Source organism: Fibrobacter sp. UWB12, assembly GCF_900142485.1.
Classification (GTDB): Bacteria; Fibrobacterota; Fibrobacteria; order Fibrobacterales; family Fibrobacteraceae; genus Fibrobacter.
Genome location: NZ_FRAZ01000001.1, coordinates 173,015 through 288,357 on the forward strand (window position 1 = coordinate 173,015; position 115,343 = coordinate 288,357).

90 protein-coding genes and 2 tRNA genes (2 of these 92 running past the window's edge) are annotated in these 115,343 nt (G+C 46.9%); 32 read left to right on the top strand and 60 right to left on the bottom strand.

The features are described from left to right. Nucleotides 1–417, top strand: the final stretch of a protein-coding gene (locus BUA34_RS00695) for a fibrobacter succinogenes major paralogous domain-containing protein (RefSeq protein WP_072826833.1). 705 nt of this gene lie to the left of the window's left edge; only the last 417 of its 1,122 coding nucleotides appear in the window; the start codon falls outside the window, past its left edge; its stop codon occupies nucleotides 415–417. Nucleotides 418–505: 88 nt separating this feature from the next. Here BUA34_RS00695 and argS read toward each other — a convergent pair whose 3' ends face one another. From argS to miaB, 11 genes are all read right to left on the bottom strand, one after another. Continuing rightward, nucleotides 506–2,218: an arginine--tRNA ligase gene (gene argS / locus BUA34_RS00700; protein ID WP_072826834.1), complete on the bottom strand. Its 1,713-nt coding sequence runs from the start codon at nucleotides 2,216–2,218 to the stop codon at nucleotides 506–508. Continuing rightward, on the bottom strand, nucleotides 2,205–2,624 hold the full coding sequence (rsfS, locus tag BUA34_RS00705; protein ID WP_072826835.1) for a ribosome silencing factor: 420 nt from the start codon (nucleotides 2,622–2,624) through the stop codon (nucleotides 2,205–2,207). Before rsfS ends, argS begins: the two co-directional genes overlap by 14 nt. Further along, nucleotides 2,608–3,057, bottom strand: coding sequence for a LytR C-terminal domain-containing protein (locus BUA34_RS00710; protein ID WP_072826836.1), 450 nt, complete (start codon nucleotides 3,055–3,057; stop codon nucleotides 2,608–2,610). The genes rsfS and BUA34_RS00710 overlap by 17 nt, the downstream gene beginning before the upstream one ends. Before the next feature lie 73 nt (nucleotides 3,058–3,130). Continuing rightward, nucleotides 3,131–3,718 carry a hypothetical protein gene (locus BUA34_RS00715; protein ID WP_072826837.1) on the bottom strand — a complete coding sequence of 196 codons (588 nt, stop codon included), beginning with the start codon at nucleotides 3,716–3,718 and terminating at the stop codon, nucleotides 3,131–3,133. Between the two features lie 45 nt (nucleotides 3,719–3,763). Then, a complete protein-coding gene (locus BUA34_RS00720; RefSeq protein WP_254794258.1) occupies nucleotides 3,764–4,333 on the bottom strand; it encodes a hypothetical protein in 570 nt (189 codons plus the stop codon). Nucleotides 4,334–4,413: 80 nt separating this feature from the next. Continuing rightward, complete coding sequence (locus BUA34_RS00725) at nucleotides 4,414–5,931, bottom strand: flotillin family protein (protein WP_072826839.1); 1,518 nt, start codon at nucleotides 5,929–5,931, stop codon at nucleotides 4,414–4,416. A gap of 142 nt (nucleotides 5,932–6,073) precedes the next feature. Beyond that, nucleotides 6,074–6,430 carry an aspartate 1-decarboxylase gene (gene panD, locus BUA34_RS00730; RefSeq protein ID WP_072827166.1) on the bottom strand — a complete coding sequence of 119 codons (357 nt, stop codon included), beginning with the start codon at nucleotides 6,428–6,430 and terminating at the stop codon, nucleotides 6,074–6,076. 7 nt (nucleotides 6,431–6,437) lie between these two features. Further along, complete coding sequence (locus tag BUA34_RS00735; RefSeq protein WP_072826840.1) at nucleotides 6,438–7,166, bottom strand: hypothetical protein; 729 nt, start codon at nucleotides 7,164–7,166, stop codon at nucleotides 6,438–6,440. 25 nt (nucleotides 7,167–7,191) lie between these two features. Further along, a tRNA-Leu gene (locus BUA34_RS00740) sits at nucleotides 7,192–7,275 on the bottom strand. 119 nt (nucleotides 7,276–7,394) lie between these two features. After that, nucleotides 7,395–8,306, bottom strand: a complete 912-nt coding sequence (locus BUA34_RS00745) for an SPOR domain-containing protein (RefSeq protein ID WP_072826841.1) — start codon at nucleotides 8,304–8,306, stop codon at nucleotides 7,395–7,397. A 123-nt stretch (nucleotides 8,307–8,429) separates the two neighbouring features. Continuing rightward, complete coding sequence (gene miaB, locus BUA34_RS00750) at nucleotides 8,430–9,752, bottom strand: tRNA (N6-isopentenyl adenosine(37)-C2)-methylthiotransferase MiaB (RefSeq protein WP_072827167.1); 1,323 nt, start codon at nucleotides 9,750–9,752, stop codon at nucleotides 8,430–8,432. A 180-nt stretch (nucleotides 9,753–9,932) separates the two neighbouring features. Between miaB and BUA34_RS00755 the strand changes: the two genes are divergently transcribed. The 4 genes from BUA34_RS00755 (at nucleotide 9,933) to BUA34_RS00770 (ending at nucleotide 12,802) form a co-directional block, all read left to right on the top strand. Then, on the top strand, nucleotides 9,933–10,889 hold the full coding sequence (locus BUA34_RS00755; protein WP_175545399.1) for an AgmX/PglI C-terminal domain-containing protein: 957 nt from the start codon (nucleotides 9,933–9,935) through the stop codon (nucleotides 10,887–10,889). Nucleotides 10,890–10,934: 45 nt separating this feature from the next. Next, nucleotides 10,935–11,552 (top strand): DUF2238 domain-containing protein, encoded by a 618-nt coding sequence (locus BUA34_RS00760; protein ID WP_072826843.1) that lies wholly within the window; start codon nucleotides 10,935–10,937, stop codon nucleotides 11,550–11,552. Nucleotides 11,553–11,644: 92 nt separating this feature from the next. Next, nucleotides 11,645–12,469 carry a hypothetical protein gene (locus tag BUA34_RS00765; RefSeq protein ID WP_072826844.1) on the top strand — a complete coding sequence of 275 codons (825 nt, stop codon included), beginning with the start codon at nucleotides 11,645–11,647 and terminating at the stop codon, nucleotides 12,467–12,469. 18 nt (nucleotides 12,470–12,487) lie between these two features. Beyond that, on the top strand, nucleotides 12,488–12,802 hold the full coding sequence (locus BUA34_RS00770) for a hypothetical protein (protein ID WP_072826845.1): 315 nt from the start codon (nucleotides 12,488–12,490) through the stop codon (nucleotides 12,800–12,802). A gap of 9 nt (nucleotides 12,803–12,811) precedes the next feature. Here BUA34_RS00770 and BUA34_RS00775 read toward each other — a convergent pair whose 3' ends face one another. Further along, nucleotides 12,812–13,603, bottom strand: coding sequence for an HAD family hydrolase (locus BUA34_RS00775; protein ID WP_072826846.1), 792 nt, complete (start codon nucleotides 13,601–13,603; stop codon nucleotides 12,812–12,814). 339 nt (nucleotides 13,604–13,942) lie between these two features. On the opposite strand from BUA34_RS00775, the gene BUA34_RS00780 reads away from it, so the two are divergent. Next, on the top strand, nucleotides 13,943–14,674 hold the full coding sequence (locus tag BUA34_RS00780; protein WP_072826847.1) for a hypothetical protein: 732 nt from the start codon (nucleotides 13,943–13,945) through the stop codon (nucleotides 14,672–14,674). Nucleotides 14,675–14,770: 96 nt separating this feature from the next. Then, a tRNA-Pro gene (locus BUA34_RS00785) sits at nucleotides 14,771–14,844 on the top strand. A gap of 51 nt (nucleotides 14,845–14,895) precedes the next feature. Here the strand turns inward: BUA34_RS00785 and BUA34_RS00790 are convergent. The 3 genes from BUA34_RS00790 to BUA34_RS00800 are packed head-to-tail and all read right to left on the bottom strand — an operon-like array spanning nucleotide 14,896 to nucleotide 19,987. Beyond that, nucleotides 14,896–16,926, bottom strand: coding sequence for an LTA synthase family protein (locus BUA34_RS00790; protein WP_072826848.1), 2,031 nt, complete (start codon nucleotides 16,924–16,926; stop codon nucleotides 14,896–14,898). Further along, nucleotides 16,923–18,104, bottom strand: a complete 1,182-nt coding sequence (locus BUA34_RS00795) for a glycosyltransferase (protein ID WP_072826849.1) — start codon at nucleotides 18,102–18,104, stop codon at nucleotides 16,923–16,925. The genes BUA34_RS00790 and BUA34_RS00795 overlap by 4 nt, the downstream gene beginning before the upstream one ends. Further along, nucleotides 18,104–19,987: a CHC2 zinc finger domain-containing protein gene (locus BUA34_RS00800; RefSeq protein ID WP_072826850.1), complete on the bottom strand. Its 1,884-nt coding sequence runs from the start codon at nucleotides 19,985–19,987 to the stop codon at nucleotides 18,104–18,106. The genes BUA34_RS00795 and BUA34_RS00800 overlap by 1 nt, the downstream gene beginning before the upstream one ends. Nucleotides 19,988–20,075: 88 nt before the next feature. Here BUA34_RS00800 and ruvC point away from each other — a divergent pair, with 88 nt between their 5' ends. From ruvC to mpaA, 3 genes are all read left to right on the top strand, one after another. Then, a complete protein-coding gene (gene ruvC, locus BUA34_RS00805) occupies nucleotides 20,076–20,648 on the top strand; it encodes a crossover junction endodeoxyribonuclease RuvC (RefSeq protein ID WP_072826851.1) in 573 nt (190 codons plus the stop codon). Next, the gene (locus BUA34_RS00810) at nucleotides 20,645–21,322 is read left to right on the top strand and encodes a M15 family metallopeptidase (protein WP_072826852.1); all 678 of its coding nucleotides are present in this window, start codon (nucleotides 20,645–20,647) and stop codon (nucleotides 21,320–21,322) included. Before ruvC ends, BUA34_RS00810 begins: the two co-directional genes overlap by 4 nt. A gap of 67 nt (nucleotides 21,323–21,389) precedes the next feature. Then, nucleotides 21,390–22,088 (top strand): murein tripeptide amidase MpaA, encoded by a 699-nt coding sequence (gene mpaA, locus BUA34_RS00815; protein WP_072826853.1) that lies wholly within the window; start codon nucleotides 21,390–21,392, stop codon nucleotides 22,086–22,088. Between the two features lie 116 nt (nucleotides 22,089–22,204). On the opposite strand, the gene BUA34_RS00820 is transcribed toward mpaA, so the two are convergent. From BUA34_RS00820 to BUA34_RS00865, 10 genes are all read right to left on the bottom strand, one after another. Then, nucleotides 22,205–23,002: a CDP-alcohol phosphatidyltransferase family protein gene (locus BUA34_RS00820; protein WP_072826854.1), complete on the bottom strand. Its 798-nt coding sequence runs from the start codon at nucleotides 23,000–23,002 to the stop codon at nucleotides 22,205–22,207. Nucleotides 23,003–23,061: 59 nt separating this feature from the next. After that, nucleotides 23,062–24,843 (bottom strand): ABC transporter substrate-binding protein, encoded by a 1,782-nt coding sequence (locus BUA34_RS00825; RefSeq protein ID WP_072826855.1) that lies wholly within the window; start codon nucleotides 24,841–24,843, stop codon nucleotides 23,062–23,064. 114 nt (nucleotides 24,844–24,957) lie between these two features. After that, nucleotides 24,958–27,489: a hypothetical protein gene (locus tag BUA34_RS00830; protein WP_072826856.1), complete on the bottom strand. Its 2,532-nt coding sequence runs from the start codon at nucleotides 27,487–27,489 to the stop codon at nucleotides 24,958–24,960. After that, nucleotides 27,482–28,198 (bottom strand): response regulator transcription factor, encoded by a 717-nt coding sequence (locus BUA34_RS00835; protein ID WP_254794259.1) that lies wholly within the window; start codon nucleotides 28,196–28,198, stop codon nucleotides 27,482–27,484. Before BUA34_RS00835 ends, BUA34_RS00830 begins: the two co-directional genes overlap by 8 nt. Then, nucleotides 28,195–30,162, bottom strand: coding sequence for a sensor histidine kinase (locus BUA34_RS00840; protein WP_254794260.1), 1,968 nt, complete (start codon nucleotides 30,160–30,162; stop codon nucleotides 28,195–28,197). The genes BUA34_RS00835 and BUA34_RS00840 overlap by 4 nt, the downstream gene beginning before the upstream one ends. A gap of 209 nt (nucleotides 30,163–30,371) precedes the next feature. Beyond that, a complete protein-coding gene (locus BUA34_RS00845) occupies nucleotides 30,372–31,529 on the bottom strand; it encodes a LysM peptidoglycan-binding domain-containing protein (protein ID WP_072826858.1) in 1,158 nt (385 codons plus the stop codon). 38 nt (nucleotides 31,530–31,567) lie between these two features. After that, nucleotides 31,568–32,938, bottom strand: coding sequence for a hypothetical protein (locus BUA34_RS00850; RefSeq protein WP_072826859.1), 1,371 nt, complete (start codon nucleotides 32,936–32,938; stop codon nucleotides 31,568–31,570). Between the two features lie 21 nt (nucleotides 32,939–32,959). Beyond that, the gene (locus BUA34_RS00855; RefSeq protein WP_072826860.1) at nucleotides 32,960–34,759 is read right to left on the bottom strand and encodes an AAA family ATPase; all 1,800 of its coding nucleotides are present in this window, start codon (nucleotides 34,757–34,759) and stop codon (nucleotides 32,960–32,962) included. Between the two features lie 45 nt (nucleotides 34,760–34,804). Then, nucleotides 34,805–36,421 carry a phosphomethylpyrimidine synthase ThiC gene (gene thiC / locus BUA34_RS00860; RefSeq protein WP_072826861.1) on the bottom strand — a complete coding sequence of 539 codons (1,617 nt, stop codon included), beginning with the start codon at nucleotides 36,419–36,421 and terminating at the stop codon, nucleotides 34,805–34,807. Between the two features lie 314 nt (nucleotides 36,422–36,735). Then, nucleotides 36,736–38,034 carry a DUF1565 domain-containing protein gene (locus tag BUA34_RS00865; RefSeq protein WP_072826862.1) on the bottom strand — a complete coding sequence of 433 codons (1,299 nt, stop codon included), beginning with the start codon at nucleotides 38,032–38,034 and terminating at the stop codon, nucleotides 36,736–36,738. Between the two features lie 138 nt (nucleotides 38,035–38,172). Between BUA34_RS00865 and BUA34_RS15810 the strand changes: the two genes are divergently transcribed. Both BUA34_RS15810 and BUA34_RS00870 read left to right on the top strand, forming a co-directional pair. Continuing rightward, a complete protein-coding gene (locus BUA34_RS15810; protein ID WP_175545400.1) occupies nucleotides 38,173–38,346 on the top strand; it encodes a hypothetical protein in 174 nt (57 codons plus the stop codon). 3 nt (nucleotides 38,347–38,349) lie between these two features. Continuing rightward, a complete protein-coding gene (locus BUA34_RS00870; RefSeq protein WP_072826863.1) occupies nucleotides 38,350–39,867 on the top strand; it encodes a Na+/H+ antiporter NhaC family protein in 1,518 nt (505 codons plus the stop codon). Here BUA34_RS00870 and BUA34_RS00875 read toward each other — a convergent pair. Further along, a complete protein-coding gene (locus tag BUA34_RS00875) occupies nucleotides 39,864–40,778 on the bottom strand; it encodes a DMT family transporter (RefSeq protein ID WP_072826864.1) in 915 nt (304 codons plus the stop codon). The two genes, BUA34_RS00870 and BUA34_RS00875, sit on opposite strands and share 4 nt — an antisense overlap. 170 nt (nucleotides 40,779–40,948) lie before the next feature. Here BUA34_RS00875 and BUA34_RS00880 point away from each other — a divergent pair, with 170 nt between their 5' ends. The 3 genes from BUA34_RS00880 to BUA34_RS00890 all read left to right on the top strand — a co-directional run bounded on the left by BUA34_RS00880 (nucleotide 40,949) and on the right by BUA34_RS00890 (nucleotide 44,906). Further along, nucleotides 40,949–42,616, top strand: coding sequence for a glutamine--tRNA ligase/YqeY domain fusion protein (locus BUA34_RS00880; RefSeq protein WP_072826865.1), 1,668 nt, complete (start codon nucleotides 40,949–40,951; stop codon nucleotides 42,614–42,616). Nucleotides 42,617–42,817: 201 nt separating this feature from the next. Next, entirely contained in the window at nucleotides 42,818–43,795 is a 978-nt protein-coding gene (locus tag BUA34_RS00885) for a tetratricopeptide repeat protein (protein WP_072826866.1), read from the top strand. Between the two features lie 76 nt (nucleotides 43,796–43,871). Then, on the top strand, nucleotides 43,872–44,906 hold the full coding sequence (locus BUA34_RS00890) for a DUF3300 domain-containing protein (RefSeq protein ID WP_072826867.1): 1,035 nt from the start codon (nucleotides 43,872–43,874) through the stop codon (nucleotides 44,904–44,906). A 212-nt stretch (nucleotides 44,907–45,118) separates the two neighbouring features. On the opposite strand, the gene nth is transcribed toward BUA34_RS00890, so the two are convergent. The 6 genes from nth to BUA34_RS00920 form a co-directional block, all read right to left on the bottom strand. Then, a complete protein-coding gene (gene nth, locus BUA34_RS00895; RefSeq protein ID WP_072826868.1) occupies nucleotides 45,119–45,745 on the bottom strand; it encodes an endonuclease III in 627 nt (208 codons plus the stop codon). Between the two features lie 15 nt (nucleotides 45,746–45,760). Next, on the bottom strand, nucleotides 45,761–46,546 hold the full coding sequence (cysE, locus tag BUA34_RS00900; protein ID WP_072826869.1) for a serine O-acetyltransferase: 786 nt from the start codon (nucleotides 46,544–46,546) through the stop codon (nucleotides 45,761–45,763). 22 nt (nucleotides 46,547–46,568) lie between these two features. Continuing rightward, on the bottom strand, nucleotides 46,569–47,753 hold the full coding sequence (locus BUA34_RS00905; protein ID WP_072826870.1) for a phosphotransferase: 1,185 nt from the start codon (nucleotides 47,751–47,753) through the stop codon (nucleotides 46,569–46,571). Between the two features lie 242 nt (nucleotides 47,754–47,995). Further along, entirely contained in the window at nucleotides 47,996–48,358 is a 363-nt protein-coding gene (locus BUA34_RS00910) for a hypothetical protein (protein ID WP_072826871.1), read from the bottom strand. A gap of 2 nt (nucleotides 48,359–48,360) precedes the next feature. Continuing rightward, the gene (locus tag BUA34_RS15815) at nucleotides 48,361–48,498 is read right to left on the bottom strand and encodes a hypothetical protein (RefSeq protein ID WP_175545401.1); all 138 of its coding nucleotides are present in this window, start codon (nucleotides 48,496–48,498) and stop codon (nucleotides 48,361–48,363) included. A 184-nt stretch (nucleotides 48,499–48,682) separates the two neighbouring features. Next, a complete protein-coding gene (locus tag BUA34_RS00920) occupies nucleotides 48,683–49,579 on the bottom strand; it encodes a nitrilase-related carbon-nitrogen hydrolase (RefSeq protein WP_072826873.1) in 897 nt (298 codons plus the stop codon). Between the two features lie 68 nt (nucleotides 49,580–49,647). Here BUA34_RS00920 and BUA34_RS00925 point away from each other — a divergent pair, with 68 nt between their 5' ends. Both BUA34_RS00925 and BUA34_RS00930 read left to right on the top strand, forming a co-directional pair. After that, complete coding sequence (locus BUA34_RS00925) at nucleotides 49,648–52,002, top strand: peptidase associated/transthyretin-like domain-containing protein (RefSeq protein ID WP_072826874.1); 2,355 nt, start codon at nucleotides 49,648–49,650, stop codon at nucleotides 52,000–52,002. 106 nt (nucleotides 52,003–52,108) lie between these two features. Continuing rightward, nucleotides 52,109–52,828, top strand: a complete 720-nt coding sequence (locus BUA34_RS00930) for a M15 family metallopeptidase (protein WP_254794261.1) — start codon at nucleotides 52,109–52,111, stop codon at nucleotides 52,826–52,828. Nucleotides 52,829–52,914: 86 nt separating this feature from the next. On the opposite strand, the gene BUA34_RS00935 is transcribed toward BUA34_RS00930, so the two are convergent. Continuing rightward, nucleotides 52,915–53,874, bottom strand: a complete 960-nt coding sequence (locus BUA34_RS00935) for an L-threonylcarbamoyladenylate synthase (protein ID WP_072826875.1) — start codon at nucleotides 53,872–53,874, stop codon at nucleotides 52,915–52,917. A 112-nt stretch (nucleotides 53,875–53,986) separates the two neighbouring features. Continuing rightward, a complete protein-coding gene (locus tag BUA34_RS00940) occupies nucleotides 53,987–56,899 on the bottom strand; it encodes a DUF349 domain-containing protein (RefSeq protein ID WP_072826876.1) in 2,913 nt (970 codons plus the stop codon). Nucleotides 56,900–57,030: 131 nt separating this feature from the next. Between BUA34_RS00940 and priA the strand changes: the two genes are divergently transcribed. Beyond that, nucleotides 57,031–59,088, top strand: a complete 2,058-nt coding sequence (gene priA, locus BUA34_RS00945) for a replication restart helicase PriA (protein ID WP_254794262.1) — start codon at nucleotides 57,031–57,033, stop codon at nucleotides 59,086–59,088. 47 nt (nucleotides 59,089–59,135) lie between these two features. Then, complete coding sequence (locus BUA34_RS00950) at nucleotides 59,136–59,726, top strand: hypothetical protein (RefSeq protein ID WP_072826878.1); 591 nt, start codon at nucleotides 59,136–59,138, stop codon at nucleotides 59,724–59,726. 47 nt (nucleotides 59,727–59,773) lie between these two features. Here BUA34_RS00950 and BUA34_RS00955 read toward each other — a convergent pair whose 3' ends face one another. From BUA34_RS00955 to BUA34_RS01010, 11 genes are all read right to left on the bottom strand, one after another. Continuing rightward, entirely contained in the window at nucleotides 59,774–60,481 is a 708-nt protein-coding gene (locus tag BUA34_RS00955) for a hypothetical protein (RefSeq protein WP_072826879.1), read from the bottom strand. 115 nt (nucleotides 60,482–60,596) lie between these two features. Then, nucleotides 60,597–63,590 carry a DNA methyltransferase gene (locus BUA34_RS00960; protein ID WP_217650172.1) on the bottom strand — a complete coding sequence of 998 codons (2,994 nt, stop codon included), beginning with the start codon at nucleotides 63,588–63,590 and terminating at the stop codon, nucleotides 60,597–60,599. A 36-nt stretch (nucleotides 63,591–63,626) separates the two neighbouring features. Beyond that, the gene (locus BUA34_RS00965) at nucleotides 63,627–63,977 is read right to left on the bottom strand and encodes a hypothetical protein (protein ID WP_072826880.1); all 351 of its coding nucleotides are present in this window, start codon (nucleotides 63,975–63,977) and stop codon (nucleotides 63,627–63,629) included. 44 nt (nucleotides 63,978–64,021) lie between these two features. Further along, nucleotides 64,022–64,315 carry a hypothetical protein gene (locus tag BUA34_RS00970; protein ID WP_139255843.1) on the bottom strand — a complete coding sequence of 98 codons (294 nt, stop codon included), beginning with the start codon at nucleotides 64,313–64,315 and terminating at the stop codon, nucleotides 64,022–64,024. 81 nt (nucleotides 64,316–64,396) lie between these two features. Continuing rightward, nucleotides 64,397–64,828, bottom strand: coding sequence for a hypothetical protein (locus BUA34_RS00975; protein ID WP_139255844.1), 432 nt, complete (start codon nucleotides 64,826–64,828; stop codon nucleotides 64,397–64,399). 404 nt (nucleotides 64,829–65,232) lie between these two features. Beyond that, entirely contained in the window at nucleotides 65,233–65,466 is a 234-nt protein-coding gene (locus BUA34_RS00985) for a PepSY domain-containing protein (protein ID WP_072826884.1), read from the bottom strand. Nucleotides 65,467–65,513: 47 nt separating this feature from the next. Next, entirely contained in the window at nucleotides 65,514–65,915 is a 402-nt protein-coding gene (locus tag BUA34_RS00990; protein ID WP_072826885.1) for a hypothetical protein, read from the bottom strand. Nucleotides 65,916–65,970: 55 nt separating this feature from the next. Beyond that, nucleotides 65,971–66,381: a hypothetical protein gene (locus BUA34_RS00995; RefSeq protein ID WP_139255845.1), complete on the bottom strand. Its 411-nt coding sequence runs from the start codon at nucleotides 66,379–66,381 to the stop codon at nucleotides 65,971–65,973. Between the two features lie 96 nt (nucleotides 66,382–66,477). Continuing rightward, the gene (locus tag BUA34_RS01000) at nucleotides 66,478–67,320 is read right to left on the bottom strand and encodes a DUF6544 family protein (protein ID WP_072827171.1); all 843 of its coding nucleotides are present in this window, start codon (nucleotides 67,318–67,320) and stop codon (nucleotides 66,478–66,480) included. Between the two features lie 34 nt (nucleotides 67,321–67,354). Further along, a complete protein-coding gene (locus BUA34_RS01005) occupies nucleotides 67,355–67,666 on the bottom strand; it encodes a hypothetical protein (protein WP_072826887.1) in 312 nt (103 codons plus the stop codon). 11 nt (nucleotides 67,667–67,677) lie between these two features. Beyond that, on the bottom strand, nucleotides 67,678–68,595 hold the full coding sequence (locus BUA34_RS01010) for a hypothetical protein (protein ID WP_072827172.1): 918 nt from the start codon (nucleotides 68,593–68,595) through the stop codon (nucleotides 67,678–67,680). A 161-nt stretch (nucleotides 68,596–68,756) separates the two neighbouring features. On the opposite strand from BUA34_RS01010, the gene BUA34_RS01015 reads away from it, so the two are divergent. After that, nucleotides 68,757–71,567, top strand: coding sequence for a TIGR02171 family lipoprotein (locus BUA34_RS01015; RefSeq protein WP_072826888.1), 2,811 nt, complete (start codon nucleotides 68,757–68,759; stop codon nucleotides 71,565–71,567). A 124-nt stretch (nucleotides 71,568–71,691) separates the two neighbouring features. Next, nucleotides 71,692–72,699, top strand: a complete 1,008-nt coding sequence (locus BUA34_RS01020) for a hypothetical protein (protein WP_072826889.1) — start codon at nucleotides 71,692–71,694, stop codon at nucleotides 72,697–72,699. 136 nt (nucleotides 72,700–72,835) lie between these two features. On the opposite strand, the gene gmk is transcribed toward BUA34_RS01020, so the two are convergent. From gmk to BUA34_RS01035, 3 genes are all read right to left on the bottom strand, one after another. After that, a complete protein-coding gene (gmk, locus tag BUA34_RS01025; protein ID WP_072826890.1) occupies nucleotides 72,836–73,396 on the bottom strand; it encodes a guanylate kinase in 561 nt (186 codons plus the stop codon). A gap of 104 nt (nucleotides 73,397–73,500) precedes the next feature. After that, entirely contained in the window at nucleotides 73,501–74,412 is a 912-nt protein-coding gene (locus BUA34_RS01030; protein WP_072826891.1) for a glycosyltransferase family 2 protein, read from the bottom strand. 119 nt (nucleotides 74,413–74,531) lie between these two features. Further along, nucleotides 74,532–77,093 carry an NPCBM/NEW2 domain-containing protein gene (locus BUA34_RS01035; RefSeq protein WP_072826892.1) on the bottom strand — a complete coding sequence of 854 codons (2,562 nt, stop codon included), beginning with the start codon at nucleotides 77,091–77,093 and terminating at the stop codon, nucleotides 74,532–74,534. A gap of 194 nt (nucleotides 77,094–77,287) precedes the next feature. Between BUA34_RS01035 and BUA34_RS01040 the strand changes: the two genes are divergently transcribed. The 3 genes from BUA34_RS01040 (at nucleotide 77,288) to BUA34_RS01050 (ending at nucleotide 81,158) form a co-directional block, all read left to right on the top strand. Then, a complete protein-coding gene (locus tag BUA34_RS01040; RefSeq protein ID WP_072826893.1) occupies nucleotides 77,288–79,363 on the top strand; it encodes a transketolase family protein in 2,076 nt (691 codons plus the stop codon). Nucleotides 79,364–79,537: 174 nt separating this feature from the next. Then, the gene (gene nrdR, locus BUA34_RS01045) at nucleotides 79,538–79,981 is read left to right on the top strand and encodes a transcriptional regulator NrdR (protein ID WP_072826894.1); all 444 of its coding nucleotides are present in this window, start codon (nucleotides 79,538–79,540) and stop codon (nucleotides 79,979–79,981) included. Between the two features lie 124 nt (nucleotides 79,982–80,105). Then, nucleotides 80,106–81,158 carry a class I SAM-dependent rRNA methyltransferase gene (locus tag BUA34_RS01050; RefSeq protein WP_072826895.1) on the top strand — a complete coding sequence of 351 codons (1,053 nt, stop codon included), beginning with the start codon at nucleotides 80,106–80,108 and terminating at the stop codon, nucleotides 81,156–81,158. Between the two features lie 24 nt (nucleotides 81,159–81,182). Here the strand turns inward: BUA34_RS01050 and BUA34_RS01055 are convergent, their stop codons facing one another. The 6 genes from BUA34_RS01055 to BUA34_RS01080 all read right to left on the bottom strand — a co-directional run bounded on the left by BUA34_RS01055 (nucleotide 81,183) and on the right by BUA34_RS01080 (nucleotide 98,919). Further along, nucleotides 81,183–82,739 carry a sigma-54 dependent transcriptional regulator gene (locus BUA34_RS01055; protein WP_072826896.1) on the bottom strand — a complete coding sequence of 519 codons (1,557 nt, stop codon included), beginning with the start codon at nucleotides 82,737–82,739 and terminating at the stop codon, nucleotides 81,183–81,185. 8 nt (nucleotides 82,740–82,747) lie between these two features. Continuing rightward, nucleotides 82,748–83,122 carry a response regulator gene (locus BUA34_RS01060; protein ID WP_072826897.1) on the bottom strand — a complete coding sequence of 125 codons (375 nt, stop codon included), beginning with the start codon at nucleotides 83,120–83,122 and terminating at the stop codon, nucleotides 82,748–82,750. Next, nucleotides 83,122–85,413, bottom strand: coding sequence for an ATP-binding protein (locus tag BUA34_RS01065; RefSeq protein WP_072826898.1), 2,292 nt, complete (start codon nucleotides 85,411–85,413; stop codon nucleotides 83,122–83,124). Before BUA34_RS01065 ends, BUA34_RS01060 begins: the two co-directional genes overlap by 1 nt. 108 nt (nucleotides 85,414–85,521) lie before the next feature. After that, complete coding sequence (locus BUA34_RS01070; protein WP_254794263.1) at nucleotides 85,522–91,260, bottom strand: glycoside hydrolase family 9 protein; 5,739 nt, start codon at nucleotides 91,258–91,260, stop codon at nucleotides 85,522–85,524. Nucleotides 91,261–91,488: 228 nt separating this feature from the next. Continuing rightward, a complete protein-coding gene (locus BUA34_RS01075; RefSeq protein ID WP_072826900.1) occupies nucleotides 91,489–97,893 on the bottom strand; it encodes a glycoside hydrolase family 9 protein in 6,405 nt (2,134 codons plus the stop codon). Between the two features lie 297 nt (nucleotides 97,894–98,190). Beyond that, complete coding sequence (locus BUA34_RS01080) at nucleotides 98,191–98,919, bottom strand: hypothetical protein (protein WP_072826901.1); 729 nt, start codon at nucleotides 98,917–98,919, stop codon at nucleotides 98,191–98,193. 445 nt (nucleotides 98,920–99,364) lie between these two features. On the opposite strand from BUA34_RS01080, the gene BUA34_RS01085 reads away from it, so the two are divergent. Both BUA34_RS01085 and BUA34_RS01090 read left to right on the top strand, forming a co-directional pair. Continuing rightward, entirely contained in the window at nucleotides 99,365–101,002 is a 1,638-nt protein-coding gene (locus BUA34_RS01085) for a fumarate hydratase (RefSeq protein ID WP_072826902.1), read from the top strand. 514 nt (nucleotides 101,003–101,516) lie between these two features. Next, nucleotides 101,517–103,436: a S8/S53 family peptidase gene (locus BUA34_RS01090; protein WP_139255846.1), complete on the top strand. Its 1,920-nt coding sequence runs from the start codon at nucleotides 101,517–101,519 to the stop codon at nucleotides 103,434–103,436. 71 nt (nucleotides 103,437–103,507) lie between these two features. On the opposite strand, the gene BUA34_RS01095 is transcribed toward BUA34_RS01090, so the two are convergent. Beyond that, the gene (locus BUA34_RS01095; RefSeq protein ID WP_072826904.1) at nucleotides 103,508–104,137 is read right to left on the bottom strand and encodes a hypothetical protein; all 630 of its coding nucleotides are present in this window, start codon (nucleotides 104,135–104,137) and stop codon (nucleotides 103,508–103,510) included. A 103-nt stretch (nucleotides 104,138–104,240) separates the two neighbouring features. Continuing rightward, nucleotides 104,241–105,974 (bottom strand): arabinofuranosidase catalytic domain-containing protein, encoded by a 1,734-nt coding sequence (locus BUA34_RS01100; protein WP_072826905.1) that lies wholly within the window; start codon nucleotides 105,972–105,974, stop codon nucleotides 104,241–104,243. A gap of 179 nt (nucleotides 105,975–106,153) precedes the next feature. Between BUA34_RS01100 and BUA34_RS01105 the strand changes: the two genes are divergently transcribed. Continuing rightward, nucleotides 106,154–106,999 carry a DUF4423 domain-containing protein gene (locus BUA34_RS01105; RefSeq protein ID WP_072826906.1) on the top strand — a complete coding sequence of 282 codons (846 nt, stop codon included), beginning with the start codon at nucleotides 106,154–106,156 and terminating at the stop codon, nucleotides 106,997–106,999. Between the two features lie 4 nt (nucleotides 107,000–107,003). Further along, nucleotides 107,004–108,203 carry a hypothetical protein gene (locus BUA34_RS01110; RefSeq protein ID WP_072826907.1) on the top strand — a complete coding sequence of 400 codons (1,200 nt, stop codon included), beginning with the start codon at nucleotides 107,004–107,006 and terminating at the stop codon, nucleotides 108,201–108,203. Here the strand turns inward: BUA34_RS01110 and BUA34_RS01115 are convergent. Further along, complete coding sequence (locus tag BUA34_RS01115; protein WP_072826908.1) at nucleotides 108,196–108,747, bottom strand: pseudouridine synthase; 552 nt, start codon at nucleotides 108,745–108,747, stop codon at nucleotides 108,196–108,198. The genes BUA34_RS01110 and BUA34_RS01115 overlap by 8 nt on opposite strands. Nucleotides 108,748–108,781: 34 nt before the next feature. On the opposite strand from BUA34_RS01115, the gene BUA34_RS01120 reads away from it, so the two are divergent. Further along, the gene (locus BUA34_RS01120) at nucleotides 108,782–109,537 is read left to right on the top strand and encodes an acyl-[acyl-carrier-protein] thioesterase (RefSeq protein WP_072827173.1); all 756 of its coding nucleotides are present in this window, start codon (nucleotides 108,782–108,784) and stop codon (nucleotides 109,535–109,537) included. 39 nt (nucleotides 109,538–109,576) lie between these two features. Here the strand turns inward: BUA34_RS01120 and BUA34_RS01125 are convergent, their stop codons facing one another. Continuing rightward, nucleotides 109,577–110,107, bottom strand: coding sequence for a carbohydrate-binding family 9-like protein (locus BUA34_RS01125; protein ID WP_254794264.1), 531 nt, complete (start codon nucleotides 110,105–110,107; stop codon nucleotides 109,577–109,579). Between the two features lie 368 nt (nucleotides 110,108–110,475). Here BUA34_RS01125 and BUA34_RS01130 point away from each other — a divergent pair, with 368 nt between their 5' ends. Continuing rightward, on the top strand, nucleotides 110,476–110,808 hold the full coding sequence (locus BUA34_RS01130) for a SpoVG family protein (protein ID WP_139255847.1): 333 nt from the start codon (nucleotides 110,476–110,478) through the stop codon (nucleotides 110,806–110,808). 12 nt (nucleotides 110,809–110,820) lie between these two features. Next, nucleotides 110,821–112,350, top strand: a complete 1,530-nt coding sequence (locus BUA34_RS01135; RefSeq protein WP_072826910.1) for a YifB family Mg chelatase-like AAA ATPase — start codon at nucleotides 110,821–110,823, stop codon at nucleotides 112,348–112,350. Nucleotides 112,351–112,411: 61 nt separating this feature from the next. Here BUA34_RS01135 and folB read toward each other — a convergent pair whose 3' ends face one another. Beyond that, complete coding sequence (gene folB / locus BUA34_RS01140; RefSeq protein WP_254794265.1) at nucleotides 112,412–112,780, bottom strand: dihydroneopterin aldolase; 369 nt, start codon at nucleotides 112,778–112,780, stop codon at nucleotides 112,412–112,414. Beyond that, entirely contained in the window at nucleotides 112,774–113,814 is a 1,041-nt protein-coding gene (locus BUA34_RS01145; RefSeq protein ID WP_072826911.1) for a hypothetical protein, read from the bottom strand. The genes folB and BUA34_RS01145 overlap by 7 nt, the downstream gene beginning before the upstream one ends. A gap of 287 nt (nucleotides 113,815–114,101) precedes the next feature. Between BUA34_RS01145 and pgk the strand changes: the two genes are divergently transcribed. Next, on the top strand, nucleotides 114,102–115,343 hold the 5' portion of the coding sequence (pgk, locus tag BUA34_RS01150; RefSeq protein ID WP_072826912.1) for a phosphoglycerate kinase. It continues 15 nt past the right edge of the window; only the first 1,242 of its 1,257 coding nucleotides appear in the window; its start codon is at nucleotides 114,102–114,104; the stop codon falls past the right edge of the window.

The following is a 115,343-nucleotide window of genomic DNA, read 5'->3' on the forward strand; positions in this document are numbered from 1 at the left end:
GGTCGTTTGTATGACTTGGAAGGTGCCCGCAAGGCTTGCCCGGAAGGTTGGCATTTGCCGCGTGACCGCGAATGGTCCGACATGCTCAAGGGCCTCACGGGTTGCTATGATGGCGTTGACAAGTGCGGTAACTTTGCAACGAAGATGAAGGCTACGACTGGCTGGCAGGGCGGTGGCGGTACCGATGAATACGGCTTTACCGTTTTCTCTTCGGGCTATCGCAAAATTCTCGGCAAGTCTACCGTGCGCTACGAAGACATGGGCGAATATGCTGGCTTCTGGAGCGCTCAGAACGGTCGTAACGAAACGATTTGGCTGTGGGCTATGGGCCGCATGAGTGACCAGATGGTTCGCCAGCTCGTTCCGGCTACTGCTAAGAACAACGGCTATTCCGTCCGCTGCATTAACGGTAACTAAGGCTAGCGCAGAGCGCAAAAAAAGAGAGCTTAAAAAGCTCTCTTTTTTTATATGCACAAAATGCGTCGCGCCGGGGGCGCGGCGTATTTTACATCTGGCGAATCGGGAAGAGACCGAGCAAGTCGAGGACATTTTCGAGCACAATCTGCGTAGACTGTACGAGGAAGAGTCTGGACTTTTCTTCGGCAGATCCGAGCACGCGGTCTTCATGGATGAACTTGTGTGCGGCTTCGGCAATTTCGAGTGCGTATTGCGCGAGCACGCTCGGTTCATCGTCCTTGACAGCGCCAAGAATCTTTTCGCCCTTCTTGGCGAGAATGTTGATGAGGTTGTAGGCGGCGTCATCGGTAAGCTGCGAGTAGTCGGCTTCGCTTGCTGATACAGTGTAGCCGGCCTTGCGCATGATGCTGCAAAGACGCACATGAGCGTTCTGTACATACGGACCCGTGTCGCCTTCGAAGCTCATGACGGCATCCCAGTCGAAACGGACGTCCTTCAGGCGGCTGTTCTTCAAGTCGTTGAAGGTGAGTGCGGAAATACCGATCTGGCGTGCAATGAGTTCCTTGTTTTCGAGAGTCGGATTCTTTTCGTCGATGAATTCGAGAATCTTCTTCTGAGCAGCTTCGATCACGTCGCGGAGGAGGCTTGCCGTACCGGTACGGGTTTTGCCCTTTTCCCACTTGCCGTCGACCATCTGGAGGATAACGCCGAACGGAATGTGGTACATGTCCTTGTACCATTCGCGGCCCATCTTCTTGAGCACGTGGAACACCTGCTTGAAGTGGAGGGCTTGTCCAAGGTCTACCACATAAAGGCACTTGTCGAAGTTGTATTCTTTTTTGCGGTAGATAGCTGCTGCGAGGTCGCGGGTTGCGTACAACGTGGAACCATCGCTCTTACGAATAAGGCACGGATTCAAGTCGAATTCATCGAGCATTACCACGTCGCGTTGCTGGCTGTTGACCATCAAATTCTTTTCACGCAGTTCGTCGAGCACTGCCGGGATTTTGTCTTCAAAGAAAGATTCACCGGTGTAGTGATCAAAGCTGACGCCCATCATGTCGTAAATGCGCATGAGTTCCTTGAGCGTTGCGGCACGGAATGCGAGCCACAGCTTACGATAGAAGGCATCGCCCTGTTCGAGCTTGGTGAATGCGGCGCGAGCTTCATCTTCGAGACCGGGTTCTTCTTTAGAAACCTTGGAGAAGCTAGCGTAAAGGATGTTGAGTTCCTTCACGGTGAGTGCATCGAGCGTTGCGTCGTCGGTCGGGAGCTTTTCGCGGAGGTACATCACGATGAGCTTACCGAAGGCTGTGCCCCAGTCGCCTAAGTGGTTGATGCGTTCGACCTTGTAACCGGCAGCCTTGTAGATGCGGGAAAGCGAGTTTCCGATCATTGTGGAACGCAGGTGGTGGAACGCGAGTTCCTTACCGATGTTCGGGGAGCTGTAGTCGATGCAGACAACCTTGCCATTCGGAGCTGCGTGACCATATTCCAAGCCCTTGGCAGCAATAGCATCCAAAGTTTCCTTGGCGAGGAAATTGCGGTCAATGAAAAAGTTCAGATAACCGTTAACCGCTTCGACCTTGGAAAGTCCTGCGGGGAGTTTCACCTGTGCCGCGAGGTCTTCGGCGATAAGCTTCGGGGCCTTGCGGAGTGTTTTTGCAAGAGAAAAACACGGGATGGTGAAGTTTCCGTGGCTAGTATCAGGCGGTACGGAAATAAGTTTCAATGCGGCATCTTCAGCAAATGCTCCAGTAGCGGCAAGTGCCTTTGCGATTTCTGCATTAAATGAGTTCATTGTCGTCTCCAGACTTCTTTTCGTTTTCGCGGATGAAGTCATGCTCATCAAGGTTCATGAGTTTACCGTCTGCGTACAGACGTTCAAAGGAAATTTCGTTTCTCTTTTCTTCTTCGAACAGGTGAACCATCAGGTCAAGACCTGCGTCAAAGATTGCCCAACGCACGCCTTCCTTGTATTCAACGCCGATATAATGGAGCTTGCGAGCCTTGAACTCCTTGGTGAGTTCGTTCAAAATTGCCTGCATTTGGGCTTCGCTTTCGCAAGTCGCGATGAGGAAGTAATCTGCTTCGTTCTTGACTCCTCGGAGGTCGATGAGTTGCACGTTCTGGGCGCGAAGTTCAAAAAGGATACCTGCACCAAGCTTAACGGTTTCAGAAAAATCTTGGTTATTTGTTGCTGTCATTTTGTTCTCCCTGATCGGGTTCTATTATTTGTTGAAAATCTCTACCTGTATGTACGACGGCATCGACCGTAGCATTTTTGTTGAGCAAGACGAGAACGTTCTTTGTTTTTAAGGTTGCAGCGAGAACTTGGGCCCCTTCCCATTCTGGGTTTCTAAGCACAATGATTGTCTCGTCGTAGTTCTGGAGTCGTTCGTTGTCGATATGGACGACGTCAAATCCGTTGTCTCGCAAGAACGTGCGCATTTTTACGGCGGCGCCTTTCATGCTGCAGCTATTCAGCACTTCTACTTCGCCTTTGATTCGGCGAACTTCACGTACGACGGGAGCTGGCTTTTCTTCTTCGCAGCCCGTAAATAGGAATACGGCAAAAACAGCCGAAGAAACCCCTACGGCAAAGTTTAGGTGGTGTGCTTTAGAATAGTTTTGGAACATTCTTTGCTGTAAAATTTAGAAAAAATAAAAGACCCCGGAATAAATCCGGGGTGACAAAGTGGAATAGAAGAGCTTACTGGCAGAGGATGGAACTGCGGCTAGAACATTCGTTGTGGAAGAAACTGCGTGGGCCGTAAGCTTTCAGGGCGTCTCGTTCATTGACGTAGGAAATTCTTATTAATGTGTTTTCGCTGGGTTTGTATTCTAGCGAAACATCTGGAATCAACACATTAACATTGCCTTGGCGTAGGTCTTCTCTTGCGATGCGGGAACCGTTGCTAATGTTTGCGTAGAGTGGCATCCAGAGACCAACATTTGCGTACAAGTGAAGATTCGGTGTGAACTCGTAGGCGAAATGTCCCATAAAGCTTTGGCTTGCGATCGAGCCGAAACTTCCTGCAACGAAATTGAGTGAATAGGAGTATGCGACTTTTAAGGCTGGGTCGAATGTCTGGTGACGGACCATGCGGTCAGAATCAAATTCGCGGTTCCACGGAATGCCATCGTTTCGAAATTGGTAATTGGCTTCGACTTCATCGCTTGTGGAGACTGATGATTCGGCAATGACTTGGGTTGCCATTTCGGACGATTCTATGTTTGTTGTAACGTCTGCGAAGGCAAACGCTGATATGCAAAGAGCAGATAAAATAATTCGTTTCATGAAAATGAATATACAAAAGTGTGCAAGGCGAGAGTAGTAAAATGGTTACCAGCAATAATGCGGGTTTCTCCATGGACAATCGTCATAGAAATAACGGTGTGGTCCATAGGCTCTGAAAGCATCTCTTTCGTTGATGTACATGACTCTGAAAGTCATCTTGTCGTTCGGCTTGTATTCAAGCGCGATATCTGGAATCAAGACGCCCACGTTCCCTTGCTTCACGTCTTCGCGGGCAATGCGGTTGCCGAAATGGAGGCTCGAATAGAGTGGCATCCAGAGACCGACATTTGCGTACAAGTGCAAGTTGGGCGTAAACTCGTATGCAAAATGAGCCATGAAACTCTGCTGTGCAAATGAGCCAAAACTCCCGCCAATGAAACTCACGGAATAAGTATAGGCTACTTTCAACGCCGGGTCGAATGTATCGTGACGGACGAGGCGTTCAGGGTCGAAATGTTCGCGGTTCCAAGGTATGCCGCTTTCACGAATGACATAGATGGTATCGACAATGGTATCCTGTGCCGCAACGAGTGTTTCCGAGAGTTCAGTAGAATTAGCCTTTGTAGAATTACCTGCAAAGGCAATCGCTGCTAGGAATAACACTGTAAGGCTCATGAATCGCATATAATGAATATATAAAAAAGGAGGCTTCATGGTAAAATGAAGCCTCTTGGTCGAGATGAATTTCTCAGGAATTATTTGTTATTGTTGTCGCTTTTTTGATCGTCGTTTTTGGTGACTCCGGCGAGTTTTGCACCGAACATGGAGCCAAGTACAGTACGGAGGTCAATGCCGAGCGAATCGGTGAGACCGTTCGTGACCTGCGTGAGCGTCTTGGTGATGTCGCCCGTGAGCTTTGCCGTATTGCCTTCGCCGTACATGGTAATGTTGCCAATCTTTTCCATCGGCTTTGCGATGGCGGATGCAATCTGCGGCATCTGTTCAAAGTATTTTTCAATCGTCTTGAGCTGCATTTCCTGGCGGGCTGCGTCACCATAGAGCTTCATGGCTTCGGCCTTCTTGTTGAGCGCTTCAGCTTCGGCAAGACCTTGAGCCTTGATGGCTTCAGCTTCGGCGAGACCCTTTGCCTTTGTGGCTTCGGCTTCTGCTAATGCTTTTGCCTTTGTTGCTTCAGCTTCGGCGAATGCTTTTTCCTTTTCAGCTTCTGCAATCTGCTTGATTGCCTTGGCGCGTTGTTCTTCCTTATAGCGGATAGCTTCAGCGTCTTTCTGCTGTTGGAAGAGTTCTGCTTCGGAGCGCTGGATTTGTGCTTGGCGGTCGGCTTCGGCTTTCTTTTCGATTTGGGCCTTAAGTTCCTTTTCCGTCACCATGACCATGCGTTCGCGAATTTCGATTTCCTTTTCTTGCTTGGCGACTTCTGCTTCAGCCTGAGCAACGTTGATTTCCTTTTGCTGAGTCTGCTTTTGGATTTCGTAAGCGGCATCTGCAATAGCTTTTTCGGTGTCGGAAATCTTCTGCAGGTTCGCTTTCTTCACGGCGAGATCGTTTTGCTTTTGTGCAATTTCGAGTTCTGCAGCAACGGCTGCATCGTTAGCTTCTTTCTTGGCCTGCGATTGAGCGACGCTGATGTCTCTTTCGGCATTTGCCTTGGAAATGGCGGCTGCCTTGCGAATGGCAGAGGTCTTATCGACACCGAGGTTTTCAATCACGCCGTTGGCATCTTCAAAATTCTGGATGTTGAACGTCTGCACCACGATACCGAGCTTTTCAAGGTCCGGGATGGCGTTTTCGAGCACGAGTTCAGAGACCTGCTTGCGGTCACCCACGAGGTCTACGAGTTGCATACGGCCGACAATTTCACGCATGTTACCTTCGAGAATATCTACAATCATGGCGCGAATGTCTTCGGGCTTCTTGTTCAAGAAGTTCTGTGCAGAGGATTTGAGACGTTCTGGATTGTCCGAAATCTTGGCGGTCACGACGGCGTCGACAGAGACGTTGATGTAGTCCTTTGTCGGGACGGGGCTACCTGTTTTCACGTCAATCTGGATCAATTGCAATGAAAGATGGTCGGCTCGTTCGAAGAACGGGATTCTGAGCCCAGCTCTACCGATGATGACTTTCGGAAGTTTCCGAAGCCCCGATACGATAATAGCTTCGTCAGGGGCGGCCTTGATATATGACATCGTGAAAATGCAGATGATTAAAAGGATTGCAACTGCAATAATTACGTATAGGATATTTTCTGGCATTGAATAACCTCAATATTATAGTTTACTTTTAATATACAACATTTATATTGTTACAAAGTTGCAAATTTTCAAAAAAAACGAAAAAAAAGCCCGGCTTGAGGGCCGGGATTCATGCTAAAATTTTTTGCGCTATGTGTAAGGACTAAATCTTTTCGATGATTTCGTTCTTGCCGTTGACGCGGATGACGGTTGGTTTCCATGTCTTGGCTTCTTCCGGGGACATGGTTGCGTAAGCGACAATAATGACGAGGTCGCCTGGCTGTACCAATCGAGCGGCTGCTCCGTTCAGGCAGATAACGCCAGAACCAGCTTTGCCTTCGATGACATAAGTATCAAGGCGAGAGCCATTGTTGACATCAAGGACGCCAACTTTTTCGAAGGGGAGGATGCCTGCTGCATCCATCAAATCGCGAGCAATAGTAATTGAACCCTCGTAGTTGAGGTTTGCATCAGTTACTGTAGCGCGATGAATTTTGCTTTTAAGTAATTCTAGCTGCATGATGCGCTTAGAACTTAACATTGAGGAAGCTTGCTACGCCCTGGTCCGGAGTCGGAATGATGCCAAAGCTGAAGCGGTTTGCGTCCGGGTTGCTGTCCCACTGAGTGCTGATGAAAGCATCTGCAAAGGACCAAAGGTGTGCTGCTGCGATTCCGAGGAATCCGTACCACCAATAACTTTTATCCTGAACGTAGAAGACAACTGTGCAAGCAATACTGCCGATTTCAAGAACGTCCATGAAGGTTGCCTTGGCAGTCTGCTTTGTTTTCCACTGATAATAGGACGGAATCAAAAGAGAGATATAAGCGCTACCCTGATCGCCATTGCGATAACGGTAGGAGCGGTCGATGTCTGCATCTTCCATACCTTCGGCGCGCTGACTGAGCCAATCTTCTTCGCTCACGCCAAGTCTGTTCCAAGGTTTCTGGAGATATTCAGTCGGACGAATGCCGAGTTCGACAAGCTTTGTCAACTTTTCGCGAGAAACGCCTTGTTCTTTGGCTTGCTGGTATTCCCACTGGGTGAGACCCATGTCTTCGTACTTAAAGCCTTCCCACTGGCCACCAACGGCCTGAGCTGTACCAATATTGGACTGGGAAAGTTCTGCGTTTGCTTGCGCAATGGAATCTGCGGTTGCAGCGTCCTGGAAATCGTCAGAAAAGAGGTCGTCTGACTGAGCAAACGCTAATGAGCCCGCGAACAATACAGCAGAAAGCATTTTGAACATTTTACTCATTTTGATCTCTTTCTTAAACGTTTAATGCCGGGGGAGGGAATCGAACCCTCACACTCTCGCGAGTACTGGATTTTGAGTCCAGCGCGTCTACCAATTTCACCACCCCGGCGGGGAGGTATCACAAATATAGAACATTTTTTGCGTTTTTTGTAGGTATAATGCGAAAAAACGCTTGTTTTATGCGTAAAAAACCGTAAAAAATTTTTTAGCTATACCGTTTGTAAACGTTTAGAGAGCTTGCTTTACAAGCATTGGCCTGAATTCAACGTTCAGCGGGGCTAGTTTCTTGGCTCCGTAATCCACTGCATTTTCCTTTGTATCAAATGGACCGGTGCGCACGATGTAAAGCACTTTGCCGCTTTCTAGAGTATTTTGCGTAATGGTGCAAGATATATTGCGCTTTTTCAGGTTATCTACGAGCAGGTCGGCGTTGGACTTGACGCCAAATGCGCCCAGTTGCAGCTGCCATGCGGATTTTTCTTCGACAGGCTTTGCTTCTGTTGGTTCTGTTTTGGGGGCGGCCGTTGCAACTTCTGTGGCCTTTGTTTCTGTTGCTTGTGGCTTAGATTCTGCTGTTTTAGGCTGTTCTGCTTTTGCGGCTTGTTCAGCCTTGACTTTGCGGGCTTCGCGAGCTTCGGGATTGCCGAGGTCCTTGCAGGCTTCGTTCAATTCTTCGCTGTGGGCGCGGTCTTGTACGGCGGCGCAGACTTTTTGCAGCACGGTGACCTGATGCGGCTGCGAAGTTTCGATGGCATGCACGAGAGATTCTGCGGCTTTGTTATAGCGGCCGAGGTACATCTGGAATTGTGCCTTGGTCATCATAAGATCGGCGTAAATGGCTTGCTGCGGGTTTGTCTTGTCTATGAGACTATCGAGGCGCTTGCCTGCTTTGCTGAAGTCAGCTGCGACACCCGTTTGCGAAAGGGCGAGGATGTTCCAAAGGTAACATTCGGTACGTAAGGAATCGGCCTGTGTTGGGCAGACTTGTTCGTATGCGGCAGCCGCTTCTTTCCAGTTGCCGTTGACATATGCTTTTTGTGCTGAAGCCAGTGTTTGTGCGGCTTGCGCGAAGGATGTTGTTGTAGCAAAAGCGCACAGTGCGCCTGTAATAACCAAATTTTGAATAAAATATTTAGCCATATTGCCCTCTATTTGCCCTCGAAAACAAAGATACAAATATTTCTACAAAAAGATATGACTGAAATTCTGTAACTCGTTGATATTCCGTAAGTTACGCGAGTGAACCGAGGGGTGGGGTTGGTGCTATACGAGCGTGCCGCGGAGAGTCCAGCCGCGGATATCGTCGATTTTTACCTGCACGTAATCGCCCGGCTTGATAATGCGGCTTTCTTCGGGCTTGAAGATGACCTTCTTGAAGTTGTCCGTTTTACCGACAAATTCAGTCTTGTCGCGGGTGGAGCTGGCTTCAACGAGGATTTCTTCGGTGCGACCGATCATCATCTGGTTACGTTTGAGCGTAATGGCGTTCTGGAGTTCCACGAGGCGCGTGTGGCGTGCGGATTTTTCTTCGGGCGTGAGAATTTCAGGCTCGTTGAACGATTCCGTGCCTTTGCGCGGGCTGTAGATGAACATGTAGGCGGTATCAAACTGGCATGCTTCAAATGCTTTGATAGTCTGTTCGAAATCTTCATCAGTTTCGCCCACGAATCCGCAGATGACGTCTGTTGAAATCGCGTAGTACGGGTCGTGGCTACGCAACTGTTCGATGACGGTCATGTACTGTTCCATGTTGTGCTGGCGGCGCATCTTCTTGAGGATGGCGTCGGAGCCGCTCTGGAGCGGGATGTGAGCGTAATGGCAAACTTTCGGGTTGTTCAAGAGAACGTCGATGAGTTCGTTCGTGTAGTGGCGCGGGTGCGGGCTTGTAAAGCGGATGCGCTTGATGCCGCCGATTTCGGAGACCTTCGTCAAAAGCGTGGCAAAGTCTTCGGTGGCGGTCTTGTAGGCGTTTACCGTCTGGCCGAGCAACATCACTTCGGTAATCCCCTTGTCGGCGGCTCTGCGGACTTCGGCAAGAATGTCGTCTGCTTCGCGGTATTTCTCGGGACCGCGGAGGTATGGCACGATGCAGTAGCTGCAACGCTTGTTGCAACCACGCTGGATGGCGACGAACGTGCTGAAGTTATTGCTCAACTTGGCGTAGTCGCCGAGGTAGTTTTCGTTGCGATCTTCGTCGATGAACATCTTGTGGTGCGTCTTGTGCAGCGGGCTCTGGGCATCGCCGAACAGCAGCTCCGGAATTTTGCGGTACTGGTCTGGGCCTACGATGTAGTTCACGTTCTTGAGGCGCTTGAGCAGTTCCGGGCCGCGGTTCTTGGCCATGCAGCCGCACACGACGACTTTCACGTCGGGATTCTTCTTGCGCAAGTACTTGAGCTTGCTGATGTTCACGATGGCGGTTTCCTCGGCCTTTTCGCGTACGCTGCAGGTGTTCACGATGATGATGTCGGCGTCTTCTTGGTTGTTTGTCTCGACGCAGCCGCACATGTCTAGCTGTTGAGCTATCATTGCGGAGTCGTATTCGTTCATCTGGCAGCCGTATGTGGCCAAGTGGTATTTCGTCATGCGGCCAAAGATAGTAAAAGCGTGCAAGGCGAGCGACGCGCGAGAAGTGCGGAAAACGCAAAAATCCCATAATCTCAATGGAAAGTTCTGAAAAGCCTTTGTGCCAAAATGATGTGAAAAAAATTGTAAAAGAAATTTTTTTGCATTGATTGTTTATTTTGAATTTTGTTATTTATGGCCATGGCAAATTTCTTTAGCAAATATTTTAGTGAAATCGCATTGATGGCTACAGCGGTGCTGTGGGCTGGCTGCGGTAATGTTGATAAAGATTCGAAAAATGAAAAGTCGGTAAGCAGCGCTTCGAATAGTTTCGGTGTATCTGAAATATCCAATTCTGTTGAATCGTCTGATTCTGCGGCGTTGCAGAATGTAACGGAAAAAGACGATTCTCTTGTGAGTGAAATTCTCAAAGATTCACTTGATGCGAACGCCCAAACAGTCGTATTGCTGGATTCCGCGAAACAGCTTGAAAAGCTGCGGACTATAGATAGCTTGATGAAGGCCTATTTCCCGATTGAATGGAATGATGTAGAAAAAAAGAAAGACGTATATCAATATGCTCTTATGATTTTTGCAAAAAATCGTGATTCGATTTTGAAAGCTAGATCAGATTTGGGCTCTGTTATGTGTCATTATGGTGTTATTGTAGATAGGTATAAACCACGTCCTCATCTTGGCTTTAAAGATGACTTTAAAGTTGGATTTAATGATGGTACTGGAAATTCTTCTGTAGATGGTAGGTCTATTCTTCAATCGTTATTGGGTATTTCGGATGTGTTTCCGTCTAAATGGTCTGTGAAAGTTCTTTATGAAAATATTGAATTCGCAGACAAACGAACTCCTAATCAAGATATGCTTTCTAGAATTAAACGTGTTATTCGACAAAGAACTCCCGGGTTAAGGCATTTATACGGAAAATTCCTTAAGAAAAATCCAGATAATTCATTTGAAGGTGAAATTACTTTGAAGTTAACGATTGCTGCGGATGGAACAGTAAAAAAATCTTCAATAAAGAAATCGACGACGGGCGTTAAAGAATTTGATGAAAATATAAGAATCGCTGTAAGTCGATGGACGTTCCCTAAGGTTAAATCAGGGACGATTGTTGTTTATGTTCCCATTCGTTTTTATGAATAAGCCTAGCCTTCGCACCGTCTAAATAAAAATTTGTATTTTCTAAGCATGAATAATATCGCAAAATCTCATTTGTTCTTGCTTGGCTTAGTTCTCCTGACAACGCTTTGGTCTGTTATTGGAGTTGAAGATACTTACCTCACGTGGATTCTTGAAGCGGCTCCCGCGATTGTCGGGCTGTTGGTCCTTGTATTTACCTACAAAAAGTTCAGGATGCCCACGTTTCTTTACGGGGTAATGGCGCTCCACATGGCGGTGCTTTTGGTGGGGGCGCATTATTCGTATGCGAATGTTCCGCTTGGATTCTGGATGCAGGATTGGTTCGGCTGGACACGAAACAACTACGATAAAATCGGGCATTTGATGCAGGGCGTTACTCCTGCACTTGTGATGATTGAACTTTTGCGCCGCACAACTCCAATCAAGACGACGGGCTGGACGGGCTTCTTGTCGGTGTGCGTGGCCGAGGCAATTTCTGCGCTTTATGAAATTATTGAGTGGCTGGCATCGCTCAGCAATCCGACGGATACGGAAGCATTCCTGGGAACGCAGGGCTACATTTGGGATACGCAAACGGATATGTTCATGTGTCTTATCGGGGCGACCATCGCGGTTATCATTCGCTTGTGGGTGCTGCGTTCGCAAACTACGAAAATTGCATTTTAGTAGCATATTTGGGCAAAAAAAACGCCCCTTGAACGTGTAAAATTGTCTTTCTACGCTGATTTTTCTGATTTGAATTTTGTTATTTATAAAGCATGGCGAAAAACTTCAGCAAATTTCTTGGCAAAGTGGCGCTCATGACTGCGGCTGCGTTGTGGGCTGGTTGTAACGATTCTGATAAAAAGTCGGATGTTTCTCAATCGCAAATTTTGGGAAATGCGGCGCAATCGGCGAATAGTTCTCTTTCTGCGGATACTTTGGTGTCTGAAAATGAGTTTGCGGAATCGTCTGCTTCGGATAGCGTTGCTGTGATAGAACCTGCCAAGGATTCCCTGTTGAAAAAGGTTGCTCGCGTTGCCAAGATGAAGCCTGAAATCGGTATGATTCGGGCTTTGTACGGTGTTATTGAAGAAAATATGGGGAGAGCGGTTGCTCTTTATGGAGTTCGGCCTCCGCGTGAGATTGTTTCTCCTGATGACCCTCGTGAAATTAGCCGGCCGCCTCGCTCTGTTCCTCGTTGCCTTGTCAAAGAATTGACGGAAGATGATGTTGTCGTAGGGAAGGATAACGACATTGATGTTAAATATTTTCTGAAAGCATTCCGTCAGCGTTCGCCGGCCATACGCCATATCTGCAATAAGAATCTTTATAAAAATGTAAAGTATAGCGCTAAACGTGCTAAGGAATTTGAAGGAGAGACTGTTTTTGAACTGAAGATTTCTCCGAGTGGAAACGTTGAAAATGTCGAGATTAAATCAACGAATGATCAGTTTAGCGAAGAAATCAGAAAATCAATAGCTCGTTGGGCGTTCCCGAAAACGCAAAGAGGCGGGACGTTTACATTCCCTGTTAATCTGTACGAAGTTATTCCTTCGGCTGCATCAAGTGCTTCTGAACAGCCTTTGTCGCTGACAGAATAATTTTGTATAATACAGAGTATGTCTAGGTTCTTTAGAAAAAAATTTCATAAAATTACGCTGTTGATCACGGCTGTATTTTGGGCTAATTGCGGTGCTGCTGAAGAAATGCAGGATACGACCGGTGTTTTGAATGATTCTAGCAAGTTAGAAACGTCTGATTCCACAAAAAAAGAAAAAATTTTAGAAGTCTCGGATTGGCTTGATTATGATTTAGTATGTTATTATGGTGTTAATGCGGATAATTATGAACTAGGGGATCCGTGGGATGGCCTTGAATATGCAGCTCGAGAATTAACCCAAATTTTAGATGATAAACAAAGATTGAAAAGGTAATGGAATTATCTAATCGATAAATTCTGCGAAATCCTTGATGTGGCCTGCGGTATAGCGCGGTTCTAGCGGGAGCAGATTTTCTGCTTTGCCGAAGCCTTCAAAAAGCGTGATGCAATCGATGCTTGCGTTCTTTGCTGCTAGAACATCGGGCGTGTCGTCGCCAATCATAATTGCTTTTTCGGGGACGATTCCTGTTTGGTGGAGAATCTCGAAAATCCCGGCGGGGCTTGGCTTGCGTTCGGGCGTGGTGTCTCCACAGAGGTATGTGGCGAACGAATTTTCAAGACCGAATTTTTCGAGAATTTTTTGTGCGGGTGCGACCGGCTTGTTTGTGAGCATCGCGGCGCATTTATTCCCGGCGCAGTATCCATTACCATTCGCGCAGTTTCCGTCACGTTTGATGTTTGCGATTCGTTGAACGAGTTCTATAACCCCTTCGTACGGTTCTGTATTTTCAGTACAATGTTCCCAATAGTATTCTGAATAAACTTTATGAATTTCTTTGATGCGTTCTTCGCTGTAGCCATTGCTGCTTAGCACGGCGGCGACTTTATCGATATCACGAATGTTTTCCATGCCGACATAATTAGCGGCTACCGCTCGACGTATGAGGTTCATGGAGCCGTTTCCGATGAAGATTTTTACATCTTCGTTGGGATGTGTTTTAAGCCCGAACTGCTTCATTGCGTAATTCACTGCGGGTGCCAAATCGCCAAGTGTGTTGAATAGCGTTCCGTCCAAATCGAAAATGAACAGTTCTTTTTTCGAAAGCAATGCTTTGAGTTCGTCGCGTGGAGTCATGGCGCCAAATTTAGAATTTTGTATATTCATTTTATGATGAAGTTCTTGATTATACCAATTCTCGTGTGCCCGTTGCTTATGGCGTGCGGGCCCTGCGCTTCTACGAATACTTGCGCTGAAGAATGGTATAAGGAAAGTCAGGATGAGTATAATAAGAAACATGCGATGTGCATTGATCAACCCAAGTACGATGAATGTGTCGATTATTATCGCACTGTACCGATATCTCCTGGTTTTTCTATTTCCAGTTATTGTTATGATCAATCGAAATATCGTTGTATAGATCGTAAATCATCTTCGTCTAGAAAGAAATGGTGACATTTTTGTATATTAACCAATATGAATTTCAAAAAGTTTTCTCTTGCACTTTTAGCTGCGTTTTTTGTGGCTCCCGTACTTGCTGACGATATTATCCGTTTCGTGCCGGATCCGTACCCGATTGGTTATGCGGACCAGGGCGATGTGCGTCATATCGTTATCAAGGGTGCCAATATTACGAATAAAGAAATAACCCTTGAAACCGTGATGGGTCAAGGTATTGGCATGTCGAATTTTAAGTATCCGACTAAGATTGCACCGAATGCTGCGGTGACAATTGAATTTGATATGGATTTTGCTGGCATGGATGGTCAAATCAATCCGGTTGTTGTGATGATTGACAATCAGGGCAAGTCGTATGCTGCTCAACTTGATGGCTATGTGAAAAATCCGATTTTCTTTGGCGAAAAGCTATTTGATACGGGGTACTACGCTCCGAATGAAAAGCGTGAATGGACGTTCTACGTGTGGGGAACCGACAAGAAAACTCGCCCAGACCTAACTCTTGATGAAAATGCTCAAAAGGAATTTAAGCTCAAGACCAAGAACGTGATGCTCAATGTTGATGATTTGGGTAAAATTAAGGAAGGGGGCAAGGTTCCTGGATTGAAGTTGACCCTTTCGACGAGTGGACTTTCCCGCACGGGGTGGGAACTCAAACAAAAGAGCATTCGCAAGATTGTCGGCTTTAAGAGCAAAAAATTCCCGAAGGCAACACCTGAAGTGCTTATCGTTGGTTATTGGAAGGACTAGCGCTGCCGGAATGGTCTAATTGTTGCTTTTTTCAAGAGTTTGCCTTGAAAAAATACCATGGTTTAACTAACTTTGGCATACTCTTGTAAGAGACCTCGGGATGTAGCTCAGCCTGGTAGAGCGCTTGAATGGGGTTCAAGAGGTCGCTGATTCGAATTCAGTCATCCCGACTAAAAAGACTCGTCATTGACGAGTCTTTTTCGCGTTAATGTCTGCGCGAATTACAGCCCGTGTTCGAGCGAATAATCCGAAATCTTGATGAGTGTATCGAGCGTGGCGTGCATTTTGGCGGTGCGTTCGGCTTCTGTTTTGGCGAGGTCGTGTTCCTGATGCATGTCGCCATCATCAAAGAGGTAAACTTCGTCATTGGAGTTTGTCTTTGAAACTACGCGGTATTTGTCGAGGCCGAGTGCAGAATAGCCCGAGTATGCTCCTAGCGAGAGCCCTGCGCGTTCCTTTTTGACAATCGTGCTGTCTGCATTCAGAGTGGTTTCTGTATTGCGCAGCAAGTTGTGTCCCATGAAAATATTCGGGACTGCAAATCCGGCGAGCTCGAGTATGGTGGGGGCGATATCGATTTGCGCGGCAGTTGTCGTGTCGTGAACCGGTTCAAGCCCTTTGCCGTGGATGATAAACGGAATCCAGCTGATGTTCGAAAATCCGCCGCCGTTCATGGTCGAAACTCCATTTTCGCCTAAGGGGAAACCGTGGTCTGCCATGATGATAACGTACGTGTTCTTGTACCATTCTTCGTTTTGAATGGAGCGGATGAAGTGCGCGAGTTGCCTGTCGGCATAGTTCATGGTGACGTTGATACGCTCTTGTAGGGGGCGTGCTTTTTGCTCATCGGTCATGCCTGCTGCAAAGTTGAACGGGTAATGGTTGGAGCGCGTCATGAGCGTGGCGAGGAACGGCTTGCCTGCTTTGGAGAGTGTGTCGCGCACATATTGAGAGGCATGTTCCATGAAGGTCGAATCATCTTCGCGCTCGCGGCTGTAATGTTCTGCAGTGTACCATTTGGCCATCCAGACACCAAGATTATCCCAGGCGGGGTCGGCTGCTGACATGTAGTGTGTGCTGTAGCCGTTGTTTGTCAGTACGGATACAAAACTGGGGAGCGTGACATGTGCAAGGTCGGTTGCTTGCGAAAGTCTAGAATGGTGCGGGATGCCTAAGTGTGTCGAAAGAACGCCGCCTGTTGTCGGGACTCCGCTTGTATGCATGCGCATCCACACGTGAGAGTTGGCGGCAATTGAATCGAGGAATGGTGTAGGCGAGGGTTGGATTTGTGGATTCATGTAGCCCGTGTTAAGTCCTCGATGCGATTCCATAAGCACTAAAATGAAGTTGGGGTTCATTTTGCGCTGGGCGGCGAGTTTTTCGCTATTCTGGAGCTCTGCGCTTGGTACTCGGTAAAGCGGAAGTCCATGGCCTTCTTTATCATCTGAGAATTTCCAGAGATTATCGCCTTCGACGCGTTGCCACAGATTTTGGTAAGCGGTGCGGTAAGAGGCTAGTTCTTGTTCGGAAAGCCCTGCTGCACTTTTTGCAACGAATAGATCGTTATAGACTAGCGAAACTACCGGACGGAGTTTTGCCATGCGAGCGTTCCCGGTCCAGATAAAATAAACAAATAGGTAAGAGGCTATGTAAAAGATGACCATTGCAATGACGGACTTTTTCATGCGGAATCCGTCTGGCGTGCGGTAATGCTTGCTCAACAGTTTGTATAAGCCGTAGGTCAACGGGAGCATCAGTACGAGCACAACGAATTGCATATAAGGGATAGACAAGTCGTTTGCCACGTAGTCATAGAACATGGCAATTGATGATGTGTCCTTGTAGGTGTCCACAAGGCCGAAGCTCAGGTGCCCGCCCAAGAATCGCTGGACTTCGTTGTCTAAAAGCGTAAAAAGTAAGATGACGCTATGGAAAATGGTGTAGGCAATCGTCGTGATTTTCGTGACTTTAGGGATTGCAGATGCCTCGCATCTCGAACTTGCGATTTTTGCGGCAATTCCGCCGAGCAGCATAAACACCACAAGCGCATTGCAAATCCACATAAAGTCGATGCAGACAGCGTGGAAAATAAACCAGTCCGGCTTAGATACAAACGGGAATCCGTAAGGATTGCTACGGAAGAGTAGCATTACGCGGAGCAGAATGTGCGTAACCCAAAAGGCGAGCGAAATTAAAACCAAGTTCTTGGATGGCTCAAAGAACTTGGCTATTTTCTGTATAAAATTTTTCATTTTTTAAGTCCGGTAATTTCTTTGTACAAAGCGAGTTGGCGTTTGAAACAATCGTTCCAACTGAATTTCTCGGCGTACTTTCGTGCTTTTGCTTTTTTGTCGGTGAGGTCTGAATTGTAGAGCTCGACAATCGCATCGGCTAAGGCTTCGGGCGTGCGTTCCTTGAGGATTGTTCCTGCGCCTGATTCCGTGACATGTTCGAATGCGGCCCCGGCGGCAGCGCCGACAAGAGCGTTCCCGCTAGCCATGCTTTCGAGGATGGAAAGTCCGAACGTTTCCCAGCCGGAGAGCGCAAGTCCCATATCAACGCTTGCGTAATAGCGGGCCATTTCATCGATGGAGTTTACGAATCCAATGTAGCTCACGTGCTTGTATTTTTCGGCAGCAGCTTGAACGAGCGGGAGGCTTGGGCCTGTGCCTGCAAAGACTATTGAAGGCTCGTGTCCGAGCTTTTGTGTTAGAATGTCGTATGCGCCAAGAACAAGGTCTATGCCTTTTTCGTTGCAATGCCTGTGCGGGAAAAATATCGTGAGTCGGTTGGGCTCGCCGTCCTTAAGTTTTGCAACAAGCGCTTCGTCACGTCTGCTGGGCGAAAATGTATCGATATCGCAACCGAGCGGAATCCAACGTGGGTTGGGGAGGCCGTTCTTTTTGAGGCGCGCCATGGCTTCTTTTGATGAAGCTTGTACGCAGTCGAAATCTTTAAATTCTTGCTTCGCGTACCAGAATGCAATTTTGCGGAAGAACGTTCCCGTGCCTGCGCCAAATTTTTTTGCAATGGGTCTGCCTACATAGGTTACCGGAAAATCGGCATGCCAAAAACTGAATAGCGCTGCGTTGGGAACAACTTTTTTTGCAATATTGCGGACAACGGATGGCAAAATATATGGAGAACCGACTTCAATTGCATCGGGCTTGTATTTTTCAAGAATCGGGCGGATTTGACTGCCCTTCCACATAAAGCGGTATTCCCAATTGCCTGGGAACCGGAATGCTTCCACATGCTCGATGATCAGCCCTTCGCTTCGCGTTTCTGTGTACGTGCTTGAAGAGGGCATGACAAATACCGAACGGACTTCGCTTTGCTTTTCGTAAAAAGCCATTTTCTGCAAATGGTAACGACGGACTCCGCCTCCTGACGGACTCCAGAAGTTGTTGAAATCAACGATGGTAAACATTAAGCTTCTTTCATGCGGCTAGATTGTGGGTCAATCAAAATCTTGTCTTCGTAAATGCGGCTTGTACCCAGTCTCTTCGAATCGACCGAGAGGCTCAATGCGCCATCCTTTTCGACGAGCCAATAGATGGCGTCGGAATCGCGGAGGTAAGCGCGCGGCCCCAAAAGACCCATGTTAGAATCGATGAGTTCACCACCGAGGAAAATGGGAATGTCGAGGGCCTTGTACAAGTCGAGCATGATGGACGAACGCTTTTCGTGAATGTCCGGAAGTTCCGGACGATCGGTAATCTTCAAGTGGTCAATCCCATCAATCACGAGAATCAAATCGGGATGGTCCTTGAGTTCCGGCTGTAGCGTTTTGAGAAGATCGTTAAAGTCGAGCGAAGGCATGTCGTCCCAAATCTCGAGACGATTGTTACGCACATAGCCCATCAAGTCGCGTGTCGCATCCGTAATCTTCTGGTTGATTTCGTTGTCTGCATTCTGCTTGCGAACCGTGAGAATGGATTCGCCAATAAGCATGGAAACAAGCCTGTCGAAAATTTGACGGCGCGGTGTTTCGTAGGCAACGTAAATGATTTTAAGGTTCGGATTGCTCTCGATGAGGTCGAGCGTGATGCTCGAAAGTAAAAATGTCTTGAGGCCGAACGGTTGCGACGATACAAAGAAACAGCCCGACTGCACACCGTCGATTTCCTTGGTGAGTTTGGGGAACGTGCTGAGCTTGTAGCCCACGCTTTGGTCCGGCGGGCATGCCATCGCGTTATCGAAGTTTTCCTTGATGTCCTGCAACAGCATCGAGCGGCGGTGGGAGTGGATTGTATCGACTTCGGTTTTAGCAATGAGATCGAGGAGCTGGTCTGCTCCGTTCTTGCGTACGAATGTATCGACCGTCTCGTCTTTCGGGAGGATGATGGACTTGAGGCTCATGTGCATTTGTTCGGCGAGCTTCAAGTACTTTTGAATCTTGAGTTCCTGATTGCGGCGGTCTTCTTCGCGGCGTAACAATACCGTGAACGATTCAGCACCACAGGCTTTTAACTTGTACAGGTGGTTGATGTTCAATTCCTGGAACATCGTAGAGACAACGCCTGGAATACCGGCGAGGTCGGCGGTGAGGGCGTCAAAGAACCCTTGTACAATAATCGGGTTGCTGCTATCGGCTTGAATGTTGAACGGAATTACGGTCGGACCGGATGCATAAGTGATGTATGTATGGCTCTTCTCGTTATCGTCGATGAGCCTTCCGTAAACGGAGTGGATGAACCCCTTGGAGTTTCGGGCCGGAATTGTAATTCTCGGTTCGTGGTATGCATCAAGGTTGTCGAGGTAAAAACTGATCTGGTGGCGTTCGATGCCCGAAAGCATGCAGTAGCTGATGAACGGTTCTGGGTCACCGCTGTAGTAGCCGAGACCGTAAAGCTGAGCTTGACCAATGCTCCAACCGCGTGCTTCCAAGAATTTTGCCGAAGACGGGCTCTTGCAGGCAGCCCAGTGGCAATAACGAACAAAACATTCTAGGACTTTAGACTTTTCGCCGCCAACTTCCTTGACCCACGGATGTTCGCTATCTTGGCTGTTTGCCAAGTCCTTGTCGAGCGATCCGAGAAAGTCATAGGCTTCGGAACGAGCTGACTGTTCGTCGAGACCGTTAAAACGGCTCTTCATGAGAAAATCGACCAAGTCTCCTTCTGCACCGCATTGGAGACAGCGGTAGCGCCAGTAACCTAGCGCATCATAGAAGAATAGAGAGGTCTCTTCGGGGGAGTGGAATGGGCAGCAGGCTATAAGGTTACGGCCCCAACGGCTCAGGGGAATACCCAGTTGTCTTGGGTGTGCTTTCGTTCTCATATAATCTGCATGTTCCTGGTCAATCAGCATGGTCGCCTCCTATAGAGAAATCTAATAAAGTCCGCACCCGCAAATGCGTTTTTTTTGAAAAAAAAGCATTTTTATCTATTTTTTTGTCATGGTTATTCTAGGTATCGACCCGGGCTCCATTACGACCGGATATGCTTTCTTGAAAAAAACGGGCAATCAAATTCAAGTCCTTGAGTATGGCACGTTTCATGCAAACGCCACAAAGAGTCTTGAAGACAGGCTTGTGCATATTATTTCGGAGCTGGAAGAGCGTTTGGACCATTATCATCCGGATGCTTTGGCGATGGAAGGCGTGTTTTTTGCCAAAAATGTGAAAAGCGCTCTTGTGCTTGGGCATATCCGTGGGGCGATACTTGTGGCGTGCCACCGTCGCGGGATGACGTATGACGAATACCCACCGCGTGTCGTGAAACAGGCTGTTACAGGTGATGGGGCTGCCTCGAAGGAACATGTGGCGAACATGGTCTTTGCTCGCCTCGGGATTGTTGCTTCTGAACTACCGCTCGATGCTACTGATGCGCTTGCCATTGCGTGGACCCATGCGAATCCGGCCTCTCCGGTGCAGTCGCTTGTTACGAAAAAGAAGACTGCTAAAAAGAAAAAGGCGACGGTGCAGCAATGGAAGGATTTGATTGAAAAGATGGGAGGGACTATTCAATGACGGATATGTCTCAGTTATTGCCGTATGGCCTTGGAACGCCCGATTTGGTCGAGTTCCAGCCGGGGTATTTTGTTGACCGGGAAATTGTTGGCGATTTGCAGCTGCTTGCGCAAGAGGCTGCCGCGAACGGCTTTGAACTGCGCCTTGAGTCGGCGTATCGTTCGTTCGAAAAGCAACTTTCGATTTGGAACCGCAAGGCACGAGGTGAACTTAAGCTCTTGAATGAAAACGGCGAGCCGATGGAACACCCGAAAGATGAAGAAGAACTGATGTATGCGATTCTCACTTGGTCTGCTCTTCCGGGGGCGAGCCGTCACCATTTGGGGACGGACATCGACGTAGTCGATGGAGCTGCGTGCCCGGAGGGCTACGAGGTCCAGCTCACGCCCGCGGAATGTGAAGGCATGTTTGCAAAATTCCATGCGTTCTTGACGGCGCGCATGGAGGCGGGTGAATCGTTCGGCTTTAGCCGTGTGTTTGTTCCTGGTCGCGGAAAAATCAAGCCCGAGGGGTGGCATATTGCGCATCTGCCGACATCGCGCAAACGCTTGGAGCACTTTTCGCTCGATGTGCTGCGCAACATTTATGAACGCTCGGATATGGAATGTAAACGCGCTGTACTGGCGAATCTCCCGCAGCTTGCTGAGGAATACATCTATCCTTACTTTGTGTAGAATGCATTACGTCATACTGAGCCCAAAGGGCGAAGTATCCAGTTAAATTTTACAGTTTACTAGTTCTATGAATTTTACTCCTGAATCTCGCGGTATAATCTGGTTGAAATCTTCTATCTATGGCCGTTCGGTGCTGGGTGCTCCGCTTTTGTATTTCCCATGCAAACGAGAATGTAAATTGCTCGTCATAGCCGGGATTCACGGTGAAGAACCGGAAACAACGTTTCTCTTGAGCCGAGTATTACGGGCTTTTGAAGACAACTTTGATTCCATTGCATTTATTCTGAGTGCCAATCCTGATGGCATGGTCCTTGGAACGCGCGGAAATGTACACGGAGTGGACTTGAACCGCAATTTCAAGACGCAGAACTTTTCAACAGAAATGGTCGCTTCACGTTCAATTTTGGAAGCTCCGCGAGACACACTTTTGTCGCCGGGGGCTGTAGCCGGGAGCGAACCGGAGACTCAGGCTCTTGTTGAGTTGGTTGAAAAACTGAAACCTGCAAGTGTTATTTCGATGCATGCTCCGATGGCTTGCGTCGATGCTCCACAAAAGACTGCGCTTGTCGAAGGCTTGATGGATACGTTTAACTTGCCTTGGTTGCCAGACATTGGGTACAAGACGCCGGGGAGCTTTGGTACGTGGTGTGGTGAGCGCGGACTGGAATGTGTGACGTTGGAACTCCCGCGCATGTCGTTGGAGCATTTGTTTGACCGCTATGGTCGTGCGTTTGCGGAATTTCTGGAATGCCAGGGGACGCACTAATCCACTATAGCCTATAAAAAGGAAATGCCCGCTTTTCGGCGGGCTTTTTGCTTGAAATTTAACTGGATCCTTCGTTTGTGCTGCGCACTTCGCTCCGGATGACGTTGTTTTATCGACTACTTCTTTGAGGCCTTAGCTTCTTCGATGATTTGCTTGCGGGTTGCAAGGCCAACGCCGAAGCCGATGAGCATGTAGCTTGCTCCAAGGAGAAGCAAGTATTCAAGAATGTACGGCACCTTTTCGTTGTAGAAGAGGATTCCGGCAACGTAGGTGAGCAAAATCAGAACAATCTGGAAAATGTTGAAAGCCTTGTTCTTGCGCGGCTGGAGCTTCGGGAGGAACAACGGACTCACCATTAAGAATCCTGTTGCAACGAATACGATAACCGGAAGCCAGAAGAGGAATGTGCTCGGATCGGCAAAAACACCCTTGGTCTTGAGGAAAACGATAAGCACGGCGTTGATCATACCGGCAAATGTAGAAGGAAGTCCGGAGAAGTGGTGGTGGTAGGTGTCGGAGTCGCATGCGTTGTACTTGGCAAGGCGCATGGCAGCACAGAGCACGTAAACGGAGAGAGCGACTACCATCAGAAGGCCGTGGTTCTGGAACCATTCCGGTGCATAAATCTTGTAAGTGAAGAAGAAGCAGAATGCCGGGGCAAGGCCGAAAGCAATCAAGTCAGCGAGGCTGTCGAACTGGGCTCCGAATTCGGAACTGGCGTTCACGAGTCGGGCTGCAAAACCGTCAAGCTTGTCAAAAAGCGCGCACAACATGACAAAATATGCACCCATGCGGATTTGGTCTGCCGTACTAAAAGAACTGAACGCTCCTGTTGTCCAACAAATGGAAAACACACCCAACAAAAAGTTCAGGCTTGTGAAAGTATTTGGCAAAACAAAACGTAATTTTCCCACGATATACTCCTTGAATTGGTGTGCAAAAAATAAATTTTTTTGAGAGAAAAGGAACTTTTTTATTGATTATCCGGCTGTTCGACGGGTACAATTTCCCAAAGAGCGCTCACTCCGGCGGCCACAATCAGGTTATTGGGGGGCGCATACGGGTTTTCTTCCGTGGGGAAGTTCGTCCAGTGCTTGGTAGAGAACTGGTAGTAGGTCGATGGCCTGTACATGAGGGGAATGAGGGGGACCGTTTGCATAAATAGCTTGTTGAGTTCACGGTAGGTTTCTACGAGCGAATCTTCGGCTGTAATGGTCGGTATTTGCATCACGAGATTGTTTATTTCGGCGTTCTGGAATCGTCCCGGGTTTGCAAATGTTTCTTCGCCAACCGGTTTATAGTTAGCTGTGCTTAGCATTTGGTAGAATCTGTGCCAGGGATTTGCAACAGAGTGTTCCGTGGGCGGAGTCTTAAGGGATAGGTCGAATGTCCCTCGGCGGATGTTCGTGTCCCATATTCCATAATCGATAATTTTTGCTTCGGCGGTAATGCCGATTTCTGCGAACGATTCGGTTAAGACGTTGATTGCATCGATCCAGTCGGTCCAACCTTGCGGGCACTCGATCGAAATTGTGCGGACAGGCTTTTTCTTTTTGTCGAGAAGTTTGCCTTCTTCGTTCCATGAGTATCCGGCTTCCGCAAGAATCTCACGGGCCTTATCCGTGTTATAACTATACCCGTAGGTTTCGATATCTTCTTTGTTGAAATACTTTTTCTCGGTGCCAAAGGGCAAAATGAACCCGGGCTGTATGGCGGGGGTATAGTTCGAAAATGCTTTGGCTTTGATTTTTTCAAAGTCGATGGAATGGGCGAGGGCGCGCCTAAAGGCTACGTTGTTGAACGGTTCCTTGGTAGTCGCAATGATGAGAGCTGTTAGGGTTGAGGGGAGTTGGTAGGGTTCCTCGCGGCTCCAGGCTCGGATGCTGTCCTTTGACTTTTCCCAAATTCTGGGTAGAAAAATCGAAGAGACATCAAGGTTCCCGCGAATCATTGCGCTATTGAAGTTGTCGTTCTTGTCGTAAATGGGGTGGATGATGTACTTGGGGGCGGGCTTCCTTTTGCCATAATGATTTTGGCGCCAGTAGTTTTCGACACGTTCAAGAACAATTTGGTCGGGGGTGTAAGTCTTGAGGGTGTACGGCCCCGAAGCGATCGGGTGAGAATCGTTTGTGAATTTGAGAATCTTCTCCATGCTGTATGTTTTTCCGCTTTTGGCGGATTTGATCAGCGGTTCGAAGACGGACTTCGGGAGAATAGATGTCTCGGCGATGGCGTTCAAGGCCATGAGCGGGTTTTTGTTGTCAGACAAAAGAAACGTGATATGGTTATCGCCGTCGTCCGTAATGCTTTTGAAGTGCTTCCAGTTGTTATGGTGTGCCGTCGGGAGCAGTGAATCTATCCTGAATGAGTAAATGACATCGTCAGGAGTGACTGGTTCTCCGTTGTTCCACTTGGCTCGTGAATCTAAATGAACGGTAATGCTCGAATCCGTCTGGGTGAATCCATCGGCTAGCATCGGGTCCAGATTCTCGGTAAGCTGGTTAAACGTGAGGAGCGACTCGTACATGAGTCTTATGTTGCCATCAGTCGGGAAGTTCGGGTCGGGATCGAGCGGATTGAACGTGGTGGGTGGAGCCCAGTCGAACCCTCCGATGTACAAAGTCTCGTTTCTCGGAAATTCAGAAACCTTTTCTTTGGGCGTCTTTGATGCATCGTCCTTGCAGCCTGCGACCATGAACGCAACCGCTATGGAGAGGTAGCAAAAGGGGGCGATTTTTTTGAAATGGACGCTCATTTAGTTCCTGTAAAACTTGATGCGCAAAATGTAGTGAGATTTTGCGAATATGACCACTAAAATTTAATTTACCAACACCCTTACAGTAGTTTATTGAATCAAATTGATGCCAAATTAAAGCGGAAACGCATAAAGTACCCGTTTAGGCGATGCACTAAACAAAGTATGGTTCAAAATAAGCGGGGTTCCTGCACCGCCAGGGGTGTTAAATGTTTTGACAACTTTCCCGTTCTTGATCGAAATGGCTATGATTTCGTTGCCTTGATCTATCCATGCTTTTCCGTCGTAAATGAACGGCTTTGAAAATGTGGATTTTTTCCCTTGGTATTTCCAGAGCGGGGTACCGATGCTTGAATAAAGGAAAATAGACTGGTCCGAAAGCGAAATGATGATTTTGTCTTCACCTTGGTCTTTGAACACTTGCATTGAAACAATTGGATTTTCCATGAGCACTTGCGTTGGACTGAATTCCTTGCGCTTCGTGTTTTGCAAGAAAAGTTTGTTGGTGCTGGAAACAAGTACAAGCGTTGAATCAATACCTTCCATTGCCGTGATGTTGACTTGAACTTTGTATGTCGATTTTTCTATGGTAAGTCCATTATCGTCATTTATGCGCATTAGTTCGCCATCGAGGTTGCAAAGTTGCAAGAATTTGTTCATTTTGACAACGTGGAACGGCATCGAATAGACTTTGCGCGACCAGACAAGGCTATTGTTTACTCGTGAAATCTTCAGCAAAAATCCATTCCAAGTGGAGGCGTAAATGTAGTCCCCGGAAATTGTAAAGCTAAACGCCTTGCCGGGCAGTTGTAACGGCTTGTTGAACGTTTCCTTGTTCATGTCGTAAATGTTCATCTGGTAGCCGGTCGATATCACAATTGTATTTTCGTCGGACTGGATGACGGGCGCATTGCCGATTTTGCCGATATATTTGCTCCAGCGTTGCTTGCCGTTTTCGGCATTGATGCAGATGATCTGTTCGGTGGCGGGGTCTACCATGTAAAGGTTCTTTTTGGAACCCAGCAATTGCGGATATATGGTCTTTGGAGAAATGTTCAGCTGGCTTGCATAGTTTGCTCCGATAACCTTGCTGTAGTATTTCAAAACAATGCGTGCAATTTGTGGACTTCCGGTAGAAAGTCTCACGGCTTCGGCCCATGCTTTTTGGCGGTCTTTTTCGGGCGCATCTTTTATTTCTAGGTTAAACGCTTTGAGGAAGTGTGCTTCGGCGTTGCCGGGCTCGTTCTCGATAATCGATTCGAGATAGGGCGGAATTTTATCCCATTTTTTTTGCTTTGCCAAATGAACAGCTTGAGAAGCTAACTTGCTCGAATACAAAGGACGTTGCCCGTAATAGTGGGCGTCGATGGCAAAAATTTTCCGGTTGCTGAAGGGAACGTAAATATAGCGCCTTTTAATGATGGGGTGCGTCATGGGGGGCTTTGCGAAGTTGAATCCCCATAGCGGGCGGAGTAACGTGTCGACGGTGATGACTGAGCCTTCGTTCGAAAATAGTCCGAGAGTTCCCCGTGCTAGCGTGTACATGTTCGATGCGTTTGCCCGAACGGTTGAAAGAACAGTGCCCGAGGCTTGGTCGTACAAGGTGATTTTCCCGGAAGCTTCAAGTGTGACAATGTTGTTTTCGAAAGCCTGGATGCTTTCTACGTTTCCGACTTCGACTCTCCAGAGCGTTTTTTGAGGGTCTTGCAAACTGTAGCAGAATAGCGCATTTCCTGAAATCAAGTAGATGTAGTCTTTATAGATAAAGACTTTCTGGATTATGTCGTATTGCGCAATGGTGAATGTTTCTGTCGCTGAACTTGCCGAAATAAAATGTAACGCGTTATCGGTGCAGTTAATGATAAAGTTGTCGTTGATGAACTGGTTGTTTTGCAACTGGCAAGAGGAATAGTCGGTATTATTCTTGATGATGGTTCCCTTGCGGTCAAGAATGTAAAAGCCTTTATCGGCGATGGCGATGGCGTTCCCGTTTATGGCGGTGAACTGGTTTATATTTTTTACGGCATAAGAAATTTCTTGATTGGGCGAATTATGCGGCTTGAAAAAGAGCGAGTCGCGAGTGGCATTCTGGTACCACATTCCATCGGAATCAATTTGCAATAAGTGGCTTGATTCGTCTAGCTTTGATGCTATTTCTACGACTTTTCCGTTTTCGATTTTAGCAATGTGTCCGTTTTCGAAAAGAATGTTGGCGTTTTTGCCATCGAAGAATTTGCGGATGGGGCTTTTGAGTGTAATGATTTTTTGCAAAAGCCTTTCTGGAGAATAAGTTGTTGCCGCGTCACGCCCAGCGAGCCAGTAAGCCTTGCTGGTGGTTTGGGTAAAAGCTTGGCTGCGCCCATAATAGTGATTTGCCTGGGCCTTGTTATTTGCCAAGTCGTAAATCTTTCCGAGGTAAAAGAATGCCGATTCCTTGTCGTCATCATCACCCTGGCGCGAAATCTTTTCAAGCAATCGGATTGCTTCGCCTGCTTCGCCTTTCATTTCAAAGAGGTAGATGGCTTCTTGGAGTTGCGAAGCCATCTTGCCTGCAAATGCTTGGCCAGAAAACAGCGAACAGAGGACGAGGATTGTAAGAATCCACGCCTTGTATGCGTTGCTTCTGTTGAACCAAGAATTAAGCATCGAACTTGTAGCCTGCTCCACGGATTGAAAGGATGATTTTCGGATTTGCCTGATCGTCTTCGAGTTTGCGCCTCAAGTTTACGATATGATTGTCGATAGTTCTTGTCGAAGGCATGTTGTCGGGAGTGTACCCCCAGAGGTCTTGCAATAAGTCTTCGCGCAAAATGACTTCGCCGCGGCGCTGCCAGAAGTACTTGAGAATCTGGAATTCTCTTGTGGAAAGTTCAAGCGGTACACCGCCCTTTGTGGCAACGAACTTCTTGAAATCCATGTGGATGTCGGCAAAATCAATGACGTCCACCGATGAAAGCTGCTTGGCCGGAGCTTTCTGGAGATCGATGCGGCGGAGAAATGCCTTTACACGAGCCAAAAGTTCAAGAATCGAGAACGGCTTTGTCACGTAGTCATCGGCGCCCATGTCGAGGCCTGCAACCTTGCTGGTCTCTTCGGTCTTTGCCGTGAGCATGATGATTATGCATTCCGGATGTTTCTTGCGGATGAAACGGCAGACTTCAAAGCCGCTCTTCTTGGGTAACATCACATCTAGCAAAATCAAGTGCGGCTGGAACGAGTCCGTCTTGGCGATAGCTTCTTCGCCATCGCATGCCGTTTCGACTTCGTAGTTTTCGAGCTCGAAGTTATCCTGGAGCCCAAGCCGGATGATTTCTTCGTCTTCAACAATAAGGATTCTGTGTTGTTGCATAATCATTCTGCCTTTTTGAATCGTACGGTAAATGTGGAGCCCTTGCCGGGTTTGCTAGTGAGCGAAATGGTAGCCTTGTGCGATTCCGCTACGCGCTTGACAATAGCAAGGCCAAGTCCGGAGCCTTTGGTGCTGCGAGTCATTTCGTCACCAACTCTATAAAAATCATTAAATATATTTTTTTGTTCCGAAGTGGGAATACCTATACCGGTATCTGCAACGGAGAAAACGACTCTGTCTTCATCGGGGGCTACCGTTATAGTAATATCGCCAGGGGCGTTTGTATATTTAATTGCATTCTCGATAAGGTTTTGCACCAAGCTGTATAGGGCTGTGTAATCGCCAATGACATATAAACTGGGTTCTATCTTGGTATTGAACAAAAGCCCTTTTTCGACACCGATATCTTCGACGTTATCAAATACCTTTTGCACGCAAGCCGAGAAATCGAGCTTTTCCCAATGGAATCCGCCCTTGCCATGTTCCATGCGTGTGTAGTTCAAGATGGCGCCTATCAAGTTCTCGAGGCGTGTTGCCTCCTTGCCGATGAGTCCCGAGTATTCCTGCACTTTTTCGACTTTTTGCACGCGTCCGCGGGCCATCATTTCAGCAAACATCTTGATGGAGGTGAGCGGTGTTTTCAGTTCGTGCGAAACGCTCGAAAGGAAGTTTGCCTTCATGGCCAAGAGCTTGTGTTCTTGCGTGAGGAATCTGAACATCACGATAGATCCGAGAAGAACCGTAATGAGCGAGAACGACAGAAGTCCATACATGAGGAACATGCGTTTGCGCGTGTCTTTCTTGATTTCGCTCAAGCCTTTTTCGTACAAGGTTAAGTTCCAGGAAATGACTTTGTCTAGCATGACTTGCGTCATGATGGCGGAACTGTCCGAAACATGCCCAAGGATAAGAGTCTTGTCGCTTCCTTCGGTGATGGAATAGGGGATGCCCTTCCAGCCTTGTGCCGAAGTCTTGATCTTGGAACGCATGCGCTCGCGGTATTCGTCGATGTTCACCTTGGCAAGCACGACCTGGTCTCCGGAGAGGATGGGGTAGCTCATCTTGATGAATGTCGACTTGTTGTTGCTCATGATATCGATGCCGCTTTTGGACGTCGATTCCTTGTTCAAAAGCGCTTGGACAATTTCTTTGTTGTTAAAGAATATGTCCATGTAGCCGAGCTGGCGGTTGAAGTTCTCTCGCAAGTTCCAAAAAGCTTCGCGCTTTTCTTGGCTCAGGTTTTCGAAGGAGAGAATTTGTGTGAATGTCGTTTCGAAGAAAAATTTAGCCGAGGGCAGGTTTTCGATGTTCTTACTCTGCAAGAACTGGTTCAAAACGGCGAGTGTGTAATCTTCGGCTTCTTTGTGCTTCTTTTGTGCAACGAGAATCTCGAAGTGCAACAGGTTGACCGAGCGTGTGAGGTCCGAATGGAGGTAACCCTGTTGGTGCGGATGTTCTTCGAGAATGTTGAGGAGCCGGAGTGCTTCTTCGTAGTCCTTGGTCTTGTAGGCGATGCGTACAAGTCCAAGGATATTCTGAATCTGGTCGTCCTTGGATTCAAACGAGAATCTCAGCTGGCGAGCCGAACGCGAGAGGCTGGCCGGCTGAGGCATGGCCGATGTGACCTCCTCGCGGAAAATCATTTTCTCGAATGGGCTTGCGAGGCTGTTCGAGTAGTCCGAAGTCTTTGAAAAGTGCTTGGACGAAATGTCGGGGTAAATCAGTGTTCCGTTGTTGTACAGGAACATCGCCTCGATACCGTTCACGGTCTTGAACTGCGTGGCGTTGCCAAAGTCAAGCAGGCTATGCGGCTGTTCGTAAAGATACAGCGAAGCGGACTTGACTTCCTGGAATATCTTGCTCTGTTCTTTGCTGACGGTCGATTCGCACTGCTCGCGGAACGTTGCCGTACTTTCGTTATAGTTCTTCTGCGCGAGGTATGCTTCGTTCTGAATGTTTCTTACACTCAAAAACGAGAGGATTGCTGTCGGTAAGACAATACCTCCCGCAAAAAAGGAAAGAAAGAGTAGATTGCTACGAGAAATCCGCATTGGAAGCCCACTTCCTTAGAATGGAATATGCGCTGACAATTCAGGATAATTGAGTATAAGGACACTTCCGGCCATAAAAATGGCCAGAACCGAAATAGCAATTCCAATGATTATCAGTAAGTTCTTTGTCACTGGACCAAGTTTGCTTGATGTGTTACGGAGACTTTGTGTCCAATTTCAATGCGGCGGCTGTTCGAATAGATTTCGCGAACGAGAACCGTGGATTCGTTGTCGGAAGCTCTTGCAATCACGCCACGTCCAAGGAGTCTTGGCGGAAGGCCTGCATCGGTTTTGTCTTCGGCCCAAATGGCAATGGCATCACCAGTGTTATAGCCTTGCTTTGCACCCTTGTCTACCAAGATATAGGCGTAAGAGCCGATAATGAGCATCGGGTCCATCGTGTAACGGATCATTGCCATTTCTTCAATCTTTGCTTCGGGAACGGGGGTATAGCTGGACACGTTCAAAATATTGAGTGGCTGTTTCAGACGGGCCTTGGAATGGTCTATCTTGATTTCCCTGAAGCTCTGGACAATCTTTGCTCTAGAGAGCGTATCGCCCACGGCGGTAATCTTGGCGTAGCCCGAAAGTCTGACCAGTGCAAAGTTGTCATAGCTCTTGCTATTGTTGGTCGGCACTTCAATGGCGCGTGCATCGAGAATTTCGATCAAGTCGCCTTTTTTGACGTTTGCGTCCGTCTTGCGGCCAATGCCCACAACGACTTCGGATTCAGGAATATGGATAATCGGTACTTTCTTTTCGCCGGATTGGATAGAGAAGTAGCGCTTGTCCTTCTTGATGGAATCGAGCGTGTAGATTTCGGGAGCGAGAATCTGGTAATAGCCGTTGAAAATCTTTGGTTCAGGGCGCTTCTGGTAGAAATAGGCGTCAGCAGCCTTTTTCTTCTTTTGCTTCTTGTCCTTGTCGCGGAGATTTCCAAGCATGTTTTCGAAATCGCCATTGCGGGCGTCTCGTTCATCGCAGCCTACGGCCTTGATGTTTTTCGGCAAGTTGGAATCGGCGATGGCCGCTTCGCACGGTTTTGTCTTCGGGAGGCGGTAACCGTCGTCTTTAATGCCTTCACCTAAATAGATGGAGTCACCTGGATAAATCCAGTGCGGGTCTTCAATGTGTCTGTTATTTTCCCAAAGGTCCGGCCAGGCGAACGGATTGTTTAAAAATTCGCCACTGATGTCCCAAAGGGTATCGCCTTTTTTTACCACATAGGCAGATGCAATTAGAGCCGAAAGACCAAGGCAGATCGAAGCGCATTTTAGAAATCGCATACACTTTTCCCTAAGCAAATAATTATTCTAATATTAATTTAATCTTTTCTTTGCTTAAAAGTGGGCGTTTTTTGCACAAAATGAGGAATATCTGACATTTTCGAGCGCTGTAAACTCTCTTTTGGGCGCTGAATATTGCGAGAACGGTGTGCAAGGGCTGGGTTTTGGCCTAAAATGCCTACTCGATCCGGGACGAACAAGAAGAGAATTTCGAAGTTGCCACGACCGGGTTCCAAGTAGAACGGAATGCTCTTGCGGAGCATATACCCCTCATTTCTGAACGATTTGATGGCCTTGGAGGCGTTTTCCAGGTTCCCAGTTTGCAGGAGAATTCTTTCGGGCCTAGATGCTGCGAGCGTGAGTATGGTTTCCGAAGTGATGACATCATTGGAGTTCATATTTATATAGAACGTCCAACGGCCTTCGGCGTTATCGCTTTTGGAGAAGAACTTGGAAATGAAGTTTGCGTCCAGATGGCTGCGGTGGAAACGCATGTTCTGCGTTGCAAGATTTCGAATGTTCAACTTCGAAGACTGCATGGCGGATTCGCGGCAATCGAGCGCTTCGACTTGCTTAAAGCAAGGGGCAAGGCTTGCTGATACGTAAGAAGAACCGGAGCAGAATTCAAAGAATCTATCTTCGCGGTTTGGATGGATGGCGTCCTTGATACGGACGGGGAGGTTGAGCCAAGCGTCCTTGATGCGCGGGGTCCAGTCCAAAACGTGCATGCAGAAACCTGTGCTTGCAATGGGCATAAAGTTGCTGCCAAAGGCGCATTTCGCCTCGATTTTCATGCCTTGAGCATCGGCAGGGTCAAAAAGACGGTCGGGGAGGCACTGGATCTGGTGGCAGCTGATGACTTCGGGGCAGCTGCGTTCAAGGAAGTCGATGAACGTTTTGTAGCCATGTGCCGATATTCTTCCCTTGACATTTACTTGTACGAGAAGGGCGAAACGTCCGTCGCCTGTGGCGCGGAACCAAATTTGGCGCAAAGCCTTTTTAAAGATGCGCAAATGTTCCTTGTGGAGCTGTTCCATGACGCGGTTTACAAGCTCTATGGGCTTCATATCGCGGGACGGGGCTTCAACGACTATATTTTCTTGTGCTCCGTGGTATTCCTTGATGATTCTCCAGTCGGATTTTTCAGGTGTGGCTTCGGCAGTAAACCATGCCTGAAGTTTTCCTGGAATGCGGTCGTTTTCCATCCAGGCCGAAACTTGAGCCTTGATGTCTTCGAACGAAAGAATCTTGCGGACAACAGGCTTGTCAGACTTTGCCTGCTTTGTTTCGAGTTCGTTATCCTTGCGGATATCAGTTTTTCTGGAGGCGTGGAATTTGCCTCCGATGAGAGGCTTGCCTATTCTATTGCCTTCGGTACGGCGGGGAAAACGATTGTTTTGTTTGTACATCTTTCAAATCGTGTTAATTGTTTAAACTATAAATCTAGGATAAATCCAGGAACATTCCTTGGCGAGAGTCTTCGGAAATTCGCGGAACGAACCGTTAATCTGGTACATGTTCAGGCTACCTTCTACAGGCGAGAGCGACATGACGCTGTCGGCACGTGCTTCGAGGTATGGGTATTCGTTTATGTTGCACGAAGTTACGACTGCACAGCCTGTGAGGGCTATGATAGAATCCACCATTTGCATGAGGTTCTGGTGCGGTGATCCGCTAAGTCTTGCAGACTTGGGATTGTGAAGAACTGCCGAAATCGGGTCGATAACGACGACTTTGTAATCGTGGTTTTCGAGCTTCTTGGCGCCTTGAATTCTTTTGGCGATAAGTTGTGCGATTTCAAGCGGTGAAAGAGCTGTTCCGCGGAGGTTCAAGAAACCGAACTTGGGTGTATTCGCTTGGAGCTTGCGTTTTTCGCCAAGTGTAAACAGACGGTTCAAGAATACGGACTTGGTGAGTTCCATGTTAATGAACAAAACGTCGTTTTCGTTTGTCGTGTTGCCGAACCAGTCTTCGCCATAGCATATCGAAAGTGCCATGTCCAAAAGGGCAAGCGATTTTCCGCTTTTCGGAGGTGCCGTGAACAAGAAAAATTCACCGGCGCGTAGCACGTTTTCGATAATGGTAACGTCTTTCTTCGGTGCTTCTTCGCTATCGCTTGCAAGTTCGATGAGCGGTTTTCCGTCGAGCGAGTATTCGGCCCATTCACGCCATTCCGTGAAATTCTTGGCGCCTTGTTCCAAAGCGATAAGGTACTGCTGCTTGCCATTGCGGAGCACGCCCGGCATGCGAACCATTTGGTTCGGGTTGCGGTTGCCTTCATCGACTTTAAAGCCTTGCGATTCGAGTGTCTGGAAAAGGAAATCGACACGCTCGTTGTATTCTTCCTGGTCAGTCGCTTCGATTTTGATCCAAGCCTGTACGGAGTTTGCGCCCGTGTTCACGAGGGCGGCACAGGGAAGGTTCAAAGCCTTGTAGTAGGCGAGCTGCTTTGCAAGTGTCATCTTCGGATTGTCGACGACAACATAACGGTAACGCCAACTTTCGTCGGTTGCGTCGGCGTTTCCGCTGCCTACGGCATTGATTGTCAACAGCGCTCCATCGGGGCTGTCGAGCTGCTTCATGATTTTCTTGAGCGCTTCGTCTTGGCCGATAATGTTCGAGACAAGTTCGCGAGAACCTTTTGGCGTGTTCGAAATCTTGAATTCGATTGTTTCGTCTGGTTTGAACGTTGCCGCAAGGAGCTTTGCAAAGTCCTTGCGCCAGTCCGGAGCAGGCCACGGGATTGAAAGCGCTTCGGGGTCAATCTTGAAGTTTTGCAACAATTCAAGAGACTGGTTGTCGAGACCGAGTGCAATCATCTGCTGCATCATCGTTGCCGAGATGGGCGAGATAACTGTTGGTCCCATGGTTGTATAACCTGGAGCCATGCCCGGTGCAACCCCTTGAGCTACTCCTGGCTGCGCTGCTGCAGCTTGTGCTTGCGGAGCTTGTGCGGATTGCGAAGCGGCTTGTGCTGCGGCTTTTTGTTCTTCTTCGCGCTCTGTTCTCCGTTTTTCTTCGGAAAATGCGTTTCGCAAAATCGTTTCTACTTCATCTGCCGAGAGCCCTTCGTCCCTAGCTTTCCCGCCCAACTGGAATGTGGCGTCCATGAACGTCCAGCCCTCATCCAAGGCTGCAACGCCGGCTTTGAACAATTCTTTCTTCAACTCATTCTGGTCAGAGAACTTGTTCTTGATAAACTCGTTGAGAATTTTTCTTGCGTTTTCCATGGACACCTCCAAATAGGACGGTTTTTACTAGTTACAAAGTTCCTGTTACTTAAGCGGATCGCTCTTCGGGTCGAGTTTGCCAGTTTTCACGTATTCCTGGATGTCGCGGGAAATGCGCATCGAGCAGAATTTCGGTCCGCACATCGAGCAGAAGTGCGATGACTTCGCGTTGTTGCCGGGGAGCGTTTCATCGTGGAATTCCACAGCGCGTTCCGGGTCGAGCGAAAGCGCGAACTGGTCGTTCCAGCGGAAGCTGAAACGGGCGCGCGAAAGCGCGTCATCGCGGAAGTGGGCGGCAAAGTGGCCCTTGGCAAGATCTGCGGCATGGGCGGCGAGCTTGTATGTCACCACGCCTTCACGTACGTCGTTCTTGTCCGGGAGGCCCAAGTGTTCCTTCGGCGTCACGTAGCAGAGCATGGCGGTTCCGAACCAGCCAATCATTGCGGCACCGATAGCGGACGTGATGTGGTCGTAACCCGGAGCGATATCCGTGGTGAGAGGGCCAAGCGTGTAGAACGGCGCATTGTGGCACATTTCAATCTGGCGGTCCATGTTTTCACGAATCTTGTGCATCGGCACGTGACCCGGACCTTCAATGATGACCTGAACGCCCTTCTTCCAAGCAATTTCGGTGAGTTCGCCGAGCGTATCGAGTTCGGAGAACTGTGCCATGTCGTTTGCATCTGCAATGGAACCCGGACGGAGTCCGTCGCCCAAGGAAACGCAAACGTCGTATTTGGCGAGAATGTCGCAGATTTCGTCGAAGTGCGTGTAAAGGAAGTTTTCCTGGTTGTGCACCATGCACCAGCGGGCGATGATAGAACCGCCACGGCTCACGATGCCCGTCGTGCGTTCCAAAGCGAACGGTACATACTTGAGCAAAAGTCCTGCGTGGATTGTAAAATAGTCGACGCCTTGTTCGGCCTGTTCAATAAGCGTATCGCGGAACACTTCCCACGTGAGGTCGTCGGCAATGCCGTTCACCTTTTCGAGTGCCTGGTACATCGGCACGGTTCCTATAGGTACCGGGCTGTTGCGCAAAATCCATTCGCGCGTTTCGTGAATGTCCTTGCCGGTCGAGAGGTCCATCACCGTATCTGCCCCCCAGCGCACGGACCAGACCATCTTTTCGACTTCCTGTTCAATGGAAGAAGCGACAGAAGAGTTTCCGATGTTGGAGTTGATTTTTGTGAGGAAGTTACGACCGATAATCATCGGTTCGCATTCCGGGTGGTTCACGTTGGCGGGGATGATGGCGCGGCCTTCGGCGAGTTCCTTGCGCACGAATTCCGGCGTGATGGCGTCACCGTTGCTGCCAAAAATTTCGTCCATCTTTTGGTTTTCGCGGATGGCAACGTATTCCATTTCGCGAGTGATGACGCCTTCGCGGGCGTACTGCATCTGAGTCTTGTGGGCTCCGTCTTTTTCCAAGCGTTCGCGGATCCACGGTTCACGAATGCGTTCAAGTCCTTTCTTTACATCAATCGTCTTGTCGGGGTCGCCATAAGCGCCACTCGTATCGTAAACAGGGAGAACAGGGCATTTCGGGTCGTCGAGCGAAATTTCGCGCATGGCGACTTTCAAGTCCGGGAAAATCTTACCGGGTACATAAATCTTGCGAGACTGCGGAAAAGGCTTGAAAAAGCCGTTAGATTCAGACATAAACGTTCCTTTTGTTCAATTACGAACCAAGTTCAAGGGGTATAATCTCAGCCCGCGTATTGAGTGCAGGCACCCCGCTTATAATATAATAATTGTAGTAGACAGTAGGAAGTCGACGGTAGGAAGGTTTGTGTCATCCTGAGCGAAGTCGAAGACTACTCAGAAGGCGAGTGTTGCAAAAATGAGTGAACTCATTTTTATAACCGAGCCGAGGAGTAGGGGCTTTGCCCCATCCTGTGATTTTTATGCGGCTGATTGTAGTCGGTATAAAAAAAGCACCTCGATTGAGGTGCCTGTTTTGCATGTTTTCTGGATTACTTTTGCTTTTGAGCGCCGTAACCTTCCATTAGTCCAAAGAGGTTTAGAGCTTCTTCCATCGGGTACTTGTTCATGAACATAGATACCTTAGACTTGATGGAACCCTGCTTGTTGAGACCCATAGCGGCTCTGAAAAGATTTGCCGGGGAATTTTCGTTGTACGAAGCCTGTTCCGTGTAAGTTGCGTTTAAGAAACCTTCCAAATAAGCCTGGTTGATTTTTCCCTTGAATATGCTCGGATCGCTAATGGAAATGTTACCATTGAGGCTTTGGATGCTCGGAGCGTCTTCCAAGTCTTCGAATGCACCATCGGCGACATTAAGCCAAAGGATGTTCGGGCTCACAGTAACAGTGACGTCACCCTTCTTGTTCAGGATGAAGGCGTTCTTGTCGAGATAGACCTTCTTTGATTTTGGGTCGCCCTTGGTGTTGTCGAAACCAGCCATCATGTTGAGGGCTAAGATGTTGTTATGAACTCGGGTAATGCAGTTCGTGTTGGCGCGTACGCCGTAGCCCATGTCCTCGAACAACTTGGTGCGAGTCCAGGTAAACATTACGGTATTGTAGGCAAATTCATAATCGACGGCGTCGACTTTGTTTTGCTTGGCTTGCACATTTGCGCCAACGATTCTATTGGCAATAAAAATGTTGTTCAAAACTTTGACCTTGCCTGCGACATGGTTTAAGTTCAATGCAATGTTTCCGGCATTTACAAAGACGCAGTTTTGAATGGTAAGCTCGCCTTCAGAGTTTTCACCATAGAGGCTATAATTGTTAAGGGAGGGGAAGGTTGTGTTTCCCTTGGACGGTGGTTCAAGCCACATGCCGGTTTCAACACCTTCTGGTTTGCCTTCAACCGGGTGGTAGCTGTTTGCTTCGCCTTGGTCAAAAATGAATCCGTCGATGACGACTTTGGAATTTGCGCCCTTGTAATTGAGGTGAAGAATTCCTTGGCCTTTGGTGCCGTTCATTTCGTTCGTCGGCTGGAACAAGGTCTTGTTCTTAACGACATCGCGACTGGAAAAATCGTCCGAGTAGCCGCCGATGATGGACACGGGCTTGTCGAGCTTGATCCATCCCTGCTTCATCTGACCATTATAATTACCAGCTGCTACGCGGATGACATCTCCGTCAGATGCGAGTTCTATAGCCTTCCAAATGTTTTTGAGCGGGGCGGATGTTGATTTTCCTTCGTTTTTATTTTTGCCGTTTGGGCTTACGTACCAGTCTGTTGCGAATGATTGACCTACGAAACAAAATGCAGCTACTGCAGCTATGAATTTAATGGATTTCATTTTTTCTCCTTAAAAGGTGCTCGAAATATAGTAATGATTTCCAAAATTGGAGTATCACATGGGTATTGTTGTTAAAATTCGCAAAATAATATTTAGATTATTTAAGCTATTTTTTTGAAAAATGCAAAGGAGAAATTTATGTCGGAAAAAGAAATGAATAACCAGAGGGCTATTTATGCGCTTTCTGACTTGAGAATGTATGCAAGTTCGCATTCTTTGGATGCGATAGATTACGCTATCGAAGTCTTGCAAAAACTGGAAAATGCAGGGGTAAAAAAACCGCTTGAATCCTTGAAACCTGAGGAAAAGTAATTTATGGAACAGGCCGCAAATACTGTAATGGCTTACGGAACCTTTTGGGCTCTCGTGCCGGCTCTTGTCGCAATTATTCTAGCCCTTGTCAGTAAAGAAGTTTACTCATCGCTTTTTGTGGGCGTCATTGTCGGTGGGCTCCTTCTTTGTCAAGGAACTGGCTCGGGATTCTTTGATGCCGTTTTCAAGAATGGCTTGATTGCAAAAGTTGCAGACCCTTATAACGTGGGTATTCTCGTGTTCCTTGTTATGTTGGGGGCTATGGTTGCGCTCATGAACAGGGCGGGTGGTTCTGCTGCATTTGGCAACTGGGCCAAGGCTCATATCAAGTCAAAAGTCGGTGCGCAGATTGCGACGATTTGCTTTGGCATCTTGATTTTTATTGATGACTATTTCAACTGCCTCACGGTCGGTAGCGTGATGCGCCCGGTAACGGACCGCTTCAAGGTGAGCCATGAAAAACTCGCGTACCTGATAGATTCTACGGCGGCGCCTATTTGCATTATCGCTCCCATCAGTTCTTGGGCCGCAGCGGTTTCGGGATTCGTGGAAGGCGAGGATGGACTCACTCTTTTCATCAAGGCGATTCCTTTTAACTTTTATGCTTTGTTAACTATTTTTACTTTGTTCCTTGTTGTCTTTTGGAATGTGAATATCGGACCGATGAAAAAGTTTGAATCGGATGATAATGCGATGGATGCAAGACTGGAAGCGTTGAACTTGAAGGAGACTAAGGGAGGTGTTCTCGACCTTGTGATTCCGATTGCATCCTTGATTGTGTTCTGCGTGCTCGGCATGATTTATACGGGCGGTTATTTTGCATCAGGCGATGCGGCGAAGGGCTTTGTTGATGCGTTTGCTTCAAGTGATGCTTCTGTCGGTCTTGCTATTGGCTCGTTTGGTGCGTTTATCTTTACCGTATGTTTCTACATGAGCCGCCGCGTGTTGCGCTTTAACCATTGCATGGCCTGCTTGCCGGATGGCTTCAAGGCGATGGTTCCTGCAATTTTGATTTTGGCTTTGGCATGGACTCTCAAGGGCACGACGGATGCACTTGGCGCGAAGGAATTTGTGGCTGGCCTTGTAAAAGGTGGCGCTTCTGGATTCATGAACTTTATGCCGGCGATTATTTTTGTGATTGCTGCGTTCCTCGCTTTTGCGACAGGAACTTCCTGGGGCACGTTCGGAATCCTCATTCCGATTGTTGTTGCAGCCTTTGGTGGCGTGGATTACAGCCTCATGATTATTTCCATTTCGGCTTGTATGGCGGGTGCCGTTTGCGGTGACCACAGCTCTCCGATTTCGGATACGACGATTATGGCAAGTGCCGGTGCGGAATGTAATCACGTGAATCACGTCAATACACAAATCCCGTATGTACTTGTTGTGGCGGCAATTTCGTTCGTCACATACATTGTCGCGGGTTTAACCCGTAGTGCTGTACTTTCGTTGTTGTTTGGCTTTGTACTTACTTTTGGCACGCTTGTGTTGCTTAAAAAGCGTGCCAAGAAGAAAGGTTAATGGTGCTTAAAATCGATTTGCGCAAGGATGACGGCGGTGAACATTAGCACGCAGCCGATTCCTTCCTGAAGCGTGAATCGTTCGCCAAGAACCGCCCATCCAGAAATTACAGAAAAAACAGATTCAAGGCTCATCAATAGCGATGCTAGGGTGGGCCTAATTTTATTTTGTGCAATAATCTGCAAAGTGAATGCCACGCAACTCGAAAGGATGGCCGCATATAAAAGCGGAATCCACGGCTTGAAATGCGAATAGACTTCGACAATGTTGCCGAAAGCCGCGAAATTCCCTTTTAAGTCCACGAAAAACATTGGGAAAATCGAAAGTGTTGCAACCACGAGAAACTGGATTGCCGAAAGTCGAATGTTGTCGACGTGAGTGCCGAACCGGTCAATAACCAAAATGTGGCTTGCAAAGGCGAGTGCGCACAATAGCAGAACTGTATCGGAAATCTCGATTGAAAAATCGCCTTTAATGCAGAGCAGGTAAAGCCCCACGACCGTAATGGCAACACAAAGCCAAATTTTAGTCGAAATTTTTTTACCGAAAAACAGACTCAAAATCGGGACGAAAATGATGTAGCAAGTGGTGAGAAATCCCGCCTTTCCGGCGGAACAGCCCAGGTAAAGCCCGGTCTGCTGTAAGTTCATCGCAAAGAAAAGCGTAAGCCCGCAGAATAAGCCTGCTTTCCAGAGCTTGCGGCGGTCTTCCTTGTTCTTGGGGTGCCTTGGATTTTTACCAAGTTTGTCCAAAATGTTGGCGAGCCCGAAAAGGACTCCGGTTGCAATAAAATTACGCATGCACACGAAAGCGAACGGACCGATGTCGTTCCCCTCAATTTGTGCGACAAAGGTCGATCCCCAGAGAAATGCTGCTAAAATCAGTAAAAAACTATATCCAATATTTGCCATTCTAACGTAAAAATAGAAATGCTAAGCCTACTTTCTACTTCTGACTCCCTACTTTTGACGCCTTCGGCGTCCGTGGCTGCGGTTCGCACATACGAAAACAAGTTTTCGTGCATGACTCACCTTGCACACTTTTCTATCTTTCCCTCGTAAAATTTTAAAAGGACCCTGTTATGGAAATCCCCGAATCTTCGAATTTTATTCAGGACATTATCGTTAACGACCTCCAAACCGGCAAGCGCGATCACGTGCTGACGCGTTTCCCGCCCGAACCGAACGGCTACATTCACATTGGCCACGCCAAGTCCATCTGCTTGAACTTCGGCACCGCCAAGAAGTTCGGTGGCTTTACGAACCTCCGCTTTGATGACACGAACCCCACCAAGGAAGATGTGGAATACGTGGATTCCATCCGCGAAGACGTGAAGTGGCTCGGCTTTGAATGGAAAGAAGAATTCTTTGCTAGTGACTACTACGACCAGATTTATGCCTTTGCCGAAAAGATGATTGAAATGGGCAAGGCTTATGTTGAAGATTTGACTCGCGACGAAATGCAGGAATACCGCGGCAACGATGCCGGCAAGCCTTCCCGCCCGAGCCCCTACCGCGACCGCAGCGTCGAAGAGAACATGAAGCTCTTCCACGAAATGCGCGACGGCAAGTACGCCGATGGCGAAAAGTGCCTCCGTGCCAAGGTGGACCTCGCAAGCCCGAACATGAACATGCGCGACCCGGTCATCTACCGCATCAAGCATTGCACGCATCATCGCACGGGCGACAAGTGGTGCATCTACCCGATGTACGACTTTGCCCACCCGATTAGCGACTGGATCGAAGGCATCACGCACTCCATCTGCACGCTGGAGTTCGAAGCTCACCGTCCGCTTTACGACTGGTTCCTCATTGAACTTGGTTTGCAGAACCGTCCGCAGCAGATTGAATTTGCTCGCTTGAACCTCACGTACACGATGATGAGTAAGCGCAAGCTCCTTGAACTTGTGCAGACAAAGGCTGTGCTTGGCTGGAACGACCCGCGTATGCCGACCGTTTGCGGTTTCCGCCGCCGTGGCTTTACCCCGAGCTCCATCCGCGAGTTCTGCAGCCGCATTGGCGTTTCCAAGGCCGATTCCATGGTCGACGTGAACCTCCTTTACTTCTGCATCCGCGAAGAATTGAACCAGACCGCTAACCGCGTGATGGCCGTGATTGATCCGGTCAAGCTCGTGATTGACAACTGGGAAGCAGGCAAGGTTGAAATGATCGAAGTCGAGAACAACCCGAACGACCCGAACGCTGGTACGCGCAAGGTTCCGTTCAGCGGTGAACTCTACATCGAAGCTGATGACTTTATGGAAGAACCGCCGAAGAAGTACTTCCGCTTGAAGCCGGAAGGCGAAGTCCGCCTCAAGGGCGCTTACTTTGTCACTTGCAAGAGCGTCGAAAAGGATGCTGACGGCAAGGTCAAGGTGATCCACTGCGTCTACGACCCGCTGAGCAAGGGTGGCGAATCTCCGGATGGCCGCAAGGTCAAGGGCACGATCCACTGGGTTTCTGCAGCACACGCTGTGGATGCCGAAGTGCGCCTCATTGATAACTTGTTCACGCTCGAAGATCCTGCTCAGGTCCCGGAAGGCGAAGACTGGCACGATTACCTGAACCCGAATTCCATGGTCATTAAGCAGGCCAAGGTGGAACCCGCTCTCGCCGATGCCAAGCTCGAAGACCGCTTCCAGTTCATGCGTCAGGGCTACTTCTGCCTTGATAGCGAAGACTCCAAGCCGGGTCATCTCGTGTTTAACAGAACGGTTGGTTTGAAGGACAGCTTCAACCCTACAAAGTAAAATTCTAATTATAACCTTCGCGATACGGCGTTGCTCACCCCCTCACGTACGCTTAGTACGCTACGGGGGTTCGCGCCTTGTCTCGCTTGGTTCTAATTCGAATTGATGATAATGTTACCCTGGCCTAGCGCCGGGGTCTTTTGTTTTTTGTCGGACATTTTGTATTTTGTTTTATAGACTCAACTAAGAAGGAATGGGTTTATGAAAAATAAAATCCTGATGCTGCTTTGCGTGTTTGTCACGCTTTCTTTTGCCGAAGTCGAAAATCCGTTAAAAAAGGCTATGGATATCATTAAGGATTCCAAAACGGCATATTCTTTGAAGTTCCTTGAAAAACCGATTCCTGTACCGGATCGCAGTAAGATGATTAATATTCAGGTTTACCGCGAAAAAACGGCTGATGGCTATGTCTTAAAGTCGTTTGAACCGAAAGGCGAAGCGAAAAAATTATTTGATAAGGCAGAAAGTTATTTTGGCTCGCATCAGTATGCCAAGGCTCGCGATGCTTATACGCTGGCTTTGCAGCAAGACCCTAAGTTATATAACGCGATAACCTATATTGCACAAACTTATGGAATGGAGAAAAAATGGGATAAGGCTGAATTATGGTATAAAAAGGCGATTGATGCCAATTACATAGATTTTCTAGCGCATTGGTTGCTTGCCGATGTTTATAAGATTAAGGGTCAAAAGGAAAAGGCTCTTCAAGAAATTTCAATTGCAAAAGTATTGAACCGCAACAACCCGCGACTAGAAGCCGTGCGCAAGCAGATTTTTGATGACAACGGACTTAGTATGAAAAATTGGACATTCAATCCGCAAGTGAAAATGTCCCGAGATTCAGCAACGGGTAACGTGAATATTGTTGCCGATTCGATTTGGTCGTATTATGCGTTTGTTCAGGCTGCTTGGAAGTACGAACCTGAGTATAAGAAAATAGCGGGCTCATGGGAAAAGAAGTATAGAGAATGTTTGATGGGACTTCTTCCGTTTATGGATTCGCATAAGGGTTCCGTTGAAGTCTTGAGCAGGCTCGACAAGGTTTTGGATGCGGATAAATTGGGCGATTTTATCTTTTATGAAATCATTCTTCTTGATAATCCAAATATCGCGCTTCTTTTGGAACAAAAGCAAATTGAGGCTCTCAAGGATTATTTGATTTGGGCTAATAGAAAATAATTTTTTTGAATATCTTGAAACCAAGGGCTGGTCGGCTGCATCTAATAAGATGTAATTTAAGGATAAGGAGGTTCCTATGTTTAAGAAAACGCTAAAATATGTTCTGCCGCTAGTGTTTCTTTTGGCAGGAATGGCGAATGCCCAGAACCGCTATACGCCTGCGGAATTGGATACACTCGTTTCGACGATTGCGCTTTATCCTGACCCGTTGTTGGTGCATGTTCTTGATGCTACAACGCATGGCGAAGACCTCCCAAGCGCATCAGCATTTGCAACTGCAAATCGCCATTTGAAAGGTGATGATTTGGCAGCTGCAATTGAACGAGCTGAACTCGATTACGACGAATCGGTGATTGCACTCATTCCGTTCCCGGATGTACTGCGCAAATTAGCGAAATATGCAACTTGGTCTCATCAGCTCGGCGAAGCTGTTGAAATGCAAAAGGCCGACGTGATGGATGCCGTGCAGAGAATGCGCAGGGTTGCTCATAAGAATGGTTATTTGAATAGCGATGACAAGGTTTCTGTGACAGTGAACGAAAATGTTTCGATTCAGCCTGTCCGCGAAGAATACGTGTATGTTCCTGAATACGATCCGCGTGTCGTTTATTATGTCGTATCGGATGGTAATATCCGCATTCGCTATGTGAATGGGGTTTGGACTGGTGCTGGTCTTGTTTATTGGGGCTGGAATCCGTTCTATTACGATTGGGTGCACCGTCGCCCGCATTACCGCCATCCGCACCGCTATGCGCCACCTCCGCGTCATCATCGTTTTCACGAATCTGTTCGCCCGCCACGTCATGATAGGCTCCGCGACAGACCTGCGCCTAGGCATTTTGATAATCCGCCACCTCCGAATTATAAACGTCCGGCAGCACCTCCGCCTCCGCGTTCTAATAGTTTTAGGGATGGGAAGGGCTTGAACAAGTCGGCTGCATCGGAACCGCGTACAACTTCGGCACCGCCTCCTCCGCCGTCAAATTACAAGCGTCCGGTTCCACCTCCGCCTCCGCAGGCTTCGAGTTCGGATGATAACCGGGATTCACGCAGAGCAGAACGTCGTCCTGGACCGCATAATCCACCTCCGCCACCGTCGCGTAGAAGGTAACGTTCGGCTTCGTTGTCATTCCTCTTCGAGGCATGACATGTTCGCCTCGGATATAGAAACATGCAAGCATGTTTCTGCATCGCTCGGCTTCGTTGTCATTGTGCAAGCACATGACTCTGCGGCTCGGCAATAAGAATGAGTTCGCTCATTCTTGCTGCTCTCGCCTTGCATGTCATTCCGGCCGCTGTGCCGGAATCGCCTTTTAGAGAATTTTACCCGTGCTTATTGACAACACTGCAAATCGGGCATTCTTCGTCTTTATGCCCGCGAGCCTTGCAGTAGGTACGACCAAAATAAATGATTTGCAAATGACGCTTTTCCCATTCTTCTTTGGGAAAAGTTTTTTTTAGGTCTGCTTCGGTCTTTTCGACGCTCGAACCATCGCTTAACCCCCAGCGTTCTGCAAGGCGGTGAATGTGCGTGTCGACGGGGAAGGCCGGAATCTTGAAAATGTGGATCATGATGACGCTTGCCGTCTTGTGGCCCACGCCGGGCAAGCTTTCAAGCTCTTCGAATGTGTGCGGAACTTCGCCCTTGTATTTTTCGACGAGCGCCTGCGAGAGTTTGTAGATGTTTACGCTCTTGGTGTTAAAGAATCCGCAGGGCTTGATGATTTCGGCAATGCGGTCGACACCGAGTTTGAGCATTTTTTGAGGCGTGTCGGCAAGCTTGAAAAGGACTTCGGTCACCTGGTTCACGCGGATGTCTGTGCATTGGGCGCTCAGGACAACTGCGACAAGCATCGTGAAGGGGTTCGTGTAATTTAAAGGAATAGGGGGATCTGGAAAGAGTTCGTCCAGCTTTTCGCCAATGAATTTGATTTTTGCAGTCTTGTTCATTCGCGCTACTTTCGTTTAAACGTCTCGCGTGAAGTCCTGTTGCATGTTGAAGCTCGGCATTTCGTCGTGCGGGTGGCCTACCTGAACAGCTGGCACGCCTGCATACGTCGTGTGAGCCGGAACATCGCAAAGCACCACGGCGCCTGCGCCAATCTTTGCGCCATCGCCGATGTGGATGTTGCCGAGCAACTGGGCATGGGCTCCGAGCATCACGCCGTTTCCGATTTTCGGGTGACGGTCGCCGATTTCGTTACCGGTACCGCCCAAGGTCACACCATGCAAAAAGCTCACGTTGTTGCCGACGGTCGCGGTTTCGCCAATAACAATGTTCGTTGCGTGGTCTACCAAAAGTCCGTGGCCAATTTTTGCAGCCGGGTGGATGTCCATGCCGAACTTGCGGCTGATGATGTTTTGGAGCATCTTGGCCGGGAAATGCCTGTGTTCTTCCCACAACACGTGAGCAACGCGGTAAGCCTGCAAACCTTGGAAACCCTTGAATAGTAACAATGGTTCTAGATAGCTTGTGCAAGCGGGATCGCGCAAGACGGTTGCTCTCAAGTCTTTGGTGGCGGAAACGAGCAAATTAGGGTATTTCTCGTACATGGAACAGAAAATCTTTTCCAGTTCTGCACGGTCGATGACTTCACCTGCCAATTGACAGGCTAGGGTAACGCAGAGCATGTCCGCAAAATCCTTGCGGTTAAGGACTTGTTCTTCGAGCATCAACTTAGAAAGAGGCTCGGTCTTGACGAGCTCTTGTGCTTCCTTGCGGAGTAACTGTTCCATTTCTTCTGGTGTCATGATGACGCCAAATATACAAATTTTATAGCTCTAGCAGCGCTTTGGCGGGAATCCAGAACCAGTCGGGGCGGAATTCTAGTTCATAACATGCTTCGTAGATGGCTTTTGCCAAAATATAGGGCTTGGATTCTTTTTCGATGGCATCGATAGAAATCCCGGAAACTTTGGAATACCCGGTGATGAACGCTTGCTGCGCTTCACTCGGATCCACTTTTGCAACGGCGCCTGCATAGGCAAAACTGCGGAGCATCCCTGCAATATCGACGGCGGGGGAGCGGATGGTGCGTCTATAATCAAGGCTGCGCGTGGGTTCGCCCTCGAAGTCTATCATCTCGAAATGTTTAGTGCCATTGGCGCTTTGTGTGATAAGCACTTGACCCAGGTGGTAATCCCCATGGATGCGCTGTTTCTTTATAGTCTTGTCGCTGAATGTCTCGCGGAGCAAGTCGCTATAGCGGATTCGAAGTTCCGGGAGCTTTTCGCGCAGTTGCGGGGCGTACTCGGTATCCGTTGAATTCTTGAGCAATTGTTCCAATTTGTCGAAGGGTGGCTCGATGTTGCTGTATTTGGGACCGCTCAACGGCTTTAAACTTTCGTGCATTTGTGCGGTGGACATGCCGAGCTGGAATGCATCGGTACTGTCCATGTTGTTGCAAAATTCATTCCAAGCGTCTTTGGCATCTGCAAAATGTTCTTCGAGGATTCCCCATGTATAAACTTCACCGCCTTTTGCTTTGTAATTACAGACGGCGTAAAGTCTCGGCACGCGGCGGCTGTCGGCCTTGTTCATAGCTTCTAGAATTTCGGCTTCGGGATGTAATCCCGGTTCAAGTCGGCGGTAAAGTTTAAAGAAATATTTACCGGGTGCGCAAAAGGCTGAATTGCTCTGTTCTTTCGAAACGGGCTTGATATTTGTAAGAGGAACTTTAGGGAGCGGCGCTGTAATCCGGAACGAGAAAAAGCCTGAATCACCGGAGAATACCGATTGCTGAGAGCCGTCTAGGAATGCGTCTTCGAGAATTTTTCCGACGGCGTTTTCGTCATCGATGAACGTGTAAATATCGCTTTCTCCATCATCGAACGAAACCTTGATTAGCTTGATTCGTGTGCCGCCGGCTTCCGTGGAATCGAGTACTTCCATGTTGGTGATGGTTCTGTTTTTCCCCATGAACCAACGTTGTTTGCTAAAATGTTTGATAAGGTTCATTAGCAACCCTCAAAAAAAAAGACGCTTCTAGGCGTCAATATATATTTTTTGAAGTATGTTTATTTTGGTTAGAAAAATAGTTTTTAAATAATAAACCATTTTAATTAAAAAGAGTATAATTAATAATAGGAGATGGAAGGGTGGATTCTCCTTGGAAAAATAAAGAAAGTGTCTTCGATTATGGTCGATGTTTGGTCGATTCGGATTAGGAGAGGACACTTTCTTCTTTTTTTATCTGAACATTATTTGCCGGGGCTTGTGAGCGGGGCGAAATATCCCTGGGAACGCAGTGTTGCAAGAATTTTGAGTTGCTGCGGGACAGGTTCATAGGGGAGCCCTTCAACAACAAATGGCGGAATTTGCTTGACGGGCTTGAATGCTTCTGGAACATCGCTGTAATCGCAGAGTTGCCAGGCGGCAAGGAGTTTTTCTATGAATTCCGCCCAGGGAAAAATGTCGGACGGATGCATGGTGAATCTTGCTGGTTTGAGGTTGTCCCTTGCGTCGAGCAAAAGGCTTCCGTCTTTGTAACAAGCTAGAACTGCGGCCTTACGAGATTCGTTGTTGGTCGCTTTTTGTGCAGGGATGTTTAGAATAAGCTGCAAGATTAAGCTGTTGCTAAGAGTTCACGCTGGAGTAGGCTGTATTCGTGTTCCGAAATGGAGGTGATTTTTAAAATCAACTCGCGTTTAAGCCCTGCTTTGATGAGCTCTTTTGCGTAATCGAGATTACCTGTCGTTGCCATTTTAAAACCTCTTGAATTTAACCCTGTAAGAAAAAAATAATCTTTTTGTGGAGCGTTGGCTCGAACAAAAAGAAAATTTTGCAAGACAAATATACAAAAGAGAGTCTGTAACTCGTTGATGATCAATAATTTAGGATTGACTGATTGTCCAAGACGAGCTTGAAATTATGGCTTTGAGTGTGTTTTAAATCAAATCTGGAGGGACTATTCCGTCGAGTACGGGGAATGATTTGCGGTAATTTCTTTCGGCTTGCAAGTCTAGTTCGGCGGAAATGACCATTTCGCTTTGGGAGGAGCCTTCGGCGAGAATGTCACCGTTTGGTGAAATGATGAGGGATGTACCAGCAAGCGGGGTTGGGGCATTGGGTGCGGTGCTTACGGCATTTACGGCTGCAATGTAGACCTGGTTTTCGATAGCACGAGCCTTGAGGAGCGTTTCCCAGTGGGCGCGTCTTTTGGCGGGCCACGCTGCTTGGATCGTGATTAAATTTGCGCCTTTTTTGGTTACTTCGCGGAAAATTTCGGGGAACCGCAAGTCGTAGCAGATAAACGAAGCTATTGTCCAGCTTACAGATTCTGTCTTATTGTCATTCCCGACTTGATCTCTTTGATCACTTAGTGCTTTAGCACTTATGTGAGCATGATCCGCGTATGGGGAGGGAATCTCCTTTAATTTAAATAAATTAATATTTTCGCCTGCTTTAAAGCTTTCTTTCTCTGGAAAAAACAAGTTCATCTTGTTGTATCCGCAGAACTCTTTGGGCGTGTGCGGGGCGTAAATGCTTACGTGGTTGAAATATCCGTTGGATGCGCGTGTGATGCCTGCTCCCATGATGGTGCCGTTTGTGGCATCGGCAATCTCGGAAAGCATACGTGCTGTTTCGCCTGTGGAATTGGTGCTAAAGTCTTCGGCAGCGGCTGCTAGGTTTGCGGGGATGTAGCCCGTGGCAAACATTTCGGGCAAAAGGATAAGGCTCCCTTCGGTGGGGTGGGTGTCAAGAATCATAGCCTTTGCTCGGTCTAAATTTTCGGACTTGGAGCCTTTTGCGCTATCCATTTGGATTAAATAAACTTTAAGCATGCGTATAATATAACCGATGTTTGTGGGGCGGCGGAATTTTTTGAGCGTAAATTATCTATTTTGAGGGCATGAAGTTTCGCTTTATTTTCTGTCTTGTCTTGTTTCTTGTAGTTGGGGCTCTTGCTGCCTCGCCTACAATGGTTATTGGCGTCGTTCTCGAAGCCGAATCTGATTTGCCGGTCAAGGATGTTGCTGTTACATATAAGTCTGGCAAGCCGATTGGAACGACTGATTCCCGCGGTCGTTTTGAGTTCTCGGTGGATTCCAAGAATGCAACGCTTGTATTCAAGAAGGATGGCTTTGATAGCGTCTTTGTGGAATTGCAAGATTTTGCCGACCTCATGGACATGGTGATTACGCTTAGCACCAATGTCACAAATCTTGGGGCAAGCACGATTATCGGTGATGGCGAACCCATCAAGTGGAATGTGGAACGTACGGTCCAGCTCGAAAAGCTTGAAGACGCTGCGGGTATGCGCTTTGACTTGACGGAACACTTGAGCCAGATGCCTGGTATTTCGGGCCAAAAGGATTTTAGCAGTGCTTTGTATTATGAAGGTTCCCGTGCAAGTGACGTGGCGTATCATTTAGGTCGCCTCCGCATTCCGAACATGCGACACCTGGATGTTGGATTCCCGGGCAACTTGTCCATTGTGAACCCGCATACTTTGAGCGGTATCGAAGTTCATGACCATTATGGTCAAGGGCCGCTTGGGCAAGGTCTTGCAACGTCTATCCAGTACCTTCCGGAACAGACAAGCGGGGAATGGGGCTTGAAAGGTTCTGTTGGACTTACACTCCAAGAAGTCGTGCTTGATGCTCCGTTCTTTATTTGGGATAGCTTCCGTTTTGCATTCCGCCGTCTTGATGACTTTATGCTCAAGAATTTGGGCGAAAAGTTCTATACGGAATTCCGTAAGCGTGGTAACGAAAATACTGACAACGAAAAGATGAAGTCTTCGGATCCGTTTAACCTTTCGGCTTTTGATTTGTATGCTCAGTTGAATGGTTCCGATTCTTTGGGAAATGCTTCTTGGGCATTGCGCACGTTATATAGTTCCGATGAATACAAAATCCGCCAGGATACGTCGAGATCTTATGGCAGTGTCAATTCCATTGATATTATCGAAGGTAGCCAAAGCTACTTGGTCATCGGTGCGGAATATGCATCGAAGTTCGGTGCAAGCTTCCACGCGGGGCTTGTTCGCGAAAGTTTGAGCGATACTTTGCGCGATACGACTGGGTTCCGTACGGGCAAACTTACCGATGAATCTGCAAGGACTTTTATTGATGGTTACAGCCAAACGCATACAACACTGAGCTTGGGTGCTGACAAGGATTTCCATGCCGATATCTTTGGTGGTGCTGATTTGCGTGGTGCCGTTCTTTATGAACATCATTTAGTTGATCGCAGTTATTTGGTTCCTGGTGGTGATGAAACCAGTAAATACCAGACGGGTGTCTTATCGGGTGCGGTAACGCTTGACTGGAAAAATGATTATTCAGAACATATGTTCTCTGTTGGTGCAGTCGCAGATGCTCGTGACCATAATGCACGCCCGACAGCATCGTTTGATATGGAACGTAATTTGTCTAAAACAGATTCTGCCTATTGGAGACTTTTTGGTAACGCTGCATATCGTGCGGACTGGAAACATTACTTTGATGACGGTGATTTGACGGGTCGTTTGGAATCGGGAACTTCTCTTAAGTTGGGCGTTGGCTACTGTTCCAAGTACTTGGTGGCTCAGGTGTCTGGCTTTGGACGTTTCTATGCTGATCCGCTGCTCCCACTGCCGAAGGCTTTTGCAAATTATCAAGACATTACCCCGATTGACTATGCTTGGGTTTCTGGCGCCTCGGGTTCTGTAGAATGGAAAACGTCTCACCATTTTTCGATGGCAATGAATGCAAGCTCTGTGTACGGTGAATACGAACTGAAGGGTGGCAAGTCTCTGCCATGGGAAGCGAATTCCCGTTTAGATGTGGTGTCGCACTTTAGATATTATCCGCGTAAGGATTCCATTGTGTCTGTGATTTTGACACATCATGCGGCATGGCATAGACCGCTCTACTTCTATTCAATCAAGCCTTCGTCGGATGGTAAGAGTGGAACTCGCGAACTTAAGGATTATAACAAGTTTACGGACCTGTACAGAACGGACTTGCGTGTCAATTTGGATTTGACCAAGTCTAAGTTCTTCTTTAGGCACGCCAGGTTCTATTTGGAAGTGGATAACATTTTCTCGAAACTTGATGTGGCTGCACTCAAGTTCCTTGGCGGGGAAAACGGACGCGAACGTTCTTGGGTTGCTCGCGATAAAGACAAGAATACGGCTAATGGCTATGATTTGGTACCGTTTATTGCAAAGGGCATGGGGCTCTATCTACAGTTCGGTGTCGAAGTGCAATTGGGAATTTAGGAGCTGTGAGGTTTGAGGTCGTGCCTATGGCACTTTGAGCTATGGGCGAGAATCTTATGAATGTCATCCTGGAGGTCTGCAAGACCGATAGGATCCAGTGGCTTATATGAAATTCCTTTTAATCATTTTCTTTTTTGCAGTTCTGTCATTCGGGCATGAGACGGACTCCTTGTTTGTGCCGCCGAAGCCCGAAAAGCCATTGCGCTTTTGCACATCTGCAAAAAAGTGGATTGACTACGCAACACTCGATTCTAATTTGGTCGAAATCACGTACATGCGTGGTATCCGTATGGACTTGCGCTATGCAACGTTTAACAATGTGACCGGTCATGATATGTATTGTGGCATCCAGCGTGCTTTTATGCATAAGGATGGCCTGCCTAAATTGAAGCGTGCAATTTCTATTATCTCGAAGGAATTGCCGGGTTATTCTCTTGTAATTTTTGATGCTGCACGCCCGATGTACGCGCAATCGGTTCTTAAACAATCCGTTGCGGGAACGCCTTACAGCCATTTTGTTTCGTCTGGCAAAACGGGCGGGCTCCATAATTACGGGCTCGCGCTTGATTTAGGGCTTGCTGATAGCACTGGCAATTTGCTTGACATGGGCGCGGATTTTGATTCGTTTGAGCGCTGTGCAGGGATTGTGGGCGAGGCCGAAGCTTTACAGAGCGGTCGCCTCACGCAACAGCAAATTGATAACCGAAACTTGCTCCGCAATATCATGAAGCGTGCGGGCTGGGTGATGCTTCCGAGCGAATGGTGGCATTTCAACGCCTATACGCGCGCTTACACCAAGGAACACTACCCGCTGTTCCCTATTTAGTAGGTGCTAGGTTTTAGGTTACAGGGGTTAGGTTATAATAATCAAACTCTGATGCCTATTTTTTTCTAATACCTACAACCTATTACCTAAAGCCTCTTAATGCTTGCGCGTTTCAGGCGGTCGTTTAGAGCCATGCCAACGCCTGTGTTCGGGATGGGGTCCACGAGAATCAAGTCGTACTTGGGGTCGTCAAGGTCGTGCATGAAGGCGTAAAGTTTGGAGGTCGCTTCGACCATGTCGCCTGTAGCGGACAAGTTTACTGTAGCTGGAATTGGGCCTGCTTGAGTGCCGAATGCAATGCGCACGGTGTGCTCTGGGAGCGTGTAGCCTGCTGGAACTTCGCCGTAGTAAAGCGGAACCTGCGGGCGGTAATGCGTGTCGCATTGGCCGGGGGCAAGCATTGGCTGGCCTGGCTTTGACGTGGATTCTTTGATTTTCACTTCACCGAGAATGGCCTTGAACATTTCAGGCGTGATGGCGCCTGGACGCATCACGGTCGGTTCACCGATGAGCGAGATGATGGAACTTTCGACGCCGACGGAACAGGGGCCGCCATCGACGATTCCCGCGATGCGGTCGGCGAGCTGGGCTGCAACATGTTCAGCGGTCGTGGGGCTCACGTGCTTAAAGAGATTTGCGCTCGGGGCGGCAAGCGGGAGTCCGGATTCCTTGATGATTGCCTGTGCAATCGGATGGCTCGGGAAGCGCACGGCCACGGAGGGGAGGGCGCTTGTACAAAGGTCGGGGATGCAATCCTTCTTGGGAAGGATAATCGTCATCGGGCCCGGCCAATAGGCTTCGGCGAGCTTGTAGGCGCTATCAGGGATGTCCTTGGCGATGTCGGTGAGCTGTGCAATGTCTGCAATATGGACAATCAGTGGATCGAACGTGGGGCGTTCTTTGGCGGCGAAAATCTTGGCGAGAGCTTTGGGCTCGAAAGCGTTACCGGCGAGCCCGTAAACCGTTTCTGTCGGGATGGCGACGACTTCGCCTTCCTTGAGGAGGCGGGCAGCTTCGCTTACACTTGTCCATGGCGGGAATTTCATGACCCAAAAATAAAAATTTTACGGTATAAAAAGGAAATGCCCGCTCGGAGGCGGGCATGACAAGGTCTTGTAAAAGCGAACTTGAAAAGGTCGCGGAGACCTTCTCCGATCGCTATGCTTCGGTAGTTGCTGCTGCCGGAGCTTCTTCCTTCTTTTCGTCCTTGCGGCCGAATGCAAACACCTGATCGCATGCCGTGTTGAAGCGCTTCCAGATTTTTTCGGAGTGTTCGCGAGGAACGGCACCGACTTCTTTCCACAAGCGGCGGAAGTGCTTAACCTTGTTCATCGATGCCACGACTGTAGATTCGTTCAAGTCAGTGAGCAAGTCTTCGGCCTGTTCGCAGAGGAGAATCTTCTTCTGCAAGTTGTTCTGGCGAGCCTGTTCCTGAATGTCGAGCTGGTCACGGCGGCGAGTGAAGAAGTCATCGCAAACATCGCGGAATGCCTTCTGGAGTTCTGCATCGTCGTTACCGCAAGAACCCAGCGTAACCCATTCCTTCTGGATGTCGCGAACGGCATCGGCGAGCTGGTTGGAGCCTGCACTTTCGGCAAACTGACGAACCTTTTCGATGGAGTCTTGCTTTTTCTTCTTGATTTCGGCAATCTTGGCTTGAAGTTCCGGATCGGTTTCAGCCATCTTGGCAACAATCTTGTTGACAATTGCGCTGTAACGTTCATTGATAGATTCGACGGCATCCTTCGGGACCATGCCGATAGTCTTCCATTCGGCTTCGATTGTCTTGTATGCTTCGATGATTTCCGGAGTCACGTTGTTCAAGTCGAGAGCTTCGAGCTTTTCGCAAATGGCTTGCTTTTGTTCGAGATTCTTCTGCTTAGCGGCATCCATTTCTTCGAAGTGGTTGCGCTTCTTATCGAAAAATGAATCGCATGCGGTGCGGAAGCGGGTCCAAATCTCGTCGGACTTGCTCTTCGGAACAGGACCGGTTGCCTTCCATGCATCCTGCAACTGTTTGAGCTTGGTGGAGGTTGCGTTCCAATCGGTCGAATCCTTGATGGCTTCGGCTTCGATGCAGAGAGCGACCTTCTTTTCGTAGTTGGCTTCGCGGCTGTCGTCTTCGCGTTTGACGTTTTCTTTGTGCTGGGCGTAGAAGGCGTTCACGGCATCCTTGAAACGCTTGTTGAGCGCCGCAAAGGCTTCCTTTGGAACCATGCCGATGTTCTTCCAGTTTTCCTGAATTTCCTGAACGGCCTTGAACTTGTCCTTCCAGAAAATTTCGGCGTTGGCAACGAGTTCTTCGACCTTCTGGCAAAGGGCTTCCTTGTCAACGAGGTTTTTCTGGCGTTCTGCATTCTGTTCTTCGATGAACGGAGCGCAGTTTTCTTTGACCTTATCGACCAAGGCCTGGAAACGGTCTCTGTAATCTTGGAACTTGGATGCAGAGATGGGGCCGATTTCACGCCACTTGCTGCAGAGTTCGCGGAACTTCGCCAAAACGTCTTGGCTCGGAGCTTCCTTAGAAAGTGCGGTCATCTCGTCAATGATTGTATCGCGGTCTTTTTCGTTGTGCCAGTTTTCCCACTGTTGCATTTCCTGGAAGCGAGAAGTGGCAATCTTGTATTCCTGCCAAAGATCGTGGTACTTGAATTTCTGTTCGCCAACGATTTCCTTCCATTCCTGGTAGGTGTCGCGGAGAATCTTGTGAATTTCGCGGAATTCCTGATTCTCGTCGATGTTCTGGATGCGTTCGATGAGAGTGCGGAGTTTCTTGGAATTTTCTTCAACGACCTTCTGTGCCTTTTCGTTGAATGCAGAGATGAGTTCGTTCAACTTGGTGCGCAGAGCGTTGTATGCCTGGAGAATCGGGTCATCGCCTTCGAGAAGGTCGAGCTTTTCCCATTCGCGGACGATAGCGTGCAAGTGCTTGCCGGTGTTCTCGTCAATTTCTGTATCAGAGAGAGCCTGGAGACGTTCGAGAAGGCTCTTGCGTGCTGCAATTTCTTCTTCGCTTGCGTTTTCGGATTCTGCAGTCGGGAGAACAATTTTCTTTGCTTCCTGAGTCTTGAAGTAGGCGTTGTTGAAACGCTTGATGGAAGCCGCATCCATGATGGATTTGCTTGCGGTCCATTCATCGACGATGGCGTTCACGCGTTCTGCGTTTTCTTCCGTCGTATTTGCTTCAAGCATGCCTTCGAGTTCAGCGAGCGTTTCTGTCAAGTGAGCAATCTTGGCCTGCTTTTCGGCTTCGGCGTTTTCTGCAGCTCTCTTGGCGGCATTTGCTTCGTCGTAGAACTTGTTGAAGCTGTCGTAAATTTCGTTGAGTGAGCCTGCAAGGTCGCCCATGCCAAGTGCGTTCGCTTCGGTCATAAGGGCGTCGAACTGCGGCTTCGTTGCAATGGCGTCTTTTTGAGCTGCAAGGAAGTGGGCTTGCTTGATCAATGCTTCACGCTTGCTCTGCAAAAGTTCCAAAGCCTTTTTGCCGTTGTCTTCAGCTTCTTTCTTTGTACGAACTTTATCTGAAATCTTCTTGCGGACAGAAACGTGCTTGGAATTCTTGATGAGGTCTGCTTGCAGAGATTCAGAAACCACGCGGTCTGCAGCGGCCATTGCAATTTCTTCACTAGAATCACGAGTTGCGATTTGGGCAAGGAGCGATTGCTTATTGCAAAGCTTGACCAATTCTCTCTTGATTGTTAAGTTGTCTGTAGCCTTAAGGACGTCTTCGGCGTAACGCGTGTCCTTGACGGCTTCGATATAACCGCGGACTTCGTCGTTCAAATTCGATTCTTTAAAGTCTTTCAGCTTTTTGACAATTTCCTCGAATGCTCTTGTTTCTGCCAAACGGCGTACGCTAGAGTCACTATCGTTTTTAGAAATTTCCTGAAGTGTCTTAATAATTGCAAGTTTATTAATTGCAGCTATTCTCACTTCGACATTATCATCAGAAAGGGCCACTCGTTCGACAATATCTTGACTAGTGAGTTCATCCAAGTCGGCAATCGCTTCGATGCGCTTTGCAGGGTTGGAATTTTGCCATTTCGGTTTAAATGCGTCAAAAAAGCTCATAATATCTCCAAAGGTAGGCGGGGCTTCCTCAGCTCCGTATAGCATAATCTAACTAAAAAAAACTTGCAGTCAGGAAATTTTACACGAATTTATGCCCATTTAAGGTTGTATCAATAACTATCTTTGCCCCCGTGGCAAAGAGAATTCCCAAGACATCGGCTCCCGAGATGGTCAAGGAACGCTGTAATGCGGCGTTGCTTTCCTGTTTTTGTGAGGTTTATATCCCTTTGTCCCCGTCAATTTTCACTTATGGTGTGCCTGAAGGCGCAAATATTGTACGGGGGAGCGTTGTTTGGGTGCAGTTGGCTCATCGCAAGCCAACGCTTGCTTTAGTGAGTCGAGTCCATTCCGAAAAGCCAAATTTTGACGTTCGATATGCGTGTCCGCATGAGTCTGGCTTTGTTTTTTCCGAACGTTATATGGAATCGCTGGAATGGATGGCTAAGTATTATGTAAGTACGCCCATGCGTGCTTTGAATGTGTTTTGGCCTGCTGATTTTGAAAAGTTCCTAGATGCGTTGCTGGCTCAAAAGAACGCTGAACCTCGGGGCGAGGCTTTGCCGGATGGACCTAAATTGGAGGTCTGTTCAAACTTGCCCCCCTTGACAGATGAACAACGGACAGCACTAGCTAGTCTTGTTGAAGATTTGGACAAGGAAGGATTTCGTGGAACACTCCTGCATGGTGTGACCGGTAGCGGTAAGACGAGAGTTTATCAGGAATTGGTGCGTGAGGCGCTCAATCGTAATAAGCGTGTACTTATTCTGGTGCCCGAAATTGGTCTTACTCCGCAGACGGCATCAAGGTTCGAAGATTTTTTGAAAGTTCCTGTAGTTGTGTTACATTCCGCACTTTCGGCCCCGCAAAAAAGAGCGGGCTATTTGGCGGTCCTTGATGGTTCTGCTAAGGTTGTGCTTGGCACACGCAGTGCGATTCTTTCGCCTTTTGATTTTGATGTTGTCATTTTGGACGAAGAACATGACTCGTCATTTAAACAGCAGGACCCGGCTCCACGTTACCACACACGCGACCTAGCGTTTCACTTGGCGCAAAAATATGGAGCGCTTGTGGTGCTTGGCAGTGCAACTCCTTGCCTAGAAACGTACCGCAATGCAAAGGCCGGGAATTTAAAACTCTTGACACTCAAGAATCGCGCTACGGCTGCGCCGCTTCCCGAAGTTACCATCGTTGACATGGGAAAGGTTCGTCAGCAAAAAGGTGTACTCATGTCGCCTGTTTTGCGCGAGTCTTTGTCGGATTGTATTGCAAATGGAGACCAAGCGATTATCCTCATGAATCGCCGAGGGTATTCGAAAATAAGAGTTTGTTCTAAATGCGGTGAAACTCTTTATTGCAAGCATTGTCATATCCCGCTTGTGTATCATAAACAGTATAATGCGCTGATGTGCCATTACTGCGCTGCGCTGTATCCGGTGAATATGCCGTGCCCGTCGTGCGGTGCCGAAACGTATGAATTTGTCGGTGGCGCGATTGAAAAACTTGAAGAAGAAATTCATGAATGGGTGGCCGATGCGAAGGTGATTCGCATGGACCGTGATACGACTCAGAATGTAGGCTCTGTCGAAAAAATCTTGAATGCGTTTAGAAATCGAGAATACAACATTTTGCTTGGAACGCAGATGGTTGCAAAGGGCCATGATTTTCCGGGTGTCAAACTTGTGGGAATTGTCGGTGCTGATTCGGGATTAGGCATTCCTGATTTTCGTTCGAGCGAAAGACTTTACCAATTGCTTAGTCAAACTGCAGGACGTGCAGGACGTGCCGAAAGCGGTGGGCGCGTGCTTATCCAAACGCTAAATCCTACAGAACCCGTGATGCAATTTGCAATTCGCCATGACTTTGATGGATTTGCAAATCTCGAATCATCAAATCGTCAAATGGCTTTTTACCCGCCGTTCTGTAAATTGGTAGAAATCAGTTGCGGTTCCCGTGATGAATCGCTTTTACGCGATACGATAAATCGCTTAGACGGTATTTTACGTAAAGAGTCTTCGCTGACGGTGCTTGGACCTGTTGATGCTTTTGTTCCGAAAGTGCAAAATGTATTCTGGGTTAAGCTTTATGTAAAAACACAAAATCTTTCGGTTGTGCGTAAAGTCCTTTCTCCCATTTTAAATGCTCCCAAAGCATGGGTTCCCGGTGTTGAAATTAAAGTGGAATTAGAATAATATTTATATTGTTCAATATATAATTGTTATTTCTTGGAGGAGTCTCAATGCGTTGGCCTGTTTATTTTATTGCTTTTTTGTTTGTACTGGTTAGTACATCTTTTGCACAAAGCGTTTGGGACAATTACCGCAGCGTGGAATCGTATGGTCCCGAAAAGGAAGCGCCTGCTCAAAAAGAAAACGTTGAATCGGATAACCAAAATGAAGATAACGAATCTGATAAGCCCGTAAACAGAAAAATCACGTACGTTCAAAATCAGAAACAATGGTATGTTGGAGATCTCAAGGTGACTCCCGGTGCCATTGAAGCGTTGTTGAAATCAAATCCAGAAGCTGCTGTAGAAGTGGATAATGCAAGGACATATTTTATTTGGGGAATGGTTTGCGCAGGTATTGGCGGCGCCGCGCTTGGTTTTGGTCTTGCTGAATGGAGCGATGGGAGTGGAAAACATGCCAAGCCGATTACTTTTGGTGGAATCGGTGTAAGTGCAGTAGGACTTATTCTTGCTAATCTTTCTTGGGGCAGGACTCGCGCTGCCGTTGAAATTTATAACAAAAGTTTGGGATATAACCCAAGTATGTATCTTAGCCTTGCACCGACTCCGCAAGGTGGCTTAGCGCTCGCGTTGTCATTCTAAAAAAAGCAGGCTTGGTAGCCTGCTTTTTGTAAATTCTGTTAGCTTTTTTACTTGTCTGCAAATAATCCGAAAATTTGACCTTTCACAAGCCAGCTGATGCCGAAGAATGTGAGCGCGATTGCTTCGATAACGAATATTTTTGCTGGAAAACTAAATGGTATAATCAACAACGGTAGTGTACAGAACATGCCGATTCCGCAGACTTTATAAATAAAGTTTCGAATGTGTTTCTGACGAGTGTTGCTTTCGCCAAGAGTGAAAAGGAACATGCTGTTGATGGCCAAAAGCAAAAAGAATATGACTGCTGAAGCGGTATGGATTACGTTTGAAATTCCGATGGGCAACTGGAAAAATCCGACGATGTTGCCGGATAATTTTTCTGCAACAGAACATTCACAGGGAAATAAAACTATCATCAAACCGAAAATGCCGGATATCGTTGTGACGAGTTCGTCTTTTTTGTCGTACCCCTTGTAGCACATCAATACGATAGCTGCCGTTGTTAGAATTCCGGCTAATGCAGGGGTTAAGTAGTAGGTTGCGGAAATCGACAGTGTTGTCCAAAAATCATCAGGGATGTTTTGGGGTTTTGATTTTGAGACAATTACGGCTCCGATTAAGGAAATCCAGGGGAGGATCATTCCTAAGAAACCTGCAAAATTACGGATTCTTTTTAACCAAGATTCTGCGCAATTTTTTGTAATGGCAACTACGTCATCGTTGCAGTTTTCGCATGATTTGTTTTCTTCGCTCATAGAGTTCCTTTTGCTCTGTTGTCTACAGATGCTGTTAATATAAAAAAGTATTGGAAAGAGCTAAGAAAAAGATGCTTAAAAGGAATGTCTTGGGGGATGAAAAAGGGATTTCTGTTTAGACGTTCTTTTCTACAAGCTCTTGATATTTCTTGAGCAATTCAATTATTATTTCTGCTTCTGTCATCTTCGTGTTGAATCCGTAGGCTTCCATAACGGCTTTGTCATTGTCTGAATGGGCTTTGCGAAGATCTGTGGGCATAGTCAAATCATCGTAAAGATCGGCAAGACTGCAATCAGGATACTTTGCGCGTACGTCAAGAATTGTTTGTGCTGTTTTTTCAATAGTTGCTTTTTGTGCTTCTGTTGGATTGCACCAAGGAAAGTTGTTATAAACGATGTCTTTGCTGTATCGGTAATCGCTTTTTAGTTTACCACTTACAGTGCGCATCCATGCCATGTGAACACAGGAAGTGAGAATGCCGAAATGATAAAGTGTTGCATCGGGGATAATTGTGACGAGGTTTGTCGGAATTGTATTTTTATCAAGCATTCCTATTGGAATGTAACGACGTTTTTCTGATGAAACTGCCGGCACGACGATATAGTTTTCGGGATTGTTTGTTTCTCGGAAAAGAGCAGGTCTTAAAGCTAGCTTCTGCCGCCCTGCATCGGGAGAATTTTCTCTGTCAAGCTTGCAAGCCTGAACGCGTTTGTAAATTTCACGCATCCCTTTGATTTGTGCTGGAGTTGCATCGACAAGCCATAAACAGTAACGTGGTTTGTTATTGATGAACTCTTCAGAACCGATAAGACGTTTGATGAAAGGCTTTGCATTGGGTTCTTTGCTTATGAAATCTTCGTATTCATTCGCTTCGATAATGAGATGTCCACCATCGGCAGGACGGTTGCCTGTTGTCATTAAAGGAACGTTACACAGCGGATTTTTTCGACTTTCTACAAAAATGTTCGGTGCGTCCATCAGATAGGGATTGATGGACTTTGCCTCGTTGATTTTTCCGTTGGCAAGGTAAATGCGTTTGGGGTGTTGCTGAGAGTCGTTTGCCGAAAAGCCTATAATTACGCAATGAACGTGTGCCTTTTGCTCGGATTCGCTGTCCCAACGGAATGTTTGGTAAGCAAAATCAATTTGTAACTTAAACCTGTCAAAAAGTGGTTTCCAGATGCCTGCGACTTGTTCACCTTGTGTGATGCTGTTTGTGGAAACAAAGGCGCATTTTGTATTTGTTCCTTGAATTAGTTTTGCGGCTTTGAAATACCAGTTGGCAACATAGTCAATTTTGCCTGCTGAACTGTAGGACTTGCCGTTTTTGTCAACGAAAATGTCTAGCGTTTCTTGTTTTTGTTCTTTGGTTTGTAAACCGTATCCCACAAATGGGGGATTGCTGATTAAGTAATCGTAATGATTTCTCTTGCGAGGTTGTTCTGCTGCTTTTCCTATGTGCAAGTCTTCTGTTATAACGGTTACTGCATCGTAGTGCTTTCCTGGTTCGGCAAGAATCATTTTCTTTGGATCGATGTCCTTGGGAGAAACAACATTGACTTTATCTGCCCACAGAGTGAGTTCGGGATCGCTCTCTTGCAAATATTCCCAATTCATCTTTAGGGCATTGCCTTCGACGATGGTTGCATTGGTTTTTAGAGGCAAAAATTCCAAATTGCGGTGGAGTATTTGTGAGGTTTCTTCCATCATTTGGTTTTCGGCAATCCAAAGTGCCGCCTTGGCCACATTTACTGCGAAGTCGTTGATTTCAATGCCGTAGAACTGGTTGATGTTCACTTGAGGCTTGAATTCGTCTCCATACACGTCAAATGCGGGGTCTGAACCGAGACGAAGTTGAACGCATTTGTTTTCTAGCTTACGGAGGCTGGCGTAGGTTTCTGTAAGAAAATTACCGGAACCACAGGCTGGGTCCAAAAATTTGAGCGAACCGAGTTTCTTTTGAAAATTCTCCAATTTTTCATTGCGAATTTTGGCGGTTTTTGTTTCGCAAATTGTTGAAAATTCTGCGTTTAAATCGTTCAAAAATAAGGGATCAATGACTTTATGGATGTTTTCGATGCTGGTATAGTGCATTCCTCCGCTTCTGCGTGTAGCGGGGTTCAATGTGCTTTCAAAAACAGCACCGAAAATCGTGGGGCTGATTTCAGACCAGTCAAAGTCTAAGCTTCCGTGTGTCAGAATAATTTCGGCTGTTTTTTCCGAAATGGGCGGGATTGTTTCGCCTTCTTTTTCGTGGAATAGCGAGCCGTTTACGTAAGGAAAATCTGCAAGCTTTTCTTCCATAAAACGGTCGCGGTTCTCGGGCTTTGTATCAAGAACACGGAAAAGCTCACGGAGAGCAACGCGCATGTTTTCGGCGCGGAAACTCTTAAGATAACTATAGAATTGCTCTTTTTTGAAAATTCCCGCATCTTCGGCATAAAGGCAAAAAACGAGACGTACGCACAAAACGTTCAGTGCGTGAAGGTCTGCTGCTGTTGGATTTTTGCCAAATTCGGGTAATAGGGCGTCATAAATTTTTCCAACAATTTCACCTGCTTTGATAGAAACTTCGACTTCACGTTTGATGTTTTCACTGCGTGCATCTACCAAAAAATTTAGGCGATGATATTCTTTACCCAAATTTTTCAATAAAATTTGTTCTGGCTCTCCGCTTGGATGTTCCATGTCATATATAAGAAATTCCGTAAAATTGCATGAGACAATCCATTTGGGGTGCTGGCTCAGCGGCAAATCAGCCACATACTTCTTTGCTTGCTGATAAGGCGTTAAATATCGGCCGTCACTTTGTTTTATCGGCTTACGTAAGTCCTTGTCGCTGGATTTTTGTTCGATCATCACGCGCGTCGAAGGAATGTAGGCGTCTATAAAGTTAGTGATGGTTTTATCTTGGAGACGTTCTTTGACTTGTTCTTCGAAAAAGATGAATTCTGCAAAGTTCTCTATGCCGAAAACGCTTGAAAGTAAGTCCATCCAGAATTTTTGAGACTCGCCTTTTTCATAACCTTTATCAGCCCAACGTTCTACAAAGGCCTTGGCTGCTGCTTTCTTTTCTTTCTCAGTCATCTTTTTCTGCGTGTTAATCATGTTCCTGAATATAATAAATTCAAATGGCAGAACGTGTCAAATGGATTTGGTGCCTTCTAATTCTGACTTTTGATATGTTTTTATCCAATTTTCAGTTGGAAATTTATCAATGAATAAGTAGGCTTTTAGCCAAAGTTTAAAAATCCATTCTTTACTGGATTCCGATGGCTTGCCGTGTTCTGAATCATTTAAGGTCCTAATAAAAATTTCACCTGCATTTTCTTCGTTGATTTTGTAGTCTTTGAAAAAAGCATACCAATCAGAAGAATCGAAACGTTCAAAATTTTGCTCAAAGGTTCGTTCTGCATTCCATAAACGAGCTTCTTCATTGTGCAAATTTTGGGGGAGAATATCCTCTCCTTTGTAGAATCTGTAAAATGTACTCATGTTAGGATTTTTTGTGGGGGTGGGGGATGTATAAATGATGCTTTCTATTTGTTAATTATGTGCCAGGGCTTTTCTTGCGTTGCAGCATATTTCTTTGCGTCAGGATAAAACCAATATCCATCGTGCGGTCCTGACCAATCAGAAAGTTTTTTGCTTTTCTGATATTTTATGTTGCAATTTCCTTGTGATTCTTCTGGGGATTGGGGATCAATTTTTTTAAGTTCGGCTTTTTCTCTTGAACGGCGGATTTGCGTGGAATCGCTTTTCCATTGTCGCATGCTTTTTAAAGATACCATGCAGATTGTAGAACGGTACGATTTTCGATGACTTTTGGACATGTTGATTCCTGCTTATAGATTTCCCTCAAATATATATTGCAATTCTACTGCGTTGCAAGGGGCCGAATTGCGGACGATTTTTTACGAATCGCCGTCAATAATGAATGGAATAACTGGAATTGGACATCCTTTTATACTCTCAACGAAATCATTTGTCAAACAAATAAACAGGAGCAGAAGTGATGGAACAACGTTAAGAATGCCGACTCTGCATATATTTTTAACAAGAGTGAATTCTTCTGGAGTAAGAAATAGCAACACAAGCAAAAAAATCGAAGTAAAGACGTTCATTATAGAACTGATTACAAAAGATTCTGGGTACTTGCCTCCCACAAAAAGGATGCCACAATATATAAAACCATAAAAAGGGAGCATTCCAAGAATCCAAACTATAACGCTATCCCAAAAAAACGGAGTCAACATTCCGCACCAAAAGAGGATAAACGGAATAATAAGTCCGATTATTTTTTCGCTCGGAGTCGTTTTTTTAGATATGTCCGTTCCTTTTTTCATACTCATAATATATATAATTCAGCTGTCATATTTTAACATTTTTAAAAACTTGCCGCATTTTGTAAATTAATCTATTTTAAAGAGCCGTAAGACAATCTCAAAAATACCGAAGAAATATCGTGAAGCGCATGATGCGACTTTTGCAAATTGGCTTATGTTAAAAAGGTCGAAAATGTGTGGCTGTATTTTCTGTTGCAGGACTTATCCAGCTTCTGATGTGGTTGACTGGTGTAATGAACAAGATGAAAATCGTACAGCTGTTTGCCTTCGTTGTGGTATAGATTCTGTGATTCCCGATGCTTCAGGGTGGTCTCTAGATGAAGAATTCTTGACAGAAATGAAACGTTGGTGGTTTTAGGGGTGTGCTTAAGTTTTAATATTGTTTAAAAAGAATCTCTATAAGGCTATATATCAATTTTTTTGAATTCGTTTAACAATTGACGATCTTTGAAAATATGGGCACTGTACATACTTCCGTTAATCTTATCGATAATGGGGATCCCCCCTGTGATATACGAGTGTCCGTCTTCGGTTCTACGTTCAAAAGAGTAGAAATCTTTATGTTCGCGAATCCAAAGAACCTGTGTTTTCGGAAAATGTTTTTTGAAAATTTTGAGAGCCTCTTCTGGTGTAATCATATGTTTTCCTCTGCACAAAAAGTTTAATGAGACTTTCTTTTTTTTAATTATTTCGCTGAGGCAAAATACTCATCAGCCTTGATCATGGCTTCGAGAATCTGCTTAAAGTGCTCTAAACTCTTGATTTCAAAATCATAATAACCGTAGTCGGGTTCCGCATAATCAAATTCGGGTTCGCCAAATTCGCTTTTTGGCAAATAACCGTGAAACCAGATGCCGGGTGTCCCGAATGTATGGTAAAATTCGTTGATTTCGAATGTGTGAGAGTACCAGCAAATAAATCTTTTGCGGCTGAAAAACTTTAAAATTTTGTTTCCGTGTTCATCAATGATTGTGTTGCAGGGCGCTGTTTCGCTGACAAGACGGTGCATAAAATTTTTTAGGAACTTATCAACGTTTTGCCATCGCAAAGACTGCGGAAAGTCGTTTTCTGAATATATCTTTTGCATTTTGAAATCCCTTTTTGCTTAAATATATAGTCATGCGTTGTTAAAAATTGAATTTTTATACGATAATGGCGAGCAAAAATATAAGAGCGGGAAAAATATTAATAGCCGCTAGGCGACATGTATCTTTAAGTCCATCAAATCCATCGGGTAGAAAAAACAACAAGACAAGAAGAAGTATGGATGTTATGACGTTTAAGAGAGCTGCTGTTGCAAATGCTTTTTCATCTATTTTCTCGTCCAATATTATACTGCTGAAGAATACGAATCCATAAAATGGAATTAGTGAAATTGCCCATATTAAGGCATTATCTGTAACAATAGGCGTTAATACACCAATCCAAAAAAGAAAGAAAGGGATGATCATTCCGTATTTCAATTCTTTGAAAGAGTAATGATCTATCTCGCAATCTTTTTCAGATTGAATGTTGCATATTACTATTTCTAATTTTATGTTTTCTTGGTCCATAGCTATAATATATAGCTTTAAAATGTCAAAAATTAACATTTTGCGAAAATAATTAATTTTTGAAGTCCCAATATTTCAAAATTGCTGTTCTAGAAACTACTTTACCCCCGCTCCATTCACTTTACTGATTTCTCCGTCGAAATAGACGAAGTCGCCGTCTTTGTTTTTCCATACGGCGCGGAAAACGGTGGGGCGCTTGATGCCATCGGAATAGGTTTTGTAGTTTTCGCATTGCGCTTCCCACGGGGTGTATTCGGTGGTTCCGTCGGGTGAAATTTGACCGCGGTCGTTTGTTGTAAACGAGGTCATTTCGTAAGCATCATTGAAATGGAAAATTCCGGTTGCAGTTACGCCTTTGTTTGTGATTGTCGCTTCGACGGTGCGCTCGTCAATTTGCTTAAATGTGATGAAATCTTTCAGGAGGGCTTCTGGCAAAAAGAATGCTTCGGCAAGATAAGTGATGAGGCAAGCCTTGTCCATTTCTGGGCCAGTTTGGTCGAATAGTGTAACGAGCTTTGCGAGGACGCCCTTCATGCCGCCTTTGCCGTTCATGTAGTAATCGTAGCCTTGGAACGGGATGCCGAACATTTTGCTGTCGATAAAGGCGAGCCTGTCCGGAGAATCGGCAAAGTCCACATGCGTGTAGTCGATTTTGATTCGCGGCTTGTTTACGCCCATGCCGAAATCGACTTCTTTGTATTCCATGGACAAGTGTGTACGCCTTTCTTTGCCGATGTAACCACTCGTTTCCAGATATTTTTGAATGAGGGGAGGGAGGTTTGCGATACTTGCTGAATCTAGTGTTCCGGCGGTTGCTGCGGCACTTTGCAACCTCGCTTCGACATCATTGTGAAACTGCCTCTTGACAGGCGAATAGGGAATGTTGAACCAAATCGCCAATAGCAAAATGATGGCGCCGATGATAATCAAAATGGTCATAAATTTTTTCTTCATTTCTTTTGAATATTTAAAATTAATTGGAGCAACCTTTGGTCGGGTCGATTTTTCGAGACTTGTACCATACAATGGCATCAATAATTAAAAGTACAATGACTATAGGTTCTCCAATCATCAGAGCCAATTCGCCTAAGATTCCTGCGAATTCTCCCACGGCTGTATTGAAGTCATAGATGGCGAAGCCTAATATCAAAAGCCCGATAAAGATATCTGCGATGGCGAACAGCAAATAGGGGGACGCTTCCTTTGCAAATTTTTTAAGAATCTTTGCTATGATAAACGAAGATAACGTAATTATTATGATTGCTGCCGTTATAGTAGAACTCATTTGATCTCCGTTTAAAACAAATCTAGCGTGCTGTCCAGATAAATTTCTTCTCTTACTTTGAGTTGGTGCTCGGGTTTTGTCATGTAATAAAGTAGAAATTCTAAAATGAGGGCGCTACCGAGGCTACGGCCTTCGATTTTAAAGTGCTGGAAACCTGCGGGGGCATAGATGTTTTGAATGTCCTCGATTCCAATAAAGCCGAGATTTTTCATCGCATCGGAGAAGCGGTAGCCCCTTTGGGCTTTGGGCGAAACGCAGACATGGTCTTCGCAGTTTTCGCCGAGGCTTTTCTGGCTCACGTTCTCGTAGCATTTTTTGCGGTCATAGCAGCCGAACCAACAACATTCATTGCAAAGAAATTCAACCTTTTGCTTTTGTGCGTTTGTAAGTGCGTTCAATTTGTCGAATTGCTTGTTGAGTCTGAAATCGGGAACGACATAGCGGAATTCTTCGCGGTCCAGCTCCGCTTTGAACTGCTCGAAATCCGTAATGACTTTTGTGGTTGAAGAGACAAAGTAATAATTGGGGTACTTTGATTTGATGTAATTCAACAACAGGTCGGAATGAACGATGACTCCGTTTTGAATTGCGCGCATCTCGCCAGCATTTGAATCCGCGCTACTTTCGAATAATTGGCTCAGTTTGTTGCATCGGGCATCGGCGAGGTGTTCTTCGCGAATCAATGAATTGCTGAATGTGAGCCTCGCCGAAATTCCATATTCCTGCATGAGTTCCGCGACCTTCCGCGGTTCTGCATCCCCGAAGCCTACGCGACCTCCACCCCAAATGCAGTCGCTTGGCGCTCCATAAATAGAGCCTATTTCGCACCAGTCGTAAAAATATTCCCGGTGTTCGCGGAATAGCGGCAGAAACGCCTTGTACAAGTCGTAAAATTCAAAAAGTCCGGGGAGGTGGTAGTAGATTTTCATTTGTTTTTTATGAATGTCGCAAAAATTATAGCGATTTTTTTTGACTTCGATATCTGTTTTTCCTCCAATAGTGCTCAATTTCACGTTCTTGAAAGACTTTCTTTGATGAGTCCTGAAAAATATGGTATATTAAAGGTGTCCAAAGTTATCAAGAGGGTCTTATGAAAAAGGCTTATTTAGCTTTTTTGTTTTTTGTTTTTTTGGTGGCTTGTAGTGACAGTTCCCCTAGTTTTGTAGATGGAGCATCCAATGGTTCTTCAAAAAAAATGGAAGGGATGATTCTTGTTCATGGAGGGACGGTTACTTTAGGTAGTAATGATTCTCGGTATAGAGTGAATGAACGTCCTGCAATGAACGTCTTGTTGGATTATGATTTTTATATGGATGTTCATGAGGTGACTTGCGATGATTATCGGAATACAGCAAAAAGTGGAAATCTCAAAGATTTTACCGAATGTGAAGATGACCAATATCCTTTGTCTAATGTGACCTACTACGATGCCGTTTTGTTTGCAAATGCAAAGAGCAAGTTGGAAAATTACGATACCGCTTATACTTATAGCAAGGCCGTTTTCGACGGTGATGGACATTGCACAAATTTAGATGGCTTTGCTTTCCATCCAGAAGTAAAAGCTTATCGTTTGCCCACAGAATCAGAATGGGTGTATGTAGCCTCTCGTGGGTGGGAGCCTTCGCGTAATAGCTGGAATGCCGATAATTCAGATTTTAAAGCACACCATGTCTGTACTGTAGAAAAAGATTCGCTTGGTTTCTGCGATTTAGCAGGAAACGTAAAGGAATGGGTCAATGACTGGGCTGGAAAATTACTTGACACTACTATTGTGAATTTTGTGGGAAATGCTGGCGATGGCAATATCGGTGAACGAATTTTGAAAGGTGGCTATTATTCGGATTATGCATCCAATATGAATGTCGTTTCTCGTGGAGATGACTATACGGTTGTTTCTTCCTCTATGGCAAAACATATCGGTTTTAGGCTTGCTTGGGGTGCGATTCCAGAGCCGACATGGTTAAGCGCTAGTGGAAATGTTCAATCAAGTATTGTTTCTCCGATTGCAAGTGCTTCGGTTTTGAAAAGTTTCACTGGAACCAATGATATGATACTTGCATTCCGCAATGACGTTAGCGGAAACTTGGCTTACATAAATTATAAGGACGCTATTTTGACTATAACGGAAATTAGCGATTCTATAGATGTTTATCATCCTGATATTTCACCCGATGGAAAAAAGGTGGCGTTTTGTACCAAGTTTGAAGGTCTCGGTGGTGACTCGCGTCTTTATGTGCGCGATTTGAATGAAAAAGGGACGAACCTTGTAAAACTTGATGTTGCTAGTGCCGCTATTCCCCGATGGCGCGTCCTTGAAAACGGAGATACCGTCATTGTCTATGTTACAGATGCGGGGAATAACAAGGACGATGCGTCTTTTAAAAAATCTTCTACTTGGCAGGTCAAATTTGTAGATGGCAAATTCGGCGTTCCAGAAAAGCTTTTTGATGGGGCATACCATGGTGGTATCAGCGAAGACTATTCACTTGCTGTGAGTGGGGCTCGTCTGTTGCGCGCTCGCATTGCTAAATCTAGCTCTACGGTCTTAGATGAAGCTACCGATACGGTTTGGTATAATGGTGAACAGGCTTGTAATGTTTCTCTAGCTCACGATGGTAGCAAACGCGTTGCGTTCCTGGATTTTGGTGGAAATACTGGTAGAAAGTTTGCTAACGAAAATTATTCCACACACCAACGTTTGCTTGTCGCTGACAGTATGGGTAAATTAATAAAGAGTATTAAGGCTGCATCGGGTTACACCTTTGATCATAGCGAATGGGTGAGTGATAGTGAAAATTCTAACATCGTAGCAACACTAGCCAATGTAAATGGAGCGCACTCAAAAATAGTCCTTGCAAGTCTTGATGACGAAAGTATCGTTGAATTGGCTGAAGGTGAAGAACTTTGGCATCCGACTTTATGGGTAAAACGCAAAGCAAAAATATTTGGCAATGATTCTGGTGGTTCTCAAGTTGGTAGTTCAGTACTAGATTTAGATAGTGCTGGAATGTATTACAACAATTCAGGAGCATGCCCTCGTGCCGCTATTTTCCGTTACAAAATGGAACTTTTATGGCATTACAAGGACTCTGCTAAAACCGTCATTCTTGGATCCTCTAGAGCTTATCACGGAGTCAATCCAAAATTATTTGATGAAAAAATGAAGGCCGTCAATATGGCGGTTCCTGCTGCTACTATCTATGGAAATTTGTACCTATTTGAAAATTACATATTGCCCCATATGAAAAATATTAAGCTCATTATTACCTCCATCGACATTGATCGTGGGTACCTTACAGGGCAGGACTCCGAAAATATCTTCTACAAGACCTATAAATCTTATCCAGGCTACGTTTATGACGAAAACCACAATTTCTGGAAAGACGGGTACCCCGAAGGACTTTATCAGGCTACGTATGAAAGCCCTAGTGCCGATTCTGTATTGGAACGAAAGATGCGAGAGGATTTGGGTTATTATTCCTTATTTGGCTCATCCTGGGCGACAACGTATATTCGGGTTCGAGAAGATTCTTGTTGGATGGATAAAAAATCAGATATATACAGGATGAATTTTGGACTTTTAGAGCGCCTTTTACAAATTTGCAAAGAGAATGATATTTTTGTTATCGGTGTTTTGTTCCCGCAAGATCCAAAATACAAGAACACGGGGGCTTATGGTTATACGGGGCTTCGCCGAAGTGAGGCGCCTGCTCTTATCCAGGAAATATCTGATTTGAGCAAGGTTTATTCTAATTTTATATTAGTTGATGAGAATAAAATGGGAGACCACGATTATACGGACATCATGGGGTATGACAATAGCCATATTTCGGATTATGGAGCCCGACAGCTGACTCATCGTTTGGATTCTTTGGTTCATACGTTAGATATTGAATTTTGAAAAGAATCGCAATGATTATTTATTAAAGACATAGACAGAAATTTTTGGTAAAAGTTGAGAATGTCATAATATGACATTCTTTAAACGTATATTTGTCATGTAACCCTCAGAAAGGAGGCCTACAATGGCAAATGAAATGTTTTATGTCAAGATAGAAACGTCCCGAGACATAACGTTTTACGGGTTTTCGCGGAGTGCGACCGGGATTCTTGATTACGCTGATGCATCGTCTGCGACAGATGAGGGTCTTTCGCAAATGCAGTGCGTAGACGGCAGTGCCTACTTTACGCCTTCTTGGTACACGTACTTGCCCAAGGAATTGCAAGCGACGATTAATGTCTATTTGCCTAGTGATGTCAAAAATTTGGATGTTGGGCAGTATTCGTTCTTGTTGCATGTGGGGGCGCTTTTGCTAGCCGTTGATGAAGGCGATGGCTTGCTTGTCGCAGAACTTTTGCGCCGCCGTTCGACGGTGTTTGCAAATTTTTTACCGCTTGTGTTGCACCTCATAAAGCCTGTGGCTGCCGAGGCCTTGTTTGCGTATGTCTATGGCGGTTTCCGTGGCGATTCTAACTTTGCACAGATTTACAAGGCTAATGCTCCGATAGCAACGGGCGAGACAGATGTTTCGGCGATTCTTCTGGAGGCTGCAAAAGATGTTCTCAAGCCAAGTCCTGAAAAGGAATCTCCAGAGGAAATGTTCATCCGCTATTTCCGTGATGCGGAATCGTTTGACTTTACAATCGGGCTTGTTGGTGCAACGAACCATCCGTGGATTGATGGTTTAGAAAAGTATGAATCGGTTGTAAAAACAGCGACGGCATTCCGCTTTTTTGATGAGGCTACGGTTGGTGCCAAAAGCCGGGATTTTTTTGAATCGCTCTCGACTAAGGTGCAGGCGGAACCGTACAACCCGCATGATCATAATGCGATTAGCGTGAGCATTGATGACTTGGGTGCAAAGCTCAAGGGAATGCAATCCAAGAGCAAGGCTGGGTATTTGCGTGCAACGGGTGCTGCGATTTTGCGTAAGGCGCGTCCGAGCTTGTTTGCGTACGGCTCTAAGCTTTGGCGCTTGGGAGCGGACCCGAGTTTCTTTGAAAATTCCATTGTCGTAAGAATTCACACATAACACCTCACACAAAAATTCCCGCCTCTCGTTGAACGATGGGGCGGGAATTTTAAAATTTTTCCTAAGATGGCGATCCCGGAACGGAGTCCGGGATGACTTTAAGTGTGTGCGCGATCTCGCGGCTTTGGAGCTCGATTTACTTCTGGCTCAAAATGGCGCGGAGTTCGTCTGCGGCCTTCTGCAAATCGTCGTTGATGATAGTGTATTCGTACTTGCCTTTGGTTTTGGCAAATTCGATTTCCTTCTTGGCGTTTGCAAGGCGGAGCTGGATGACTTCTTCGCTATCGGTGCCGCGCCCGCGGAGGCGGCGTTCGAGTTCTTCTTCGCTTGGCGGCAAAATGAAGATTCCCGTGGCATCGGGGTAGACCTTATCGAAGTTGATTTTCCCGAAAACGTCGAGGTCGAACAGTACGCGATTTCCTTCGGCAAGAGTCTTTTCGACGAAACTCTTGGGAGTTCCGTAGTAATTGCCGTGGACTTCGTTCCATTCAATCAAGCCGTCTTCTTTAATGAGCTTTTCGAATTCTTCTTTCGTCTTGAAGAAGTAGTGGACTCCATCAACTTCACCTTCGCGCGGCTTGCGGGTCGTTGCGGAGATGGAATACTTGATGTCTGGGAAATCCTTGATGACAAGATCCTTGAGGGTGGTCTTGCCCGCGCCACTTGCGGCACTCATAACGAAAAGTTTGTTTTTCATTTTTTAGTCAATGGTCAATAGTTGTTAGTCAATAGCCATTAGCTTTAACTAGGCTCTATATGTGCCAAATATAACTAATAACCAATGACTAACAACTCACTCGTCTATTTCTTGTCTTCGATGTACAGCGGACGTTGCTTGACTTCGTCATAGATTCGGCCGATGTATTCGCCGAGAATACCGATGGTCAAAAGCTGCACGCCTGCGAAGAACACGATGGCGGTCATGAGCGATGCCCAACCGGGAACCGTTGTTGCAGGGGAGAGGAACTTTTCGAGAATCGACCAGACGAGCAAGGCAAAGCCGACTACCGTTGCAATCCATCCCATGTAAAAGCTGAGCTTGAGCGGTGCAGAGCTGAACCCTGTAATGCCGTCAAATGCAAGGCGCAACATTTTCTTGAGCGGATACTTCGAAGTGCCTGCAGTGCGTTCGGCACGGTCGTACTTGACGCCAATCTTCTTGAAGCCAACCCAGCATACGAGGCCGCGCAAGAAACGGCTACGTTCAGGAAGGTTCTTGAGCTGGTCCACCACGCAGCGGTCCATGAGTCTAAAGTCGCCAGTGTCAGGCGGAATGTCGATGCTCGTGAGCTTGCCAATCAAGCGGTAGAAGCAGAATGCCGTAAAGCGCTTGAAGAGCGTTTCGCCTTTGCGCTTGTTGCGCTGGGCGTAAACAACTTGATAGCCTTCGCGCCATTTCTCGAGCATTTCGTGAATCAGGCTTGGCGGGTCTTGCAAGTCACCGTCGATGATTACCACGGCATCGCCAATGCAATGGTCGAGACCGGCGCTAAATGCAGCCTGGTGCCCGAAGTTGCGGCTGAAGTTGATAATCTTGTTGTTCGGGTTTCCGGGGAGGAGACCTTCCACGATTTCTCGGGTGCGGTCCTTGGAACCATCGTTGACAAAAATGAGTTCGTGCTCGATATCCTTAAGCTCTTCCTCCAAGACGCGGTAAGTTTCGGCTACGATCTCTTCTTCATTAAATACAGGTATAATTACGGATAAAAGCATAGTGCAATTATAGCAATTTTATGATAAAGTTTTTAGAAGTTGATCATTAGTCATTAGCTAAATAATCGCGGCTTTGCCGCCATACGTAAAACTAATGACTTGTGACTATTGACTGATGACTAAGGTATAAGTACCGGGTTGATAATGTCTACGTGGCTGCAGTTGATGCCTTCTTTGGGGAATGTCTTGATGATAAGTTTTTGCACTCCGGCAACATTGGCCTCGACTTTTTGCAATTCGCCGTTCTTGAAGAACGGTGTCTTTGCAAGCGACTTCCCGTCACCGAAAACTTCTACAGCAACGCCTTCACTGCAAAGCGATTCGTCGTCCAGTCCTGTAGAAAATTGGAGCGTAGAGAATTTTTTCCCGATATCAAATGTCGTTGTCGAGGCGGCGTGGACTCCGATGCCGTACATGTAACGTTGACCATCTACGTTAAACTTGTTTCCATCGATGCTTTCGTCCTTGTGCATTTTTCCCCATTCTTGGGTGTGGCTTTCGATGGGGTAGTCCGAGAGGGCTATAGCGCCGTTCCCCTTTTCAAAGTAGAACTTGGAAATATCGGCAAGCTTACTTCTTGTAGCCATATCTTGTACCAGGAATCGCACTTGGTTATAGCCTGGCTGCAAAAGTGCAAGGTCCACTTCTTTATCATAAGAGCCGTATTTGTAGTTCCCTTGTTTGACTATTTTTTTGTTGATAAGGATGGCAAATTTCCAGTTGGCGGCTGTCTGTCCCTGTTCATTGAGATCGTAATGGAATTTGAGCACGGCTGGCTTTGATGCTGCGGAATCGGCCGGGACAAATTCTAGTTCGCTAGTCGAAATAATTTTTTCGGGATTGTAATTCTTGCGGCCGTTGAACTTTGCAATTTGTACCCAGTAGTTGTTCGTAATCAAGATATTCTTGACTCCGGTCATGTCCATTTCGCGTTCAAATACGTCGCAGGTCGTGGCGATACGGTGTTCCACGGCTTTCTTGTGGTATGTCTGGCTATCCCAGCAGTCCAGTCCGCGGATGTAATAGACTTCGCCTTTATATTTTTCGATGAGTTCATTCATCTTGGAATTGCTCATTCTACGAGCTTCATCGTAATGAATGGAAGAAATGCCGTAACCGACAAAATGCCACGGACGACCGTAGATGAAGAATCGGTCTGCCTTGGGCTGTTGTTTAAGCCAATTGAGAATCTCGTATTCTTCGATGGTCAAATGGTTGCGGTTATACATGATGTTGTTGTTGAAACTCTGCTTGTAATGGAACGTCCAGCCGGTAAAGATGATGGCTGCGATGAGCGTGCCGATAATGGCGCCCTTGCCGTTTTTTTCCGTACTGTTTGTCGGAGTTGCAAAATATTGAATCATGTGGGCGATGGGGAGTGCTGCCACAAAAGCCATCGACGGGAGCATTACAAGGCTATAGCGCTGGTTGATTTCGATGGTGAAATCGCCCGAGACGTTTTCGAGAATCACATACGTCTGGATGTGGTACAGGAGCAAAAAGGCGAGGATCTTGAGGTATGTGAAATCGCTCTTTCTTGCATCGTTGATGGCGCGGAAGATAAGGTAAATGCCGCCAATTGCAAAGAGGTAGTTGAAGTAGCTGAGGAACGGATTTGTGAGATTGCCGTTCTTGTCGAGCTTTGCGGTCATCACATCCCAGTTCTTGGCGAGGTCTTCGAAGAAATGTCCATGGGCTTCAAATTCGCCGCCCTGGAAACCGAATCCTTGGAAATAGCTGATGGTGAGGAGCACCGGCACGGAGAATAGGGTAAATGTCGCGAAGAAAACGGGTGCTTTCTCGTCTTTCTTGTCGAGCAGTTTGGGAAGCGCAAAGATGATGAATGCGAAAATGCAGAAAATTGTTTCCTGGCGTGTCTGGGCGAAGAAGGCGAGGATGAGGGCTAGGAACGCCCAGTGCATTACTGTGTTTCTGTCGTAAGCCCACTTAAACACGAGCAGCGACAATGCGGAGAGGAATATGTAAAGCGGTTCAACGGACATGGAACGGAACTGGAATAGAACCGTCGGTTGGAGTGCCATGAGAAGTGCGGCGAGGAATGCAAGGAGGGGTTGCCTTGTCCATGCGACAATTGCAAGGAACATGAGCAAGAAGGAGAGCGGGAGCATTATGAATTCCGCTGTGAAAATCCAATGGAGATCCTTGCCGTTCAAGAACATGCCGAGATAGTAGAGGAACGAAAGCCCCTTGGTTTTGAAACTGTTGGAGTTCGCTATGCATTGAAGGTTGTTCTTGTCGAATTCGCCTTGATTGCATGTTCCCGATACATGGTTGTAGTACATGTTTTGAGCAACGGCCATGAACACGCTTTCGTCGCTTTGCACGCGGTGACGGGCTTCAATCTGTGTGCCTGCGAAAATGGAAATCGCGACTGCGAACACTAGCGTCATGATGCTTACGGACTTTGCGGGGAGGATTCCTTTGATCCATTCCCTAAAATCTTTGCTCAAAAAGCAGAAAAGAACAATTCCAAGAATGAACTGAATCGCAAAAAGTGGGAGCGGCCAGTTCAAATCCATCTGTCGGATGGTTTCCCTGTGTTTGATGTTCGGGGCGAGGTAAATAAGGGCGGGAATGGCTATAGCAACGAGTGTGCCGAAAATGCCTGCGGGGTGAGCTAAGTTCTTGAATAGCTTCAAGATAGCGTCTTTAATATTCATTTGGTTCCTTCTCGATAACACGTAAAAGCGCTCCAGAAATTGCTTCTTTTGGGGCGTTTGTGGATTATTTTAGGTTGTTGCGAAAATATAACTTTTTATTGCTTTGGGCTTTTCATTTGACAATATACCTTGAGAGTTTCGCAAGAAAAAACTAAATTTGCCGCGTAAAAACAAAACTCTAAAGGGGTTAGACCGTGCAAGATTCATTAGTTACAAAAGCAGCTGACAACGTCCGTATCCTTTCTGCCGCCATGGTGCAGAAGGCCAAGTCCGGACATCCGGGTGGAGCCATGGGCGCCGCCGACGCTATTACGCTTTTGTTTGCTGAATTTTTGCGTTTCGATCCGGACGACGCTAACTGGATGGCTCGCGACCGCTTCTTCATGGATCCGGGTCACATGAGCCCGCTCCTCTACTCTGAACTCGTCCTCACGAACCGTCTTACGCTCGAAGACGTGAAGAACTTCCGCCAGCTTGGCAGCCGCACTCCGGGCCATCCGGAAGTCGATGTCGCCCTCGGCATTGAAAACTCCTCGGGCCCGCTCGGTATCGGTCACGGCATTGCTCTCGGTGGTGCTATCGCCGAACGCTTCATGGTCGAACGCTTTGGCTCTATCCTCGAACACAAGACGGTCTGCCTCGTTTCTGACGGCGGCCTCGAAGAAGAAATCGCATACGGCGTGGGCCGTATTGCTGGTCACCTCAAGCTTTCGAACCTCATTTTCTTCTACGACGCAAACCAGGTCCAGCTCAGCTGCAAGACCGAAGACGTGATGGACCACGACTTCGTGAAGCAGTACGAATCTTGGGGCTTCCGCGTCATCGAATGTGACGGTTCCAACATTGCAGAACTCCGCAAGGCTTTCAAGGCTGCTTGGGCCGAAACCGAAAAGCCGGTGCTCGTCTACGGTCACACCACGATGGCCAAGGGCGCAATCGCCGAAGACGGCAAGAGCTACGAAGGCGCAGTCTCTACGCACGGTCAGCCGCTCAATGCCGCAGGTGCTTCTACTTCTGCTACGATCAAGAATCTCGGTGGTAACCCGGACGATCCGTTCCAGGTCTTTGATGACGTGAAGGCTGGCTTTGAAGCCCGCGCTAACGAACTCCGCAAGGAAGTTGCCGAATGGAAGAAGGCCAAGGCTGCTTGGGACAAGGCTAACGCCGAAAAGTCTGCAACCCTCAACGAATGGCTCTCGGGCAAGGGTCTCAAGATCGACCTCTCCAAGCTCAATATCAAGGAAGGCGTTGCAACTCGCGTCACGAGCGGAACTGTTCTTGGCTACCTCGCCGAAAATTATCACAACATCATCTGCAGCTCTGCTGACCTTTCGAACTCCGACAATACTCAGGCATTCCTCGACAAGACGGGCATCTTCCGCGCTAACGACTTCAAGGGTGCATTTGTCCAGGTCGGTGTTGCAGAACTCACGATGGGCGCTATTGCAAACGGTATCGCTCTCCACGGCGGTCTCTATCCGATTTGCGCAACGTTCTTCGTGTTCAGTGACTTTATGAAGCCGGCTATCCGTATGGCTGCTCTCATGGGCCTTCCGGTCAAGTATGTGTTTACGCACGACAGCTTCCGCGTGGGCGAAGACGGCCCGACGCACCAGCCAATCGAACACGAAACGCAGATTCGCTTGCTCGAAAGCCTCACCAAGGCAAACGGCAAGGCCGAAATGCTCGTACTCCGTCCGGCAGACGCTTTTGAAACGCTCGCTGCTTGGGAAATGGCTTTCGAAAACAACGATAGCCCGACGGCTCTCATCCTCACTCGTCAGGTCGTAAATTCTCTTCCGGGTGACAACCGCTACGAAGCTGCCAAGGCTTGCCGCAAGGGTGCTTACATTGTTAGCGACAACACTGCCGCAGGCAAGAAACCGGAACTTACTTTGGTTGCAAACGGCAGCGACGTTCTCCTCGAACACCAGGCTGCTGAACTCCTCCGCGCCGAAGGTAAGGCCGTTCGCGTGGTTTCCATGATCAGCCCGGCTCTCTTCCTCAAGCAGGACAAGGCTTACCGCGACAGCATCATTACTCCGTGGACTCCGGTGTTTGCAAAGTCCAGCGGTCTTCCGCTCTTGTTCGCCCAGGTCGTGGGTGGCTTCGGCAAGGTCTCCGGTCTCGAACGCTTCGGTGCTTCTGCTCCGGCTGGCGTTCTCGAAAAGGAATTCGGCTATGTTCCTGAAGCTGTTGCCGCAGCTGCCAAGGAATACCTCGCTGAATACGCCAAGAACGTCGAAGATTTCAAGAAAGCAAACGCTTAAAAATCGGGGCCTCGCGGCCCCTTTTCTTTGTCATCCCCGCCTCTGAGCGGGGATCTCCTTTTTTGAGCAACTTCCATTAATTGCTATTGACCATTGACTAACAACTATTGGCTAAATATGTAATTTTATTGTGATTTTGTGCACTTTCCCCTTAAAAAGTGCTATATTCAATGCATGATTTGCCCTTTTTGCAAGAACGATAACGACAAAGTTGTCGATAGTCGCATGAGCGGAACCTCAATTCGTAGGCGCCGCGAATGTCTTGCGTGTGGTCGCCGATTTACGACCCGTGAATATATCGAACTTCAGCCGTTGACTGTTATCAAGCGCAGTGGTGAACGTGAACCGTTCCAGCGCGAAAAGCTTTTGCGCGGTATCATGAACTCTTGCAAAAAGCGTCCGGTGTCTGTTGACGATATCGAACAGCTTGCGACCCGTGTTGAAAATTCCTTGCAGATGTCCGAAGGCTTTGAAGTCGGTTACGACCAGATCGGTAACCTCGTTATGCAGGAACTCAAGAAACTCGATGCTGTAGCCTATGTTCGCTTCGCTTCCATTTATCGTGAATTTAAGGAAGTAGGCGAGTTTGTCGACCAGATTAAGACGCTGGATAAATAGGTAGGCTTTAGCTATTAGGTGCTAGGTTTTAGGATTATAATTGCGGCAGAGCCGCCTCTGATGATGCGCGAAGCGCGATTTTTCTTCTAAAACCTATAACCTACAACCTGTAACCTTGTTGTTTATGGCTTTTGATTTAAAAAACAAGTTAGCGATTGCGCTCGAAAAGCGTGCCCCGTTATTTGATGTCACTGATGCATATCGCATTGTGAACGGCGCTGCCGACGGTTTCCCGGGACTTACGATTGACAAGTTTGGTGACCGTTACCAGATGCAGTTTTTTGGACCGGAGCTTTTGACGAGCAAGACCGAAATTGTCGAGGCTTTGGCGGCCCTTTTTAAGCCTGTCTGCGTTGTTGCGAAGGAACGCCTTTCTAGTGCAGGAAAATCGCTCGAAAACGCTCCTATGGACGTTGTTTTGGGCTCCCGCGAAGATGCTGTAGGTGTTGTGCGTGAAGGCCATGCCAAATTCCATGTAGATTTGCTTGATACGATTAATCCGGGGCTTTTTTTAGACATGCGTCACGTGCGCCTCGAGGTCGAAGAACGTTTCCGCGCTATGTCCGGCGCATCTTCGTCGAATCTTGAATTCGCAAACGCATCTTCGGCGAATCTCGTTGACTCGGCGAATCTCGAGAATCCTGCGCAACCCGGCCTCCGCTTCTTGAACTTGTTCAGCTATACATGCAGTTTCTCGGTTCATGCGCGCTTGGGCGGAGCCGCCATCGCTACAAACGCCGATATCAGCGGCAAAATTCTCGATAAGGGGCGTGAAAATTATGCCTTAAACGGCCTCGATTTGCGTCCAGGAGAGTTCTTCCGCGGTAACGCCATCGAATACGTGCATTGGGCTCAAAAGAAAGGGCTCCGCTTTGATGGTATCGTACTTGACCCGCCGAGCTTTGCGCGTTTCAAGGGCTTTAACTTTAATGTGCGTGAACACTTGATGCCGCTTGTTGCCGATTGCGCGACGCTCCTGAATCCAAACGGATTTTTCATGGTGAGTTCCAATTACAGCGAATTCAATTTGTCCGTTTTTGCCCGCGATATTCTCGCCGCAGTTTCTTCTGTGCACCCGAATGCAAAAACGTCTTGGAAAAAATCCCAAGACGTAGACTTTGTCGGTAGCGGTTCTACGAAAGATTCTTGCCTTGTTGCTGCTCTCGTAGAAGTGTAGGAATTTGCGCAGTTTTCAACCGCGCTAGTCCTCTCCGCCGACCATTTCGATTTTGAGCTCTTTGAGCTTTCGCCAAAGAGTGGCGCGGCTAATACCGAGCTTTTTGCAGACTTCGGTCTTGTTGCCCTTGCAAATGCTGAGGGCGTGCAAAATGTGCCTGCGTTCCAATTCGTCAAGCGAAAGAATTTCTTCCTCAACGGGCTCGGGATTGTGCGTCAAGTACTTTGTTGGATTATGCGTTAAAAGCCCTGCGTTATCCGTCTTGCCCGAAATCGGTTCAAAATGAATCGGTTTTCCAATCGGATTCTCGGCAGACTTTTCGTTTTCCTCAACTTCTTCGATTATGTCGCGTACAGGCTCGCTTGCACTTTCCTTGTTGCCGCCATCATCCTTGATATGCGGGATTGCAACGGTCTTTTCGCGTGCTTCTACTTGCACATATTCTGGCAAGTCTTCGAGCTTGATGACACCACCTTCCGAAAGCACTATGGCATGTTCCATGATGTTTTCTAGTTCGCGAATATTGCCGGGGTAGGGGTACTTCGAAAGAGCGTAAAGAGCCGCCGGTTCAAGGTCGTGAATTTCCTTACCCTGCGCCTCCTTATTTTTTAGAATAAAGTAACGTATCAAGTTCGGAATGACCGGCTTTCTATCGCGAAGCGGCGGAAGTTGCAAGTGGAACGTATTCAAGCGGTAGTAAAGGTCTTCGCGGAACCGTCCTTCGTGCATGGATTTTTGCAAATCGCGGTTTGTAGCCGCGATAATGCGAATGTCCAAATAACGGGCTTCTGTTTCGCCCACGCGCCTGATTTCGTGACTTTGTAAGAAACGTAAAAGTTTGACCTGCGTTGCAAGCGACAGTTCGCCGACTTCATCGAGGAATAGCGTGCCGCCATTTGCAGATTCAAACAAACCTTTTTTATCTGCGGTAGAACCGGTATAAGAACCTTTCTTGCTGCCGAATAGTTCACTTTCGACGAGGTTCTCGGGAATGGCTCCGCAGTTCACGGGCACAAACGGTTCGTTCGCGCGTTTGCTGTAGCGGTGAACGACGTTTGCCAAAAACTCCTTGCCCGAACCGGACTCACCGGTTATGAGCAAGGTACTGTTGGTCGGAGCGACCTTGTATACTGTTTTTAAGATTTTGCGCATCTCGGGAGTGTCACCGAGAAGGCTATCCAACACTTGTGATTCCATCAGCTGCGTGTTGGATTTGTTTTGCTGTTGAGCTTGGATTTTGCTAGCTGTGTTTTCAAGAAGTGATAACGTGACCGGCTTCTTCAAAAAACTTGTAGCACCGCGTGTAATGGCACTTGCAGCACCTTGCCAATTGCGGTCGTCGCACAGTACGAAAATTTCGATACCAGGCTGACGTTCCTTCAAATAGCTGATTAAATCCATATTGTCGAGCATTAAAAAAGGAACCTCGATAAACGCAAGGTCTATCGACGTCTTTTTTATAAGCGGCATCAGAGTCTTTTCGTCGGAGCAGACCAGGAGGTTCGTTCCGGGAGTGGACCAGTTGCGCTGTAGCTCCTCGACAAATTTCCGATCAAAATCAGCGATCAGGATATTCATCATTTATGCTATTACGAATGAGCTTTGATTATCTCGTCAACTTTGTTGCGGAGCAGCTGGAGATCCAGCGGCTTGCTGAAAATTGCGGCAACATCGAAATGCTGTGCCGTTGCAAGGTAGTCTTCGGCAGAAGTACGTCCACCACCGCTAATAGCGATCGTACGGTCACTCATGCCCATGCGGCGAAGATCAAGAACTACTTCAAATCCGTCACCTTCCGGCATAATGATGTCGGTGATAATTACATCGTAGGTATTCTTCTGATAAAGCGACTTAGCCTTCTTACCGTTGCAAGCAGTATCGACAGTGTAACCTTTCAATTCCAGGGCAGACTTCAACATGAGGTTGAGCTGAGCGTCATCGTCAATGATGAGTATTGTAGACATTAAGCCTCCATTTTCTCGTTTCTTATAGACCAATATAGATTAAAAATAGTTCCTTCGCCCAAGGTTGTTTGTACTGTATAGCCTGCATTGCCTTCTTTTAGCAGTCTTAATGCCGAAGACAGGCCTAAACCGAGGCCTTCGCCCGGCGCCTTGGTCGTAAAGAACGGTGAAAAGATTCGTTCGAGGGTGGCTGTATCCATACCAGTGCCTGTGTCCTCGACGATTATTTTCGCATAAGTGCCCGCATCAATTTGTGGTGCGTATGGCGTAATGAGAGGCTCCGTGAGCACTTCACGCTTTAAAGCAATTGTGAGCGTTCCGCCATTTTCCTTCATGGCAAAGATGGCGTTGTTCGCAAGGTTGCTGATAATGCGGTCGAGTGCCGACACGTTTCCGACAATGCGGATGTTCTTGTCTATATCGTCTGCCTTTACCTTCACGTTCGGAGGGAGGGTAATCCAGAGTTTCTTCACCACATCTTCGATAATCATGTATGGTGCAAATTCTGTGAGTTTGTCCTTTTCGGATGTCTTTCCACGGATGGTGTTCAAAAGTTCTTCGAGCGATTCCTTACCGCGTGTAGCGGCCTTTCGCGCTTCTTGAATGAACATGTATGCCTGGTTGTCTTTGTCGAGAACTTCGAGTGCAAGATCGCAGAACCCGATTTGCGAGCCCAGGATGTTGTTATAGTCGTGAGCAAAGCCACCGCAGATGGTTCCCAATTCTTCGAGTCTCGAATGGATGTGCTTTTGTTCTTGCAACATGTCACGTTCTTTTTCGAGTCGCTTTTCATTGGTAATGTCAATTTTGATGCCGATGATTTTATACGGCTTGCGCGGCGCGATAATCGGGATAAACATGTTTTCGAAAATCATGATATCCTTGGCTTGCCCTTTGCGCACTTCCATATTGTATTCATCTTGCTTCAAAATTTCGACAGTATCTTCGTCTTCCAAATTTCCAGTAGGCTTTTTGATTCGCTCGTAAGAAATAAAACTCTGCGGTTCGCCTTCGTTTCGCGCAAGAAGTTCTTCCGGCAAGATTCTATTGTCGGGTTCTGATGTTTGCAATAAGTTTCCGCGACTCTTGATGTCGGTCTGGTTTTGCGTCATGAACACGCCTTGCTCGTTCTTGGACCAAAAACGGAAGGGTAGTGTACTGATAAGCGTATCCAGGAAGTATTTACTTTCATCGACTTTCTTTTTCCAAATGTTCAAACGTTCCTGATAGCGAATTTGGTCGAGCTGGTATTCCTTAAACTGCTCATCGCGGTTCTTGATAATTTGCTGATAATGCAACGTATTCGAAACATCGCTAAAAAAGGCTACGTTGTAGTTTGTTGTCAGTGATTGGCGAATCTCAAAAATGGAGACGTTAAAGATATGGTCTTCGTTATCAATCTTGACTCTTATTTTGTTGTAAGTCGATTCTCTTGAAGGGTCTGTAATTTGCGGGAAAATCGATGATACTTTTTTATTGTGCAACGCTTCTTGCGTCGTGTGCAAAATGTTTAATGCAGCCGGGTTTGCAAGTTGAATTTCGCCCTTGTAATTGTAGTATAAAAGTCCATCGACCATTTTTTCTCTTAGTTTGTCTAAAAACCAAGAAGCGCTTTTGTTTTTAAACGAAACCGATGTGAAGTATTGTCCCGAAAGAATCGCAAGGAATACCGAGATAAACTGCGACCATTTGAGGAACTGATCGTAATTGTTGAATTTCGTAGAAATGGGAATGACAAAATCAAAGAGAGCAGCAAGCGTTACGAAAAATACGAACGATGCAAGCATGTAGATACTGACTTGATGGGGAAGTGTCGTATCGCTAGATTGCACGATATTGCGAAGAAAAACGTATGCTGTGATGATAATGTTCGGGAGTACAAAAATGCAGAATAACAAAGAATAAAAACTGAATACAGGTCTTTCAGCAAAGGGCCTGTATCCAAAAAAGTTTAGGCTTGGAATAAACGAGTTGTTGTTAATGAATAGATAAGTCGAAATGATAACGGCGGCAGCTCCGATAATGTTCATGAGCTTCCAACCGTTCTTTCGTTTGATCTTGAGGCTTATTTCTGCAGTATGCTGTACCGCATTTCCTAATTGAATCCAGCCAAGAGCTGCGGCGCCAAAAACAAGTTGCCTTGCCGTGTAAGCTTTTGTTCCTGCGACAAAGTCTGCACCGCTAAAGAAAATATCGCCAATCAAGTTGCTCGCCTGCCAAAAGATGCTGATAATCACCAGTTGGTGAATGGATTGCGGAAGCTGCTTGACGGACGTTTTTTGTCCAAGCATGATGGGAAAATAGCATACGACAATTAACGCTATAACAGATAGTGCAATGACGTAGGGTGAGTTTGTAAATAGACTCTCTTGCATATTTTCCCAATCACTTGTTTTGTTTTACTTTGTTCTCTTTATGCCAAAAGTCTTTCTCTGCTCGAACGAAGATTTTGTCGAGAAGTTGCTGATGGTTTTGGCATTGCTCTTTACTTCGGGGTTGTTCATGTTCGGCGAGAATGTTGCATCAATCTCAGCCTTGTAAATGTATGCGCCTGTACCCACAGCCCTGTCTTCCTTGGTGCGGATACCCGACGGCCCCTTGTTTGCCCATTCGATAGCAAATTCAACCATGTTGTTGGCAGAAAGATATTGCTTCGGATCAACATTGAAGGAGTTGTGGAATCGGTTGACAAAGCTTCCGAGGTTCGAGTAAATAGGAATATTGAACCTGACGAGGAGATTGTCCCAAGCACATTCTTCACCATAAGAGGCTCCGCGCGGTACGGTGAGTTTCACGTCGAAGATGGCGCCGCCGATGTCGGCAGAGTCGATTCCTGCAAGCGTAATCTTGCCGTTCTGAATGAGGTCGAACTTGCTCGTTGTCGGATTCTTGATATAGAAGCGCATTGTTTCGGCTACATCAACCTTCGAGCGGTTGCTGGAGTTTGCATCATTGACGATTTCGCGCAGCTTGACATCGTATTTGATGACCGGAGTTCCCTTACCGTTGACAAGGATCCAAGGTACTTCAAATTCAGGATAGTTGCCGTTTGCATCCTTGAAGGTACTTGTCATCATGGAACCCATTCTGACGTAGTCGCCTTCCATCACAGTGCCGGCAAGGTCACCTGTGTAGATGAGCGTGATACCAGCGTTATACTGCATAAAGTTCCAGTTCGTGAAACTGGTGCTGAACGCATTGGACTGCTTTTCTGCACGTTTATGTCTGTAGAATTGCTGTGTTTCGTCGGCAATGACAAGCGGTTCACTTGCGACAATGCTTAAGATGTCGGTGGTTGCTGTCTGGTTGATTGTTGCAGAAACAAAGACCGGACCAACCTTATCTTCGGCAAGAACCGTATTCGTTTCGGCGGCAGCACCTGTTCCGAGGTACTGTGTCACAAGACCTGCGTTCGTAAGGACCTTTCCTCCTGGGAGGGTGCCTTCGTAATTGCCAGCGGTATTACCGAACTGGAATGGCTTTTCAAGGTCAATGGAGAGATTTTCTCCGATGAATACGAACTTGCTCTTTTCAACCGTGAGTGTTTCGGGCTTTGCCATACCAAAGATGATTTCCAACTTTTCTGGCGTATGCTTTTCGTCGAGCGGCTTTTGGAATGTAACATCGACATGGCTTGCATAACCGTTCTGGAACTTGTCTGTGATAACGGCGTATGTCATCGGAATCGGCAAAATCTTCAGGAGGATTTGAACCTTTTCCGGTGTGCAGATGCCAGCAACTCCGTTGCCGTTCAAGTCGGTGATTGTTCCTGTTACATCGAGCTGACCCCACATGCCGGCAGTTACCATAGATCCGTTTCCGGCATCATAGGCGAGTTCGAAATCCCAAATGTTCTTGGCTTCGTTATAGAGCTTAGCTGAGACAACTGTTGGAATCGCAACCGGGGTGATTGCATCTGCGCTATAAAGGACGAGCGGGAATTTTGTACCCGGAGCAGAAATCGGTTCGCTGAATTGCAAGTAAAGGTGATCGGTTGTCGAAGTATCCTGACGTTCGAGGATTGTTGCAGAGAGCAGTGCCGGCGAAATTCCATCGGAGTAGATGTCATCGACGATCTTTGATGCACCTTGGATTGTGCTTTCGAGCGTAATCTTTCCTGTTGCGTTTGTCACGATTTCTTGCGGGACAGAAATCTCAACAATGAGAGACTTGCCTGTCAAAGACTTCACCTTGTTTGATACGATGGTTTCGTTACCGTAGGTGAACGAAATAGAAGCGAAAGACTGATTTTCTGCGTATTCCGAGGACAGCGTGATATCCATGGCGTCAGGAATATGGTCGCAGTTCAAGTCCACAATCTTTGCGACATCGATAATCGGCCAAGGCGGAAGTTCTTCGATGGTGAGTTCGGCGTTAGCCGGTGTATAGGCGTAATCTGCCGTATTGCCGTGTGTAGCAGAAATCGTCGTTTTCACGGCTACATCGGAACTGACGTAAATTGTTGCGACGCCATCGTAGAGCGTAACTGTCGTTACCGGGATGGTTGCCGTCGGGTCGGTGTAGAAGCGAACATTCGGGTCTGCTGTAATGAGATCGATGTTCAAGCTCTTTTCTTCCGTGATAACGTCCAGATTGCTATCGAGGAGCGAAATCTGGACTTCGACGAACTTGTCCTTATAACCGGTAATGGTTGGCTTGTCGAATACGAGGTAACGCTTTTCGAGCGGCTTGGTGATACTGTCGATTTCGACGTTCGTACGTACAACAGCGCAGGCGCAATCATACTTGTTTTCGGTCTTCTGGTTGGCGTTTCTGTTGTGCCAGGTGACCCATTCAATGTAGTTGTTGCCGTAGGCAAGCGTTGTATCGATTGTGCCGAAGGAAATGGCGTCCGTACGCTTGGGATTTAGATATTCAAATGAATAGGGATCGCTGTTCTTTTCAACGGCATCGAGGAATCCGTTCGGAGTAATCGTGCTTGTGGCCGAATAGGTTGTTACCGGATCCACTTTTTCGACGGAGTGAATTGGGCTTATGAACGGGCTTGAGAACGTTGTTTCGATTGAACGGTCAACTTGAGGGCCTTTATCCGGTGTGTAATCCGGACCGTAGCCGTAAATGTATGTGCCGTGGTAGTATGCTGTGACGTATGCAGTTTTTCTGAAAGCTTTTTCACCTACACCATCAATGATTTCTACATACATGTTGGAGTTGGATTCTTCTTTATATAGCGGTCCTCGCTCCAAATTGATACCTTCGAAGTATTCAGGATCATCTGCTGCGGTATGGGGCCTAAAGGACCAACTGTTTTTGAGGCTTCCGTATGTGGGGTTTATAATAAGTTCAAAGAAGTAGCTACCAGATACAGCAAGTTTTCCCTCGATGTGGACTGGCATATAATAGCCTTTTTCTACGGAGTCCTTCATTGATGTTACATTATAGGCTACAGGAGTGCCGAATTCTATGATAGGCATGCCAACGGAATATCCGGAACCATCCCAAATGGACTTGTTGTTGCTTGATCCTTGGACTGCTACGGGGAAATAGAATCTTAAATCAAGATCGTTGTATTCCACCGAGTCTTTGTTTCGGACGATGACGAGGAACGTATTGCATTTTGTCCAGTCGGAAGTGTTTCTACATCCATCCTTGTTGAGAGGCTTGACGTTGATATCCATGTTGACTGTTGTTGCGTATTGCTCGGTTGTGAAAGAATATTCTTCGGAAGTCGTTGCTCCGGAGGATACGGTAAAGTAGTATGTCGTGCCGGCTTCAAGTCCGGTAAGGACTGCTTCGTGGAAAAGCGCTACACCGCCATTTGCGACTACTTTTTCAGTATAGGATCCTTTTGTTTTGCCGAAATGGACCATGCCGTCTAGACGGTCCGTGCTCCACCAGTAAATTTTAGCGCTGCGGTTATCCACCTGGCAAATGGTAACACCCTTGATTTGTGTTGTTGTCGATGTCATGGTGAATTTGTACCAATAACCATGGTTATCATCTGTGGTGATGTTTCCATGAGGGTCAACGCCTTCAAGGAAGAAGTAATACGTTTGGCCCGGAGTTAGACCAGTGAGCGTTACGGAGCCTTCTTTGACCGCTTCGGTGAGCTGTATGGATTTTGCGGTATTGGCATTTGTTGTTACATCATAGGAAACGGTTACGAGTGCGAGTTCGTCGGTCTTCCAGCTGATAATTGCTGTAGAATCCGATGTGGGGATACCAACGATGTCGCTGAAAACAGGACCGTCGTTATCGGGCGGGAGTTGTTCTGCAAGGCTTTGTGCCGGGAACAGGAACTGAGCCGAGAAGTCGATACAGGTTTCTGTCGATGTGTATTTTTCCCAGTCTTCAATCAATGGTAAATTCGGAGCGCGTCCACCCATCAATGCGCCGATGGGGCACTTGTAATCGTAAGGAATGCCGCCACCTGCATTGTAACCATCGGGGTTTGCGGAACGGTTATGCGGGTGTTGCGGGTTCTTGTCGCCTGCACCGAGCAAAAGTGAAATATCCCAGGGGTTGGCGCCCAGTACGTAATACATGTTGTCCAAAGCGACTTTCAAGTAGCGTTCGTCTTTTGTAAGTTCATACAAAAGGAATACAGCCACTGCAGAACCCATGTTGTAGCGCATCACGCCCCAGTCAAAGCTGGTCCACACCAAGTTGTAGGGAGGTTGCACTTTGAGCTTGGATGTGCCTTCGCGAGGTTCTGCATTGCCGGAACCCGGATAAAGAACTGCAACGGAATCACCCGTGGAGTTGGTCTCGACTTGTTTGCGGAACGCAGCCATCACGCGCATCGAAAGGGAATCTCTTTCCAATTGTGAAAGTCCGAATTTTGTTTCGTATTCGGGATCATTCAAGATCAACTTTTGCATGGCGAACAGAACATAGGCGAATAGATTCTGGTAGTCCGTTGCCCAAGAGTTGTTGAAGCCCTGGTCCATAGCAAGAATCCCTTTAGGGAAAAATGCCAAGTCAAATTTTGCATGCCCATTTTGGTTCATGTCCGGATTTTTATACAAGTCATACGAATATGTGGTATCTCCGGTAGCATACCAAAGCGACACGGCTGCCGCTGCAGCATCGTCTTCGCAAAGTCCCATACCGCTATAGTATCCTTTACCGTTAAAGGTTATGCCATCTTCGTTATACTCGTATAAAGTTGCCTTGCCTCTTTTAGCGCATTTGTCTGGACCTTCATATGATTCTGTGTATTTTAAGTATGTCGGCTTCACAATTTTTGCATAAATTGTTTTTGCTGCATCTAATAGTCTTTCAGAGTAAGAAGGATTGATCCATTTAAACCCGGCGGCAACGTTTGCCAAGGTGGCTGTGTAAATGCCGGCAACGTTAGTTCCGATACCTTTGAGAACAAGTCGGTCTGGACCTCCTTTGTTATAAGGTTGCATATCTTGGTGTTCGGGCACATCCCAGAAGCTGTGATCCCAATCGCTCATACCCACGGTATGGTACATATCGCCTTTTTCAATAAGTCCTTCGGCAACAGAGGCATCGTAAAGTTTCATGATATAATCGGCACCGATTTTAGCTTCATAGAGAATGTCCGGAATGCCATCTCGAATTGTGTCTGCATATGAATGACCGAAACGGTCTTCAGCCTTGTCAGGGTAGGTGAGGTAAACCATTGAAAGCACGTAAGCTGCATAACCGACGGTTTCGGCGACTTTAAAATGGTCACCACAGTCATGCCAACCACCGGTAAGGTCATGATTTATTTTTGAACCATCCTTCAAGTGGCAGGCTCCGTGGAAGTGCGAATCGGTATTACCGCAACGTTGAATTCCAAAGAACATCAACGATTTTTCAAGAATGGAGTTGTAAATATAGGGGCTGATATGGAATGTTGCCGAGGTATCTTTACCCACAACGATGAAGTATTCACCCACTGTTGATAGCGTTGTGAAATCAGCGCGGTAGAGAGTTTCTGTTCCCGTCGAAGTTGTGTCCCCAAGTCTCATTAAGTCTTGGAGGGAGTTGAAGGATACTCTAACTGTTATACCTGGCTTGGTAACAGTTCCTATGAGGGTGAGGTTTCCTCCACCGGGAACTTCTTTTCCACTGTTGGCGTCAATGACTTTGAACGTCTTTTCTGTAGGGTCTGCAACATAGGCATACTTGTAATGTTCGGGCTTGAATCCGCTTTGGTTCAAGCGGATGGGACGCCTGTTAAAGACGTTTACCGAATCGTTGTGTATACGCGTGCAAGTTTTGCAGGTCCTGTCGAGATTCGGTAGACTATGAGTATTTGCTGCCAGAGAATGCTCTATGCAGAATAAGGATAATAAGAAAATTGCACTAATAAGTTTTTTCATACGTTTATCTTTTGTTCTAAAAATAAAGAGCCGCCAGGACTGTTAAATCCTGGGGCTGTTGTTTTGTTATTTCTTTCTCTTAAAGCCGAGGGTCTTTGTTTTGTTGCTGGTTACTCTACCGACTTTAGCTCCGATTTCAGAACACTTGGCCTTGTAATCGTTGTTGGCTTCATCGAATTTGGCTGCGCAGAACGGTTCTGCAGTGAAGTCAAACTTAGCGATGTAAGCGCCGGTTCCGATCTTGTGCCCCTTCTTGGCGACTGGTGCTTCGTTGTCTTTAGCGGCCCATTCGACGTTGAGCTTGAGGGTTCCATTATCGGTAAAGCTTCTGATCGTTGCGAAGTTTTCTTTCGGAATATCGAGCGTGTAAGTGTTGATATACTGCCCAATGTTATCGTAGAGATCCGTGACAATCTTCAGGTGGAAATCGTACATCGCTAAGCCTTCGTGTGTTATGAAACTTGCGGAAGGCATCACGACTTCAATTTCGAAACTCGGACCCGAGCTAACGTAAGCGGCGTCATCCACTTGACCAAGGAATGTCCCGTTGCTACTAATAAAGTTACGCTTGCCGTTGATTACTGCTGATGTTACAAATGCATCGTTCTGCGTTTGTTCCGGACGGCCGATGTTAGCACCAACCTTCGGTGTAGCGACAGGTTCCTTTAGCGTTACCGTAAAGCGAACATTGTCATCACCGGTGATGCGCACGTAGGGGTTATCTATTGTCGGCACGTTGTTGTTCTTGTCGATATAAGCCGAACCAAGTGTCTGCGGAACAAGGCGTACGCGGTCTCCGGCGTGGAATACGTTATCCTTTTCGTTATAGGTGAAAATGTAGGATCTGCCGGAACCCTGCGGATTTTCAGACGGAATGTATTCGTCACGTTCACGCTGGATATATTTGCCCGATGCGAGCATGTTGAGCGGTTCAGACATGTTGACGTTGAGTATTCCGTTATTGATCATTCTTGCAGAAGAAATAACCGGAGCGCATTTGTCGTACAATGTGAAGTTTGTTTCGAAGAATCCGTTTGCAACGCCCTTCATCGGCGAAATTGTTCCATTTCCGTCCTTGTCACCGCTTGTAGAGCCGTATGGATAAGCGTGCGTTGCCGGAATGGTGATATCGATAATGCTATAGGTGTTGACAGAATCCTTTACCGTGACGGAATCGACTTGGACTTGGAACGGTGCCGAAACAGAGTCGCGGATGGTCCAGTAAGCTTCCTTCGGAACGATTACGCCGGTAGATGTATCTGCTGTAGTAACGAAGCTGCGGGTGATGCCCGGGTTGCCCCAAATCGTCACGATACTGTCGAATACATCCTTGTTTTTGAGCTTTCTTTCGAATATGATGTGGACCAAGTCCGGAACGCCATCGCCTTCCTTGTCAACCATTTCTGCATAGTAAATCGGGACTGGGCGAGAAATGAGCGTTACAGGCACGCTCGGGTTGCAACCCAGCGGATTAATTTGGTTGAAGTTCTGGTCGGTAATCGTGAATCCGCCTGCGGTTCTTGCGCTAGCCAAAGCTCCGACCGGAACGAGTGTATTGTTGACATTGCCGCTGATAACCAGCTGCCAGGTCTTGCCGTTGTTTGTCGTTGAAGCTGCTCCGACAACTGTCGGAACTCCGACCGTACCAGCGATAACGAGCGGCCATTCGTTTACAGACGAGAGGATGACTGGTTCGGAGAATGCAATCATGACGGTGTCGAGATCGCTGTTGTCTGCTTTTTCGAGGATAGATACGCTTACGAGAGTGGGGAGGATGCCATCAGAAATCTTGATGGATTCTGCGTTTGCGGTTCCCTTGTCGGTAATGTAAGTCGTAATCTTGCCTGTCGGATTAGCATTGGTCTGGATAAGGCTTGTGTCGATTGCGATGAGTATTTCGTTCATTTCGGCATAGTTGGCTGCAACAAGCGGGAGCTTGACTGTATCTGCCATACCTTCGATAAAGTAGCGGATACTGTCGAGTGTGTAGCCTTCAGTAAGCTTGTTCGTGAACTTGATTCTCAGCTGGTCTGCCTTGTTGTCGCAATTGCTGTCTTCGGCGAGAGCGACTTGCGGCGACGGGATCTTGGATTCAGCAAAGAAGGAATACTTAGAGATATCTTCTTCGTCGTTCGGGTCTATATAGGTGACCACGATTGTATCGCCTGCGAAGAAGGATATTTCAGAAGTCTGGTTCCTTGTTTCCTTGCTGTGGCTGATTGCGGTAATCGGAGCGCTGACATAGTGTCCCGGTGTTGCCGGGTCAGCCGTCAAGGTCACCTTGAGAATGTCGTTCTTCTTGTTGTTCAGGACTTGAACTTCGAGAGTCTGGGGGTTGGTCTTCTTCTTGTCTTCGTCCTTCAAATCGATAATGAATGTAGTTCCTTCAGGTGCAGCAGGGCTTATGACCGGAGTGCCTGTTGTTGCATCTTTGAGAACCAAGATGGATGCTGTTGCATCGCCCTTAGAGAATTCCACATAGAATGTTCTGTTCTCGAATGCGCAACCGCCATTTTCAGTGCAAGCATCGCATGTTGGATCTGGGCCTGCAAAGATAGTCACGTCGACCTTGTTGCTGCCGATCGTCATCTTCACAGGAATATCGAGAACCCATTCGTCAGTCGGAATATCGTATTTTGCGACGACATCTGTTCCGGCTTCGTTCAGAATCCATCTATCAGTTCCTTCCGCAAAGACTTCGCCGGTGACTTTAACACCATTTGCCCAAATCTTTGTCACATAGCCGCCTTCGGTAATTTTGACTCGACCCTTGACGTGGACGATGCTGCTCGGCTGGTCCATATCGATATGGGAACCGTTGGAAAGGTTGAACGGAGCGTCTAACTTGAGGTCCATTCTGTAGTTAGCCCTCTTGGTTTCCATTTCCTTCTTGGACGGGCTGATACCCCAGATGAACTGGTCTTTACGATAAACGGCAATATAAGGATCTATAGGAACATTGACGTCAATATCGCCGTAATCTTTGGCATATACAGGCATGCCTTCGTAATCGGCGCCATCTTCCAAGTAACTATGCGGGCGCCAAGACCAGTCGCCAGAGTTCTTGCTAAAGCGTTTCTTGCCGGGTTGACGTAATGTTTCGCAAGTCTTGTAACCATCGTTCGAAATACCGTAAGAGAAGCCGAAGTCTACGCGGAGGCGGGACTGGGACTTGATAACGGTAGAACCGAGCTGGGCCGGGAAGTAGTAAGAATATTTACCGGTAGCCGGGTCATAAGTGTCGTCGAGACGGACTGGCAACGCGGCTCTCATCAAGTCTCTGAGTTCGCGGTCGTTTTCGCACGGAACGCTAAAACCACCTTCATCGTATGCAAAGCAGATATCGGAGTCGATCAAGGTTGCGCATCTGTCAACTTCTTCTGGCAATGCAGTGAAGTAAAGGCGGAGCGTCAAGCTGTCGAATGGTCTTGCTTCGTTGTTGTAAATGTTCAGGTTCAAGAAGTCCATGTCGGAGAAAATGTATTGGTAGCCACGAACACTAAAGTCGTACCAGGTTACAGGAGTCTTGAATTTAAGAAGTTCGCCCTTGTCGTTGAGGTTTACAATGATTCCGTTACTTTCGACCATGAAGTAGTAGGTCGTGCTTTCTTTAAGACCGCCAATTTTCACATAGTGGAATTGTGTCGGAATGCCGGAAACGTCGGCGTTACCGGCTCCGGTGTTGTATGCAAATTCTGCAGCCGTAGAGTGCGGTATGGTATCCCAGTAAACTTTGGATTCGTATTCGCCGTTGGGGGTGTACCACATGATTTCGGCACTGTCGGCAGTGACGTTACAAACCGTGACATTCACGATGTTTGCGTCTTCGAGATTGGGGAGCGTCATGAAGCTATATGGAGTCTGGGTGCTATCGACGCGGAACTTGGTCTTTGTATTTTCAGGCTTGTATGCGTTAGCTCCTGTGACATAGAAATAGTAGGTAGTACCTGGTTGCAAGTCACGGAGAACGATATTATGCTGAACGCCTGCGGTTCCGTCTGTTGCCGTCAGATTGTACTGGCCTTCGGTTGTGCCGTAAGAAATTGTAGCTGTTCCGCGTTGGGTCAGTTTTACGGTCACGATGGCTGAATCCAAGCTCACATGGCGGATTTCAACGTCAATGTCTGGAGCAGCGGTCTTGTCGATTTTTTGTGATGCAAGACTAACCGTACTGACAAGCGTTGCTGCTGCATCAATACAGACTTCGGACATTTGATAATTTTCCCAAGAAAGGGTTCCTCCGCCGGCATTTCCTCCAGAGCCATTCATGTGCTGGTTCGGAGGTACTGCGCCATAAAGGGCTCCGACAGGAACTTTATAGACGTAGTTTGCTCCGGGAACGTTTTTACCTTCGGGGTTGGCTGCACGATGGTGTGGGTGGGCATCGTTCTTATCGCCAACGCCCATGATAAAGGAAATATCCCATGGGTTCACGCCTAGCAAGTAGTTCAATTGGTTGATTCCGAATTGTTTTGCTTCGGCAGCTTTCCAGTTTGGGGTGCCCATAGCAGGGAGTGCTATGCCTTTCTTTTCGATATCTGCTGCGACTTCGGCGTAGGCAAGAACTTCAAAAATGTCGCCCGCGCGGTAACGGTTGTAAATCCAGGTCTGGTCCGTGTGCATCGTGTACCAAATCTTGTCGTAAGTAACAGAGCTGCTTTTCCAAATGTTGGGGACGTTCGGGAATTGGAATGTCTCTGTAACACCTTCGTCATAGCGCATATCGCCAAGGTTTACAATCATGTTGGCAATGCAGTCTTCGACGGCGTTTAGCCATTCAGTTTCTGTAAGGCCGTATTCAGTCGTTGCTTTAGTCTTGTCTGCAAGAATTAACTTATAGAGGGCGTAAAGAGCATAGGCATAGGAGTTTGCCCAGCTTGTGTTCTTTGTATTCTTGAGGAATCCCTGGTTTTCCGTGACAAACCAACCACCTTCGAAGAATACTGGACCTCCATTCTGGGAAATAACTTGCTCATTGAACATGTTCTTGTTTCGAATCATGTCGTCGGCATATTGTTTTTTGCCGGTAGCGTAGAGAAGGCCTACGGATGCAAGTGCCATGTCATCTACAAATTCGTTATTTCCGTTATATGCCGGAGACGAAATAGCGAATTGTTTGTTGTGAACAATTTGTTTTCCGCCATCATAGGTGTTTTTGCCTTGTGCCAAAGCCTTGGCGAAATCGTACATCTTTTCGGCAACCATGATGCAGCTATCTGCAAAATTCTTGTATTCGGGGAAATAGTCCTTATACATCTTGCCGACAAAAGCGAGTGCTGCTGCTGTTTCGCCACCAACGTTAGCACCGATTTCTGCGAGACGGACCGGCCTTGAAGCTGGACCACCGCGGTCCCTTGCAATTGTAGACGTATCTACAGGCAAAAAGTCTTGGTTTTCAGGGAGGCCCCACCAGCCATGGTCTGTTCCGTAGTTACCGATAGAGAGGGCCATGTCGTCAACAACGCCTTTTGCTCGTTTGAAAGAACGGAGTACAAAGTCGGCTCCGTGTTTAGCTTCGCGGAGCATGTCCGGGATAGCATCTGTGGTGGAGGTGATACTTTGGTTAAATGCGTAATGGTCTTCGTCAACATCTGGATTGGTTGCGGCCATCAAAGCCATAACCATGAAGGCATACATCTGGGTTTGTGATTCCTTCAAGTGGTCGCCGCAGTCGTAGTAACCGCCTTCGAGAGTTCCTGCCATGGATGCATCGTAATATCCTCGACCAGCATCTAATGGACCATCTATAACTAGACCACCGCCATCTTTCGTATGGCTCTTTAGGCGATTGCGGAACCATGATTCGGAAAAACCGCTGCGGTTGATGCCGTAGAACTTGAGCGCAGCATCTTTTACCATGGAGTAAACTTTTTCAGAGACGATGAATGTACTCGAAATATTGTTGCCAACCTTGATACGGAGACGGGTTTCGGTAGGCACGTTCTGAGGAATGTTACCGTACATGAGTTTTCCGGAAGGGCCGGATGTGGTAACTTGATAACGCTTTTGGTCTGCTGTTGCTGCGTTTGTACCGGCAACAATTGTCCAATCAGATGATGTGGTGCTGCCTGTAGGCTTGAGTGTTCCTGTGAATGCTGGTACAAATGATTTTCCGTCGATATCGACAACTTCAAAGGTGGTCTCGTTACCGACGTAATAGAACTGACGCTCGGGGTCGCTTTCCAAATAACCCGCTTGGTTAACACGAATCGGGGAAATCTTGACGTTCATGGCGTCCAAGTACGCTTGTTCAAGCGTATCGGGAATCATCGCGTTCGGCGCATATTCTTTAGGAGTTAGTTTTTTCGGCAGAACGTTGTGCTTTCTCGTAACAGTGGTGTCGAAATCCTTAAATACCGTACTATCCCATGTTAATGGGAATACGGGGCGAAGCAATTCATAAGGAGTTGGATCTTCAGCCATTACGGTCGTGGCTGCGCACAATGCAAACAGAAACTTCTTAATACTCACTTTGTCTCCTTTGTATAACCAAAAAAGCGGGCAAAACAAGTCTTGCCCTCTAGCTATAATCTCTCAAAAGATAAAATAGATTATTTATGAAAAAAAGTTTTGGGATAAATGTTTTTTTGTTCTCAAATTATACTCCATTTTTGCGTTTTTTTCTTGGGGTGTAGTATATAGACTTTTTAGGTCCCTTTTTTTCAAAACTCCCGTGTTTTGAAAAGTTTACAAAAGTTAAATTGTTCAAAAAAAGACCGTCCTTTAGGGCGGTCTTTAAACTTGGTAAAGCGTTTTTAGAATCGCTTATTAGTCCCCAGTGAAGATGATAACGAGGACAGAAGCAATGAATGCTGCGGAAACGGCGATGAATTCCCACGGATTGTCCATGACTGCAGACTTTGCGGTGCCGCTGGTTTCGTTTTCGACTTTCTTCTGTTCTTCTTCAGCCTTTGCCTGAGCTTCTGCTTCGGCGGCCTTCTTTTCTTCTTCGGCCTTGGCGAGAGCGGCGGAGTCTACAGGAGCTTCGGCTGCCTTAGCTTCGAGAACTTCTGTTGCTTCAGCGGCCTGAGCCTTAGTGGTGTCTACGACAGCTTGTGCCTGAGCCTTAGCGGAGTCTGCGGTTGCTGCGACTTGAGCTTGCGTTGCTGCTGCTGCGTCAGTTGCCTGAGCTTTTGCGGAATCAACTACTGCGGTTGCCTGAGCTTGTGCTGCAGCGGCCTGTGCTTGTGCAGCGTCAGCAGTTGCAGTTGCCTGAGCCTGAGCTGCGTTTGCGGTGTTCTCGGCAGCTTGGGTTGCAGTAGCAGTTGCTTCAGTAGCTTGAGCCTGTGCTGCAGTAGTAGCTGCTGCAGCCTGCGTCTGAGCAGCGGCGGTGGCTTCTGCTGCCTTTGCTTCTGCGGCGGCCGGTGCTTCGGCTGCTTTTTCTACCTTGGCGGCAACAGCCTTCTTTGCTGTGGCGGCCTTACTAACCGTTTTTGCTGCCGGAGCTGCAAAAACCATAGCTGCCGAAATCATCGTGGCGAGCAGAATCTTTTTCATTATTCAATCCTCTTATAAAAATGAGTTTTTTGTTTCGTTATCAAAAATAATACATCTTATGTGATTTTGGTCATAAAAAAAGTAAAAAAGTTCAAAAAATATGTGAAAAAGGGGGATGAATGGTCGAAATCGAGGGATAAGATGAGTTACTAGTCCCAAGTTTTGAGTTACGAGAATATCTTAAAATAGGGTTCTCTATTAACTAGTAACAATGCCGAAGGCTCTTAGTAACTAAGTTCTGCAGTCTATTGCAAAAGTACTTGTAACATTCGGTGGAAAGAATTATTTTTACAGCCGAAAGTAACGAAATATGGTTTTTAGTAGTTGGTCATTGGTTATTAGATATAATTGCGCCTTTGGCGCCTAAATAAAACTAATGACTATTGACCAATGACTGTGGACCTGTCCTTTAACTATCAACTGCGCCTCTGGCGCCCAAACTACTATGGCATTCAAATACGAAGCTACCGTCCAGCACGGTGAAGATACTACCGAATACGTAAATCTCGGTAAAGATGGCGTTTCCGTCGCCGAATTCGAAGGCAAGAAGATTCTCAAGGTTTCTAAGGAAGCTTTGACGAAGATTGCTCAGGCTGCTTTCGAAGAAGTTGAATTCTGCCTCCGTCCGGCTCACACGGCCAAGGTCGCCAAGATTCTCCAGGACCCGGAAGCTTCGGATAACGACAAGTTTGTCGCCCTCACCATGCTCAAGAACGCCTGCGTTGCCGCCAAGGGCATCCTCCCGTTCTGCCAGGACACCGGTACTGCTATTTGCGTTGCCCACAAGGGCCAGCAGGTCTGGACTGGCTTTGACGATGCCGAAGCGATCTCTGAAGGTGTATACAACGCCTACACTACCAAGAACCTTCGCTACAGCCAGATTGCTCCGCTCACAATGTATGAAGAAAAGAACACGGGTTGCAACCTCCCGGCCCAGATCGACATCCACGCCGAAGAAGGTGCCGAAATGAAGTTTCTCTTCGTCGCCAAGGGCGGTGGCTCTGCCAACAAGACTTACTACTGGCCGATGACCAAGGCGCTCCTCAACCCGAAGTCCTTGGAAAAGTTCCTTGCCGAAAAGGTGAAGACTCTCGGTACAGCCGCTTGCCCTCCGTATCACCTCGCTATCGTGATCGGCGGTACCTCTGCCGAAATGAACACGCACATGGTGAAGCTTGCTAGCTGCGGCTACCTCGACGATATTCCGACGAGCGGTTCTGAAGGCGGTCGTATTTTCCGCGACCTCGAAATGGAAGAAAAGGTTCTCCACATTTGCCAGAAGACGGGCATTGGCGCCCAGTTCGGTGGTAAGTACCTCGTACACGATGTTCGCGTGATCCGCGCTCCGCGTCATGCTGCAAGCTGCCCGGTTTCTATCGGCGTGAGCTGCTCTGCCGACCGTAACATCAAGGCAAAGATTGACGAAAACGGTCTCTGGCTCGAAAAGATGGAACACCATCCGGAAAACTACATTCCGGCAGGCAACGCCGTGAACCTCGCTCCGGCTATCGAAATTGACCTTGACCGTCCGATGAAGGAAGTGCTCGCCGACCTCACCAAGTATCCGGTGAAGACGCGCCTCAGCCTCAAGGGCACGATGATTGTGGCCCGCGACATGGCACACGCCAAGATTGCCGAAATCTTCGACAAGCAGGAACGCGGTGAAGAACTCACGGACGAAGAAAAGACCGTGCTCAAGGTTGTTTCTGACCACCCGATTTACTACGCCGGTCCGGCCAAGACCCCGGCAGGCATGCCGACGGGTAGCTTCGGCCCGACGACGGCTAACCGTATGGACCCGTACGTGATGCGCTTCCAGAGCAAGGGAGCTTCGATGATCATGGTCGCTAAGGGCAACCGCAGCCAGGACGTGACCGACGCTTGCAAGAAGTACGGTGGATTCTTCCTCGGCTCTATCGGCGGTCCGGCAGCCATCCTCGCCGAACAGAACATTCTGTCCAACGATATCGTGGCCTTCCCGGAACTCGGCATGGAAGCCATCCGCAAGATCACCATCAAGGATTTCCCCGCATTCATCCTCGTGGATGACAAGGGCAACAACTTCTTCGAAGGACTGATTTAAAAGATGTTGCCCTTGTGCCAAGCGGATGCGGCTCGTTTTGACGAGCCGTAGAAGCGCGGAGTATTTGACGTCGTAAGTTCTTTAATGCGATAGCCAAATACGGAGTCTCATTGGGGCAACAACTTCTTCGAAGGATTGATCTAACACGTTTGTCATCCTGAGCGAAGCCCGTAGGGCAGAGACGAAGAATCTAAACAGAAACGCCCCGCAAGTTTGAGCTTGCGGGGCGCTTTTGTATATATAAGAAGTTTATTTAATGACTTTTTAATGACTTGTATGTTTTATGATAAGCTAAAAAGATGATGTGGAAAAAATGATGATAAATGAAATGTTGTGTATAAAATAATGAAGTTTGCAATTTGTTTTGTTATTAATTTGTTTATATGTCGTGATATTTTGTATAAATTGTTAGTATAAGGTAAATTGATTATTTTATATAAAAGTTGTAGTATTATTGTAAATAAAGTTGTAATTGGAGTTATTATATTTCGTTAACTTCAAATAAAGGAGATGTATGAAGAAGTTAACTTTAATTATGGCTGTTGGCTGTGTAGGGGCGTTCGCAGCTTCTATGAACTATGACGTTCTTGGCCGCCGTGGCAGTAAAATGAACTCGCCGATGGTCTATAGAGATATAGATTATTCCAAGATTAAGAAAAATGAACAAAAAGTTGGTTCGTCATTGGAAAATCATGCGCTTGCAAAAAGGGCATCGGGCCTTTTGAAAAATGCAAAAGCTATGGAAGGCGCTTATTTTAGTCGTGGTTGGTCTAACCACAATGATGATTACTATTATCTGCAAGTGTACAATCCAAATCCTGTATATAGCGCGGCCGTAGCTTATGGAAAAAAGTTGTATGATGGTGAAAAAGGCTTTATAGATAAGTCGAATCGTTATTTTAAAAATATATCTAGATCGTCTGCTACGTCTTTTGTTCGTAAGACGGATATGAACTCAAATACAGTTAATAATGGGTATGACGTATCTAAGTATAATTTCAATTTCTCGAATCCAAAACGAGTATCACCTTATGGAGATGGCGAACAACTCTATTATAGTAATTTTGCACCAATAAGAAGAAATGCAACTCATTCTTCTAGATTGTCCATTGAAAGTTGGTATGGAGACCAAAATAGCTTAGATTATGGTTGGGTTATTGATTATCAACCGTATTCTGAATGGCTGCCTGAATGGTCTAAAGTTGGTATTTACATGCCTTCGTATGCAACGCCAATTAAGATGGCTCATAATGATTACATTGAATATGTTCAGACACCATCGTCCAGTTATAATTTTGTCCCTGGACATGAAATGGATGTGTCGAAAGCATATAAAATTATAAAGAATTCATCTAAAAATTCGAATGTCTATATCGGTTCTTCTGAATATTATGAAGACGATAACGTTTATATGGGTCTTCGAATCCGTAAAGGTAAGCAAGGAGGCACTTCTAAAGGTCTGTATTATACAAATACTGCTCGAAATTTAGATAACTTCATATATGATAATCGTACTGTAGAAATTGTAGCTGCCGGAAATGCATCTGCAAATAATAAGAACTTTGTTTATGAAGCCCATGCTGCAAACGCTATTACAGTTGGTGCTATTAATCAATCGACAAAAAAGATTACAGCTTATACGCCTACTAATACTCCTAGGTATTGCAAAAAAGGGATTGGCAAATGTAACGCACAGTCTACTTATCCTGATTATGTGAATGGTTCTGCAAAACCGGAAATTTATAATTACTCCCATTTCTATTTTGATGAAGGTGAAAGGAAGACTGATATTGGTAGAAAGTATACTTCTGCATCAGGGGCAACTTCTGCACAAGATCCGTATTATGACGGTACTGAAGCCGCTGCTGCTTATACTGCAGGGATGGTTTCTGATCTTTTGGCAACCAATGCGTTTTATCGTAGACATCCTGAAGTTGTCAAATCTGTGTTGTTGACGAGCGCTAGTGCTTCTAATGCTCCTACTTATTTCAGCTTATTGCCGGGACGAGGAAATCCAAATTATGGATGTATGCATGATTCTCGTTTCTGGATTGGTGATGTGAATAAGTTGATGAAAAATTATAGTGGTTCTAATAAAAAGGAAATACGATTTGTTGTAAATCTTTCTGATTTTACGACAAGATATGTTAGGGCTGCAATTTCATGGTTGAGCAGTGGTGATGATATTGCGAAACTTGGCAAGATTCCTCAAGATTTCGACCTTTATATTTATGAAGGTAATGATGTGAATAATATTGATACAAGAAACAATTCTAGTGCTGCTGACTTTTCTGCTGATGGTTCAAATGCCTTTGAAAAGGTTGCATTTACCGCACATTCTGATTATATCGTAGTTCGTATCGTTCTTTATGAAGATGATGATGAAGCTGAAAATTATGGCCAAATGATTTTGGGCTTTGATTTGGCTGCGTAATCGTTTAGATGAATGCAAAACATCCCGTCGGTAAAACCGGCGGGATGTTTTTTATTCGTTATTTTGAAAAATTATTCCTTGAATTCTACGCTTTCAATGGCATCCAAAAGCTCGTTTCTAACACTTGTGCCGAAAGCGAAGCTTCGCATGATGACAAGGAGAATGTTTCCCTGTTTTGTTAATCTTGATGCGAGACACATGTCCTCTGGCGTTCCGTCATCATGTGTTATTTTGTAGCATCTGTAAGTATACTTCTTTTCGGAATTATAGTCGGCATCGACTAGGTTTTCATTTGTACAATCTTTGAAAAGTGCATCGTAAGCAGAAAAAATTCTGGTTGTCTTTAAAGAATCGCTTATATCGTTTTGGAAAACTTCAGGATTGTTTTGTGCTGCTTTACTGTATGATGCGAGTATCATGCTCATTTCTAATTCTTCATCATTTAATGTAACTGAGGCGATACCTTTAGTGGTGTCGTGAACGGCATTTTTGTAATAGAACCTGCCATTGGCATCGAATGGGGTGTCAATTTCGAGTTTCTCGGGCATTCCTGTTGCAATGAATGCTTTTGCTGTTGATACGCGGACGTATATGAGCATATCTCCAAGAACGATGGGTTGCATCCTTGTACCCATAAGAACAGCGCAGCTAGAAAGTACAAATGCAGCTAAAACAAGTGAAATCGATAAAACTTTTTTCATAGAATCTCCTTTTTAGGTTGTATTAAAATAATAGTAAAATTTTATATAATTGAAAAGTAGGCTTCTTGCGAAACCTACTTAAGTGAGTTTGGTTTGAGGTGTATTATTTTATATTTGAAATTCGAATGGTTTTGTTCATCGTCTTGATGACGTAAATGCCGCCTGGCATATTTATGCGGACTTTGTCCCAAATGTTACGTATAGCGTTTTCGTTTGCTTGGAATGAGGTAACACGGTTTCCAAGGACATCGTAAACTGTGTAGACTTGCGATGCTGCGGCTTGCCTTGTAAACTTGATGGATTCTGTTTGGGATGTGGCGACTGCAAATTCAATCCAGTCAAGATTGAAGTAGGGCTTGTCAATCTTTATTTTTAGCACATGTGCCCCTTCCGCAATTGCAGGCACGGAGACTGTAACCGTTTCGAATTTCTTCCAGTCACCGGTGTTCGGGACCATCACGGTGGCGACGTTCTTTTCGTCAACGAGTACGGAGAAGAATGTGCTATCGCTTGGGGAGGCGACGCGCGCCGTGAGCGTGAGCGAGTCGTTTTTGGACGCTTTTACCGTGTAACGTAACCAGTCATCGGCATAACCCCAGCCGTAAATGATGGCGCCTTCTGCGCTGTCGAGGCCTGCGTTGTCATCGCGGTAGAGGCTGTTTTCGTTTTCGATATCGCTGTCCAGGAATCCCTGACCGTTGCCGCCCTTGTCGTAGTTTTCTGCTTCGATTTTTCCCGGGATGGTAAGCGTATCCTTAAACGGTTCAATCGGATCAGGCTTCTTGAGCTCAATTTTGCTTCCGTAACCAGCGGCAACAATATTTGCCTGGACTTTATCGTCAATGGAATCTGGCGGGTTGCCAATCGTCATGCAACCTTCGAAGAATGTTCCTGCGCCGCCATCGCTGCCGTCACCGCCGTTGCCGAGGACAATGGCGCCTTGGAGCTTGCGCGGACTATAGCCTTGCTTGCGGGGACCATCCCACATAGTGGTGAGCTTTCCTTCTTGCGCACTGCCGCCTTTCAGTTTGAATGTGCCGTCGTTCGGTCCTTTGAGCATGGCTGTAGCGTAGTCGGCATCAATTGTTTGTGCATCTGGCCATGGGGTAGTATGTGTTCTGCCCCACATGTATCCGGCATCGTTGCCTTTGAATACGCCGTCTTCCAAGTCGGCGGCGACCCATGGGCCTGTGCCTTGTCCAGGACCGCCCCAATCCTTGTCGTCACCGAAATAAATACATTCCATGGTTCCTGGGCCGTCGTCATTGCCGGTTGTTTCAGCGTTTCCGTAGTTGAAACAGCACATGTCATTGTAGTGCCTGCCATCGACCACCATGTACATGGATTCTTCTTCGTCACCGGTAGCGACACCTTTGGTTTCGTTGTTGCGGTAACCTGTAGAAGACCACGCGTCGCGATAAAAGCCGTACGCCTTTCGACCGTTGATGTAGATGGGCGCCCTGTCGGCGATGGCTTCTCTGCCGCCTTCTTTAAGCCAAAAGACGGGAGGCGATTTTTTCAAATCGTTTTTGTAACTACTCTGGTCATAAATGATCGAAATTGTGCATTTGGAACCTGCACAAAAGTCGTCTTGCACGGAAGATTTGACATAACCTCCCATGGTCTCGACCGGAATGTCCTTGGTTTCGCCGTCGGCACGGCGGACCTGGTAAAGATTCCCGTTGTAGCTGGAGTAGAGCGCGCGTGTCAAGCTGTGGGCGGCAACGCATGGTGTTTTTGCCTTTGCGTAAATGTCGCATGGGCCTTCCGCGATTGCCTGAGAAACTGCTGCAGCCACAACAAAAGCTGCAACAGACGTAAGTGTGTTGTTAATCATCCAAATATCCCCTTGGTTGTATTCTAACAGAAAAATATTTCTAGAAAAAGCAAAAATGAACGGGTGCTTTATAAGATTCCATTGATATTTTATCAAAGGCGATATATTCTTTAAGAGCTTTTGGGCAAGTAATAGATTATTTTTTTGATTGGACAATTGTATTTTTCGAGAATTTGCCTATGCTGAACATTAACGAAATCAGTGATTACAGGGATTTGCTCAAGAATTATTATACCCAGCGCAAACTGGATATGCCGCTGTATTCCTATAAAATGATGGGGCAAAAGCTTGGGCTCGAAACGAGTCAAATGTTCCGCGTGTTGAATAAGGATCTCCATTTGCCAAGTCGCAGTATTCCCTTGGCAAAAAACTTGCTGGATTTGAAAGGCCGCAATGGTGAAATTTTCGAGATTTTAGTGGCTGCCTCCAAGACGAAATCTCCTGCAAAAAAAGACAAGCTTTATAAGATGGCGCTTTCGCTCCAGGATGTGGATTTGCGCAAGTTCAATGCTAGCGAATATCTGTTCTTGAGCAAGTGGTGGATTCCTGTAGTGCGGGCTCTTATCGAAATGAATGGTGGCCATGCCGAAGTCTCACGGTTAGTAAAACAGATTTCACCGACAGTTTCCGAGGACCAAGTGCGCGAAGCTATAAAGGTTCTCAAGGATTTAAAACTGATAACACCGCTTGCGTCGGAACGTTATGCAACGACTGTTGCTAATTTTACTTCAGAGGGTTCTGCTGTAAAGACTGCCGCCATTCGCAGTTATCAAAACCAACTTTTGGCTTTGGCGCAGAATGCCCTTGTTGCGGTGGAACCTGCCAAGCGTAATATATCATCACTCTTGGTGGGTGTAGACGATGAGTGCTTTGACGATTTGAATGAAATGACTCTTGAATTTAGACGGCAAGTTCAAAAAAGGACTGCAGAGGTGAAAAATGTGAATCGCGCGATGCAGTTCGTATTTGCACTATACCCGGTAGCAGACATTTCCGGTGGTGATAGCGCCAAGAAGGAGGAGTAAAACGATGAAAAAGTTGCTTTTACTTCTCGTGTTAATTGCGCTTTGCGCCTGCTCCGATAGAAATGTATCGGGCATTAGTTCTGTTGAAACGCAAAATGCTTTTTTGATTCAGGTTGTTCGCAGTGACTCGCTACCGGCATCAAATGTGGTGGCCCGCGTTCGTGCTGTGGATTTTATTCGCAACGTTGAGTCTGATTCTGTAGAAGAATTCCTTGCAGAATACGTTGCTGATTCATTGGGATATATTCGTTTGAACGGTCTTGATGTCGATTCGGTGACGATTGAAATTCTCAATGAAGGTGAAGGTGTTTTTAGGAAAATCCTTGCTGATGATGTACGCGAAGGTGATTCCGTGCGATTCGTTCTCGAAAAGATGGGAAGCGTGCAAGGAAGGGTTTATCTGCCGGCAGGCGTTGACTACGCTTGGGTTCAGGTGTATGGCTCCGATCGTCTGGTAAAGACCGATGGCGAGGGATTCTACGAGATGGATTCGCTCCCGCCGTATGAATACGACTTGCGCGTCATTGTGGGTGATAGCGTTGTCGAACAATCGGCGTTGGTTGGTGCTGGCGAGGATACGCGCTCGAATGTCTACGCGTTTGAACCGGATTCTATCAAGGTGCTGGATTTTGAATCTGCAGATGCGCAGTTTATTATCAGGGAACTTGGAATCCGCGAGGCGGGTTACATGTCCGCTACGAATACGAGTGTGATGGTTACCCCCGAAGTGGCGACGGTGCCTGAAACTCGCAAAGATATTGAGGAATTTATCGTGGAAGCCGGAGCGGGCCGCGAAGGGAACGCTATCCACTGGGAATCTTCGGCAAGGCATGGAAATTGGTCGTTCTATGGAATTTGGATTTGCAAGGAAGAATCTCCGTGTGACTTGTCTGCTATTGATTCCATTGTCTACTATGCTCGCGGAAACGGTGTCATCTCGATTACGCTCGAGACGCTTGGCTCGTCAAATACCGAAGGAAAAACTTTGGCTTACGATACGCTCAAGACGAGTGATGAGTGGAAACGTTACAGTATAAAGCCTTCAGACTTCAAGCCGCGCGACGACCTTTATGGTAACCTTGGCTGGGAGGTTATTAGCAAGGCGGTGACAACAATTTCGATAGCCGCCTACGACGATACTGAATTCTGGTTTGATGATGTTACACTATATGGTGTCAAACCGAGTGATTTTATCACTAAATAACTTTATCTGTAACTATACGCCATTCACCGGGCTTTAAGTTTCCAAGCGGAATGTTCCCGATTTGCACGCGGACTAGACGCAGTGTAGGGAAGCCCACGGCTGCGGTCATATGGCGCACTTGTCGGTTCTTGCCTTCGATAAGTGTAAGTTTTACCCAACTGGTGGGAATGTTTGCGCGGAAGCGTACCGGCGGGTTGCGGTTCCAAATCCAGTCCGGGGCTTCGACGATTTCTGCCTTGCAGGGTTTGGTGTGGTAACCTTTGATGTCGACGCCTTTGGAAAGTTTGCGAACAGCTTCTTCGGTAATCTGACCGTCGACCTGTGCCAAGTACGTGCGCGGATGCTCGTATTTGGGGTCCAGGAGTTTTTTGATGAGCTTGCCGTTATCGGTCAGGAGTAAAGCCCCCTCGCTGTCGTGGTCGAGGCGGCCTGCTGCATACACTCCCGGCGGAAATCCAAAAGTATCCAGAGCGGGGTGGCCCGATTCTGGAGTAAACTGGCTTAAAACGCCGAATGGCTTGTTGAAAATAATAACGGTCGACATTTGCGCAAATGATAAAAAAAATTATATTAAAACCATGATTGATATTTACGCATTGTCGAAAAATCCGCTAGTGTTTCAGAAGCCGAGAACGATTACTTCGGCTTATATTGATGTGTCTGGTAAAATGGGACTTGCTCAAACGGTGCTCATGATCCAGGATAATATTACCGAGAATTTTGGCGCCATGAAAATGGACAATTTTGTGGTGAAGGAAAAGGGCGGCTTTTGGGTCGTTTACAAGGCTAAGTTCAAGTTCCTCAAACGCCCGTACTGGCGCGACAAGGTTGTGACGACGTCTTTCCCGGCGGATAATCAACTGATTCGTTTGAATGAAAATACTGCGATTACGACGATTGAAGGCGAACCGATTATTTTTGCAAAACAAGAAATGTGCTGCTTGAGTCTCGATCGCCATCGCCCGATGCGGCTTTCTTCGGTGGACTTCCCGACAGAAGGTTTCCCTGAAGCGTTTATGACGGATGATTTTGATCGCTTTAATGTTAAACCCGAAGAATACGAAGAAGTTTATCAGCAAAAAGTGTTGCCGCAGCATATCGATATGTCGCACCACATGAACAACATCGAGTATGTGAAGCTTGCATTGAACGTGTTTAGCGCTTCGGATTTGGAACTCTGCATTCCGTCAGAACTCGAAGTTCATTACTTGGGCGAGTCCGAGGAAGGGCAGACGATGAGAATTTTCCGTGCAGACCACAATGGTGCTACTTACATGCGCATTCTCGATGAAACGGACCGCGCCGTTTTCGAGATGAAACTCAGAATGATGTAGCTGAGTCTGTCATTCCGGCCCCCGAGCCGGAATCGCCTTTTATCCTAAAACATCAAAGAATTCTGGCCGGTGAAAATCCGGCTTTTCTGTTTCTATGCGGAATGCGCTCAAGTAGTGGGGCGTATTTGCTTTATCGGCGCACTTATAGAGGTTTCCGCGGATGGGCGCCTCAAACGCTTTAATTCCAAAAATCTCGGCAGGAATTTCAACAGTCATTGTCCAATAAACGGAATCGTCTTGGATGCTTGGCGCTGTGCCTGAGCGTTTAATCTTCGCAATAGCTTCGAATGGGAGCGTTTGTCTGTTTTCGCGACCGGTTCCGCGGGCGGCAAGTACAAAGCCTCGGCTTGTCGTTTCGAAGTTGAAATACTCAACTGGATTGGCGGGGTTCTGCAAAAAGATTTCCACACAGGAATCTTCCCAGCTTCGTCCGTTATCTTCTTGAACGGCTGCGCGGTAGCAATCTACGGGTTCTTCAATTGTGAATTTGACGATAGCGCTGTTTGGGGTTTGCGAAAACTCGGCTGTGACCATCGGGTGGATAATTCCCTGGTTGGCCGTCCATTTCATATTCGGTTTTAAAAGCATGAATAGAAATTAGAAAAAGTTATTGGTAGTTAGTTATTGGTTATTAGTCAATAGTTGATTATTGAAACTAAAGATTTTCTAATGACCATTGGCTAATGTCTATTGACCTTATTTTATAGCTTTAATTTAATGTGGATAAAGTATTGAATTTAATTAACTTATATGAATTAAAATGACTGATTAATCAGTGATTAAATCGATTAATCACTTTTTTTCTAGAAAAGAAATGGCGAAATTTGCTCAAAATCGCCAATTTTGTGATTGGCACGCGTTTTGCATTATGTGTGGCGATTCCGCATGAATGCGAGTGTATTCGACTGCGGCTAATCTTCAAAAAATAGGAGGCCAAAATGGCTGAAAAAACAGAAAAGAAAACATCGACTATCCCCACCATGTCTCCGGCTTTTGATTGCCTTGCTGTGACGAACGTTCAAGTGTTCCCGTTTAAGGAGGGCGCAAATCTCGGGCATATGAAAGGCCTTGCAACGATTGTGCTGAATGACCAAATTCAGATTCGTGGGCTTCGCGTGATGGACGGTGAAAATGGAATGTTTGTCGGTTATCCGATCGATACGTTCTACAAGGGCGAAGACTATCGTACCGTATGCTTGCCGATTACGCGTCAACTTCGTGAACATATCGAAAATTGTGTGCTCGAAAAATACCAGGCCGCAGTAGCATAAGGTAGGTGAAAATTGTTTCGCAGAATCCGTTCTTATTGCTTGTTTGGAATAAAGGCTGTTCCTGTTAGTGTCGAAGTTGATGCAGCTCAGGGTTTACCTGGTTTTACGCTTGTTGGGCTGCCAGACAATGCGGTAAGGGAATCTCGAGAACGTGTCGTTTCGGCGATACGCTCCATCGGAAAAGTGGTAACAGGTTTCCGTACAACGGTTAATTTGTCTCCAGCGGATCTGCGAAAGGAGGGGAGTGCTTTAGACCTTCCGCTAGCGATTGGCATGCTTGTATCGACGGGTGAAATTGAGATTCCTCAATTAGATCGTTACGTCTTTGTGGGTGAACTTTCATTGGATGGTTTGTTGAAGCCTGTCCGTGGAGTGTTATCCATCGCAATGAATTTGGTCGCAGAGCGTGATTGTGTTCTTGTCATTCCGCGAGGAAATATGCAAGAAGCCTCGCTGGTGGAAGGTCTTCATTTTGTTTGTGCTAATTCTCTCGGTGAATGTGTTGAAATCTTGGAGCGCAATTCAAATCAAGATGTGAAAATTGCAAAGGGAATTGCTTCGTACCGCGTGGATGTTGACGATAAAGTTCCTGACTTTAAAAATGTTGTCGGAATGGACGCTGTAAAGCGAGCTCTTGAAGTTGCTGCTGCTGGGGCGCATAATTTTTTGCTTGTGGGTTCACCAGGTGCAGGTAAGACACTTTGTGCGAAATGCTTGCCTGGAATTTTGCCCGAGATGACTGAACAGGAAATTCTAGAAACGACACGTATTCATTCTTGTGCGAGGCGAGCTGGTGATTCGGATGATTTTAAACCGGTGATGGCAAGGCCGTTCCGTTCTCCACATCATTCGGCTTCGATGGTTTCGCTAGTAGGCGGTGGTACGCGGCTTTTGCCGGGGGAGGCGAGTTTAGCCCATAACGGCGTGTTGTTCCTAGATGAGTTGCCGGAATTTAACCGGAGCGTGTTGGAAGCGTTACGCGAGCCGATGGAAGAAGGTGAAATATCGGTAAGTCGTGCAAGTGGAACGGTGGTTTGGCCTGCGCGTTTTATGATGGGGGCTGCAATGAATCCGTGTCCTTGCGGTTATTCGATGGATCCGAAACGCGAATGTACTTGCTTGCCTGAGGCTCGTAAACGTTATCGTGAAAAAATCTCGGGCCCGCTGTTAGACCGTATTGATATTCAGGTGAGCGTGCCGCCTGTAGATGCCGCAATGTTTGCGGTAAAAGGGCGAGGGGAGTCGTCTGCAGATATTCGCAGACGCGTGTGTGCAGCACGAGCTGTCCAGCGTGAACGTTTCCGCAATTTGCCTTTTAAATCCAATGCAGAAATGTCTTCGGAATATGCTCGAAAATTTGCAGCGATGAATCCGGATGTGGAACGATTTGCTGTGTCAGCTGCTGCCAAAATGGAATTGAGTGCGCGCGGATATTTTAGGTTGTTAAAAGTCGCGCGCACGATTGCTGATCTGCGTGGCGCATTTGCCGTAGACGTCATGGACTTGTCCGAAGCCTTGCGCTACCGTGCATTTAAAGGCTAGGGACTAATTCGGAGTTCGGAATTATGAATTCGGAGTTGCTTTAATTCTTAATTCCGAAGTCCTAACTCCTAATTAATTTAACGCTTGCTTCTGCCCCTAGGCAACCGGGAACAGCTTGTGGCTTTGCGACGGATACTTCGACTGCGTTAGCTTTAGGATAATGTTCTAGAACGTATTCAGCAGTCTTTACCACAAGAGTTTCGACGAGCTTAAAAGAAGAAAGGCGGATGAACCCTTTTAGTTCTTCCGCCAACTTTGCATAATCGATAGATTCGTTTAAATCTTCTGTTTGTGCAGCTTTGGCAAAGTCCAACCAAAGGGTTAGGTTCAATATGATTGGTTGCTCGTGTTCGCGTTCGTAGGGGAGTATGCCTACAATACAATCAAATTGAAGATCTTTGAGTCGGATTCGCCCTTGTTCTATTACCATGCGAACAATACGATAGCTGTTGTCAAAGAAAGTGCTGTTACGCCGAACCAGATATTGCGGCCCATTGCGTAAGAATCCTTGGTGTCCTTGTTGACTTTCATTCTCTGTTGAATGTTTACGTAATTCCAGTTGTCAAACATGAAGGCTTTGTCTGCTGTGGTAGTCTTGAAGAATGCCACGCACTTGTCAGGATTGTTGACTGTACCGCAAGCTTCCTTGATCTTGCCTTCAACAGTGTTGGCAACCTTTTCAAGATCCTTATAGGCTTTGTTTGCTTCGCTGGACTTCATGTGCTGGAGCACGCCAACAACTGCACTACCTGCTGCTACTGCCGAGAGAGCGACTGCGCTCCAGAAGCGGACTTCGTCAGCAATACCGAAACGGTCCTTAACGTCTTGTGCTGCTGCGGATGCGGAGTAATCGCGAGAGTCGGCATAAGAATTAGACTGGTTCAAATCGCCCGAAACATCGACGTTCTTGTTCTTCTTCATTGCAATGATGTCTTCATCGCAAGAAACATCGAATTCATCACATTCCTGTTGCGGTGCTGCTGCGCTTTGGGTTGCCGGAGCTTCATTCTTAAGATCGATTTGAACACCGTTAACGAATGCGACTGCAGATGTTGCACCAGGGAGGTAAACAAACTTACCATCGAAATAGACCTTTTCGGCATCGTCACCCGGCTTCATACCGCGGCGTGCATAAAGCTTAGCCTTAACAACGTCGCTGTAGGAGGTTCCTGTAGGAACGCTCAAGGCGGTCATGGAAGAAACATCACCAACGCTGCCGATGTAAAGCTGGTAAGCGTTAAGACCGGATTCTTGAGCGAATTTCTGGCGCAAGACGATATTGCCGGCCGGAACGGCCGATGCTTCTTCGACACTTGCAGTGCTTAACGGCTGACCACCGTTGGCGGCAAAAACTTGATTGTCAGACATAACGGCATCTTTAGCCGTAAAATCAGCGATATCATAAACTCCAGCGAATGCTGCAGCTGCGGAAAGGCAAAGGGCCAATAAAAAAGAACGCTTCATCGTTTCTACTCCGAGTATTCCAATTTTTTTTGGAAAAAAATATATAAAAAAAACACCAATAGTAAATTATATAATTTTTTTTCTCGATAAGAACCAACTTTGGGGCTAATAAATTGTTGGTGTGATAAAAATGTGAGTTAATTTTACTCTTTTACGTTTTGTTTGTAAATATCCGTTTACAAGAAGCGCGCTGTTGTTTACTATTTCTAAGCTCTAAGTTCTACCAACTAAGTTCTTATTGCTATATTTGTTTCCGTAATTTTTAACCCTAAAAAGAAGGTGCTATAATGGCAAAGCTTTCTATCGAAGATCTCGAACTCGCCGGCAAGCGCGTGTTCATCCGTGTTGACTTCAACGTTCCGCAGGACAAGGTGACTGGCGAAATCACCAACACCAAGCGTATCGAAGCCGCTCTCCCGACCATCCAGTACGCTCTCGACAAGGGTGCAGCCGTCGTGCTCGCTTCCCACCTGGGACGCCCGAATGGCGAAAAGAACATGAAGTACACACTCGCTCCGGTTGCAAAGAAGCTCGAAGAACTCATCAAGAAGCCGGTGAAGTTCCTCTCCGACTGCGTGGGTCCGGAAGTCGAAGCTGCCTGCGCTGCTATCAAGCCGGGTGAAATCATCCTCCTCGAAAACCTCCGCTTCCACATCGAAGAAGAAGGCAAGCGCAAGATCAAGAACGCTGATGGCACCGAAACTAAGGAAAAGGCCGACAAGGAAGCCGTCAAGGCATTCCGCGCAAGCCTCACCAAGCTCGCTGACGTTTATGTGAACGACGCTTTCGGTACCGCTCACCGCGACCACTCTTCCATGACTGGTGTTGAACTTCCGCAGCGTGCCGCTGGCTTCCTCATGAACAAGGAACTCAAGGCATTCGACCAGGTGCTCAACAATCCTCCGCGTCCGTTCCTCGCCATCCTCGGCGGTGCCAAGGTCGCTGACAAGATCCAGCTCATCAACAACCTCCTCGACAAGGCCGACAAGATTATCATCGGCGGTGGCATGGCTTTCACCTTCAAGAAGGTCCTCAACAACATCGAAATCGGTTCTTCTTTGTTTGACGAAGAAGGCGCCAAGCTCGTTCCGGATCTCATGGCTAAGGCTAAGGCTGCTGGCAAGGAAATCATCCTCCCGGTCGACTACATCGCTGCTGACAAGTTTGCTGCCGACGCTGCTACCAAGGCTGTTTCTGACGCCGAAGGCATTCCGGCTGGCTGGATGGGCCTCGATGTGGGCGCTGAATCCACCAAGCTCTTCGTGAACGCTATCAAGTCCGCTAAGACCATCGTCTGGAACGGTCCTGCAGGAGTGTTCGAATTCGAAGCCTTCGAAAAGGCCACCAAGGCTATGGCCGACGCTATCGTCGAAGCTACCGCTGCTGGCGCAATCACCGTGATCGGTGGTGGCGATACCGCTACGGCTGCCAAGAAGTACGGCGCTGACAAGAAGGTGACCCACACCTCTACGGGTGGTGGCGCTTCGCTCGAACTCCTCGAAGGTAAGGTTCTTCCGGGCGTCGCTGTG

What these genes read in the sequence shown, in the direction of transcription:
- argS (WP_072826834.1), bottom strand. Translation starts at nt 2,218, where the DNA reads ATGAACTCATTTAATGCAGAAATCGCAAAGGCACTTGCCGCTACTGGA.
- rsfS (WP_072826835.1), bottom strand. Translation starts at nt 2,624, where the DNA reads ATGACAGCAACAAATAACCAAGATTTTTCTGAAACCGTTAAGCTTGGT.
- BUA34_RS00710 (WP_072826836.1), bottom strand. Translation starts at nt 3,057, where the DNA reads ATGTTCCAAAACTATTCTAAAGCACACCACCTAAACTTTGCCGTAGGG.
- BUA34_RS00715 (WP_072826837.1), bottom strand. Translation starts at nt 3,718, where the DNA reads ATGAAACGAATTATTTTATCTGCTCTTTGCATATCAGCGTTTGCCTTC.
- BUA34_RS00720 (WP_254794258.1), bottom strand. Translation starts at nt 4,333, where the DNA reads ATGAGCCTTACAGTGTTATTCCTAGCAGCGATTGCCTTTGCAGGTAAT.
- BUA34_RS00725 (WP_072826839.1), bottom strand. Translation starts at nt 5,931, where the DNA reads ATGCCAGAAAATATCCTATACGTAATTATTGCAGTTGCAATCCTTTTA.
- panD (WP_072827166.1), bottom strand. Translation starts at nt 6,430, where the DNA reads ATGCAGCTAGAATTACTTAAAAGCAAAATTCATCGCGCTACAGTAACT.
- BUA34_RS00735 (WP_072826840.1), bottom strand. Translation starts at nt 7,166, where the DNA reads ATGAGTAAAATGTTCAAAATGCTTTCTGCTGTATTGTTCGCGGGCTCA.
- BUA34_RS00745 (WP_072826841.1), bottom strand. Translation starts at nt 8,306, where the DNA reads ATGGCTAAATATTTTATTCAAAATTTGGTTATTACAGGCGCACTGTGC.
- miaB (WP_072827167.1), bottom strand. Translation starts at nt 9,752, where the DNA reads ATGACGAAATACCACTTGGCCACATACGGCTGCCAGATGAACGAATAC.
- BUA34_RS00755 (WP_175545399.1), top strand. Translation starts at nt 9,933, where the DNA reads ATGGCAAATTTCTTTAGCAAATATTTTAGTGAAATCGCATTGATGGCT.
- BUA34_RS00760 (WP_072826843.1), top strand. Translation starts at nt 10,935, where the DNA reads ATGAATAATATCGCAAAATCTCATTTGTTCTTGCTTGGCTTAGTTCTC.
- BUA34_RS00765 (WP_072826844.1), top strand. Translation starts at nt 11,645, where the DNA reads ATGGCGAAAAACTTCAGCAAATTTCTTGGCAAAGTGGCGCTCATGACT.
- BUA34_RS00770 (WP_072826845.1), top strand. Translation starts at nt 12,488, where the DNA reads ATGTCTAGGTTCTTTAGAAAAAAATTTCATAAAATTACGCTGTTGATC.
- BUA34_RS00775 (WP_072826846.1), bottom strand. Translation starts at nt 13,603, where the DNA reads ATGACTCCACGCGACGAACTCAAAGCATTGCTTTCGAAAAAAGAACTG.
- BUA34_RS00780 (WP_072826847.1), top strand. Translation starts at nt 13,943, where the DNA reads ATGAATTTCAAAAAGTTTTCTCTTGCACTTTTAGCTGCGTTTTTTGTG.
- BUA34_RS00790 (WP_072826848.1), bottom strand. Translation starts at nt 16,926, where the DNA reads ATGAAAAATTTTATACAGAAAATAGCCAAGTTCTTTGAGCCATCCAAG.
- BUA34_RS00795 (WP_072826849.1), bottom strand. Translation starts at nt 18,104, where the DNA reads ATGTTTACCATCGTTGATTTCAACAACTTCTGGAGTCCGTCAGGAGGC.
- BUA34_RS00800 (WP_072826850.1), bottom strand. Translation starts at nt 19,987, where the DNA reads ATGCTGATTGACCAGGAACATGCAGATTATATGAGAACGAAAGCACAC.
- ruvC (WP_072826851.1), top strand. Translation starts at nt 20,076, where the DNA reads ATGGTTATTCTAGGTATCGACCCGGGCTCCATTACGACCGGATATGCT.
- BUA34_RS00810 (WP_072826852.1), top strand. Translation starts at nt 20,645, where the DNA reads ATGACGGATATGTCTCAGTTATTGCCGTATGGCCTTGGAACGCCCGAT.
- mpaA (WP_072826853.1), top strand. Translation starts at nt 21,390, where the DNA reads ATGAATTTTACTCCTGAATCTCGCGGTATAATCTGGTTGAAATCTTCT.
- BUA34_RS00825 (WP_072826855.1), bottom strand. Translation starts at nt 24,843, where the DNA reads ATGAGCGTCCATTTCAAAAAAATCGCCCCCTTTTGCTACCTCTCCATA.
- BUA34_RS00830 (WP_072826856.1), bottom strand. Translation starts at nt 27,489, where the DNA reads ATGCTTAATTCTTGGTTCAACAGAAGCAACGCATACAAGGCGTGGATT.
- BUA34_RS00835 (WP_254794259.1), bottom strand. Translation starts at nt 28,198, where the DNA reads ATGATTATGCAACAACACAGAATCCTTATTGTTGAAGACGAAGAAATC.
- BUA34_RS00845 (WP_072826858.1), bottom strand. Translation starts at nt 31,529, where the DNA reads ATGCGATTTCTAAAATGCGCTTCGATCTGCCTTGGTCTTTCGGCTCTA.
- BUA34_RS00850 (WP_072826859.1), bottom strand. Translation starts at nt 32,938, where the DNA reads ATGTACAAACAAAACAATCGTTTTCCCCGCCGTACCGAAGGCAATAGA.
- BUA34_RS00855 (WP_072826860.1), bottom strand. Translation starts at nt 34,759, where the DNA reads ATGGAAAACGCAAGAAAAATTCTCAACGAGTTTATCAAGAACAAGTTC.
- thiC (WP_072826861.1), bottom strand. Translation starts at nt 36,421, where the DNA reads ATGTCTGAATCTAACGGCTTTTTCAAGCCTTTTCCGCAGTCTCGCAAG.
- BUA34_RS00865 (WP_072826862.1), bottom strand. Translation starts at nt 38,034, where the DNA reads ATGAAATCCATTAAATTCATAGCTGCAGTAGCTGCATTTTGTTTCGTA.
- BUA34_RS15810 (WP_175545400.1), top strand. Translation starts at nt 38,173, where the DNA reads ATGTCGGAAAAAGAAATGAATAACCAGAGGGCTATTTATGCGCTTTCT.
- BUA34_RS00870 (WP_072826863.1), top strand. Translation starts at nt 38,350, where the DNA reads ATGGAACAGGCCGCAAATACTGTAATGGCTTACGGAACCTTTTGGGCT.
- BUA34_RS00875 (WP_072826864.1), bottom strand. Translation starts at nt 40,778, where the DNA reads ATGGCAAATATTGGATATAGTTTTTTACTGATTTTAGCAGCATTTCTC.
- BUA34_RS00880 (WP_072826865.1), top strand. Translation starts at nt 40,949, where the DNA reads ATGGAAATCCCCGAATCTTCGAATTTTATTCAGGACATTATCGTTAAC.
- BUA34_RS00885 (WP_072826866.1), top strand. Translation starts at nt 42,818, where the DNA reads ATGAAAAATAAAATCCTGATGCTGCTTTGCGTGTTTGTCACGCTTTCT.
- BUA34_RS00890 (WP_072826867.1), top strand. Translation starts at nt 43,872, where the DNA reads ATGTTTAAGAAAACGCTAAAATATGTTCTGCCGCTAGTGTTTCTTTTG.
- nth (WP_072826868.1), bottom strand. Translation starts at nt 45,745, where the DNA reads ATGAACAAGACTGCAAAAATCAAATTCATTGGCGAAAAGCTGGACGAA.
- cysE (WP_072826869.1), bottom strand. Translation starts at nt 46,546, where the DNA reads ATGACACCAGAAGAAATGGAACAGTTACTCCGCAAGGAAGCACAAGAG.
- BUA34_RS00905 (WP_072826870.1), bottom strand. Translation starts at nt 47,753, where the DNA reads ATGAACCTTATCAAACATTTTAGCAAACAACGTTGGTTCATGGGGAAA.
- BUA34_RS15815 (WP_175545401.1), bottom strand. Translation starts at nt 48,498, where the DNA reads ATGGCAACGACAGGTAATCTCGATTACGCAAAAGAGCTCATCAAAGCA.
- BUA34_RS00920 (WP_072826873.1), bottom strand. Translation starts at nt 49,579, where the DNA reads ATGCTTAAAGTTTATTTAATCCAAATGGATAGCGCAAAAGGCTCCAAG.
- BUA34_RS00925 (WP_072826874.1), top strand. Translation starts at nt 49,648, where the DNA reads ATGAAGTTTCGCTTTATTTTCTGTCTTGTCTTGTTTCTTGTAGTTGGG.
- BUA34_RS00930 (WP_254794261.1), top strand. Translation starts at nt 52,109, where the DNA reads ATGAAATTCCTTTTAATCATTTTCTTTTTTGCAGTTCTGTCATTCGGG.
- BUA34_RS00935 (WP_072826875.1), bottom strand. Translation starts at nt 53,874, where the DNA reads ATGAAATTCCCGCCATGGACAAGTGTAAGCGAAGCTGCCCGCCTCCTC.
- BUA34_RS00940 (WP_072826876.1), bottom strand. Translation starts at nt 56,899, where the DNA reads ATGAGCTTTTTTGACGCATTTAAACCGAAATGGCAAAATTCCAACCCT.
- BUA34_RS00950 (WP_072826878.1), top strand. Translation starts at nt 59,136, where the DNA reads ATGCGTTGGCCTGTTTATTTTATTGCTTTTTTGTTTGTACTGGTTAGT.
- BUA34_RS00955 (WP_072826879.1), bottom strand. Translation starts at nt 60,481, where the DNA reads ATGAGCGAAGAAAACAAATCATGCGAAAACTGCAACGATGACGTAGTT.
- BUA34_RS00960 (WP_217650172.1), bottom strand. Translation starts at nt 63,590, where the DNA reads ATGATTAACACGCAGAAAAAGATGACTGAGAAAGAAAAGAAAGCAGCA.
- BUA34_RS00965 (WP_072826880.1), bottom strand. Translation starts at nt 63,977, where the DNA reads ATGAGTACATTTTACAGATTCTACAAAGGAGAGGATATTCTCCCCCAA.
- BUA34_RS00970 (WP_139255843.1), bottom strand. Translation starts at nt 64,315, where the DNA reads ATGTCCAAAAGTCATCGAAAATCGTACCGTTCTACAATCTGCATGGTA.
- BUA34_RS00975 (WP_139255844.1), bottom strand. Translation starts at nt 64,828, where the DNA reads ATGAAAAAAGGAACGGACATATCTAAAAAAACGACTCCGAGCGAAAAA.
- BUA34_RS00985 (WP_072826884.1), bottom strand. Translation starts at nt 65,466, where the DNA reads ATGATTACACCAGAAGAGGCTCTCAAAATTTTCAAAAAACATTTTCCG.
- BUA34_RS00990 (WP_072826885.1), bottom strand. Translation starts at nt 65,915, where the DNA reads ATGCAAAAGATATATTCAGAAAACGACTTTCCGCAGTCTTTGCGATGG.
- BUA34_RS00995 (WP_139255845.1), bottom strand. Translation starts at nt 66,381, where the DNA reads ATGGACCAAGAAAACATAAAATTAGAAATAGTAATATGCAACATTCAA.
- BUA34_RS01000 (WP_072827171.1), bottom strand. Translation starts at nt 67,320, where the DNA reads ATGACCATTTTGATTATCATCGGCGCCATCATTTTGCTATTGGCGATT.
- BUA34_RS01005 (WP_072826887.1), bottom strand. Translation starts at nt 67,666, where the DNA reads ATGAGTTCTACTATAACGGCAGCAATCATAATAATTACGTTATCTTCG.
- BUA34_RS01010 (WP_072827172.1), bottom strand. Translation starts at nt 68,595, where the DNA reads ATGAAAATCTACTACCACCTCCCCGGACTTTTTGAATTTTACGACTTG.
- BUA34_RS01015 (WP_072826888.1), top strand. Translation starts at nt 68,757, where the DNA reads ATGAAAAAGGCTTATTTAGCTTTTTTGTTTTTTGTTTTTTTGGTGGCT.
- BUA34_RS01020 (WP_072826889.1), top strand. Translation starts at nt 71,692, where the DNA reads ATGGCAAATGAAATGTTTTATGTCAAGATAGAAACGTCCCGAGACATA.
- gmk (WP_072826890.1), bottom strand. Translation starts at nt 73,396, where the DNA reads ATGAAAAACAAACTTTTCGTTATGAGTGCCGCAAGTGGCGCGGGCAAG.
- BUA34_RS01030 (WP_072826891.1), bottom strand. Translation starts at nt 74,412, where the DNA reads ATGCTTTTATCCGTAATTATACCTGTATTTAATGAAGAAGAGATCGTA.
- BUA34_RS01035 (WP_072826892.1), bottom strand. Translation starts at nt 77,093, where the DNA reads ATGAATATTAAAGACGCTATCTTGAAGCTATTCAAGAACTTAGCTCAC.
- nrdR (WP_072826894.1), top strand. Translation starts at nt 79,538, where the DNA reads ATGATTTGCCCTTTTTGCAAGAACGATAACGACAAAGTTGTCGATAGT.
- BUA34_RS01050 (WP_072826895.1), top strand. Translation starts at nt 80,106, where the DNA reads ATGGCTTTTGATTTAAAAAACAAGTTAGCGATTGCGCTCGAAAAGCGT.
- BUA34_RS01055 (WP_072826896.1), bottom strand. Translation starts at nt 82,739, where the DNA reads ATGATGAATATCCTGATCGCTGATTTTGATCGGAAATTTGTCGAGGAG.
- BUA34_RS01060 (WP_072826897.1), bottom strand. Translation starts at nt 83,122, where the DNA reads ATGTCTACAATACTCATCATTGACGATGACGCTCAGCTCAACCTCATG.
- BUA34_RS01065 (WP_072826898.1), bottom strand. Translation starts at nt 85,413, where the DNA reads ATGCTTGGACAAAAAACGTCCGTCAAGCAGCTTCCGCAATCCATTCAC.
- BUA34_RS01080 (WP_072826901.1), bottom strand. Translation starts at nt 98,919, where the DNA reads ATGAAAAAGATTCTGCTCGCCACGATGATTTCGGCAGCTATGGTTTTT.
- BUA34_RS01085 (WP_072826902.1), top strand. Translation starts at nt 99,365, where the DNA reads ATGGCATTCAAATACGAAGCTACCGTCCAGCACGGTGAAGATACTACC.
- BUA34_RS01090 (WP_139255846.1), top strand. Translation starts at nt 101,517, where the DNA reads ATGAAGAAGTTAACTTTAATTATGGCTGTTGGCTGTGTAGGGGCGTTC.
- BUA34_RS01095 (WP_072826904.1), bottom strand. Translation starts at nt 104,137, where the DNA reads ATGAAAAAAGTTTTATCGATTTCACTTGTTTTAGCTGCATTTGTACTT.
- BUA34_RS01100 (WP_072826905.1), bottom strand. Translation starts at nt 105,974, where the DNA reads ATGATTAACAACACACTTACGTCTGTTGCAGCTTTTGTTGTGGCTGCA.
- BUA34_RS01105 (WP_072826906.1), top strand. Translation starts at nt 106,154, where the DNA reads ATGCTGAACATTAACGAAATCAGTGATTACAGGGATTTGCTCAAGAAT.
- BUA34_RS01110 (WP_072826907.1), top strand. Translation starts at nt 107,004, where the DNA reads ATGAAAAAGTTGCTTTTACTTCTCGTGTTAATTGCGCTTTGCGCCTGC.
- BUA34_RS01115 (WP_072826908.1), bottom strand. Translation starts at nt 108,747, where the DNA reads ATGTCGACCGTTATTATTTTCAACAAGCCATTCGGCGTTTTAAGCCAG.
- BUA34_RS01120 (WP_072827173.1), top strand. Translation starts at nt 108,782, where the DNA reads ATGATTGATATTTACGCATTGTCGAAAAATCCGCTAGTGTTTCAGAAG.
- BUA34_RS01125 (WP_254794264.1), bottom strand. Translation starts at nt 110,107, where the DNA reads ATGAAATGGACGGCCAACCAGGGAATTATCCACCCGATGGTCACAGCC.
- BUA34_RS01130 (WP_139255847.1), top strand. Translation starts at nt 110,476, where the DNA reads ATGGCTGAAAAAACAGAAAAGAAAACATCGACTATCCCCACCATGTCT.
- folB (WP_254794265.1), bottom strand. Translation starts at nt 112,780, where the DNA reads ATGGTAATAGAACAAGGGCGAATCCGACTCAAAGATCTTCAATTTGAT.
- BUA34_RS01145 (WP_072826911.1), bottom strand. Translation starts at nt 113,814, where the DNA reads ATGAAGCGTTCTTTTTTATTGGCCCTTTGCCTTTCCGCAGCTGCAGCA.